General features: G+C 45.7%; 108 protein-coding genes and 1 other annotated feature (2 of these 109 cut by a window edge). Of the genes, 56 read left to right on the top strand and 52 right to left on the bottom strand.

The annotated features are described in order from the left end of the window. Nucleotides 1-1,279, bottom strand: partial view of an ABC transporter ATP-binding protein gene (locus QZZ41_RS02255; RefSeq protein WP_295067525.1) — the 5' portion only. The gene continues 449 nt to the left of window position 1, outside the view; only the first 1,279 of its 1,728 coding nucleotides appear in the window; its start codon is at nt 1,277-1,279; its stop codon lies beyond the left edge, outside the window. A gap of 129 nt (nt 1,280-1,408) precedes the next feature. Here QZZ41_RS02255 and QZZ41_RS02260 point away from each other — a divergent pair, with 129 nt between their 5' ends. Beyond that, the gene (locus QZZ41_RS02260) at nt 1,409-2,407 is read left to right on the top strand and encodes a CPBP family intramembrane glutamic endopeptidase (protein ID WP_295067527.1); all 999 of its coding nucleotides are present in this window, start codon (nt 1,409-1,411) and stop codon (nt 2,405-2,407) included. 254 nt (nt 2,408-2,661) lie between these two features. Here the strand turns inward: QZZ41_RS02260 and QZZ41_RS02265 are convergent, their stop codons facing one another. Beyond that, nucleotides 2,662-3,846, bottom strand: coding sequence for a CPBP family intramembrane glutamic endopeptidase (locus QZZ41_RS02265; RefSeq protein ID WP_295067531.1), 1,185 nt, complete (start codon nt 3,844-3,846; stop codon nt 2,662-2,664). A gap of 71 nt (nt 3,847-3,917) precedes the next feature. Beyond that, a complete protein-coding gene (yicI, locus tag QZZ41_RS02270; protein WP_295067534.1) occupies nt 3,918-6,221 on the bottom strand; it encodes an alpha-xylosidase in 2,304 nt (767 codons plus the stop codon). Nucleotides 6,222-6,824: 603 nt separating this feature from the next. Here yicI and QZZ41_RS02275 point away from each other — a divergent pair. Together QZZ41_RS02275 and QZZ41_RS02280 are read left to right on the top strand one after the other, a co-directional pair. After that, complete coding sequence (locus QZZ41_RS02275; RefSeq protein ID WP_295067536.1) at nt 6,825-10,730, top strand: endo-1,4-beta-xylanase; 3,906 nt, start codon at nt 6,825-6,827, stop codon at nt 10,728-10,730. Between the two features lie 278 nt (nt 10,731-11,008). Continuing rightward, on the top strand, nt 11,009-11,773 hold the full coding sequence (locus QZZ41_RS02280) for an alpha/beta hydrolase (RefSeq protein ID WP_295067538.1): 765 nt from the start codon (nt 11,009-11,011) through the stop codon (nt 11,771-11,773). A gap of 120 nt (nt 11,774-11,893) precedes the next feature. On the opposite strand, the gene spoIVA is transcribed toward QZZ41_RS02280, so the two are convergent. Together spoIVA and QZZ41_RS02290 are read right to left on the bottom strand one after the other, a co-directional pair. Beyond that, on the bottom strand, nt 11,894-13,369 hold the full coding sequence (gene spoIVA / locus QZZ41_RS02285; protein WP_295067540.1) for a stage IV sporulation protein A: 1,476 nt from the start codon (nt 13,367-13,369) through the stop codon (nt 11,894-11,896). A 154-nt stretch (nt 13,370-13,523) separates the two neighbouring features. Next, on the bottom strand, nt 13,524-15,065 hold the full coding sequence (locus QZZ41_RS02290) for an SPOCS domain-containing protein (RefSeq protein WP_295067543.1): 1,542 nt from the start codon (nt 15,063-15,065) through the stop codon (nt 13,524-13,526). 262 nt (nt 15,066-15,327) lie between these two features. Between QZZ41_RS02290 and QZZ41_RS02295 the strand changes: the two genes are divergently transcribed. Continuing rightward, complete coding sequence (locus QZZ41_RS02295; protein WP_295067547.1) at nt 15,328-15,741, top strand: NUDIX domain-containing protein; 414 nt, start codon at nt 15,328-15,330, stop codon at nt 15,739-15,741. 504 nt (nt 15,742-16,245) lie between these two features. On the opposite strand, the gene QZZ41_RS02300 is transcribed toward QZZ41_RS02295, so the two are convergent. The 19 genes from QZZ41_RS02300 to ruvC all read right to left on the bottom strand — a co-directional run bounded on the left by QZZ41_RS02300 (nt 16,246) and on the right by ruvC (nt 36,323). Then, nucleotides 16,246-17,373: a DUF4317 domain-containing protein gene (locus QZZ41_RS02300; protein WP_295067551.1), complete on the bottom strand. Its 1,128-nt coding sequence runs from the start codon at nt 17,371-17,373 to the stop codon at nt 16,246-16,248. A 269-nt stretch (nt 17,374-17,642) separates the two neighbouring features. Beyond that, entirely contained in the window at nt 17,643-18,341 is a 699-nt protein-coding gene (locus QZZ41_RS02305) for a cohesin domain-containing protein (RefSeq protein WP_295067554.1), read from the bottom strand. Next, nucleotides 18,331-20,691, bottom strand: coding sequence for an ATP-dependent Clp protease ATP-binding subunit (locus QZZ41_RS02310; protein ID WP_295067557.1), 2,361 nt, complete (start codon nt 20,689-20,691; stop codon nt 18,331-18,333). Before QZZ41_RS02310 ends, QZZ41_RS02305 begins: the two co-directional genes overlap by 11 nt. Nucleotides 20,692-20,765: 74 nt before the next feature. Beyond that, complete coding sequence (locus QZZ41_RS02315) at nt 20,766-21,662, bottom strand: hypothetical protein (RefSeq protein WP_295067560.1); 897 nt, start codon at nt 21,660-21,662, stop codon at nt 20,766-20,768. A 67-nt stretch (nt 21,663-21,729) separates the two neighbouring features. After that, nucleotides 21,730-22,893: a DUF5711 family protein gene (locus QZZ41_RS02320; RefSeq protein ID WP_295068073.1), complete on the bottom strand. Its 1,164-nt coding sequence runs from the start codon at nt 22,891-22,893 to the stop codon at nt 21,730-21,732. A 34-nt stretch (nt 22,894-22,927) separates the two neighbouring features. Beyond that, nucleotides 22,928-23,689 carry a tRNA pseudouridine(38-40) synthase TruA gene (gene truA, locus QZZ41_RS02325; RefSeq protein WP_295067563.1) on the bottom strand — a complete coding sequence of 254 codons (762 nt, stop codon included), beginning with the start codon at nt 23,687-23,689 and terminating at the stop codon, nt 22,928-22,930. Then, a complete protein-coding gene (locus QZZ41_RS02330; RefSeq protein WP_295067566.1) occupies nt 23,682-26,558 on the bottom strand; it encodes a YfhO family protein in 2,877 nt (958 codons plus the stop codon). Before QZZ41_RS02330 ends, truA begins: the two co-directional genes overlap by 8 nt. A 23-nt stretch (nt 26,559-26,581) precedes the next feature. Continuing rightward, entirely contained in the window at nt 26,582-27,385 is an 804-nt protein-coding gene (locus QZZ41_RS02335; protein ID WP_295067569.1) for an energy-coupling factor transporter transmembrane protein EcfT, read from the bottom strand. Then, entirely contained in the window at nt 27,379-28,248 is an 870-nt protein-coding gene (locus tag QZZ41_RS02340; protein ID WP_295067572.1) for an energy-coupling factor transporter ATPase, read from the bottom strand. The genes QZZ41_RS02335 and QZZ41_RS02340 overlap by 7 nt, the downstream gene beginning before the upstream one ends. A 39-nt stretch (nt 28,249-28,287) precedes the next feature. After that, nucleotides 28,288-29,139: an energy-coupling factor transporter ATPase gene (locus tag QZZ41_RS02345; protein WP_295067575.1), complete on the bottom strand. Its 852-nt coding sequence runs from the start codon at nt 29,137-29,139 to the stop codon at nt 28,288-28,290. A 16-nt stretch (nt 29,140-29,155) separates the two neighbouring features. Next, nucleotides 29,156-29,968 carry a hypothetical protein gene (locus QZZ41_RS02350; RefSeq protein WP_295067579.1) on the bottom strand — a complete coding sequence of 271 codons (813 nt, stop codon included), beginning with the start codon at nt 29,966-29,968 and terminating at the stop codon, nt 29,156-29,158. Between the two features lie 9 nt (nt 29,969-29,977). After that, nucleotides 29,978-30,175, bottom strand: coding sequence for a DUF6440 family protein (locus tag QZZ41_RS02355; RefSeq protein ID WP_295067582.1), 198 nt, complete (start codon nt 30,173-30,175; stop codon nt 29,978-29,980). A gap of 314 nt (nt 30,176-30,489) precedes the next feature. Beyond that, the gene (locus QZZ41_RS02360; RefSeq protein ID WP_295067585.1) at nt 30,490-31,362 is read right to left on the bottom strand and encodes a class I SAM-dependent methyltransferase; all 873 of its coding nucleotides are present in this window, start codon (nt 31,360-31,362) and stop codon (nt 30,490-30,492) included. Nucleotides 31,363-31,392: 30 nt separating this feature from the next. Then, nucleotides 31,393-32,751, bottom strand: a complete 1,359-nt coding sequence (gene glmM / locus QZZ41_RS02365) for a phosphoglucosamine mutase (RefSeq protein ID WP_295067588.1) — start codon at nt 32,749-32,751, stop codon at nt 31,393-31,395. A 51-nt stretch (nt 32,752-32,802) separates the two neighbouring features. Further along, on the bottom strand, nt 32,803-33,333 hold the full coding sequence (locus QZZ41_RS02370; protein WP_295067591.1) for a hypothetical protein: 531 nt from the start codon (nt 33,331-33,333) through the stop codon (nt 32,803-32,805). 36 nt (nt 33,334-33,369) lie between these two features. After that, entirely contained in the window at nt 33,370-34,407 is a 1,038-nt protein-coding gene (ruvB, locus tag QZZ41_RS02375) for a Holliday junction branch migration DNA helicase RuvB (protein ID WP_295068076.1), read from the bottom strand. Nucleotides 34,408-34,440: 33 nt separating this feature from the next. After that, nucleotides 34,441-35,175: an enhanced serine sensitivity protein SseB gene (locus QZZ41_RS02380; protein ID WP_242872844.1), complete on the bottom strand. Its 735-nt coding sequence runs from the start codon at nt 35,173-35,175 to the stop codon at nt 34,441-34,443. A 27-nt stretch (nt 35,176-35,202) separates the two neighbouring features. Further along, nucleotides 35,203-35,826, bottom strand: a complete 624-nt coding sequence (gene ruvA / locus QZZ41_RS02385; protein WP_295067596.1) for a Holliday junction branch migration protein RuvA — start codon at nt 35,824-35,826, stop codon at nt 35,203-35,205. Nucleotides 35,827-35,840: 14 nt separating this feature from the next. After that, nucleotides 35,841-36,323, bottom strand: a complete 483-nt coding sequence (gene ruvC, locus QZZ41_RS02390; protein WP_074716193.1) for a crossover junction endodeoxyribonuclease RuvC — start codon at nt 36,321-36,323, stop codon at nt 35,841-35,843. A gap of 266 nt (nt 36,324-36,589) precedes the next feature. On the opposite strand from ruvC, the gene QZZ41_RS02395 reads away from it, so the two are divergent. The 3 genes from QZZ41_RS02395 (at nt 36,590) to QZZ41_RS02405 (ending at nt 40,422) form a co-directional block, all read left to right on the top strand. Beyond that, nucleotides 36,590-37,714 carry a bifunctional chorismate mutase/prephenate dehydratase gene (locus QZZ41_RS02395; RefSeq protein ID WP_295067599.1) on the top strand — a complete coding sequence of 375 codons (1,125 nt, stop codon included), beginning with the start codon at nt 36,590-36,592 and terminating at the stop codon, nt 37,712-37,714. Nucleotides 37,715-37,728: 14 nt separating this feature from the next. Further along, complete coding sequence (locus QZZ41_RS02400) at nt 37,729-40,104, top strand: homocysteine S-methyltransferase family protein (RefSeq protein WP_295067602.1); 2,376 nt, start codon at nt 37,729-37,731, stop codon at nt 40,102-40,104. 78 nt (nt 40,105-40,182) lie between these two features. After that, nucleotides 40,183-40,422: a hypothetical protein gene (locus QZZ41_RS02405; RefSeq protein ID WP_295067604.1), complete on the top strand. Its 240-nt coding sequence runs from the start codon at nt 40,183-40,185 to the stop codon at nt 40,420-40,422. 192 nt (nt 40,423-40,614) lie between these two features. Here the strand turns inward: QZZ41_RS02405 and QZZ41_RS02410 are convergent, their stop codons facing one another. From QZZ41_RS02410 to QZZ41_RS02480, 15 genes are all read right to left on the bottom strand, one after another. Then, nucleotides 40,615-41,547 carry a lysylphosphatidylglycerol synthase domain-containing protein gene (locus tag QZZ41_RS02410; protein ID WP_295067606.1) on the bottom strand — a complete coding sequence of 311 codons (933 nt, stop codon included), beginning with the start codon at nt 41,545-41,547 and terminating at the stop codon, nt 40,615-40,617. Continuing rightward, nucleotides 41,544-42,632 (bottom strand): glycosyltransferase family 4 protein, encoded by a 1,089-nt coding sequence (locus tag QZZ41_RS02415; protein ID WP_295067609.1) that lies wholly within the window; start codon nt 42,630-42,632, stop codon nt 41,544-41,546. The genes QZZ41_RS02410 and QZZ41_RS02415 overlap by 4 nt, the downstream gene beginning before the upstream one ends. After that, nucleotides 42,619-43,590, bottom strand: coding sequence for a glycosyltransferase family 2 protein (locus QZZ41_RS02420; RefSeq protein WP_295067612.1), 972 nt, complete (start codon nt 43,588-43,590; stop codon nt 42,619-42,621). The genes QZZ41_RS02415 and QZZ41_RS02420 overlap by 14 nt, the downstream gene beginning before the upstream one ends. Before the next feature lie 17 nt (nt 43,591-43,607). After that, nucleotides 43,608-46,076: a hypothetical protein gene (locus tag QZZ41_RS02425; RefSeq protein WP_295067615.1), complete on the bottom strand. Its 2,469-nt coding sequence runs from the start codon at nt 46,074-46,076 to the stop codon at nt 43,608-43,610. 9 nt (nt 46,077-46,085) lie between these two features. Continuing rightward, entirely contained in the window at nt 46,086-47,264 is a 1,179-nt protein-coding gene (locus tag QZZ41_RS02430; protein ID WP_295067618.1) for a glycosyltransferase family 4 protein, read from the bottom strand. Continuing rightward, entirely contained in the window at nt 47,264-48,472 is a 1,209-nt protein-coding gene (locus QZZ41_RS02435; RefSeq protein WP_295067621.1) for a glycosyltransferase family 4 protein, read from the bottom strand. Before QZZ41_RS02435 ends, QZZ41_RS02430 begins: the two co-directional genes overlap by 1 nt. Before the next feature lie 10 nt (nt 48,473-48,482). Beyond that, on the bottom strand, nt 48,483-49,565 hold the full coding sequence (locus QZZ41_RS02440) for a glycosyltransferase family 1 protein (RefSeq protein ID WP_295067624.1): 1,083 nt from the start codon (nt 49,563-49,565) through the stop codon (nt 48,483-48,485). Then, nucleotides 49,565-50,020 (bottom strand): hypothetical protein, encoded by a 456-nt coding sequence (locus QZZ41_RS02445; protein ID WP_295067627.1) that lies wholly within the window; start codon nt 50,018-50,020, stop codon nt 49,565-49,567. The genes QZZ41_RS02440 and QZZ41_RS02445 overlap by 1 nt, the downstream gene beginning before the upstream one ends. 3 nt (nt 50,021-50,023) lie before the next feature. Beyond that, nucleotides 50,024-51,049 carry a class I SAM-dependent methyltransferase gene (locus tag QZZ41_RS02450; protein WP_295067630.1) on the bottom strand — a complete coding sequence of 342 codons (1,026 nt, stop codon included), beginning with the start codon at nt 51,047-51,049 and terminating at the stop codon, nt 50,024-50,026. Between the two features lie 3 nt (nt 51,050-51,052). Beyond that, nucleotides 51,053-52,288 (bottom strand): ABC transporter ATP-binding protein, encoded by a 1,236-nt coding sequence (locus QZZ41_RS02455; protein ID WP_295067633.1) that lies wholly within the window; start codon nt 52,286-52,288, stop codon nt 51,053-51,055. Beyond that, entirely contained in the window at nt 52,288-53,064 is a 777-nt protein-coding gene (locus QZZ41_RS02460; RefSeq protein WP_295067636.1) for an ABC transporter permease, read from the bottom strand. Before QZZ41_RS02460 ends, QZZ41_RS02455 begins: the two co-directional genes overlap by 1 nt. A gap of 159 nt (nt 53,065-53,223) precedes the next feature. Continuing rightward, nucleotides 53,224-53,700: a 23S rRNA (pseudouridine(1915)-N(3))-methyltransferase RlmH gene (gene rlmH / locus QZZ41_RS02465; protein WP_295068080.1), complete on the bottom strand. Its 477-nt coding sequence runs from the start codon at nt 53,698-53,700 to the stop codon at nt 53,224-53,226. Beyond that, nucleotides 53,697-54,482 carry an MBL fold metallo-hydrolase gene (locus QZZ41_RS02470; protein WP_295067640.1) on the bottom strand — a complete coding sequence of 262 codons (786 nt, stop codon included), beginning with the start codon at nt 54,480-54,482 and terminating at the stop codon, nt 53,697-53,699. Before QZZ41_RS02470 ends, rlmH begins: the two co-directional genes overlap by 4 nt. Before the next feature lie 190 nt (nt 54,483-54,672). Continuing rightward, nucleotides 54,673-56,094 carry a cysteine--tRNA ligase gene (cysS, locus tag QZZ41_RS02475; protein ID WP_295067643.1) on the bottom strand — a complete coding sequence of 474 codons (1,422 nt, stop codon included), beginning with the start codon at nt 56,092-56,094 and terminating at the stop codon, nt 54,673-54,675. A 214-nt stretch (nt 56,095-56,308) separates the two neighbouring features. After that, nucleotides 56,309-56,686 carry a hypothetical protein gene (locus QZZ41_RS02480; protein ID WP_295067646.1) on the bottom strand — a complete coding sequence of 126 codons (378 nt, stop codon included), beginning with the start codon at nt 56,684-56,686 and terminating at the stop codon, nt 56,309-56,311. Nucleotides 56,687-57,185: 499 nt separating this feature from the next. Here QZZ41_RS02480 and htpG point away from each other — a divergent pair, with 499 nt between their 5' ends. Further along, nucleotides 57,186-59,087, top strand: a complete 1,902-nt coding sequence (htpG, locus tag QZZ41_RS02485) for a molecular chaperone HtpG (RefSeq protein WP_295067648.1) — start codon at nt 57,186-57,188, stop codon at nt 59,085-59,087. Nucleotides 59,088-59,134: 47 nt separating this feature from the next. Here htpG and QZZ41_RS02490 read toward each other — a convergent pair whose 3' ends face one another. The 12 genes from QZZ41_RS02490 to QZZ41_RS02545 all read right to left on the bottom strand — a co-directional run bounded on the left by QZZ41_RS02490 (nt 59,135) and on the right by QZZ41_RS02545 (nt 71,079). Beyond that, nucleotides 59,135-59,845 carry a dockerin type I domain-containing protein gene (locus tag QZZ41_RS02490; RefSeq protein ID WP_295067651.1) on the bottom strand — a complete coding sequence of 237 codons (711 nt, stop codon included), beginning with the start codon at nt 59,843-59,845 and terminating at the stop codon, nt 59,135-59,137. A 238-nt stretch (nt 59,846-60,083) separates the two neighbouring features. Then, on the bottom strand, nt 60,084-60,470 hold the full coding sequence (locus QZZ41_RS02495) for a helix-turn-helix domain-containing protein (protein ID WP_295067656.1): 387 nt from the start codon (nt 60,468-60,470) through the stop codon (nt 60,084-60,086). A 48-nt stretch (nt 60,471-60,518) separates the two neighbouring features. Next, nucleotides 60,519-61,103, bottom strand: coding sequence for a CDP-diacylglycerol--glycerol-3-phosphate 3-phosphatidyltransferase (gene pgsA / locus QZZ41_RS02500; RefSeq protein ID WP_295067659.1), 585 nt, complete (start codon nt 61,101-61,103; stop codon nt 60,519-60,521). Further along, nucleotides 61,100-62,431, bottom strand: coding sequence for a 30S ribosomal protein S12 methylthiotransferase RimO (rimO, locus tag QZZ41_RS02505; RefSeq protein ID WP_295067663.1), 1,332 nt, complete (start codon nt 62,429-62,431; stop codon nt 61,100-61,102). The genes pgsA and rimO overlap by 4 nt, the downstream gene beginning before the upstream one ends. A gap of 1 nt (nt 62,432) precedes the next feature. Next, nucleotides 62,433-63,074, bottom strand: a complete 642-nt coding sequence (locus tag QZZ41_RS02510; protein WP_295067666.1) for a RecX family transcriptional regulator — start codon at nt 63,072-63,074, stop codon at nt 62,433-62,435. After that, nucleotides 63,074-64,252 carry a recombinase RecA gene (gene recA / locus QZZ41_RS02515; RefSeq protein ID WP_295067670.1) on the bottom strand — a complete coding sequence of 393 codons (1,179 nt, stop codon included), beginning with the start codon at nt 64,250-64,252 and terminating at the stop codon, nt 63,074-63,076. Before recA ends, QZZ41_RS02510 begins: the two co-directional genes overlap by 1 nt. A 23-nt stretch (nt 64,253-64,275) precedes the next feature. Next, nucleotides 64,276-65,145 (bottom strand): peptide chain release factor N(5)-glutamine methyltransferase, encoded by an 870-nt coding sequence (gene prmC / locus QZZ41_RS02520; RefSeq protein ID WP_295067672.1) that lies wholly within the window; start codon nt 65,143-65,145, stop codon nt 64,276-64,278. Beyond that, complete coding sequence (locus tag QZZ41_RS02525; protein ID WP_295067675.1) at nt 65,139-66,212, bottom strand: DUF1385 domain-containing protein; 1,074 nt, start codon at nt 66,210-66,212, stop codon at nt 65,139-65,141. Before QZZ41_RS02525 ends, prmC begins: the two co-directional genes overlap by 7 nt. Nucleotides 66,213-66,247: 35 nt before the next feature. Then, entirely contained in the window at nt 66,248-67,651 is a 1,404-nt protein-coding gene (locus tag QZZ41_RS02530) for a cell wall metabolism sensor histidine kinase WalK (protein WP_295067678.1), read from the bottom strand. Continuing rightward, nucleotides 67,651-68,352 (bottom strand): response regulator transcription factor, encoded by a 702-nt coding sequence (locus tag QZZ41_RS02535; RefSeq protein WP_074715985.1) that lies wholly within the window; start codon nt 68,350-68,352, stop codon nt 67,651-67,653. Before QZZ41_RS02535 ends, QZZ41_RS02530 begins: the two co-directional genes overlap by 1 nt. Before the next feature lie 33 nt (nt 68,353-68,385). Then, a complete protein-coding gene (locus QZZ41_RS02540; RefSeq protein WP_295067686.1) occupies nt 68,386-69,711 on the bottom strand; it encodes a hypothetical protein in 1,326 nt (441 codons plus the stop codon). A 9-nt stretch (nt 69,712-69,720) separates the two neighbouring features. Continuing rightward, nucleotides 69,721-71,079 carry a citrate synthase gene (locus tag QZZ41_RS02545; protein ID WP_295067692.1) on the bottom strand — a complete coding sequence of 453 codons (1,359 nt, stop codon included), beginning with the start codon at nt 71,077-71,079 and terminating at the stop codon, nt 69,721-69,723. A gap of 131 nt (nt 71,080-71,210) precedes the next feature. On the opposite strand from QZZ41_RS02545, the gene spoIID reads away from it, so the two are divergent. The 32 genes from spoIID to QZZ41_RS02705 all read left to right on the top strand — a co-directional run bounded on the left by spoIID (nt 71,211) and on the right by QZZ41_RS02705 (nt 99,575). Next, nucleotides 71,211-72,233, top strand: coding sequence for a stage II sporulation protein D (spoIID, locus tag QZZ41_RS02550; RefSeq protein ID WP_295067696.1), 1,023 nt, complete (start codon nt 71,211-71,213; stop codon nt 72,231-72,233). Between the two features lie 179 nt (nt 72,234-72,412). Then, nucleotides 72,413-73,798 (top strand): sugar transferase, encoded by a 1,386-nt coding sequence (locus QZZ41_RS02555; RefSeq protein WP_295067701.1) that lies wholly within the window; start codon nt 72,413-72,415, stop codon nt 73,796-73,798. Next, nucleotides 73,795-74,859, top strand: coding sequence for a mannose-1-phosphate guanylyltransferase (locus QZZ41_RS02560; protein ID WP_295067706.1), 1,065 nt, complete (start codon nt 73,795-73,797; stop codon nt 74,857-74,859). Before QZZ41_RS02555 ends, QZZ41_RS02560 begins: the two co-directional genes overlap by 4 nt. Before the next feature lie 104 nt (nt 74,860-74,963). Further along, nucleotides 74,964-76,001: a GDP-mannose 4,6-dehydratase gene (gmd, locus tag QZZ41_RS02565; RefSeq protein WP_074715998.1), complete on the top strand. Its 1,038-nt coding sequence runs from the start codon at nt 74,964-74,966 to the stop codon at nt 75,999-76,001. Nucleotide 76,002: 1 nt separating this feature from the next. Then, on the top strand, nt 76,003-76,290 hold the full coding sequence (locus QZZ41_RS02570; protein WP_295067711.1) for a hypothetical protein: 288 nt from the start codon (nt 76,003-76,005) through the stop codon (nt 76,288-76,290). A gap of 147 nt (nt 76,291-76,437) precedes the next feature. Continuing rightward, the gene (locus QZZ41_RS02575; RefSeq protein ID WP_295067714.1) at nt 76,438-76,701 is read left to right on the top strand and encodes a hypothetical protein; all 264 of its coding nucleotides are present in this window, start codon (nt 76,438-76,440) and stop codon (nt 76,699-76,701) included. A 31-nt stretch (nt 76,702-76,732) separates the two neighbouring features. Beyond that, nucleotides 76,733-76,999, top strand: coding sequence for a hypothetical protein (locus tag QZZ41_RS02580; protein WP_295067717.1), 267 nt, complete (start codon nt 76,733-76,735; stop codon nt 76,997-76,999). A gap of 33 nt (nt 77,000-77,032) precedes the next feature. Next, nucleotides 77,033-77,542 (top strand): hypothetical protein, encoded by a 510-nt coding sequence (locus QZZ41_RS02585; protein ID WP_295067720.1) that lies wholly within the window; start codon nt 77,033-77,035, stop codon nt 77,540-77,542. Nucleotides 77,543-77,565: 23 nt separating this feature from the next. Next, complete coding sequence (locus QZZ41_RS02590; protein ID WP_295067723.1) at nt 77,566-78,714, top strand: glycosyltransferase family 1 protein; 1,149 nt, start codon at nt 77,566-77,568, stop codon at nt 78,712-78,714. Next, nucleotides 78,711-79,832 carry a glycosyltransferase gene (locus QZZ41_RS02595; protein ID WP_295067726.1) on the top strand — a complete coding sequence of 374 codons (1,122 nt, stop codon included), beginning with the start codon at nt 78,711-78,713 and terminating at the stop codon, nt 79,830-79,832. The genes QZZ41_RS02590 and QZZ41_RS02595 overlap by 4 nt, the downstream gene beginning before the upstream one ends. 23 nt (nt 79,833-79,855) lie before the next feature. Beyond that, a complete protein-coding gene (locus QZZ41_RS02600) occupies nt 79,856-80,818 on the top strand; it encodes a GDP-mannose 4,6-dehydratase (protein ID WP_295067729.1) in 963 nt (320 codons plus the stop codon). A gap of 19 nt (nt 80,819-80,837) precedes the next feature. Beyond that, nucleotides 80,838-81,182 (top strand): hypothetical protein, encoded by a 345-nt coding sequence (locus QZZ41_RS02605; RefSeq protein WP_295067733.1) that lies wholly within the window; start codon nt 80,838-80,840, stop codon nt 81,180-81,182. A gap of 241 nt (nt 81,183-81,423) precedes the next feature. Beyond that, on the top strand, nt 81,424-82,092 hold the full coding sequence (locus QZZ41_RS02610; protein ID WP_295067736.1) for a F0F1 ATP synthase subunit A: 669 nt from the start codon (nt 81,424-81,426) through the stop codon (nt 82,090-82,092). Between the two features lie 26 nt (nt 82,093-82,118). Beyond that, nucleotides 82,119-82,346, top strand: coding sequence for an ATP synthase F0 subunit C (gene atpE, locus QZZ41_RS02615; RefSeq protein WP_028517802.1), 228 nt, complete (start codon nt 82,119-82,121; stop codon nt 82,344-82,346). 33 nt (nt 82,347-82,379) lie between these two features. Beyond that, nucleotides 82,380-82,868 carry a F0F1 ATP synthase subunit B gene (gene atpF, locus QZZ41_RS02620; protein ID WP_295067743.1) on the top strand — a complete coding sequence of 163 codons (489 nt, stop codon included), beginning with the start codon at nt 82,380-82,382 and terminating at the stop codon, nt 82,866-82,868. Further along, a complete protein-coding gene (atpA, locus tag QZZ41_RS02625) occupies nt 82,865-84,895 on the top strand; it encodes a F0F1 ATP synthase subunit alpha (RefSeq protein WP_295067747.1) in 2,031 nt (676 codons plus the stop codon). Before atpF ends, atpA begins: the two co-directional genes overlap by 4 nt. 14 nt (nt 84,896-84,909) lie before the next feature. Beyond that, the gene (atpG, locus tag QZZ41_RS02630; RefSeq protein WP_295067750.1) at nt 84,910-85,818 is read left to right on the top strand and encodes an ATP synthase F1 subunit gamma; all 909 of its coding nucleotides are present in this window, start codon (nt 84,910-84,912) and stop codon (nt 85,816-85,818) included. A gap of 235 nt (nt 85,819-86,053) precedes the next feature. Then, a complete protein-coding gene (atpD, locus tag QZZ41_RS02635) occupies nt 86,054-87,448 on the top strand; it encodes a F0F1 ATP synthase subunit beta (RefSeq protein WP_295067753.1) in 1,395 nt (464 codons plus the stop codon). Nucleotides 87,449-87,463: 15 nt separating this feature from the next. Then, nucleotides 87,464-87,874, top strand: a complete 411-nt coding sequence (atpC, locus tag QZZ41_RS02640; RefSeq protein WP_295067755.1) for an ATP synthase F1 subunit epsilon — start codon at nt 87,464-87,466, stop codon at nt 87,872-87,874. A gap of 404 nt (nt 87,875-88,278) precedes the next feature. Next, complete coding sequence (secD, locus tag QZZ41_RS02645; protein WP_295067759.1) at nt 88,279-89,691, top strand: protein translocase subunit SecD; 1,413 nt, start codon at nt 88,279-88,281, stop codon at nt 89,689-89,691. Continuing rightward, a complete protein-coding gene (secF, locus tag QZZ41_RS02650; protein WP_295066577.1) occupies nt 89,688-90,659 on the top strand; it encodes a protein translocase subunit SecF in 972 nt (323 codons plus the stop codon). The genes secD and secF overlap by 4 nt, the downstream gene beginning before the upstream one ends. A gap of 150 nt (nt 90,660-90,809) precedes the next feature. Beyond that, a complete protein-coding gene (locus QZZ41_RS02655; RefSeq protein WP_295066579.1) occupies nt 90,810-91,946 on the top strand; it encodes an FHA domain-containing protein in 1,137 nt (378 codons plus the stop codon). 21 nt (nt 91,947-91,967) lie between these two features. Then, nucleotides 91,968-92,735 carry a PP2C family serine/threonine-protein phosphatase gene (locus QZZ41_RS02660; protein WP_295067763.1) on the top strand — a complete coding sequence of 256 codons (768 nt, stop codon included), beginning with the start codon at nt 91,968-91,970 and terminating at the stop codon, nt 92,733-92,735. A gap of 19 nt (nt 92,736-92,754) precedes the next feature. Further along, nucleotides 92,755-92,991 (top strand): hypothetical protein, encoded by a 237-nt coding sequence (locus tag QZZ41_RS02665; RefSeq protein ID WP_295067767.1) that lies wholly within the window; start codon nt 92,755-92,757, stop codon nt 92,989-92,991. 17 nt (nt 92,992-93,008) lie between these two features. Beyond that, nucleotides 93,009-93,650: a hypothetical protein gene (locus QZZ41_RS02670; RefSeq protein ID WP_295067772.1), complete on the top strand. Its 642-nt coding sequence runs from the start codon at nt 93,009-93,011 to the stop codon at nt 93,648-93,650. A gap of 160 nt (nt 93,651-93,810) precedes the next feature. Next, nucleotides 93,811-95,250, top strand: coding sequence for an adenylosuccinate lyase (purB, locus tag QZZ41_RS02675; protein WP_295067775.1), 1,440 nt, complete (start codon nt 93,811-93,813; stop codon nt 95,248-95,250). A gap of 247 nt (nt 95,251-95,497) precedes the next feature. Beyond that, entirely contained in the window at nt 95,498-96,283 is a 786-nt protein-coding gene (locus QZZ41_RS02680) for a hypothetical protein (protein ID WP_295067778.1), read from the top strand. 13 nt (nt 96,284-96,296) lie between these two features. Next, nucleotides 96,297-96,800 (top strand): ribosome maturation factor RimM, encoded by a 504-nt coding sequence (gene rimM, locus QZZ41_RS02685; RefSeq protein ID WP_295067781.1) that lies wholly within the window; start codon nt 96,297-96,299, stop codon nt 96,798-96,800. Nucleotide 96,801: 1 nt separating this feature from the next. Beyond that, nucleotides 96,802-97,380, top strand: a complete 579-nt coding sequence (locus QZZ41_RS02690) for a hypothetical protein (protein WP_295067784.1) — start codon at nt 96,802-96,804, stop codon at nt 97,378-97,380. A gap of 64 nt (nt 97,381-97,444) precedes the next feature. Further along, entirely contained in the window at nt 97,445-98,182 is a 738-nt protein-coding gene (locus tag QZZ41_RS02695) for a hypothetical protein (protein WP_295067787.1), read from the top strand. 53 nt (nt 98,183-98,235) lie between these two features. Further along, the gene (trmD, locus tag QZZ41_RS02700) at nt 98,236-98,934 is read left to right on the top strand and encodes a tRNA (guanosine(37)-N1)-methyltransferase TrmD (RefSeq protein WP_295067790.1); all 699 of its coding nucleotides are present in this window, start codon (nt 98,236-98,238) and stop codon (nt 98,932-98,934) included. Nucleotides 98,935-99,302: 368 nt separating this feature from the next. Next, complete coding sequence (locus QZZ41_RS02705) at nt 99,303-99,575, top strand: HPr family phosphocarrier protein (RefSeq protein WP_019679940.1); 273 nt, start codon at nt 99,303-99,305, stop codon at nt 99,573-99,575. Between the two features lie 60 nt (nt 99,576-99,635). Here QZZ41_RS02705 and spoIVB read toward each other — a convergent pair whose 3' ends face one another. Further along, nucleotides 99,636-100,859, bottom strand: a complete 1,224-nt coding sequence (spoIVB, locus tag QZZ41_RS02710; RefSeq protein WP_295067795.1) for a SpoIVB peptidase — start codon at nt 100,857-100,859, stop codon at nt 99,636-99,638. A gap of 106 nt (nt 100,860-100,965) precedes the next feature. On the opposite strand from spoIVB, the gene QZZ41_RS02715 reads away from it, so the two are divergent. From QZZ41_RS02715 to QZZ41_RS02790, 16 genes are all read left to right on the top strand, one after another. After that, the gene (locus QZZ41_RS02715) at nt 100,966-101,502 is read left to right on the top strand and encodes a hypothetical protein (protein WP_295067798.1); all 537 of its coding nucleotides are present in this window, start codon (nt 100,966-100,968) and stop codon (nt 101,500-101,502) included. Between the two features lie 331 nt (nt 101,503-101,833). Further along, nucleotides 101,834-102,820 carry a biotin--[acetyl-CoA-carboxylase] ligase gene (locus QZZ41_RS02720; protein WP_295067801.1) on the top strand — a complete coding sequence of 329 codons (987 nt, stop codon included), beginning with the start codon at nt 101,834-101,836 and terminating at the stop codon, nt 102,818-102,820. A gap of 50 nt (nt 102,821-102,870) precedes the next feature. After that, on the top strand, nt 102,871-103,545 hold the full coding sequence (locus tag QZZ41_RS02725) for a TIGR00266 family protein (RefSeq protein WP_295067804.1): 675 nt from the start codon (nt 102,871-102,873) through the stop codon (nt 103,543-103,545). Beyond that, nucleotides 103,546-103,689: a hypothetical protein gene (locus QZZ41_RS02730; RefSeq protein ID WP_295067807.1), complete on the top strand. Its 144-nt coding sequence runs from the start codon at nt 103,546-103,548 to the stop codon at nt 103,687-103,689. Between the two features lie 36 nt (nt 103,690-103,725). After that, nucleotides 103,726-103,986 carry a hypothetical protein gene (locus tag QZZ41_RS02735; protein WP_295067809.1) on the top strand — a complete coding sequence of 87 codons (261 nt, stop codon included), beginning with the start codon at nt 103,726-103,728 and terminating at the stop codon, nt 103,984-103,986. A 177-nt stretch (nt 103,987-104,163) separates the two neighbouring features. After that, nucleotides 104,164-104,414 (top strand) — a binding site (T-box leader). 75 nt (nt 104,415-104,489) lie between these two features. Then, nucleotides 104,490-106,160: a 2-isopropylmalate synthase gene (locus QZZ41_RS02740; RefSeq protein ID WP_295067812.1), complete on the top strand. Its 1,671-nt coding sequence runs from the start codon at nt 104,490-104,492 to the stop codon at nt 106,158-106,160. 339 nt (nt 106,161-106,499) lie between these two features. Then, nucleotides 106,500-108,182, top strand: a complete 1,683-nt coding sequence (ilvB, locus tag QZZ41_RS02745; RefSeq protein WP_295067815.1) for a biosynthetic-type acetolactate synthase large subunit — start codon at nt 106,500-106,502, stop codon at nt 108,180-108,182. Between the two features lie 10 nt (nt 108,183-108,192). Next, nucleotides 108,193-108,693: an acetolactate synthase small subunit gene (gene ilvN, locus QZZ41_RS02750; protein WP_295067817.1), complete on the top strand. Its 501-nt coding sequence runs from the start codon at nt 108,193-108,195 to the stop codon at nt 108,691-108,693. 51 nt (nt 108,694-108,744) lie between these two features. Further along, entirely contained in the window at nt 108,745-110,013 is a 1,269-nt protein-coding gene (gene leuC, locus QZZ41_RS02755) for a 3-isopropylmalate dehydratase large subunit (RefSeq protein ID WP_295067820.1), read from the top strand. Then, nucleotides 110,010-110,501, top strand: a complete 492-nt coding sequence (gene leuD, locus QZZ41_RS02760; RefSeq protein WP_295067822.1) for a 3-isopropylmalate dehydratase small subunit — start codon at nt 110,010-110,012, stop codon at nt 110,499-110,501. The genes leuC and leuD overlap by 4 nt, the downstream gene beginning before the upstream one ends. Nucleotides 110,502-110,511: 10 nt before the next feature. After that, nucleotides 110,512-110,958, top strand: coding sequence for an NUDIX domain-containing protein (locus tag QZZ41_RS02765; protein ID WP_295067825.1), 447 nt, complete (start codon nt 110,512-110,514; stop codon nt 110,956-110,958). Nucleotides 110,959-110,973: 15 nt separating this feature from the next. Further along, nucleotides 110,974-111,624 carry a YhfC family glutamic-type intramembrane protease gene (locus QZZ41_RS02770; protein ID WP_295067828.1) on the top strand — a complete coding sequence of 217 codons (651 nt, stop codon included), beginning with the start codon at nt 110,974-110,976 and terminating at the stop codon, nt 111,622-111,624. Between the two features lie 104 nt (nt 111,625-111,728). Continuing rightward, entirely contained in the window at nt 111,729-112,802 is a 1,074-nt protein-coding gene (gene leuB, locus QZZ41_RS02775) for a 3-isopropylmalate dehydrogenase (protein ID WP_295067831.1), read from the top strand. Nucleotides 112,803-113,175: 373 nt separating this feature from the next. Further along, complete coding sequence (locus QZZ41_RS02780; protein ID WP_295067834.1) at nt 113,176-114,243, top strand: hypothetical protein; 1,068 nt, start codon at nt 113,176-113,178, stop codon at nt 114,241-114,243. Between the two features lie 49 nt (nt 114,244-114,292). Beyond that, the gene (locus tag QZZ41_RS02785; protein ID WP_295067837.1) at nt 114,293-115,054 is read left to right on the top strand and encodes a hypothetical protein; all 762 of its coding nucleotides are present in this window, start codon (nt 114,293-114,295) and stop codon (nt 115,052-115,054) included. Nucleotides 115,055-115,084: 30 nt separating this feature from the next. Continuing rightward, nucleotides 115,085-115,343 carry the 5' portion of a RidA family protein gene (locus tag QZZ41_RS02790; protein WP_295067840.1) on the top strand. It continues 128 nt past the right edge of the window, so the window shows 259 of its 387 coding nt (coding positions 1-259); it begins with the start codon at nt 115,085-115,087; the stop codon falls past the right edge of the window.

Here is a 115,343-nt window from a genome sequence, read left to right on the forward strand (position 1 = left end):
TGTTTTTGATAGTGCCCGAGAAGAGAACGTTTTTCTGCAATACCATAGCAACCTGGTTTCTCAGGGTTTCAAGAGCGTAGTCCTTTACATCGTGACCGCCTACGATAACTTTTCCCTTTGTTGTGTCGTAAAGACGAGGGATAAGCTGTACCAGCGATGTCTTTGACGAGCCTGTACCGCCGATGATGCCGATAGTTTCGCCTGATTTTATATCAAGGTCTATGTTTTCAAGGGCGAGATTTTCCATATCATCATAATAGCTGAAGCTTACGCCCTCAAAGCGTATCGAGCCGTCCTCAGCTGATACTTCCGAGTTTTCCGGATCCTTTATCGTCGGTTCTTCCGCAAGCACCTCATATATACGCTGGAGCGATGCTCTTGAGATAACGAAGGTGATAAAGAGCATTGATATCATCATAAGTGAAAGGAGTATCTGTCCCACGTACATGATAAAGCTTGAAAGCTCACCTGTACCGATATTTCCGTCAACTGCCATATGTCCGCCGAAGTAGAGTATAGCCGTTATGCTGGCATACATTACAAGCTGCATGATAGGCATATTGAGTATTACCAGCTTTTCCGCAGCAAACTGCGCACGGCGTACACTGTCGGTATTCTCCTCAAAGCTCTTCTTCTCGTATTCCTCACGGGCAAAAGCCTTTACAACGCGGATACCTATGAGGTTTTCCTGTATCTTTCCGTTCATGCCGTCGTACTTTTTCAGCATGATACCGAAGCGCGGATGCGCCTTTGAGATAATAAAGAACACCGCAAAAGCAAGTACAGGTATGGCGAAAAGGAATACCAGCGAAAGCCTTGCGTTCTGCCTTACAGCCATACAGGTAGCACATATGAGCATTATAGGTGAACGGAACGCCATACGAATGAACATCATGAACGCATTCTGTATATTGGTAACATCTGTGGTCAGTCTTGTTGTCAGCGAAGCTGTGGAGAACTTATCCACATTCGCAAAGGAAAAGTCCTGCACCTTTCGAAAAAGCGCGCTCCTGAGATTTTTTGCAAAGCCCATAGCCGCAACCGCGCTGAATCTCGCCGCAAGTGCGCCGAAGCAAAGCGAACAGACAGACATCACGACCATAAGTCCGCCCATTTTTGCAACATATCCTATATCTCCTTTTTTGACACCGTTATCGATTATCAGTGCCATTACCATAGGGATAAGCACCTCCATGAGCACCTCACCGATAATGGTCACAGGCGAGAGAATTGCCTGTTTCTTGTACTTTCCGATGTTTGAAAATATAGTTTTATACATCGGCATTCCCCTTTCTGTTTTGAATTTAGCCTAACTTTCATTATATCATTCCTGCACGACCGTGTCAAATGAGGGGATGGCTTGACAAGTACTGTTTACTATAGTAAAATGGATATTGGAGGTGTTTGAATGTTCGATTACAGACCTAAAATGTTTGACGAAGCGTCAAAGTCTCACGCTTCAAAGAAACTCTCTTCTATACTGCTCACTTTCATAGTGGTATTTTTAGTATTATACCTGCTTGAATCCATTATCCCTTCTGTGATAACCACCAAGCCCATGCTTGAGGAAATGAAAGAAAACGGCTATCTGCAAAACGGGGAGAAATTCAACTTAAAACAATCCATGAAAATAGCCACAAAGGTATTAGCAGTACCGGGAGTAATGATACCTTCCCTTTTATCAACTATCATCGGTACTATCGGTGCGATATTCTACTGCCGATGTGTTGAGATGAGACCTGTCAGCTCAATGGGAGCAAGAAAAAAAGGTCTTATCCCCCACTATCTCACGGGACTCTTTATCGGACTCATAATAATGAGCGCGATAACATTTCTCAGCGTTGCTTTCGGTGCAAACACCATATCGGTATGCAGCAATGTAAATTACAAGCTGCTCCCTCTTTTCCTGCTGGGATTTCTGGTACAGGGCATGAGTGAGGAATTCATCTTCCGCGGATACCTTATGAACTCCATAGGCGGAGGCGGACATCACACAGCTATAGCAGTCGGATTAAGTGCTGTATTCTTCGGACTTGCACACGCCATGAACCCGGGCTTCGGACCTTTGCCATTTATAAATCTTGTACTTTTCGGCGTATTTGCCGCTGTTTATATGATACTATTCGATAATATATGGGGCATAGCCGCTATACATTCCATATGGAACTTTGCACAGGGCAATATCTACGGCATAAGCGTAAGCGGTTTGGATCAGAGCGAGTCTTTACTGAAAACAACTCAGGTATCGGATAAAGCTTTCCTTACAGGCGGAGAATTCGGTATAGAGGGAAGTATATGCACTACTATCGTGCTGCTGGTATGTATCGCATTCTCAGCATATATATTATACAGAAAATCGAAAACTGCTCCGCAAGCCGAAACAGTCTCCGAGGATAATAAAAACTGACCATACTGTAAATTGAAATAGGGAAAAACTTTGTAATACAGCCTTTAGCCCTTAGCCGTTGGCTATTAGCCAATGTGTCGCCTTCGGCGAATAATTTAAATAATGTGAGCGTAAGCGAACTCTTTTGGCTAAGGGTTCATGGCTAACGGCTAATGGCTGAGATAATACTTCATTGATTCAATTATTATCAAGCGCAATGCTTGTATAAAAGTTCAAGCCCCGAGGCATTGCCTCGGGGCTTATTGATTATGTTTTTAAGTGATTGCAATAAGGAACACAAGATATGCAACATTCAGCAGAAATGCAATAACAAATCCAACTGAAGTCTTTGCTATCGCAAAGCCTCTTCTTGTCTGCGCAGGTGTTGATACAGGGAATTTACATTCCTTTCTCAGCAATACGAGCAATGCAAGTCCTGCTATAGCTCCTGCATACATAAGGAGCGTAAATCCTATAACAAGTGCTGTATCGCCTTTCAGCTCGGTAACTATCGTTACCATGGTATTTAAGAAGATATGGACTATTACCGAAGGCACGATAGAATTATGCTTCATGTCGATATGTCCAAGGAACAGACCGAGAAGACACGCCAGTATGAACTGCGGAACATTTCCGTGGGCAAGTCCGAAGAACATAGCCGAAGCGATTATGCCGAAACGCTGATTTGCTTTTGAGAATATCTTCATAAGCGCACCGCGAAAGAATATCTCCTCAGTGATAGGAGCTATAATGCAGCTGTACACAAGCATGACCGCAAAGCCCATGCCTGTTTTTCCGTAATCGCTGTCTATTACGTCTGTAGTGTAGCCGTAATGTGAAAAGATATCCTCTACTCCCGTGGCTAAATATGTAGAAACGATCAGCAGGAAAAGTCCCGTCATACAATATTTGACAACATCGCCGAAACCGAGATCCTTCGTCTGTATCATGAAGGACGGTTTTATTTTTGCCCATTTAAGCCCTAAAAACGCAAAAACTACATTTGCGGTAAGGTATGTCAGCATATTTATCGCAGGAAATATGGAAGTATTATTCATATAATGCGATATCGCTCCTGCGGAAGCATCGGGATTTATCGCACCGAGTATATACTTTATCAGGAATATCAGTCCGTAAACAATAAGGTTCGAGCCGAAGAACTGAAATACCAGCGTAAATCCGCCTATATTGTAAAAACGCCGTATCGCCGACTTTTCGACCTTTGCAGGCTCGAATGATACAGCAAATTCGGGCATCGTTATCCACGGAAGTATCTCAGAATAGTCATCTCTGTACCAGCGGAACTCCGTAGGATTTTTGAAAGGATCATATGCATCGGTCTTTGTGGACTCGAGATACTCCCTTTCCTTAGCCTCAAGCTGCTTCGTAAGATTATATATTTCATGATTAAGGGCTGCGAACTGCGCTCTCTGATCTTGTGTGCCGTCAAATTCAGTCATCGTATCCCTTCCTTTCGTTTATATCTGAAAATTATTTTACCACAATTATGACGAAATGTAAAGGGGAAAAATCAACTGTTCATCACTATTTCATATCCCTGCGCACTTTCCGCAGTAAACGGCTTATCCGTACCCGAAACACTGATATACACTTTATCGCCTTTGCGCTCTGCATTTATGTCAACACAGGTTTCGCCGTCACGGTCATAAACGAAGACAGAAGCCTTATCGCCCTCATCAAGCCCGTATACGACGATGTGCATATTATTGATATAGTCATAGTCGGCACTTCCCTTGAAATCGCCGTAGACTATTATGGAACGAGGCTTTGCCATAAGAGGCATACCGAAGTAATCATACGTCCTTGTATACCAGCTTCCGCCGCTCAGCTCCTCACCTGTCTGTATATCAGTCCATACGCCGCCTGCGGGCAGATAAAAGCTGCACTCACCAGCCTCACTGAAAACAGGTGCCACAAGCAGCGACTCACCAAGCATATACTGCGTATCGACAGTGAGCGCACTGCGGTCTGAGGTAAAGTCCACTGCCATAGCCCTCATCATGGGTACACCCGTTTTATGGGTAATGACCGCATTCGACCACAGGTACGGCATGAGCCTGCCTTTGAGCTTTACGAAATGACGCGAAACATCGCAGCTCTCCTCGTCAAAATGCCACGGTACGCGGTAGGAGCTGTTTCCGTGATAGCGTGAATGTGTGGACATAAGTCCGAAAGCCGTCCAACGCTTGTACAGGTCTGGAGTGCCTTTTGCTTCAAATCCGCCGATATCATGGGAGAAAAATCCGAAGCCCGACATACACAGAGAAAGTCCGCCGCGGAGAGTCTCCCACATCGACTCATAGTCTGAGAAGCAGTCTCCGCCCCAGTGTACGGGGAACTGCTGACAGCCTGCCGAAGCAGCACGGGCAAAGAGACAGGCACTTCCTTTAGCCTGTTCAAGAGCCTCAAACACTGTCTTATTGTATAAATATGCGTAGAAATTATGCATCTTGAACGGATCCGAGTCGTCATAATAACACACGTCCGTGGGTATCCTCTCACCGAAATCCGTCTTTACCGCATCGATTCCCATTTCCGCAAGCCTACGTATTTTCCTTGCGAACCACTCCCTCGCCTCGGGATTTGTGAAGTCTATGAGAGCCATTCCCGGCTGCCACATATCGCACTGGAACACCGAGCCGTCCCTGTTTTTTATGAAATAGCCATTTCCCGCACACTCCCTGAAAGCAGGAGCTTTCTGCCCGATGTACGGGTTTATCCAAACGCATATCTTCAAGCCCTTGGCCTTGAGCCTTGCAAGCATAGCCTCGGGTTCGGGGAATTTCCGCCTGTCCCACTCAAAACTGCACCACTCGAACTCCTTCATCCAGAAGCAGTCGAAGTGGAAAACATCAAGAGGGATATCACGTCTGCGCATCTCGTCAATAAACCCGTTGACGGTCTTTTCGTCGTAATCCGTTGTGAACGATGTAGACAGCCACAAGCCGAATGACCATGGCGGCGGCAGGGCAGGTCTGCCCGTAAGTGCGGTATATCGGCTTATAACGTCAGCGATAGTTTCTCCGCCAAAAACGAAATACTCCAGCGACTCCCCCTGCACCGTAAAAGCAGTCTTGGTGACATTCTCATCAGCCACGTTGAAAACTACCTTTTCAGGCTGATTTACCAATACTCCGTAGCCCCGTGACGACACAAAAAACGGCACAGATTTGTAGCTCTGCTCTGTACAAGTACCGCCGTCATTATTCCATATCTCGGCAGTCTGACCGTTTTTCACGAATGTGGTGAACTTTTCGCCGAAGCCGTAGATATACTCGCCCACAGAAATATTCAGCATCTCGCGGATAAATGTACTTCCGCCGTTATCAGACTGCGCAAAAAAGCGTTCACCGTTTTTACTGCGTTCTCTGTGCCACTCCTCCTCGGTTATAACGGAGGTAGTGCGCCAGCCGCTCTTTGTAAGAAGCCTGCCGCGGTGATAATAGGCTATATCCCACGCCTTTTTCTCACTGCCTATCCTTACGGAAGTATCCCCTGATATCAGCTCATAGCCGCCGTTTTCAGTCTTTCTTATCACAGGTCTGAAACGGCTGTCCTCATATATCGGAAATGAAGGCTTTTGTCTGCTGCTTCCGCTGAAATGACTTATGGTAATTTTAATACTGTTTTCGAGGGTGGACGAAAAGCGGACAGTTAGCATAGGACCGCCGAGAGTCATGCCCTTGTTCGATATCCACTGTGTAGATGCATAAACTGTTATGCCGCTGCCGTCCGCCTCCGTTTCGTAGATCTGAGCTGCCCAGTGTACATCGTAGCCATTTTTGTTCAGCCAGAATCCGTCGGAAACCTTCATTGTTTTTCACTCCTTATTTTGCACCTTAGCACAAATATGCTATATAGTCAATATCATATCATTTAAATATGAACTTTTCTATCAAACTGTACCTAATGCCATAATATTTTGTATATCAGGTGTAAAAAACGCAAATAAGCAATTTTTGCGATAGGCACCAGTGTCATTATTTTACCATAGCAAATACTGACATCAATTACTTATGGTAATTTTTAATTTCAATTTTCCGTGCTGGACATCACGGCTTGAGCATTTTTTGTATACAATTACCACTCATGTCATATCAGCTTGTTTTCAGCTATATAATTAGTTTTTCGCACAGCAGCAGATTATACATCTAACGAAATATATATAACATTTTACGTAAAATATCACACATTTTGCAAAATAGTACTTTTATGCTGTACATAGTAATTTGATGACTGAATTTTTGCAAATCAGCTGGTTTTTTAGGGCTTTTCTGCGTTTTGTGCACCTAATCTTTATTTTTTGGGTTGCAAACAATAGGGCAAAAGAGTAAAATTGTTATAACAGCATAAAATGATATAAAATATATCATAACGTTGAACGAAAAATATACATTTTTATGAGGAGGAGAAAATAATGAAAGTTAAAAAGTTAGTTGCAAGCCTTACGGCTGCCGGCTGTCTTTCAGGAGTTGTCACCGCCTTCCCGGAAATGATGCTGCGCACAGTTGCTGCTGAAATTGTATATAACAATTTTGAGAGCAGCTATGAAGGCTGGTACGGCGAGGGTGGAGTCACAGAAGTGACAGCACTGTCAGAAGCAGGTGCTGATATGTCAAGAGGCATGAAGGTATCAGGACGTACATCTATCGAAGATGGTGCTGCTTCTTCAAAGGGTCTTTATCTCTTTGGCGGGGATAAATATTCCTACAGTGTAAAGGTTTACAGCGAAACAGCTGAGAAATTCCACTTCTCACTTCTTACTATCGATGAAGTGACAAAGGAAGAAACTGTTGTTGAACTTGATTCAAAGACTGTTCCTGCAGGCGAGTGGACAGAGCTCAAGGGCAACTACACAGCAGCTGAAGGAAGCTACGAGTTCAAGCTCAAGATCACAAACGACTCTACAGAGGATTTCTGCTTTGATGAGTTCCTTATCACAGGCGACAAGGATGCGTTGGAGGCACACGCAGCACCTGCAGGTAAGGGTCTCAAGGACGAGTTCGGTGCATACTTCCGTGTAGGTAATATCCTTAACGGTACAACAGTAAACAACAGCGGTATCACAGGTCTTATCTTAAAGGATCACAACGCTATCGAGTGTGAGAACGAGACAAAGCCTGATGCTACTATCGTACAGAGCGGTTCAACAAATACAAACGTTAAGGTTTCTCTCAGCAGATGTGCTGCTATATGCGACTTTGCTGAAAAGAACAACCTCGCTTTCAGAGGTCATACTCTTGTATGGCACAGCCAGACTCCTGACTGGTTCTTCAAGACTGACTTCAGCAACAACGGTTCATGGGTATCGACTTCTGTAATGGATCAGCGTATGGAAAGCTACATAAAGAATATGTTTGCTGCATACAAGACTCAGTATCCTCAGCTCAACCTTTATGCATACGACGTATGTAACGAGGTCATCAACGACGGTACTGCTTCACAGGGCGGTGTAAGACCTACATCAGGCAACGGCAGCTCAAAGTGGGTACAGATCTACGGAAACAACAGCTTCGTTGAGAAGGCTTTCACATATGCAAGAAAGTACGCTCCCGAAGGCTGTCAGCTTTTCTATAACGACTATAACGAGTTTGCAGGCGACAAGAAATCTTGCATAATCAATACTATCCTCAAGCCTCTCAAGGCTAAGGGACTTATCGACGGTATGGGTATGCAGTCACACGTAAGTGCATCTGCAGGTCAGTACGACTGGGGCGGAACGCCTTCTTACCTCGCTGCAATGGACGAATACCTCAACCTCGGTCTCGATGTTCAGGTAACTGAGCTCGATATCTCTACTGAGGGTGGCAAGTATTCATTAAACGATCAGGCTACAAAGTATAAGGCTATATTCCAGCACGCTATGGACTGGAACACAAAGCATCCTAACGGACCGTTCGTTTCCCTCGTACAGGTCTGGGGACCAAACGACAACAATTCATGGGTTGCTAAGGACAATGCAACAGGCAGAAGCAATCAGCCTCTCCTTTATGACGGAAGCAATCAGCCAAAGGCTGCTTATACAACACTCACAAGTATGCTCTCTGACAGCCAGTGGACAACAGGTATCCCATACACAGGTCCAAGAGCTAACGGCGGCGGATCTTATACTCCACCCGAGCCTCCAAAGGTTAACGATGAAGGCTACTGGTTCCACCACACATTCGAGAGCTCAGATGAAAGCTGGACAGGCAGAGGTTCTGCTTCAGTTGAGACAAGCAGTTCAGCTAAATACGCTGGCAGCAAGTCACTCTTCTGCAGCGGCCGTGAATCTTCATGGAACGGTGCTTCATATGCACTTGATTCAAATATGTTCACTCCTGGTGAGACTTACAGCTTCTCAGCTAACGCTATGACAAATCAGAGCGGTAATACAGAGTTCAAGTTCACTCTTCAGTATGAAGATGGTTCAGGCACAAATTACGATCAGATCGCTGTAGGTACAGCTCCTAAGGGCGAATGGGTACAGCTTGCTAATACAAAGTACACAATTCCTGCAGGCGCTTCAAATATGCAGATCTACGTTGAAACTACAGACGAAACCAACCTCTGTGATTTCTTCATTGACGAGGTTGTCGGTGCTCCTTCCGGTAAAACTATCCCAGGTGCAGGACAGCCTGAGATCACTGATCCAGGAACATCTGATCCCGGCACACCTTCAAATGTTGAAGTGACCCTCGGTGATGTTAACTTAGACGGTGTTACAAACTCACTGGATATGATCCCTGCAAGAAAGGGTCTCCTCGCTGGCGGCTTCACTGATTCAAAGGCACAGCAGGCTGCTGACGTTGACCAGAGCAGAACTTATGAAGTTGCTGACCTTGTACTCCTTCAGGAATTCATCCTCGGCAAGATCAAGGAATTCCCAGTAAACAAGCCTGCAGTTCCTGTACTTGATACTTCAAAGTACGAGGGTAAGTTCAGCGGCATCTCACTTGCAGAAAGCTTTAAGAAGCTGAACGAGAACAATCCGCTTTATACTCAGCGTTTCGGTGCTGACCCGGGCTGGATGGTATATGACGGCAGACTTTACGTTTACACAACAGCTGATCAGTTCGTATACCAGAATGGTCAGATCGTTGAAAACGATTATTCTTCAGGTTATATCAACTGCTTATCATCAGCAGACCTTGTAAACTGGACTGACCACGGTCAGATCCCTGTTGCAAAAACAAGAGTAAGCGGCACTCCTATTGCAAAATGGGCTAATAACGCATGGGCTCCTGATGCTGCATGGAAGAATATCGACGGACAGGATAAGTTCTTCCTTTACTTCGCAAACAACGGTTCAGGTATCGGCGTTATCACAGCTGATGATCCGACATTCACTAAGAATGTAAAGGATCCTCTTGGCCACGAGCTTATTTCAAGAAACACACCTAACAGTAACGTAACATGGCTCTTCGACCCAGGCGTTTACTATGATCCTGATACAAAGACAGGTATCATCGCATACGGCGGCGGTGTTCCGAATGGACAGGCTGCTAATACAAAGCAGGGACGTATCGCTAAGCTTGGCGATAACATGATCTCAATTTCAGGTACACCTATCGATCCTGGTACACCTTACCTCTTCGAGGACTCAAGCATGATCAAGATCGGCAACACATGGTATTATTCATTCTGCCACAACTGGAATGTTCCAGGTGGTACAAGTGTAAACGGTCAGTCATTCAGCAATGCTGATATCGGTTACATGACATCAACAAATCCGCTCAGCGGATACCAGTACCAGGGTGTTGTATTCAAGAACACAGGTACACAGAGACTTGATAACGGCGGTAACAACCACCACTCAATTATCGAATTCAAGGGCAACTACTATGTACTTTATCACTCACGTCAGCTTGAAATGCGTATGGGCGTTAAGGGCGGACAGGGTTGGAACTACAGATCACCCTGTATCGATAAGGCAACTTTAAACAACGGCAAGATCACATGTAGTGGTTCACAGGCAGGCGTAAGCCAGATCGAGAACCTCAATCCATATGAGACTGTACAGGCTGAAACAATGTCTAACCAGTCTAAGAACATAAGCATAAGCGGTATCGGCAACACAACTGTCAAGGCTAAGAAGGGCGACTGGATCAAGGTCAGCGGCGTTGACCTCAGCAAGGGCGTATCTTCTATCACAGTCAAGGGCAGCGGCAACGCAGTAGTTAAGTTCTGTGTAGGTTCTACAACAGGTACTTGCATCGGTTACGGCGAACTCAACGGCAGCGAGAACGTACTCGCAGCAGCAGAGAATAACGTAAACGGCGTTAAGGATATCTACATGGTATTCAGCGGCGACTGCGAATTCGATTACTGGATGTTCGGTTAATCATAATTCCTTTTCGATGTTGGTCTGAGCGGTGCATCTGCACAACGCACCGCTCAGATTGATATAATTCCAAAAATAAATTGTAAGGGACAAATCAGAACAAGAAAGCCGTGCTTAGGCAGCACGGCTTTCTTGTTTGTACAGAGCCTGTACTCCCTTGCTCCGCAACATACATATAATAAAGGGTATGATTTAACGATCATACCCTTTAAATTTGACAAATTCTCTCAACTGATATATAATGCTAATATTACAGATCGAAAGGAGCACTCTATTTAATGAGCTATTTTGATTACAAAAAACACAAGATCTACTACACAGAACACGGCAACGGCACTCCCACACTCCTTTTGCATGGCAATACAGTATCAAGTGATATGTTTGCGCCAATTATACCGCTGCTATCGGAAAAATACCACGTCATAGCACTGGATTTCCTCGGCTGCGGACACTCCGAGCATATCACGGAATGGAGCGCAGACCTCTGGTACGAATGGGCAAAGCAGGTGAAAGCACTGTGCGATCACAAGGGCTATGAAAAAGTCAATATCATCGGAAGCAGCGGCGGTGCTTTAGCCGCAATAAACGCAGCACTGGAGTACCCCGAACTTATAAACGCAGTAGCCGCAGACAGCTTCGAGGGTATCCGCGCAAATGCCGAAATTACGGAGCAGATACGTACAGGACGCGAACTTGCAAAGCATAATGAAGGCTTCTGCGCTATGCTGAAAGCTATTCACGGCGACGACTGGGAAAGAGTATTCGATGCGGACACCGATGCAGTTATCAGACACGCCCAAAATATAGGCGAATTCTTTCACCGTCCCCTATCGGAGCTGCAATGCAAGCTGCTGCTGACAGGCAGTGCCGAGGACGAAATGTTCCCAAAGGGGCATTATGAGGAACTTTTCCGTGATATCTGCGAACAGACTCCCCTTGCGCAGGCTTGCATTTTTGATCACGGCAGTCACCCTGCTATGCTGAGCAATACTGCGGAATTCGCAGAACTATGTATGCAGTTTTTTCAGACAGCAGAAAAATAAACGGAACGCCGAGGACAGCGTTCCCTACAAAATTCATATTAACAAACGGGCGCGCGGAACGCGCCCCTACAAGCTAATGGCTAATGGCTAAAAAAGGAGTACCTCGCGGTACTCCTTTTTTCACAGTATGAAGCAGATAAGTCCCGAACAGCCCTCGTTTATGACACGTTCGAGAGTCTCCTGCAATTTCATACGTGCGTCCACAGGCATTTTGAACAGCTTGCTGTGAAGTCCCTCGTTCACCAGCTCGTGAAGGGATTTGCCGAAGATATTGCTCTCCCATATCTTCTTCGGGTCGTCGTCGAAGCCGTCCAGCAAGTACATCACAAGCTCCTCGGACTGCCGTTCAGTGCCCACGATAGGGCTGACAGTGGTATTGATATTGGCTTTCATAAGGTGTATTGACGGCGCGGACGCCTTGAGCTTTACGCCGTATTTTCCGCCCTGACGGATTATTTTCGGCTCTTCGAGTGACATCTCCTCAAGCTCGGGCATGACGATACCGTAGCCCGTAGCCTCAACCTCTGCAAGAGCAGGCTCGATACGCTTATACTTGCGGCGAATGTCGTTGAGCTCCGTAAGAAGCGGCATAAGGTCGCTTTCGCTCTCTATCTCGATGCCTGTAGTCTCCCCAAGGATCTTATAGAAAAGGCTGTTGTCAAGCTCCGCAGTAATAGTCACCGAGCCTTTTCCCAGATCAATGCTGCTTATCTCCGCTTTCAGCACGTTGGGGCACTCCGATATAGCCGCAGCAGCGTCCTCAGCTTCGCGGACAAGACGTATATCCTTTGCAGCATTGCGTATGCAGTCCAGTATCTCCGATTTCAGCCAGTGCCCCTTGCCGAGGGAGTTTATCCACCGCGCCGTGCGGATATTTATCTCCTTGATTGGGAACGAAAAGAGTATCTCGCGGATAATGCTGCGGATATCCTCCTCCCCAAGTTCAAGGCAGTTCACAGGTATCACCTTTGCATCATAGCGGTCTGTGAGACTTGCGGCAAGTGCAGTCGCTTCGGGCGAATTCGGAGCAACTGTATTGAGTATGACCACAAAAGGCTTGCCAAGCTCGCGGAGCTCCCGTATAACGCGCTCCTCGCACTCCTCATACTCCTCTCGCGGTATATCCGTCACAGAACCGTCTGTAGTTATCACCAGTCCTATGGTGGAATGATCGGTGATTACCTTCTGTGTGCCTATCTCAGCCGCCATATTAAAGGGTATCTCCTCATCGAACCACGAAGTCATCACCATGCGCGGCTGTTCATTCTCGATATAGCCCAGTGAACTGGGAACTATGTATCCCACACAGTCGATAAGCCTTACATTGAATTCCGCACCGTTTCCCAGGTCTATCTGCACCGCTTCCTCGGGAATGAACTTAGGCTCGGTAGTCATTATAGTCTTTCCTGCTGCGGACTGCGGAAGCTCATCAATAGCCCGTTCACGCTTGAATTCACTGGTTATATTGGGTATTACCAGCGACTCCATAAATCGCTTGATAAATGTGGATTTGCCCGTGCGCACAGGTCCGACAACGCCTATGTAGATATCGCCGCCTGTACGCTCAGCAATATTGCTGTATATATCTTTAGCCATATAATACTCCTTTTAATTCAATTCATAATGCATAATTCATAATTCATAATTATTGTGCCGCCTTATGGCGGCAAATCTAAACAGTGCTTCATACACATTTTATTATGCATTCTGCATTATGAATTATGAATATGAAGCAGCGCGAAGCATTGCTTCATGATACTATTGGTATCAGCAGCATACCGCCGTTTTCAAGACGCTGACCACTAAGCTCGTTTTCTTCCATGATAGCAGCCACACTTGTGCTGTAGCGTTTGGCGATGTCCCATATATCCTCGTTTTCTATGCCGAAATAAAGCTTGATAGCGTAATCGCCGTCACGCTCTTTTCGGGTAGTTTCATCGACTGAGATATCCGTCACAGCCTTTATGGAGTCGGAGCTGTACACCAGAAGCTTTACTCCTATATCCGACTTTGCTGTAAGGACTCCCTCGGCAGATATATCGTATGAAGTCTCACGCACATAGACCTCAGCCGCCACCGATGTACCGTTTATATTATCGGGAAGTCCCACCGTTACCTCAAAGGCTTCATCGCGGTCAGGCATAATTATCATGCCTGCTTTGTCCTTTGCCGCCATAGAATAGGTCAGCATACCGCTTATGACAACCGAACGTCCGTCATCTCCGATACGGGTATTGATATTCTTCGGCTCGCTCCACATAGCGTATATAGTCTGAGGTACGTTATCTCCGTCAGCAAGCTTCGCGCTGTGCCTGAAGCTCTCATCGTATACCGCAGGTATCTGCTCGGCTTTTATCTCTGACATTTCAACACTGCACGGGTAGACTGTTGAAAAAGCGTCCTCTGCAATCATAACAGAAGCCGTCCTTACAGCCCGGCAGCTAAGCCTTATCTCAGCTTCACACCGCAGTATCCTGTTATTCCCCTCCTTATCGGAAGCCACAGTTATATCACAGCTGAGTATCTCGGGAGTTACCGCACAGTCGTAGCTGTCATCAAGTCCGTCAACGTCGATTATCTGGCTGTAGCCAAGAGAAAACCGCATAGCTTCGACGGTATTATCACCCGAGTAGAGGATTTCCACATCAGTTTCACCCTTTGCAAGCAGCTTTCCCGAAATAAGCTTCATCTCGCAGGCAGAAGCACTGCACCTACAGTTGAGAATTGCCGAAACATCGGGCTGAGCCGCACCAAGCTCAATATCCTCCTCAATACGGACATTTTTCTCCGCAGTAAGCCGCCCTGCCGCAAATTTTACGGGAGTCTTTTTCAGCTGAATATTCATACCCACAGCGTCTGAAACGACCTGCTGCTCCTGCTGACCTGTAACGGTTATCTTTGTGGAAACAGCTCCTCTCAGGTCAAGGCGGCGTTTGTTCACAGCTCTGAAATTTGCATGGTCAGCCTTAGGTATCAGCTTCACTTCTGCGGACTCGGCTGTTTTACCCAGTTCCACCGTCTTTGTGAAGCTCCTGTGCTGCTCCACAGACTGCACCTCATTGCTGTTTTCGCCGCAGTAAAGGATATGTATATCGCATCTCAGCTCATAGGTCAGCTTGTCGCCGCTGATGCTCCAGTCAGTGATAACAGGCGAAGTCTCGCAGCGGATAAGTCTGAAAATATCGGGGCAGTAATCGGGCAGGATATAATCCAGCTCCACAGACTGCTCCTGTATCCCGTCATATATCATCTCGGCAGCAGGAACAGTCTCTCTGTTAAGTTTTAAGTCCATAACGGTAACCTCCTTGAAGTTTGCTTTGTGTAATATATATTCACACGCAGGTACAAGTATGCATATGATAAGGAAATTCACCTTTTTTCGCGTTATGCCCCTTACGAAACGAAATTTTTTTGCCGCGCATATTGCTTTATTGCCCATAATATGGTATAATTAATTTTGAACTATATAAAAGCAGCTCACCACATGATACTCTGAAGCAGGGTGAACTGCTCTTGATTCTGCTTGTTTTTTTACAGGCAAGAAAGGATTATCTATGCTTCACGAGAAATCATGCGGCGCAATTGTCTACAGGAAATACCACGGCAATACGGAAATACTGCTGATAAAGCATATCAACAGCGGTCACTGGTCCTTCCCGAAAGGGCACGTTGAAAAGGGCGAGACCGAGGTTGAAACTGCACGTCGTGAGATCATGGAGGAGACTTCCATTGACGTTATTATTGATCCGACATTCAGAGAAACAGTAACCTATTCACCCAAGAAAGACACGATGAAAGTCGTTGTATACTTTCTTGCAAAAGCGAAAAACGTTGATTTTATCCCACAGGAGGGAGAGATCGCGGAAATACGCTGGGTGGATATATCCTACGCCACAAATATCCTGTCATATGAGAATGACAGAACTATCGTAGCAAAAGCCAAAACCGCTATCAAGGAAAATCACTGAACACAAAAAAAGGAGTACCGAAAGGTACTCCTTTTTTAGCTGTTAGCCATTAGCCGTTAGCTTGTAGGGAACGGCGTCCTCGACAGCCTGTTGTGTAGGGGCGCGTTCCGCGCGCCCGTGTATGCGCATTACAATGCAAATAACAAAATACCATGTGTATGGAAGCACGAGCCATTAGTTTGTAGGGACGCCCATTGGGCGTCCGTTTGTGAATTGAAAGTAAAAAAGGCGCACAACTGTGCGCCCTTAATATATCCACCCGAGGTATAATTTTTGCGATATTCAATGGTTTTTAGTTGAAAAACTGCCATTTTCGCCCCTATTACAGAAAGACATTTTTCAGCAGGTCACGATGAAAACAGGATTTCAACTACTTACGTATGTTGTAACTATATGTATGGAACGCCTCCCAACAGGAGCCGCGACCCTCTGTCCTTCGGACATCTCCCTGTACTACAGGGAGTAACCCTCGGCGTTCCTTAATTACGCATTATGCATTATGAATTAAAGAGTAACGGGCAGTCCGTTTATCTCGATAGTCGGGTCGTCAATGTCGATAAGCAGACATCTTCTGCCGTCCACAACGCTTGTACGCACCTTATCAGCCGCAGAAGGCTTGATATTTACAGTAATACCGGGAGAAGTGAGGACTGTCTTAGTCTCCACAAGATTAGCCGCAGTAAGCGGTGCAGTACCGCATACCTTTTCGTACACAGGCTCGACCATATTCACGCGCTCTTCGGGGAGTCCCACATCAACGAGGATATCCTTGAGCTTCATATTGTCGATGACAACTCTGTCTGTATCGTCCTTGTTGTCCTCAACGACCTCCTGTATCTTCTCATTAACGGTCTTTATGAGGGTATAATCAAGGTCGTCACCCACAACATTTTTAAGTATGCTCTGGAAGCTGTTTTTCTCGCTCTCTGCCGACATTACAAAGGTACAGCCGAGAACATTCTCAACTACTGATACATTAGGAGACTTGATATTCTTAGTGTAGTACATAACGTGGTTTATATCCGAGCTCCTGTTGCTGAAAACAGGGTAAAGGAAGCCATCTGACGGAGCTTTGCTGATTATAAGCTCTGTATTGACCTTCTTCGTTATCTCATTGCCCACACTGTCGAACACAAAGCCGTCCTTGCTTGTATTTACAGGACAGATAGCTGTAAGGATATAGCGGTATATCTCGTCCTCGCCATCAGCAAATTCGTCATTCTTGTCCTTTTTGCGGATAGTGTATGTACAGTAGGCTGTTATAACTGCAAACGGACCTGTATATGCGATATTATTTGCGATATGGTTGAGGAAGTCCTCACAGGCGATATCGTCTTTGAGCTCGGAAGTAAGGAGAGTATAGAGGATATTCTGAGGCTGTCCCTCGTCATAGGCTTCGTTGGGGAACTCATACTCCACAAAAGCCTTGCCGACATTGGTATTCAGCACCTTTTTCAGAGTCTCATCGTACACATCGTGCTCCTCAACAGGCATAGTAAGGCATGAGCTGACATTGTGGTATCTCACGTTTTTCTCTGCGTCCACAAAAGCCGTGAGGACGCGCTCCATTATGAAAAATCCGCTCTTGTCGGAGAAATTCTTTTTTATCTCTGCTGTTTCTTTTTTATTCATTATATAATGTCCTTTCTTTTATCCTTGTCTATACATAAAAACTCTATTAAACTAATAATGGGATTCTAAAGGGTTCACAACCCTTTAGCGGATTCCAAAGGCAGAGCCTTTGGTAGGTTTGGGCAACGCCCAATAATCGTAAGGCGCTCCGCAAAGGGTGAATTTCACAACAGTCCAGTGGACTGTTGTGAAAGAGGGAACGCCCTGCAAGAGAGGGCGTTCCCTAAATAAAAATACTATTTCATTCTAAACCGTTAAATGCAAATATATCATCTTACAGTTATACTGCCGCCTTCAAGGTGTTCAAAGGCATATTTCTCAAATGACATATTAGCGTCGAGGTCACGGAACATATCCGAGTCCATGTAATAATATCCAAGATCGTACACTGTACCAGGCTGTGCATCATTAGGGACTTTGAAGAAGAATGTAGCTATATCTCCGTCCTGACCGTTGTTGTCCTGAAACATTGTTGTAAAGAATACTGAACGCTGGTGGTTTCTTATCAGCTCATCGGCAAGATTTCTCTGCCAGTCCATAGCCACAAATCCCGAATTGTGCTGTGTAGCCTTTCCAAGCTCATACTCTACAGTAAGATCTTCTTCGTCCTCTATCTGACACTCCAAAACATCGGGATATGTGATATGTATACCACACATACTCCACTTCTTGTCTGCACCTGTGACAGATACGGTAACTTTTGCAATTTCACCGGGCTTTGCATCGGTCTTGCTTAATTTTATAAGCGGACCGTTATCTATTTCGGGGATATCCTTGAACTTTACGTGCATAAGCTCCATGCTCTCGGACATCTCTTTGCCGTTTTCATCTGTAACAGGCTCGGCAGCAGCAGTTGTTGTTTCAGCTTCGGCATTTTTGCCGTTCTTTTTATCAGAGTCCAGACAGCCTGTCATACAGACGGCTGCCATAGCGAGAGCCATAAGAACTGCGCTAAACTTATGCTTCATTTTCAGCCTGCTCCTTCCTGCCGCTGACAACTATCTTATCGCCCTCAGCCGAAATGCTTATAACACTTATCTCTGAAGCACGTTCAAGTATGATCTCTGCGACCTGATCCTCGACTTCTTCGCGAATAACACGGCGGATATCTCTTGCGCCGTAAGGCTTGCCGAATGACTTCTCTGCAATAAGCTCGAGAGCTTCTCTTGTATACTCAACAGAGATATTCTTTTCAGCAAGAGGTTCTTTCATCTCGTCAATCATAAGTGCAGCTATATCAGCAAAGTTCTCCTTAGTGAGATCCTTGAATACCACGATCTCGTCGATACGGCTGATAAATTCGGGACGGAGGAAGTCTCTCAGACCCTTCATAGCCTTTTCTCTCGATATCTCGTTCTCGGTACGGTTAAAGCCCACACCTATGCTCTTATCTGTAGAACCTGCATTTGAAGTCATGCAGATTATTGTATTTGCAAAGTTGATAGTTCTGCCCTGTGCATCGTCCACCTTACCCTCGTCCAGTATCTGCATGAGGATATTCATAACATCGGGGTGAGCCTTTTCGATCTCGTCAAAGAGTATTACCGAATAAGGCTTGCGGCGAACCTTTTCTGTGAGCTGTCCTGCTTCCTCATAGCCTACATAGCCTGGAGGCGAGCCTATCATACGTGCAACAGAATGCTTTTCCATATACTCTGTCATATCAAGTCTGATAAGCGGATCGGGTGAGTCAAAAAGCTCCTCAGCAAGTGATTTTACAAGCTCTGTCTTACCTACGCCTGTAGGACCTACGAATATGAACGAAGCAGGTCTGCGGCGTTTGCTGAGCTGAACTCTTGTACGCTTGATAGCTCTCGTGAGAACTCCAACAGCCTCTTCCTGACCGATAACGCGCTTTTTGAGAGCTTCCTCAAGTCTTGCTATCTTCATAAACTCATTTTCAGCTATCTTACTTGCTGGGATACCCGTCCAGCGTTCGATGACCTTAGTGATATCAGACTCTTCAACGTTGACATTTGCTGCCTTTTCTTTAAGAGCTGCTTCTGTCTCACGTGTATGGATAAGCTTGCTCTTTACCTCGGCAAGTGCCTGATAATCTATTTCTTCCTGCTCGGAGATAGATGTCTCCATTTCTTCAAGGACCTTTATCTCCTTTTTGATCTTTTCGTATTCACCTATTTCGGGCGAACGGATACAAGCATAGGCACAGCTTTCATCAAGGAGGTCTATTGCCTTATCGGGCAGGAAACGGTCTGTGATATATCTCTCTGAGAGTACTGCACAAACTCTTACAAGGTAATCGGATATGTGTACCTTGTGGAATTCCTCGTAATACTTCTTTATGCCAACAAGTACATTTACTGTATCCTCGATAGTTGGCTCGTTTACAGTAACGGGCTGGAAACGTCTTTCGAGGGCAGAGTCCTTTTCGATATATTTACGGTACTCGCCGAATGTTGTAGCACCTATTACCTGTACCTCTCCTCTTGAAAGAGCAGGCTTTAGGATATTTGCGGCATTCATAGAGCCTTCGGAATCTCCTGCACCTACAAGGTTATGAACCTCGTCGATGAAGAGTATGATATTGCCCTCTTTCTTTACCTCGTCAACAAGTCCCTTTACACGGCTCTCGAACTGTCCGCGGAACTGAGTACCTGCAACGAGTGCGGTAAGGTCAAGAAGGTATACCTTTTTATCAACAAGATTGAAAGGAACATCACCTTCGTTTATGCGAAGTGCGATACCCTCGGCGATAGCTGTCTTTCCGACACCCGGCTCACCGATAAGGCAGGGATTGTTCTTTGTACGTCTTGAAAGTATCTGTATAACACGGGCTATCTCGTTATCTCTGCCGATTATATTATCGAGCTTGCCGTCTGCTGCCTTCTGGGAGAGATTTGTGCAGTAGCTGCCGAGGAATTTTGGTTCCTTCGACTTTTTCTCCTTACTATTGCGTCCGAAAAGTCCCCCTTTTTTCTCTTTGCTGTCTGATGACTTTTCATCGGAAGAGCCGTTGCGGCTGCTGAAAAAGCTGCGCGGATCAAATCCGCTGCTGTTGCTGTCGTCCGACTTATCCCCGTCATCATTTCCGCCGAACATATTGGTTATAAAGTCGGGAAGAACGCCCGAGCCGCCCATTTCAAAGCTGTCGCCGTCCAGCATTCCCATCATCTGATCCGAGAGCTGATCAAGCTCTTCATCAGTGATGCCGAGTTTATCCATATATTCCTTGATCTGCGGGATATTCTGCGATCTTGCACAAGAAAGGCAGAGTCCCTCATTTTTCTTTTCGTTTCCCTGAACAGAGGTGATGAACACCACCGCAGGTCTTTTTTTGCATTTACTGCACATTATCATCAGGCAGTTCCTCCTGTCGGTTAATTATACCAAGCTTCGCGCCTTATAGGCTGAAGCAGTAATGTTTCTTTTTGTCATATATCTTTTATGAAGTTGTAGAAATACTTGAATACCCATGTTCTGTCAATAGCGTCATGGTTGAAGAAAAGCATCTTATCGCTTCCCATTACAACTGAAAGCCTTATCATAACAGCAATGATAACTATAATGACAACACCTTTGAATATGCCTATTATTCCGCTTATTGCATGAGTTACCAGACTCGGCTCCATGTGACTGTTCCTGCCGGCTGCTGTCTCTATGAAAATAGTCATTATCACAAAGAATACAAGCATAACTATCAGTACGATAAGTTTTACCTGGCTTGAATACGGTTTTTCAAGATAATTATCAACAATAAACTGCGCAGCTGGCTTTAAATTGTCAGTATCCTTTATAAGTGACATGAAATCGCAGAATTTCTTAGGATTTGTCCTTATCTGTTCTGATGCATATTCTGCCGAATACATACTGAGCTCTTTTGAAACATACGAGTTTATAATAGTTGCGTATCCTTCATGCAGCTTATTATAGAATGCACTTTCTTCATCTGCTTTTCTTCCGTTGATATTGTTGATATACTTATAAAGCTTTTCTTCAATGTCCTCGCCCGAGAAGCATATCCTCTCGACCTGACCTCGCTCAGGATAAACATCATATCCGAGATTTTCAATATACCTTATAAGGTCGTCAAGAAAATCCACATTTGAAAGAGTCTGATCCATTTTCTTTATATTGCTGCTCCTTACGGTTTTGGAATACATAGATCCCGAAATCGAGGAACTAAGCGAAAAAGCTATTGCCAGAGTAAGGGCATATCCTACCAACGCGACTGATGCTTTCAATATTCCTTTCTTTATTGTAATAAACATACATACGAGTACCGCTGCTGCAACGATTACATCGTAAAACCACCAAAATTGTGCTCCCATGTTTTTTGCACCGTGTGCTTCTACGGTGCTTCCTCCCTTCGGATAGTGAATTAATGTGTATCACCAATCAGCTTTCATAGTCTATACGATCTATTTTATTATATCCCTTCAGGAAAATATGATCATCGCTTCGTACAAAACCTGTGTAAGAATCGCTTACGTCCGCAACAGAACGAAGTCCGCCGCTGAAATCATAGGTTTTTATCTTACCCTGACACATTACATAAGCAAGTTCTTCATAAACCGTAACATCTATTGACGGTTCTTCAAGGTCGATTATAAGAGCTTCTGTTTTTCCACCTTTGAACAATGCCAATGTATACTTTCTTCTGTCGATATTATTGGCAATGACTGCGGAATAACCGTTTTCGCTGGCACCTGCAACGCGGTCGCCGTCATAAGAATAGAACGAACTGATCTGACCATTTCCGTCAACGTATCCGCAGGCATCTGCTCCGTATACGAAAGCTCCCTTATCGAAGCCATATACAGCAAGTCCCAGTGTGTTAAGTCCTGGTGAAGTCCAGTGTTCATCCTTTTCACTAAAGCTTATTTCCTGAACATTTGTAACGAGCTGACCGTTTTCAGCTGTGATATAACTCAGCACGCAACCTTTGCTGTCATTGATAAAGCTAAGGTCGCTGACCATTTCGATACACTTTCTTTCGTATATGACCTTTCCCCTTTTGTCATATACTTCCAGCGCACAGCTGTAATTATCGTATGTAGTTACCGCTGCTGTATAGCCCTGTTCACTTATTCTCGCAAAGAGGATAAGTCGCTTGGCAAATGATTTAGTATAAAAAACTTCATCTTCGTCCTCTACACTAAGCTCATTTCCTCCTTGTTCGTAAAGCAGTGCGCGTCCGCAGGCTGCACGGAGCACCGTATTCGTATATGTATGCTGACGCTTTTTGAGAAGTGCGCCGTCAGTGTCATAGAAATACGTGTAGGTATCGCTCATAAGTATCATCTTGCTGTCGGTAAATTCCAGCTGATAATCAGCTCCTCCGCTGACTTCTATAGGGAAGTTTCCTTCGGCAAGCTTACCTGAGTTAACGATAGTCCTGTACTGCTGTCCTATGCCCCTTAATTTATTATACCACATATCACGGGTAAAATAAAGCCCCGTTCCAATGGCAGCTGCAAGCAGTATCAGAATGAACCGCCTCAGCCTTTTTTGCCGCCGTTTTCGATTTTTCAGATCGACGATATCATCGGCGTCATACATTTTCGGCACGCTGATACCTCCTTGTCCTTTGTTCTCATGTCTCTTTCAGCAGCTCATCTTCACTGTAGAACACACGGTTCAGATACAGTCCGTGAGCCATTGCCGTTCTTCCTGCCTTCAAGCGGTCTTTTGCGGCGAGGATATCAGGGATATCATCGAGAGATATCCGCTTTTCGCTGACATCTATCAGAGTCCCTGCCATTATCCTAATCATATTATACAAAAAACCGTTGCCTTTTACAAGCATTATCACAGAATCTCCACTATTTTCTATTTTGAAGGAATAAATTGTCCTTACCGTGGTTGAAACATTTGTGCAGTCAGCACAAAATGACGCAAAATCGTGAGTTCCTACGAAATACTTTGCGGCCTTGCGGGCAGCTTCAATGTCAAATTTTCGTCTGTAATGAAGCATGAGATCAGCAGCAAACGGATTTTTCGATTCGCTGCAATGCATCTTGTATATATACTCCTTGCCCTTGCAGTCAAATCTTGCATGAAAGTCCTCCGCAGCGTCCTCACAGCTAAGGATAGAAATATCATCGGGAAGCTCGCCGTTAACTCCTCTGCAAAAGCCAAGACAGTTTATTTTGCTGTTTGTCTTTACATTGAAGCAGAACATATTTGCGTGGACTCCCGTATCGGTCCTTGAACAGCCTGTGATCGTAACAGGCTCATTTAGTACCTTTGAGACCTTGCTCTCAAGCACCTCCTGGACCGTTACGGCATTGCTCTGCCGCTGAAAACCGTGGTATTTCGTTCCTCTGTAAGCGATCATAACTTTCAGATTACGCATCGTCCGCCTCCTTTTTTGCAGGATCGCTTCCGTCGTAAAGAATTACTTCCGTGTCCTCGACTCTGCCGAAATCCTCCGATCTGAGTGCTTCGCTGACCTGATCGTATATCTCAGCCTTATTATTATAAGGCGAAGGTATCATTTCATTTCCCGTATTCGGTAATGCTGCCGAATACATCATATGTCTGCGTCTGCGTGATCTGCGCCGCTTTTCGCATATCATTATAAGTATTACGAGTGCGAGGCTGACTACTGTAGCCGTTACACCGAGAACAAAGCCCTCGGGTGTATACTCGATACTTATATCATGACTGCCCTTGCCTACCCTTACGCCTGTCATTGCCTGCAAAAGCTTGAACGTTTCGACTTTTTCACCGTCTATGTATACGCTCCAGCCCTTTTCATAGGGTATGGACAGGAACATAACGCCGTCCTCCGACGCATTTATCCTTCCGCGTATCTTAGTATCGCTGAATTTCTTTATCTCAAGCTGTTCGTCAGCAAGAGCGTTGTAGGCTTTTTTGAATGTATCCTCGCTTATAGCATAGACCATAAGCTTGAAATTGCCTGATTTATGCTTTTCCGAAGAAGATATCTTTACTGTTGAGGTACTGCCCTCCTGACCGTTGCCCATAGGGAAAACGATCGGATAGCTCTCTATGAGCTTTCCGCTGTCTATGAGCTCATCATCGCACTTTATCTCAAGAGAATCGCAGGTACCGCCTGTACCGTTGGCATATCCGTAGATGTAGCTGCCGTCGATACAGTCAAAGCTGTATGTTGCACTTCCTGTAGGTTCATCTGTGTCATTGCGGAAGGTATAATTTCCGTAGCCGTTCTTGGTAACTTCAAGACCGTCGTACTCCGCAAGTGCAACAGGCTGGGGCGTGAAAAACTTATCATCTATGCCCGTAGCGCGTTTTATAAGGTCGTTCTGATACTCAAAGGGATTAGCTCCGCCGTTATCCTCCATATTGAGTATATCCTCGTTAACCATAAATCCCAGTGAAAGAGGATACTTATTCTCATACAGATTGGCATTGCCTGCTGATGTCTTGTGTTCAAGCACCCAGTCCTCGGTATTCAGTTCGCCATTCTTTTTGATGATGTATTTTATTCCCAGAAGTGAATTCACAATGGGAGTAGATGTCCTGTAATAAAATCTGTTTCCTGCCTCGGAAGCATAGAGTCCAAGGCGTTTGCACATAGTCGTTACAGAAACGTTCGCCGCCGATGAGAACTGCGACAATCCGCGGTATCCGTAGAGTGCGCTGTCATTGAGAGTATATGTATACGACATTTCTGTGCGGTAGAATTTGCTCTTGTCATTCTTTTTCTCATAATCGAGAAGCTGGCGTACTTCCGTCTTATTTGAGGGATAATCCGTATATCCCGTAGTATCTACGGTACTTACGCCCATTTGTGCATTGCTTATGAACTCGCTGAATACAGCCGCAGAAAGTGCAAGGGTCATGAGCAGGTTGCGTTTTTCCTTTGTCTTGAAAGGAAATATCTTAGCTGCTATGAATATGAGCCAGAAAGCACCTACTATTATAGCCGAGCTCTTGACAGCTCCCTCAAACTTGTAATCAACGCCCTTCGACAGCTTGTTCAGTATCAGCACTGCTGCTGGTCCTGCTATCATAAGAACTAACTGGTATATCTTTATACCCCTGCTAAGTATGATATCATATGCTCTGAATGCTGCCGTTGCAAGCACGAAGCAGAATATGAATGCAAATCTGTACGGTATCTGGTTCGTGAAATGGAAGCCGTGCCATATGTAATTGAGCAAATTCATATTGCAGCTCACGACTATTATGGCAAGCATTGAAAGTGCAGCTATCTTTTCCCGTATCTTTATGCCGAATGAGAACACGAATACGCCGAAAAGCAGTACCGCCAACATTCCGCAGGCGAAATTCGGGAGTCCGTCAACCTTTGTAGGTGCATTATAGGACAGGAGATTTGCGAATATCTTTTTCCAGTCCTCGTAATAGCTTATCTCCTTTGGCATATTGTTGTTTACGCTGTAGGTGAGCTTCAAGCCGTAATAAGCAGGCAGCAGCATGAAGCCGCCAAGTCCTATGCCAAGCACTGACGAACGTATCATCAGGAACAGCTTTCTGAACCAGTCCTTTACGCCCTTACACTCGATGATGCTTGCGGCTGCAAACATGAATATCGAGAAAATACAGGTAAAATAGCCTATATAGTAGTTGGATATAAGCGAAAGTGCCAGTGTGAATGTAAATATTTTCCATTTTCCCTCGCGGCAAAGTGCAACTATGCCCAGCATTGCAAGGGGGAAAAGTGCTACGGTATCGAACCACATCACGTTCCAGTAGTAGCCCAGCGTATAGCTGCAAAGTGCATACATTACCGAGAACATACATATGGAGAAATCCTTACGCTTGAAGGTATACCGCAGGAACGAGCTGAAAAATGCTCCTGCAAAGCCTATTTTCGCACATAGTATGAATGTCAGCGCGTCGCGTACATGGTCATCGTCAAAAAGTACCGACAGCCAGTTCAGCGGACTTGCCGCATAATACGAAATAAGTGACAGAAAATTTGTACCCATTCCGTTTTCCCACGAATACAGGAACGAACCGCCGCTGACCAGCTTTTCACGCACTACCCTGAAAAACGGATAGTACTGATGCCACAGGTCTACTACAAGTATCTGCCTGTCGCCAAAGGGGTGAACTCCGTATACGCCGAATGCGTAAACCATAATGGAAAACGGGATAAGGAACGAAAGCAGGAAGTACAGGACTCCGTTTTCGTACAATATCCTGTGAAATTTGCCTTTTCTGAACCGCTCAAGCTTTCTGCGCCTTGCGGCTCGTCTTTCTTCTTTGTCCATCTTTATCCTTTCTCGCGTTCCGCTCAGAATAACCTGCCGAGTACTATTACAAGCACAAGGAAAAATACGGTCACTGCAAGGGCGATATAATCCCTTGGAGCGGACTTGAGCTGTCTCAATCTTGTTCTTCCCTCACCGCCGTGATAACAGCGGCACTCCATAGCTGTTGCAAGTTCGTCCGCACGTCTGAATGCGGATATGAACAGCGGAACAAGTATGGATATGAGGTTCTTTGCTCTCGTTGTGAAGCTTCCTGTGTCTATCTCTGCGCCTCTTGCCTTTTGTGCTGACATTATTTTATCTGTTTCTTCTATCAGTGTAGGTATAAATCGAAGTGCGATCGACATCATCATTGCAAGCTCATGCACAGGGAATTTTATCTTTCTCAGCGGCGAGAGCAGCCGCTCTATAGCATCTGTCAGAGTTATAGGTGATGTTGTATATGTCAGAACAGAGCTTCCCATAACGAGAAGAACTATCCTTACTATCATGAATATGCTGGTTTCCAGTCCCTTATCGGTTATCTTCAGAAATTTCCATTCCCAGAGCACATCGCCCGTGGACATAAGGAACAAATTCAGAAAAGCCGTTATGATAAGGAATATCAGCAGCGGTTTCACGCTCTTGAAGAACATTTTCAGCGGTATCCGCGAAAGGAGTATCACTCCGAATGTGAAAACCGCCCCCACTGCAAGGCAGATATAGTTTCCGCCCGAAAACAGCATTATGATATACAGAAGTGTTATTACGATCTTAAATCTCGGATCCAGCTTATGTATGATGCTGTCTCCCGGGAAGTACTGTCCGATAGTTATATCTCTCAGCATCGGCTGTCCCCCCGTTCTTTAAGATGTTTCAGAAGCAGGTCACGGGCATATCCCACGGTATAGACTTCCTTGCCGAAGTCAAGCCCCCTGCGCCTGAGCTCTCCGAAAACTTTCGTTATCTGAGGAACGTCAAGTCCTATCTGCGATATCTCATCAGCTCTTGCGAATACATTCACTGTCTCATCATAGCAGAAGAGCTTAGCCTTGCTCATTACAAGTATCTTGTCGGCAAATGCAGCTATATCCTCCATGCTGTGAGAAACTATGAGTATGGTATTCTTCGTGCGCTCATGGTAGCTTTTTATATGGCTCAGTATCTTGTCTCTGCCCGCAGGGTCAAGTCCTGCGGTAGGCTCATCAAGTATGAGCACTCTCGGCTCCATAGCCATAACGCCTGCAATTGCCACACGACGTTTCTGACCGCCCGAAAGTTCAAAGGGCGAACGTTCAAGAAGCTCCTCTGAAAGTCCGATATCATGGGCAGTTTCGTATACGCGGCGTTTTATCTCGGCATCGTCGAGCCCCATATTCTTAGGACCAAAAGCGATGTCCTTGTATACAGTCTCCTCGAATATCTGGTATTCGGGGTACTGGAATACAAGTCCTACCTTAAAGCGCACGTTGCGTATCTTATCCTTATCCTCCCATATATCCTTACCGTCAAGGAGCACCTTTCCAGATGTTGGTCTGAGAAGTCCGTTGAAATGCTGTATGAGCGTGGATTTGCCTGAGCCTGTGTGTCCCATTACGCCCACCATTTCGCCCTCTTCTATTTTTAAGCTCACATGGTCTACAGCAGTCTTTTCAAAGGGAGTACCGATGCTGTAGGTGTATGTAAGCTCCTGTGTTTCAAGGATAGCCAATTCTATTCTCCTTTTCTTTCCTGTAAGCAGCCGAGCTGCTCATTCTGCAAAAAGCTTTTCTATTGCCGCAACACATTCTTCCTCTGATATTATCTCAGTGGATATATCGCAGCCTGCTTTTCGTAATTCCCACGCAAGCTCTGTGACCTGCGGTACATCAAGCCCTATGGCTTTTAGCTTATCTACCTGTGAAAATACCTTTTCAGGCACATCATCAAGGACTACCATGCCCTTGTCCATGACCACAACACGGTCACAGTCCGCAGCTTCATTCATGTAATGAGTGATGAGGACTATGGTTATGCCCTGTTCTCGGTTCATGCGGTGTATTGTAGCAAGTACTTCCTTGCGTCCCTGCGGATCAAGCATAGCTGTAGGCTCGTCAAGGATTATACACTTGGGCTGCATGGCGATAACGCCTGCAATTGCCACTCGCTGCTTCTGACCGCCAGAAAGCTGGCTGGGCGAATGTAGTCTGTAATCATACATACCCACGGCTTTAAGGCTCTCGTCAACTCGTCTGCGCATCTCCTCATAGGGTACGCCGAGATTTTCCAGCGCAAAGGCTACGTCCTCCTCGACAATTGACGAAACTATCTGATTATCGGGGTTCTGGAACACCATGCCTGCACACTGGCGCAGGTCAAACAGCTTTTCCTCGTCCTTTGTGTCTATGCCGTCCACCGTTACTGTACCCTCTGTGGGGAGCAGTATGGCGTTCAGATGTTTTGCAAGGGTGGATTTTCCGCAGCCGTTGTGCCCAAGCACTGCTACGAACTCACCCTGCTTTATGTTAAGGTCTATGCCTTTGAGCACCTCGACAGGCTTCTTTTCCTCGTCATCGGACTCATAGGCAAAGTGGAGACCTTTTATTTCGATTATATTTTCCATATTTATCCCTGTTCTTTTAACTGAAAGATATAGTTGAGCACATCATAAGTATCTCTTCCTCTGAAGGAGCTTCTACTCTTACGTGATATTCATTATTACCGTCAGAAAAGATAAGTACAAATGCATGATCCATAATTTCCTCATCATCATAATTCTTGTAGTAATCACCCTTTATGAAAACATCATGTCCGTCTGAAAGATCATGAAAGACAGATGCATAAAATTTGAACTCAACTGCTTTCTCAATGGAAGCTATTCTGTAAGCTTCCTCATTCTCTCTCGTCTTTTCAGCACCTGAAAAAGACGATACTGCTTTGATAAATGAAGCTCTTGTGCCGTCATAATCCAAACCGAGCTCTGCAAACGCTTTCTCAACGTCCTCTCCCGTAAGATCGGGAAAAGCAGGAGTTCCTACCCAGCCTTCGTCCCATTTGAGCCAATCATGGAATATGATATGTATACTGTCATCTTCATTCTGATACTCGTTGCTTACTCTTGAAGAATCCATTTTTTCTGTTTCTTCAACATCGGGCGGTACAAGCATTTTGACTGTACCGTTGTTTATTTCGTGCCAGTCATCGGGAATATCGTACTCAGGAAGCTCCTGCAAGGTGATATCATCACATCTTTTCATATCCTCTTCAAGTTCTTCTCTTATCCTCTTTGTGAGCTCATCTTCTGTTTCTTCCTCAGTTGTCACCTCGGCGGTAACAGCTTCGGAAGCTGTTGTGCTCTCTGTTTCCGAAGGCTTATTCTCATTTTTATTACTGCATGATACTGCAGTAAGTGCAATTGCTGCTGTAATAAGTGCTGTCAGTGTTTTTTTCATATTCTATCCTTATTTCTTCATTGCTTCTATTTCCGCAGCTGAGGATATCACAGGCTTGCCGTCTCTGTCCAGAAGAACGGTAAGACCGCCCGAATATCCTGCCGCATGATAAACATAATTTACACCTGTTAACGTGTCCACCCATATCTCTGAAACAGTGATCTTTCCCTGTGAGTATATCTTGACAAATCTTTCGTCTTTTCCCATAATTATTTCTCCTATATCATGTTATCAAGTTTATACAGTATTTATGTCTCGGAACGCCGAGGACGGCGTTCCCTACATTTTGTATCGTTATTTGCGGGCTGTCGAGGACGCCAGCCCCTACAGTATGCTATTTTTAGTTTATCGTTCTTTAACGGGCGAGCGGAACTCGCCCCTACAAAGTGTTTATGTCGTATGCAGCGTTATTTGCGGACGACCAATGGTCGTCCCTACATATAATTATAGTGCTGTAAGCGATGTACGATCATCGTTTTTGATGACAGTAAGCGAGTTTACGAGCGTCAACGTGGAAGCGATCAAACTGGCTCAGTTTGCCAGATGGCGGTTGAACCGCATGGGAGCGTCATTCCCGTGGACTTTACGGGAAGTCCTATCTCATCAAAGCTTACACTGCCTCCGAATTTATCTGTGAGGACAGTTCCCAGTATATACCCCATTACCGAGGGAGAAAGTCCCGTAGTATAGCTGTTTATCAGGAAGAACAGCGGATCATCGGAAAGAACTCCCGAACAGAGCTTTACAAGGTCGTATACGCAGTTTTCAAGCTTCCAGACCTCGCCTCCCGGACCTCTGCCATAGCTTGGCGGATCCATAACTACCGCATCGTATTTGCGTCCGCGGCGTATCTCTCGGGCAATGAACTTCTCACAGTCGTCCACTATCCAGCGTATGGGCTTTTCGGTAAGTCCCGAAGCTGCCGCGTTGTCTCTTGCCCACTGCACCATGCCCTTTGAAGCATCAACATGGCATACAGAAGCACCTGCTGCTGCACAGGCAAGAGTTGCTCCGCCCGTATAAGCGAACAGGTTGAGGACATTTATCTCTCTGCCTGCATTGCGTATCTTATCTGCCATAAAGTCCCAGTTTACAGCCTGCTCGGGGAAAAGTCCCGTATGCTTGAAGCCTGTGGGACGTATATTGAAGGTAAGCTCGCCGTAGCTGATATTCCAGCTTTCGGGCAGTCTTTTGCGGAATTCCCACTTGCCGCCGCCCTGATTTGAGCGGTGGTAGTGACCGTCAGCGTTCTTCCACAGCGGATCGGTGCGTTCGGTGTTCCATATTATCTGCGGATCCGGACGCACAAGGCTCACATTGCCCCATGTTTCCAGCTTTTCACCGCCTGATGTATCCAATATCTTATAATCTTTCCAGTTATTTGCTGTTCTCAAAGTAAATGCTCCTTATAGAATTGTCTGCGCTCAGACATTGTATGCGCAGCTTTCCTTGATGTGCTGTGCGATATCCACAGCCATATCGTTTATGCGTCCGAAATCACTGCCTTCAACGAGTATGCGCACGATAGGTTCTTTTCCGCTTTCGCGCACCATTATCCTGCCTTCGCCGCAAAGCTCCTTATCGTATCTCTCGATAAGCCCGGTTATTCTGCTTTCGTTTTTCCAGAGTTCCTTATAATGAGGATGTATCTTTACATTCAGCTTTACCTGAGGGTACGCAGGCATATCTCCTGCAAGGTCGCTCAGCTTTCCGCCGCTGTTTTTCAGTATTTCCAGCAGCCGCGCACCTGCCAGCTGTCCGTCGCCTGTACGGGCTTCATCAAGAAAGATGATATGTCCGTTTGGCTCGCCGCCCAGCTTGTAGCCACATTCCAGCATACGCTCAAGTACATACCGCGTACCTGCTCCCGAGCTTACAAGCTTTATATCATGTGCAGCCGCATATTTTCTCAGTCCGAGACTGCTCATTGCAGTCACAACTGCCGTATCCTTGTCCAGCAGTCCCTTGCTCTTCATATTCTCTGCGAATATGGCAAGGAGCCTGTCGCCGTCTATCATGCAGCCCTGCTCGTCTACAGCTATACATCTGTCTGCATCGCCGTCAAAGGCAAGTCCGCAGTCGCATTTGTTCTCAACGACATACTCCATAAGATGATGAACATGAGTACTGCCGCAGTCCTTGTTTATATTAGTGCCGTTTGGCTTATCAGCCATGACCAATACCTCAGCACCCAGCTCCGAAAAGAGCTTTTCCGCAGTATATGCGGCACAGCCGTTTGCGCAGTCGATTGCGACTTTAAGTCCGCTCAGGTCTGAGTCAACAACGCTTTTAATATGGTCTATGTACTCTCTCACGGCATTTTCACCGTGTAAGATACGCCCAACGTTCTCGGGCTCACTTAGCTTTATCTCATCTGACGGTGAAAAGACCAGACGCTCTATCTCGTCCTCGGCTTCTTCCATAAGCTTGTGTCCCTTTGCAGAAAACAGCTTCAAGCCGTTATATTCGGCACTGTTATGGCTGCCCGATATCATTATCCCGCCGTCAGCTTCATGCAAACCTGTAAGGTAAGAAAGTGCAGGCGTGGGGACTATCCCAAGCAGCTCTGCATCTGCGCCTACCGAACATATACCTGCACATACCGCAGCTTCCAGCGCATCGGAGGAAACTCTCGTATCCTTGCCAACGAGTATTTTAGTTTTAGACCCGTCCTTTTTCGCAAGCACCAGCGCAGCAGCTCTTCCTGTCTGCATTGCCAGTTCGCAGGTGAGGTCGGTCACCGCAATACCTCTCGGACCGTCAGTTCCGAATAATTTAGCCATTGAATAGTCTCCCTTTGTAAGTTCACAGTTAAGTATCGAGCGTCCGCGGTCTTATACTATCTTGTAGACCGCGATGGGTCTGCGTGTGCCTATTATCTCTTCAAGTGTCTGGCATACAGGCGCATAGGTACAGCTGTTGTACCTGTTGTACACACGTATGCCGCCGCTGCGCTCTCTTGTACAGAATACGGTATGTATAGAAGATAAAAACGGTATCTTAGTCCAGAATGTGATGATAAAAGCTTTTGCATCATCAGGGGATTTCACCTTCTCGAAGCTTGCATCGAAATAATTCAGTGCCTTTCCGAGACTGAAGGCGTTACAGCCGAAGAAGCCCATGAGTACGCGGAAACGCTCCATATAATAGGCTACATCTTTTATCTTCTGAGGTTTTTTCAGATATACCAGCGCATTGTGTACAGCAATAACTTCACAGCCGTTGAAGCTCATGAAGCATACCCCGTAGCGCAGCTTTGAAACAGCTCCCTCCCCCTGACCGTTTATCATCTGACCAAAGGGAGGCTGCTCGGTAATTTCAGAATTGTATTTAAAATTATATTCGCTTGATCCTTTTATCAACATTTTTCTCATCCCCCAGTCCCGTAAAACGGGAAAATGTCAAAAGGTCATCTGTCCTTCATCTGCTGCTGCCTGCTCGGGTGGGACTATGCCGAGATGCTCATAGGCAAGCCTTGTGGCAACTCTTCCTCGCGGAGTCCTTCCGAGAAAGCCCAGCTGCATAAGAAACGGCTCGCAGATATCTTCGAGAGTAACGCTTTCCTCGTTGATAGCCGAGGCAAGTGTCTCAAGTCCAACAGGTCCGCCGCCGTATCCTCTGATTATCATTTCAAGCATACGTCTGTCAAGTCCGTCAAGTCCGAGTGCGTCGATATCGAGCCTGCTGAGAGCTATTGAGGCTATCTCCTGAGTTATCTGTCCGTTGCCCATTACATCGGCAAAGTCGCGGACTCTTTTCAGCAGACGGTTGGCGATACGCGGTGTGCCTCTTGCTCTGCCTGCTATCTCGGCAGCTCCGTCACTTGTACATGGTATGCCAAGTATCATGGAGCTTCTTCTTACGATATCCGTAAGCTGCTCCTTTGTATAAAGTTCAAGTCTCTGTATTACGCCGAATCGGTCACGGAGAGGAGCTGAAAGCTGTCCTGCTCTCGTTGTTGCACCGATAAGGGTGAATGGTTTCAGGTCCATACGTATTGAACGTGCGGACGGACCTTTTCCAATGATGATATCTATTACTCTGTCCTCAAGAGCAGGGTAAAGTATCTCCTCTACCGCACGGGAAAGGCGGTGTATCTCGTCAATGAAAAGCACATCGTTGTCCGAAAGGCTGGTGAGAAGCGAAACAAGGTCGCCGGGCTTTTCTATTGCAGGACCTGTGGTCACACGGAGATTTACTCCAAGCTCATGGGCGATTATAGACGAAAGAGTTGTCTTTCCAAGTCCCGGAGGTCCATACAGCAGCACATGATCGAGAGGTTCGTTCCTGCGCTTTGCAGCTTCGATATATATGGCGAGATTTTCCTTCACCTTGTCCTGTCCTATATACTCGTGAAGAGTCTGCGGACGCAGACTTATTTCAACATCGCTGTCTTCCGTAGTATTTTCGGGAGTTATTATTCTGGGAGCGAACTCCATATCCTCTGTCTGTATCAAAAAAACACCTCTGAATTATTTCTCGAAAAATCTCTTCTTGCGGACGTAGAAAGGCTCGACAGTTTCCGCAGCCTTCTTGCCCATGTCCTGTTCATAGCTGATGAAGCAAAGATGCTCGTTGGCTTTTACAGTCTTTGAAAGATACTTTGAAAGCGGCACAAAGAGCTTTCTCGTACTTCCCATCATATCGAGAACAATGAGTATCTGCGGATTTTCGCAGCCCTTTATCATCTCCATGATGAACGCTCTGTCAACGTTAGGCTGCTTTGAAAGGAATTTTGTGGCAGCCTTTATGATATGATTTACTTCATGCTCGCAGGGACGATAGTTTATGATGTCCGCTTCGTTGTAGGAGATAGCCTTAATTTTGAGATTTCGGGCTATCATAAGGATACTCTTTATCTCACGCGAAGAGAACTCCTTGCCGTAGGAATTAGGGTTCAGCACGGCAGATACCGACTGTATAAGATCGAAAAGTCTAAGACAGTTTATCTTGTAGCAGTCAACATATCGCTTTGCAAACTGCTGTAATGCGCGATAGCTTGTGAAAAAAGGGATAAACAGATCGCCGTCGGGGTTCTGGGTAGTTACCAGCTCGAGCTGTATACCGCCCTCTGAACGATCACGCTCCTGCTTTACGGGGTTCTTGCAGATGACATAGACGTCGCTTTTTATGAGAGTCTGCAAAAACAATGAACGTTTTGAAGGGTCTTTTATTGCTGCTTTCAGCAATTCGTCAAGATTCATCATAACAGTAACCATCCTATCTTCTATATTTTAGCGCATATTCTTTGCTGCCATTAACCGCAGTGTTTCCTTTATGAGCTCCTGTGTGCTCAGTGCGGGATCAAGCTTTCCCAGTATGGGAGCAGCTTCGCCCTGAGAATAGCCAAGCACCATGAGAGCTTCGAGAGCTTCCGATACGGACGATGATGCGCCCTCTGACGGTATATTCGCAAACTGTGCGGCATCACTGCTTATGCTGCCGCTGATAGACTCTGAGGATATCTTGTCCTTGAGTTCGAGGACTATCCTCTGGGCGGTCTTTGCACCTATACCCTTTGTCTTTGTGAATGCCTTGCTGTCGCCCGAAGCAACAAGAAGTGCAAATCTTTCGGGAGTAACGTCTGAAAGTATGGAAGTTGCCGCCTTCGGACCTACTCCAGATACCGATATCAGCAGCTTGAAGCAGCTGAGCTCCTGCAAGGTGGCAAATCCGAAAAGCTCCACCACATCTTCCCTTACGTAAAGGTAAGTGTAAAGCATTTCCTCGCTTCCGATCTCGCCGAGCCTTGAAACGGTATTGTATGAAGTCTTGCAGCCGTATCCCACGCCGCCGCACTCTATCACCGCAAAACCAAGCTCCTTGACCGTAAGCTTTCCTCTTACACTGTATATCATATCTCTCTGTTCCTTTATCTGAAATCAAATCTTGTACTGTGTCCGTGACAAATGGCTATAGCAAGAGCGTCCGCAGCGTCATCGGGCTTTGGTATCTGTGCCAGCCCGAGAAGCTGTCTCGTCATTTCCATTACCTGCTTTTTCTCTGCCTTGCCGTAGCCTACTACCGACTGTTTTACCTGTAGCGGCGTATATTCCGATACGGGGATATTCCTCGTAGCTGCCGAAAGCACGGTTATCCCCCTTGCCTGAGCAACATCTATCGCCGTTTTCTGGTTAGTGGTGAAGTAAAGACGCTCCACCGCCATACAATCGGGCTTGAATTTGTTGAAGATAAACTCGATATCTTCATGTATAGCCTTTAAACGTTCGGGGAATGGCGTTCCCGCCTCGGTAAGTACTGCTCCGTATTCCACGGGAGTAAACCTTATGCCGTCATAATCAAGAACACCAAATCCGACTATTGCATAACCCGGGTCTATACCCAGTATTCTGATAGTTTTCAATATTTTTTACCTGTTAGTTCGTTAAAAAGTTCACATGGATATAGCTTCTCACTATATTCTATATCATTATACCACAGGTCAAGTGTATTTTGCAATATATTTACCTGCTTTTTATTGATTTCTACAAAAAAAAATGATATAATATGTAAGGTATATCAATGAGCCCTCAGCCCTTAGCCTTTAGCCAATAGCTTTCAGCATTGTAAAGCTAACGGCTGATGGCTGACAGCTAACGGCTAATATCGGAGGTATTTTTTATGGATCTTAAACAGCTTCGCGACGGCATCGACGATGTAGACAGCGAAATCCTTTCACTCTTTATGAAGCGCATGAAGCTTTGCAGGGGTGTGGCAGACTACAAAAAGGAGCATAATATGCCCGTCTTTCAGGGCGGACGCGAACAGCAGATCATCGACCGCATCGTAGAGCTGACCGCAGATAAAAACCTCGAAAAAGGCACTTCTGCCCTTTTCACTACTATCATGGACATAAGCAAGATATTGCAGAACCGCACTATCCTTGAAGAAAACAAAGACTATAACTACACTGCTCCCGACTTTGCAGGAGCTAAGAAAATAGGCTGTCAGGGCACTTCGGGTGCTAATTCCGAGGCTGCCGCAAAGAAAGTTTTCGGCGAAAGGGAATTCACGTTTTATCCTTCTTTCGAGGAGGTATTCAAAGCTGTTCAGTCAGGTGAAGCCGACTACGGCGTACTGCCTGTTCAGAATTCCACCGCAGGCTCTGTTGACAGTACATACGACCTTATGGCAAAATACCCGTTCTACATAGTAAAAATGGTGACTTTGGAGATAAATCACTGTCTTGCTGCTAAAAAAGGCACAAAAATTGAGGATATCACCTGTGTTTATTCACACAGACAGGCTCTTTCACAGTGCGAGGTATTCCTCAGCAAAACAGGTCTGAAAAAACATGAGTACAGCAATACTGCCACAGCTGCGGAAAAGGTACTGAACAGTGATGAGCCTATCGCCGCTATATGCTCTGTTGACTGCGCCGAAAAGCTGGGACTTGAAGTCATCGCCCGAGATATCGCAGACTGCACTATCAACCGCACTCAGTTCATAATCATAGCAAAGGATATGCAGGTGGCAGAGGACTCTGACGCAGTATCCGTAATGCTCACTATCCCTCATAAGGAAGGTAGTCTTTACCGTCTGCTGACAAAATTCTACGTAAATAACATGAACCTTCTCAGGATCGAGAGCCGCCCTATACGCGACGGAAGCTTTGATGTCATGTTCTTCCTCGATTTCAGCGGAAAAATGTCCGATCCGAATGTTGAAGCCGTTCTGCGCGACCTTGCGGAAAACCTTGAGGACTTCCGCTGCATCGGTACTTTCAAAAACGAAACCTTCTCTTAAAAAAGGAGTAAAAAATGTCCGATAAATTCTTTTCTTTGCTTGAAAACAACAGCTTCGTCTTTCTTGACGGCGGTATGGGCACTATGCTTCAGGCTCACGGCATAAAGACCGAGCACGTTCCCGAGCTTCTCAATATAACCGATCCTGAGGCTATTATGAAAATACACCGCCTTTATGTTGAGAGCGGTGCGGATATAATCTACGCGAACACTTTCGGTGCAAACCGCTTCAAGCTTGCAAAAAGCGGTCATACCGTAGAAGAAGTGGTATCGGCAGGTGTTGCAAATGCGCGAAAAGCTGCCGCAGGAAAGGCTCTCGTAGCTCTTGACTTAGGTCCTATAGGTCAGCTCCTCGAACCTGCGGGCACTCTCAAATTCGAGGAAGCCTATGAGGTATACAAGGAGCTTGTACTGGCAGGCAGAGAAGCTGATGTCATAGTTATCGAGACTATGACCGACCTGTACGAAGTCAAGGCTGCTGTTCTTGCTTCAAAGGAAAACTCGGACAAGCCCATTCTCGTAACTATGACATTCGAGGAGAATATGCGTACCTTTACAGGTGTTTCCCCCGAGTGTATGGTAGCTGTGCTCGAAGGTCTGGGCGCAGACGCTATCGGCGTAAACTGCTCTCTCGGACCTGAGGAGCTTTTCCCTGTTCTCGACAGGATATGCTCGCTCACCACTCTCCCTGTTATTGCCAAGCCTAACGCAGGTCTCCCCGACCCTGTTACCAACGAATATAACGTTGACCCTGATGATTTCGCCGCAAGTGCCGTAAAACTGGCAAATGCAGGAGTAACTGTATTCGGCGGCTGCTGCGGTACTACTCCACAGCATATATCCGCTATGATAGATGCACTTTCGGGTATGGAGCGTCAGACGCGAAAGATAGTCCGCGCAAGTATCGCCTGTTCCGCTGTGAACTGCGTAAACATAAATCAGCCCCGTGTCATCGGTGAACGTATCAACCCAACAGGCAAAAAGCGTTTCAAGGAGGCTCTTCTTGCCCATGATGTGGACTATATCCTCGGTCAGGCTGTTGAACAGATACACGCAGGTGCAGAGATACTTGATGTAAACGTTGGACTCCCGGGTATAGACGAAAAGGAAATGATGGTAACGGCTGTAAAGGCTATACAGAGCATATGCGACACTCCGTTGCAGCTCGATTCCACTATCCCCGAGGTACTTGAAGCAGGTCTGCGAGTATACAACGGCAAGCCTATTGTAAACTCCGTAAACGGCGAGGACGACTCCCTTGAAGCTATACTACCACTTGTAAAGAAGTACGGTGCTTCCGTAGTAGGTCTTGCTCTCGACAAGGGCGGTATACCCAAAACTGCCGACGGACGTTTTGCTATCGCGGAGAAGATACTGCACCGCGCTATGGAGTACGGCATACCCAAAGAGGACGTTTTCATCGACTGCCTTACTCTTACGGCTTCTGCCGAGCAGGACGGCGTTATGGAGACCCTCAACGCGCTCCACAGGGTAAAGACAGAGCTGGGTCTCAATACCGTTCTCGGTGTATCGAATATTTCCTTCGGTCTGCCAAATCGTGAGCTCATAACCCGTACCTTCCTTACAATGGCTCTGCACAGCGGACTTACCCTGCCTATCATCAATCCGAATATCGAGGGAATCATCGGTGCTGTAAGAGCTTACAGGCTCCTTGCGGGAATTGACCGGAATTCTGCGGATTTCATAAGCATATACGCTCAGGACGACAACGCACCGAAAGCTCCTGCTCCTGCGCAGGACAAGGGGGCTCCCGATATAATGTACGCAGTTGAGAACGGTCTGAAAAATAATGCTGTCAAGGCTGCCGAGGAGCTTATGAACACCGTCGATCCTATGGAGATAATCAACGGCTACCTTATACCTGCTCTGGACAACGCTGGTGCTAAATTTGAAAAGGGCAAGATATTCCTGCCTCAGCTCATACTCACAGCCGAAGCAGCTCAGGCTTGCTTCGAGATAATAAAGACAAAGCTCTCGGCTGCAAACAGCGAAAGTGTATCAAAGGGCAAGGTAGTACTTGCTACAGTTCACGGCGATATACACGATATCGGCAAGAACATAGTCAAGGTGCTCCTTGACAGCTACGGCTTCACGGTCATAGATCTCGGCAAGGACGTACCGCCCGAAACTATCGTAAATGCTGCTATCGAAAACAAGGTCAGCCTTGTGGGACTGTCCGCACTGATGACAACTACCCTCGGTGCTATGGCTGAGACTATAAAACAGCTCAACGAGAAGTACCCAGAGTGCAAGACAGTTGTGGGCGGAGCTGTTCTCACGGCTTCCTACGCCGAGCAGATAAACGCCGATTTCTACGCAAAGGACGCTAAACAGACCGTGGATATTGCATCACAGGTCTACGGAGCATGAGCCGTTAGCCTGCAAGAACTAAAAGCTAAGAACTAAGTGTAGGGGCGGATATTATCCGCCCGATAACAGGTAAATATCATGGAAAAGATAACACTTAACGAACTGAAAATAAACTCCCGCAGTGATGCCCTGGCTTTTCTGAAAAAGCTGTGGAACGGCGAAAGCACTCCCTGTCCCATATGCGGCAGCGAACTGGAATTGCTCCATAAGAAAGCAAAGAAGAGCGACTGTGACTGGCAGTGCAGACACTGTGAAAAGATAGTAAGGACTCTTGACCTGCTTGACGAACTCAACAAAGCTTTTTACTTAATGACATAAAAAAGCAGCCCCATGGGCTGCTTTTATTTTCGTGATGTCGAGGACGCCGTCCCCTACAGTGTGTCATTTGGAGTTTATACGTAATTGACGGGCGAGCGGAACTCGCCCCTACATTTTGTTCATGTTATTTATTGCGTATGGCATACACGGACGCGCAATGCGCGTCCCTACAATTCATAATTCCGAATTTGGCTAACGGCTAAAGGCTAACGGCTTAGCTTTTGCGTATATCTTGCCGATGATGAATGCCGCTATATCTGCGCCTATAGATGCTATTCGCATAACAAGAACGAAAAGCACTATCCTGTCAGAAAATTTGTCTCCGCAGACAAAAAGCATTACTCCCTCGCGTATGCCGATACCGCCAGGAGCTCCCGGAGTAACAAAGCCGATTATCCATGCAGCCATAAAAGCTCCTGTAAGAGTTATTAGTTCTGCCGTGTCTGCCTGAGGTATTATGAGCTTCAGACACACGAAATACATACACGCTGACACTAAATTCTGGAGCAGATAATAAAACGCTCCGCGCAGCAGCATAGCTCGGTTTTCCTTTGCAAAAGCCTTTGCATAGCGCGATATATATGCTTTGAACTTATCCTTGAATTTCAGTCTTAACAGAAGTATTATTATCGCAACAATAACTATTCCTATTATCGCATCAACTATCAGACTTCCCACGAACTGCGAAAATACTTCTGCAAGCATACGTCTCAGAAGCACTACCGATATGACTCCCGTCCAGAACACGCAGAAAAGTATATCAAGCACTGTCGCGCAGGCTACGTCTACATGGCTTATATCCATATCCGATGCAAGCTGATTTCGTCCCACGTACTGGAATACATTGCCCGGGATGTACTTGTACAGATTTGACTGGGTATACACAGGCATCGCTGTCGAAAACGGTATCTTTCGTCCCGAAAGCGATCTTGTGAAAACAAGCCACGGATAACAGGAGAATATGATTATCACTGTCGTTACGATCATACACAGGAAAAGTGCCGTCAGCACTCTGCCGTCACGGAACTGCGATATGCTTATATCCATGTCAAACAGCTTTTTTACCACAAAGGCAAGGGCTGCTATCATAACGACATTTCCGATAATTTTTATGATCTTCTTCATTTCTTACCTTTTCCCAGCATTTTTTCAAACAGTTCCACATACTTTGCGCATATGGACTTCCATGAATAGGTATCACGGGTATAACGGCTGTATTCAGCCGCTTTTTTCCTGTATTCATCACGGTGTGCGCAGAGGTCTTTTACTCTCTCTGCGTACTGCTTTGCATTTCCGCTCTCCATTATCCAGCCGTTTTTGCCGTCGATAACAGCATCGCGTATGCCCTCTATTCCCGAAGCGAATACAGCCAGACCTGCAAGACTTGCCTCAACTGCCACAAGTCCGAAGCCCTCCATATCGCCGTCAACATGGATATTAGGCATGATGAAAGCGTCTGCGTGAGTATATACCGAATTGAGCTCAGCTGTCTCGACTCTGCCAAGCATCTTCACCTTGTCGCCGAGTCCGTACTTTTCGATACCCTCGGCTATAGTCTCACGGTCCTCTCCGTCACCGACTATGAGATACTTCACCTTTTCGTCTTTAAGCTCGGGCATTACATTGCGCACGAACCAGTCAACGCCCTTGCGCTTTACAAGTCTGCCTACGGTTATTATAACGGTATCGTCCTCGGATATGCCGTTTTTCCTGCATATCTCTGCGTAATCCGCACACTCGCCGCTGAACTGCTCTGTATCAACTCCGCAGTTTATAACGCAGGAACGCTTTCCGCCGCGCTTGCGGAAGGTCTCGTCAGTCTCGCGGCTGATAGAGATATACCTGTCGAATTTATTGTAGAAAAGCTTCAGATAAAGCTGATAGAGCTTGTTTTTGAAGGTGATGTCAAGTCCGAAAACATTTACAACTACCTTTTTACGCGGGTGGAAAAGCTTTGTAAAGAAGCCCACCGAGCTGAGAAGTGCGTCTCCCACAAAGACAACATCGTATTTGCCTGCCTTGAACACTGTTTTCAGCAGTGCATAAGGCAAAAACCATGCGAGATGCTTCTGGGACTTACCCAGTGAGATTATATCCGCATCTACCTTTGAGGGATCAAAATTATTGTAAAGATTATAGCTGAAATTCTCCATTCCGCCAACAGCCGGCGGATATTTTCTTGTGATATAAAGCAGCTTAATTTTCTTCATTCTTCTTCTCCTCGTCACTCTTGCCGCATTCCATTTTTCTTACTCTGTACTGAACGTCCTCAAGAAGCTTTCTGTTTGCTGAGATAGTGTCTCCGAGGAGTCCTATGGTAATGGTCTGGAAGCCCATCATTATGAGTATGGCTGTGAGGATAAGGGACTGGATATGTCCGCTGCCGTCGCCCATTGCCATGAGAATAAGGAAGCGCACACCAAGTATCGCGCCCAGAAACATGAGTAAAGATCCGATTGACATGAAGAATTTAAGAGGCTTGTACATAACGAAGGAACGTGTTATAACTGTTGAAGAACGCTTCATGTAACGCCACATACTTGAGAAAAGTCTTGAAGGCCTTGTCTCGGGATTTGTCCTTATAGGCACTGATGTCATGGCAGTCTTGTTATTGCCTGCCTGTATTATAGTTTCAAGAGTGTAGGTATACTCATTGACAACGTTGAGTCTCAGTGCGGCATCACGTGAATATGCTCTGAAACCGCTGGGAGCGTCAGGGATATCAGTACCCGAGGCAACACGTACCACCCAGCTTCCGAGATGCTGGAACTTCTTCTTTTTCCACGAGAAATGCTCCGTTTCGTCAATAGGTCTTTCACCGATAACTATATCGGCTTTCTGGTCCAGTATGGGGCGGACTATCTTTTCGATATCAGCTCCGCAGTACTGGTTGTCGGCGTCTGTATTCACTATGATATCTGCGCCGAGATGCAGGCAGGCATCTACACCTGCCATAAAGCCCTTTGCAAGTCCCTTGTTGCGCTTGAATGATACTATATGATGAAAGCCGAGCTCACGGGCTTTTGCCGCGGTATTGTCCTTGCTTCCGTCATTTATGATAAGGTACTCAATTGTGTCGATACCGTCGATATGTCTGGGCAGGTCGTTGTAAGCAAGCTCCAGCGTTTCCTCCTCGTTATAGCATGGTATCTGTATGATAAGCTTCATATTTACATTCCTTTCTATCAAGTTGCAAGTGAAAAGCGCACCGACTGTATAGCTATTCCAAGCTGACGGTCGTCAACAGGATTTGACACAGAAGCACTCCACAGCGGACTCTGTATCTCAAGGATATTTTCTCCGTCCTCTATCTGCTCACTGTCCACCTCAAAGTGGAGCGGCTGTCCGTTATTCTCGGGAGTTATAGCTTCTGTTCCTATCTTCTCGCCGTTCATAAGGAGAGTTACCTCCACGCGGTCTGTTCCCATTTTATCAAGAGGAAGTCCGCAGCCGAATTCCATGGTAATATCGTAATCCCCGGGGTAAAGTCCACATTCTATCTGTGCCTTTTCACTGTCTGTCCAGCAGAAATAGCTTTCAAGCTGTGACACGCCGCTCATCTTTGTATAGTCCCCTGCGGCAGTATACATAAAGCGGTATTTATCATAGGAATATATCCTTATATCCTCTTCTGTTACCCAGAAACTGCGCGAAAGCGGAACAAGTCTGCCTGTATTTATTCCGTCGTCCTCTATATGATGAAGCTTGTTGGAATAAACTGAGGAATAATCCTCATTATCAAGTGAAAGCTCCGTGATAACGATAACTCTGCCGTATCTTGCAGCAAGTCTGTCTATCTGCTCTGCATCGTCCCTGTTTTCGGGAACAACTGCTGCACCTGTCATACTCTTTACAGGCAGCCATAATCTTGAAGCATATGTGGGAGAGATGACCACACAGTCGTCCTTGTCCACGAAATCCGCAATGTCCTCGATAATGCTCCATTCCATGCGTGTATCGTCCTTATTGAGCATGAGATATCCGTCAAAACGGGCAAGATACATAAGTCCGAGAGCTGTTGCAGGTACAAGTACCTTTCCGCCTGCACGGTCAAGTGCGGCAACACTGAATATAACAGCGACAGGTATGAAAGGTGTGAGATAGCGGGAGTAATAGTAGAAGTACTGGATATCATATCTCAGGAATGAGGAATAAACCAGTATGCAATAGAAGAACATGATGAAAAGCACGAGCCTTGACTGACGCTCTGCGAAGTATTTTGCATAGATAACTGCAAATATCATTCCGAGAGGCATGAGAACAAGTCCTGCATTGCCTGCAAATCCCCATAATGCAAGGTGATTTGCTTCTTTCCAGCTGCTGTACTTCATGAATGCCCTTGCTATGATGTACGCGGTCGGCAGTATCACCATAAGGCGGAGAAGCAGTATAAAGCCCTTTGAAAGTGCCGCATCACGGGTGAATTTGATGCTGCTGAAATCCTCTTTCGTGCGCTTCTTCACTATGAATATAAACAGTAACACAGCCACGGCTGCTCCTGCCGACAGTGCGGAAACTATCACGTTGATATTGTTGACGCCTATGCCGCCTACAAATACAGGGCTGTAGTTGTTCATGGTGTAGAAAGGCTGTATCTGCCTCATCATAAAGTAGCTTGCAAGATAGCCGAGTATCGTCACAGGCATGAGCACTGCGTACTGACGGTCTCTTGTGAAAACGTACATTCCGCCGTATATCAGCACGAACATTGGGAGCATAGTGTATATGGAAACATGATAGCAGCCGAATACCGCTATTGGTATCACCGACAGCCATTTGTGCTTAGGATCGTCATCATCTGTCATAAAGTAAAGGAATGTGACAGGTATAAGTGTCAGGAGCATCTCTGTCAGTGAAGCCTTTGCTGCCCATATTATAACAGGTGCGAAAGCAGCTGCTGCACAGGCGCAGGCAGAAGCCACAGGCTTCAGCTTTAAATTGCGGCATATGAAGTAAACAATGAATATGAGGCATATGAAAAGCAGAGTCTCAAAGCCCTGCATACTGCTCATGCCGAATATAGTGCCCCACATGGCAAGAAGTGCGGAATATGTGGGTATACCATGGATAATTCCCGATACAGGACTCACGTTCCTGTCGTATACAGTGTCGGGATAATCCTCATCGGGGACGTCATAGCCGCTCAGATCATTCATTACGGCATTTTCAAACTGTTCGCGCTCTTCATCGGTGTCAAGGTCGTGGTACTCGGAAATGTCCTTCTGGCGCTTGGTATCGCCGTTCATAAAGAGTATAGCCTGTGTCTGGTATACGCCCTGATCCTGCCCCATGCCGAAATACTCGTTTTTCTGAGAAACGAAGGGTACGGAAAGGATACATACTATGATCGGGATAAGCATATCTTTCAGTGAAAAGTCATTCTTGAAGATATGCCGCCACCTGAACGGCTTGCTTCTGCGCAGGAACAGCACAAGCAGCATTACAACTGCGCTTATCGCCAGTGCTCCGCAGCCTGCACGGTAAATGGTATACTTGTCGATGACGAAGAGTCCCATGCTGGCAAAAATATGAGCAAAGAACCACATAACGACACCCATTACCACTCCCTCGATGATATTCTTTTTCCTGAACCATATTACAGCACTCAGCACGGAGAATACAACTCCGACAAAGCAGACCGCAGTTAACAGCATTATTTACCCTCACTCCTTGCAGATTTTATTGATAAGATCGCTGAAATTACGCATTATTACTTCCCAGCGGTAATTCTTTTCAACATATGCTTCCGCATTTTTGCGAAGCTGTGCATATTCCGCATCGTGGGAGAATATATAGTCGATTATTCCTTCAAACTCAAAATAGTTCATATAGTAAAGTCCGCCGTTGCTCTTTATGCAGTGACCTTTCAGTACTTCGCATATGCCGTTTACGATAACAGGCACGGAAAGGGTCATTGCTTCAAGGACGGATATGGACAGGCTTTCGAATTTTGACGGAAGTATAAGGCATTTCGCACCTGATATACCGCTGAACTTATCCTCTTCACTTACAAAGCCGAGACTGATTATGTCCTTGTGCTTTGGTATCTCGCACACAGGCTTGCCCATAAGTACAAGTTTAAGCTGACTTTCGGGACGGCGTTTCTTGTATTCAAGGAAGTATTTGAACATTGTGGGGCAGTCCTTGCCCTCGTCGATACGTCCAACATATATGATGTAATCGCCGTCTATGCCGAATTTGCTGCGGAAGCCTGCTTCATCAGGCTCGCAGGGCACTTCAACTCCCGTACCCATTACGCGGCAGGGTATGTTTTCGCAGTGGAAAAGTCCCTGCACAAGTGCCTTTTCCTCATCGGTAAGGAATACATATGCCTTGGGCAGATTGAAGAAAGTCTCATATGTCTTGAAGTGGATAAAGGGCTCTTCGTGGGCAGTAGGTATAAATATAGCTTTATCGGCAACCTCGGGAAGTCCCTTTACTGTAAGGTAGTAAAGATAGGTAACGAATATGAATGCATCATATTTGTCTTTGCTTTCGCGGATATAATTTATTGCCGCAGGTGAATAAGGTCCCTGTTTCTCGAACCATACCGCCTCTGTTTCAACGTTATAATTGCCTTCTCTGAGGTACTTTCCGTTGAAATCATTGAAATCCTTTGCTCTCTGCTTCTCAACAGGAAAACGGAGAACTCTTACGCCGTTTATCTCTTCCTCATCGGCTGTATAATGGTTCTCCCATGTGGTGTATTCAAGGGCTTTTGTGGTTATTACATCGACCTGGAATTCCCCAGTGAGACGCTCCGCAATAAGACGGGTATAATACTCAGAGCCGCCGTTGACTTCAAATCCGTATCTCTGATTGACAAGTGCTATCCTTTTCATTATTCCTTATCTCCACTAACTTCTCTGAAAAACTTCATGTATTTATCAACGATAACGTCCCATGCAAAATTGCTGCGGACGTAGTTCCTGCCGTTTTCACCCATCTGTGCAGCTTTTTCCTTGTTATTGAGGAACCAGTCGGTGCAGCCCTCAAACTCGAAATAATCGCCGAAATAAAGTCCGCCGTTGGACTCGGAAGCGAAATTCCGCGTTACCGCACAGCCGCTGTGTACAAGTACAGGTCTGCCGCAGAGCCAGCTTTCCATGATTACAAGTGAAAAGCTCTCGTTTTTCGAGGGCTGGCACAGGAATTCGGCAGCCGCCTGAGCGTTGTACTTGTCCTGCAAGTCGATGAAGCCTAAGTCTATGATGCGCTTCTGCTTTACAAGCTCTGAGGGCAGCTCTATATTGCCGCCGCCTATGAGCATGAGTTTAAGGTCGGTATCACGGCGTTTTACGTACTCGGAGAAATACTTCACAAGGGTGTGGACGTTCTTTCCCTCGTCCTTGCGTCCTGCGTATATTATGAAAGGACTGTCTATGTCGAATTTCTTACGGAAATCATCTGCATCGGGAACTATGCCCGTATCCATGCCTATGCCCATGACTATGGTCTTTGTGCCACTCTGTGAGAAGCCGAAAAGTCTCTCCGCCAGCTCCGCCTCGGGACGGGCATTGAATATCATGCCTGCTGTCTGAGGGAAAAGCTCCTTGTAGCGGCTTATATAAGCATAAGCCTCGTCATGGAAGCAGGGTATGAACACCGACTTCTTCGGGAAGAGCTTTGCGCCGTTGTAGGAGGTACAGAGCAGATAGGGTATGAACACGAACAGTGAGTACTCCTCATTGTGCTCTTTCATATAGTTGTAGAGCTGAGGGCAGTTCACCATTTCTGACAGGAAGATATCCTCCTCCGCAGGTATAATGCGGTGTCCCTTCATAAGCTTGGCGTTAACTGCGTCAAAAGCCGCTCTGTCGCGCTTTTCAACCTTGAAACGCCTTACTGTTATGCCTTTTGAGGTCTTATCGATGCCCTCTTTGTTGAAATTTTCGCTCCAGTCCGAGCCTGCGTCCTTTATGCAGGTGGACAGTATCTCAAGCTCCACTCCCGCTTCATGGAGGTGGTCAGTTACCTCGCGGAGCTCCATTTCCGCTCCGCCTGGGATATTCTCTCCGTACCACGGGATCACAAATCCAATTTTTTTCATTTCAGTATCCTTATTTGGAAGCTGTGCCATCGATAAAGGCTTTCAGCTTTGTCTCGAAAATATTGCTCAATCTATCGTAGGAGAAGTACTCCAGACGCTTGCGCTGCCCCTCGATTACGCTCTCGCGGAGCTTGTCATCGGTGAGGAGCCTTTCCATAACCGCCGCAGTGAACACGGGATCGTTATCGTCAAGGAGTATGCCGCTGCCGCCGAGTGTCTCACCGATAGCGCTGGTATTGTATGCGATTATCGGCACTCCGAAGAACATGGACTCAACCAGCGGTACGCACAGTCCCTCATGCTCGCTCATGCATAGAAAAGCGTCGGCAACGTGATAATAAGCCAGTATCTTGCTGAACTTTATATGTCCCGTAAAGATAACGTCGTCGGAAAGTCCCAGAGCGTTAACGTACTTCACAAGGCGTTCGTTGTAGTTCTCCATACCGTTTGCCGAGCCTACAAGTATAAGTCTCGAATCCGGGTTAAGCTTCCTGTAGCAGGCATAGGCACGGATAACGTTCTCCTGCCGCTTGTTGGGAGCTATTCTTCCCACGAATATGATATTCTTTTTGCCGTCGCGGTACTTCTTCATAGTCGCATCGTCAGGAGCCTGCTTGTAGTCATCAAACTTGGTCAGTGACGGGCTTACGTCTATATTGCAGGTATAACCCATTCTGATGAGCTCCGACTTGTTGTACTCCGAAACTGCAAGAACGTAGTCCATTTTGCCGCGGAGGTACTCAACGCCCTTGTAGCCGTACTCGGTAAGCTGTGTTGCCGAAGCACTGTAGGGACGGAAGAATTCAGGAGGCGTGATGTTATGATATATCATCACCCTGCGGCAGTTATAGCTGTCTATCTTAAAGGAAAGATCCGTGCCTGTGGACTTGTGATATATGAGCACGTCGTCCTTTTTCAGATCGCGGAGCTTGTCAGCCTTTATGGCTGTGCCCTCGGGAAGTCTCTTGTCTATATTCTCGGCATAAATGTCCGTCGAATAGCCCATTTTGCCGATTATTTCCTTCAGCCACAGGGCGTCGTTGCCTACGCCGTCGCCGAATGAGAGTGTGGGAAGAAGCTGAACTACACGCATTATACATTCTCCCCTGAAAGCCTGCTGCGAAGCTCGTTGTTCTCGCGTTCAAGCTTGTCAAGACGGATAAGGAGCTCCTTATTCGCAAGCTCAAGAGTCTCTACTCTGCCGCTGAGGTCAGAGGATTTGCTGTCAGCCAAAGACTTCATAACAGTAACTGCATTTGCATTGAAGTCGTTCTGCTCAAATACTACAGGCTCTACGTAGAACTTTACCATTTTGCGTATAACCTTCTTGATGAATACCTTTACAGGATTGCCTTTGAGCTCCTTGTAGGGCTGTATATAGTAATGAGAAGTGATATAATCAAGAGCATCGGGAAGTGAACTGCCCTGTGCTGTCTTTTTATATGGCACATCTTCAAAGCTGAGCATATCCGCAGTAAGTCCCTGATCCTTTATTTTCTGCTTTATCTCAGCCATTATATCTTCTATATTTATCTTTTCGTTTTCCATGATTTATCCTTTCTTAGTCGCAACTACTGCATAATCCTGACTTCCGAACAGCATCTCGGATACCTTTTTCATTGCCTTGTTGAATTCCTCGGTATTCTCTCCGCCTTCCAGCTTCAGCTCGGGTATCTCAAAGGGCGGTCTGCTGTTTTCGGTATAGATTATCTCGATGTCCTTAAAGCCTGCTTTTTCGAGGTAATACTGCATAGTAAGAGGGTGAACAGGCTTTATGTGCGACGGGTCTATGTAGAATGCATTGGTATATATCGAGAGCGATGTAGGGTTCGGGGTCTCGATGATGATACAGCCCCCCTCTTCAAGACGCTCATAAGCTGTATTGCACAGCTGTATTATCTGATGAGGCTTGAGATGCTCCACCACCTGTCCCACAAAGATGCCGTCAACGGCATCAGTCTTTGCAAGAAAGTCCGCCCCGTCACCGCAGGTGGCTTTGAGCCCTTTCATAATGCAGTATTCCACATAAGGCTCATATATATCCACGCCCTCGGCTGTTATGCCGTTATCCTGCATAAGTGAGAGAAATTCTCCTCTGCCGCAGCCGATATCCAGTACCTTTTTCTTGTCACGGAAGAATTTAAGGTAGTATTCCTGCGACTTCTTTATACTTTCGATAGAACCGCGGAAATGGTTCTCGAAATCGAAATAATCAATGTCCTCATAGTCCGAGCTGCTGCTTTCAGCCGAAGACGGTGCAGGTGAAACACTTTCGCCTGCGGGAGCCGACTGCTGCACGAGAGCAGCCCTGAGCTTCTTTTCCACAGAGCCCAGCTTGCTTTTGAGGAATTCCTCCTCGCTGGTGAGCCGCTCTATGAGCGTGTTGTTGTTTCTGAGGTTGTTGCAGGCATCCTCAAAGTCGCCTCTAAGAGTCTCACCGTTTCCTCTGACATCGGAGATATCACTGTCTGCAGCTTCAAGTGCGGAATAGATACCGCCGAAAAGCTTTCTTTTTATAGTTCCCTTGATACCCTTCTGGTGTCTTGCATTTTCAATAAACTGTGATAAATAGCCCATATCTTACCTCTGGAAATCCCATGTGTGTTCGATGCGGAATACTCCTGCATCGCCCTCTGCCGATATCATTTCTATTTTATGTGCCTGTCTGTAATAATCAACAGGTATGCCTTCACCCTGTTCGATAGCTATGTCAAGATTGTAAGTACCGCCGAGAAGCATGACTTTTTTCAGCACTATCTCAACTGTACCGTCTTTGTCAATGACAAAATCAGGGACTTTATCTATCCTTGTGTTAGTGCCATAGCACTGTATGCCGTTCAGGTCAAACACTCCTATACCGAATACAGCGTCATCTACAGGCTTTTTCACAGTGTAGTCCACCACAAGCTTTATATCCTCGCCTATGCGGAACGCGCTCTGCTCGGTACCGTCAACAGAGAATGAACGGACTCTCTTTATGCGAGCCTGTCCGCTTCCCCAGCGTTTGCCCTGCTCGTTTTCGGAAGTTTCTGTTTTTTCCGAACCCGCCTCAGCCGCTTTCATAAGCTCCTGACGCTTTCTGCTCATATAGTCAAGATACTCAAGGTCTATCTCCTTAGGCGGTCCTTCCGCCTTGATGAGTCCCTCATGTATCCATATGGAGCGGTCGCATATCTGCTCTATCTGTCCGAGAGAATGGGATACTATAACTATTGTAGTACCCTGAGCCTTTATCTCTCTCAGCTTGTTGAAGCACTTTGCCTGAAAATTCGCATCGCCTACCGCAAGTATCTCGTCGATGAGAAGTATGTCCGCGTCAACGTTTATTGCTACGGAAAAGGCAAGTCGCATATACATTCCCGACGAATAGGTACGAACGGGATTGTCGATGAAGTCCGCAAGCTCCGAGAACTCAATTATATCGTCAAGTCGTGCATCTATTTCCTTTTTTGTGAGTCCGAATATAGCCGCATTTGTATAGATGTTCTCCCTGCCGCTCATATCGGGGTGAAAGCCTGCTCCAAGCTCGATAAGGCTCGAAACTCTGCCTTTGAGTTTTATTGTTCCGCTGTCTGGGTACATTATTCTTGTGAGAAGCTTCAGCGTTGTACTCTTGCCGCAGCCGTTATGACCGATAAGTCCTATGGCTTCACCTTTTTTTACGTCAAAGCTTATGCCGCGGAGCACCTTTCGCTCCTCATATTTGCTGCGCTTGCGGAAAAGCAGACGTTCCTTGAGCTGTGCGCCCTTGTCGAGATAAACCTTGAAGCTTTTGGTCACATCTCTGACTTCTATTGCAATTTCATTTTCAGCCATTACAGTTCCTCCGCAAAGTGCTTTTGAAGCTTGTTGAATACCAGTGCGCCGAATATAAGGAAGAATACTCCCAGAGCTACTGCGATCAGAAGAATTGAAAGATCGGGTATCTGCTTATCGTACAGCACTGTTCTGTAGCAGTCGATTATGGGCGTCATTGGATTGAGATTGAATATCTTCTGATACTTCCCAGGTATCATCGACTTTGGATATACTACAGGTGTGAGGTACATCCACGCCATAGATACGATACCGAGAATGTGCTCCATATCTCTGAAATAGACTGTTATCGCCGAGGTCAGAAGAGCCATTCCCAAAGCGAATATATACTCAACTATCATTATTATCGGAAGTGTCAGCACCGCAAGGAAGTTTATATCTGCTCCCGTTACTATTATTACAGCAAATATTACTATGAAACAAAGCAGCATATTCACAAAACAGCTCGTAACATAGGATATTGGTATTACCATACGCGGAAAATATATCTTCTTTACAAGGTCTTTCTGCGAGATTATCGAAGCTGCACCTACTGTTATGGACGATGAGAAGAATATCCACGGTATCAGTGCCACGAAAAGGTGAAGATAATACCTTTCAATGCCTGCTCGCAGAAAGTTACTGAATACCAGAGTATATATTATCAGCTGTAAAAGAGGGTTGATGAAAGTCCACATGAAGCCAAGTACCGAGCCCTTGTAGCGTCCGCGGAGATCTTTTTTCACAAGGCTGAAAATCATCTGTCTGTAGTCATAAAGTTCTTTTATCGTACTCATTTATTGCTCCTTGAAAAGCGCGTTTTCAGGATATTTCTGAAAAAGCGCGTAAAAATCCATAGTATCTTTTAATTATATCACAAGCGCATTATGCTGTCAAGTATACTGCTGCCCGTTCTCCCATATAAAGCAAAAAACGGACAGTTTTGTCCGTTTTTGTCATTTATGGTATTTTCCGCCCTCTGCTATCTGAAAGGCGCGGTATATCTGCTCAAGGAGCATTACCCTCGCAAGCTGGTGCGGAAAGGTCATTTTCGACATGGAAAGCTTCAGAGTACCCATTGACTTTATCTCGGGGTCAAGTCCGAATGAGCTGCCTATTATAAATGTGACCGTGCTTTGTCCGCTTACGCCTGCGTCCGTTATTTTCTCCGAAAGCTCGGGACTTGAAAGCTGCTTTCCCTCGATACACATAGGCACTATCATGCCCTTTGCGTAACGCTTTATCTGCTCGGCTTCCTTTTTCAGTGCAGACGCTATCTCCTTATCCGACGGATTATCGCTGAGTCTGCACTCGTCAAGCTCGTGAAGCTCAAATGTGCAGTATCTGCCGAGACGCTTTATGTATTCTGCACAGGCACTGCGGAGATAGTCCTCTTTCAGCTTGCCTATAACGATAAGTACAATATTCATCAGAATACCACCGCTCCTCCCTTAGTCTCAACGGGAGCTACTCCGAGAAGATAGTCCCTGCCTCGTGTAAAGCCCGAAAGTCCGCGCTGTACGGTGCTGTCAGCCATTTGCGGGTGATTGTTGTCCTGACTGAGATGTCCAAGCAGAATATGCGTAGTGCCGCGCTCTATCATCTTTCTCACCTGCACTGTGCAGTCATCGTTTGAAAGATGTCCGATAGGAGAAAGTATCCTCTCTTTCAGATAAAAGGGATAAGGTCCTGTGCGCAGCATATAGTCATCATAATTTGACTCGATAAGCACCATTCGGCAGCCTTTGAGCGCTTCGTCCACCTCGGGGGTAACGTGCCCTAAGTCGGTGCAGACAGCACAGTATTTATCGTCCTCTGTATGTATCCTGTAACCGCAGCTCTGTATAGCATCATGGGGAGTATTGAAGCAGCTCACCTCACTGCCGCCGCAGCTTATGGTCTTTCCCGTAATGTCTATGACATGGGAGTTTACCGCTATTTTTCCGCCGTCACAGAGCCGCTGCAATGTGCGCTTCTGACCGTATACAGGCATTCCCGTTTTCCTGGTGAGCATGGCAAGTCCTGCAATATGGTCGGAGTGTTCATGGGTTATGAATACTCCCTGTATCGCGTCAAGCGGTATGTTATTCACTTCAAGGGCATTGCAGAGCCGTCTGAAACTGACTCCGCAGTCTATAAGTATTCCGCCTTTTTCAGTTCCGATAAACGAGGAATTACCCTTGCTGGAGCTGAAAAGTGGATAGAGTCGTGCCATTGGATATTCTCCGTTCTGTTTATTATCTTCTATTTACAAAAGCAATAAATCATACTTTGCACAAAAGCGCAATAGTTGAGAGTTGAAAGTTGAGAATTGAGAGTTGTGGTATCGCCTGCGGCGATATTATCTAAATAATGTGAGCAAAGCGAACACATTAACTCTCAACTCTTCACTCTCAACTCTAAACTTAATTTATCTTATTGATCTCTGTGCCCTGACGAGTTTCCTTTACTTCATAGCCAAGTGCTGCTATCTTGTCGCGGAGCTCGTCTGCAAGTGCGAAATTCTTGTCCTTACGTGCAGCCTTACGCTGTTCAACGAGTTCAAGAACCTCATTCGGGATATCAGCAGATGCTGAACCTGCATTGTCTGCGACCTCATTTGCGTTAGCGATAAGGTCAAGTCCCAGTACCTTGTCGAACTCATTGATAAGTGCAAGCTTTGTTGCTGCATTTGCTTTTGATTTCAGTACATCGTACAATACAGTGATACCCATAGCTGTATTGATATCATTATCAAGAGCATCCTTGAAATCCTTCATAAGACGGTCGTACTCAGACTTGTCGATATCTCCGCCGTTTTCCTTTGTGAGAGGAGCTATCTTCTCAACCAGCTTATTATAAGCTGTCTTTGCGTTGTCAAGATTCTCCCATGAGAATACCAGTGACTTTCTGTAGTGTGACTGCAAGCAGAAGAAACGGTATATAACAGGCTTGTAGCCCTTTTCTTCAAGGAGAGATACTGTGAGGAACTCGCCCTTGCTCTTGCTCATTTTACCGCTGTTTGTGTTGAGGTGGAGTATATGGAACCAGTAATTGCACCACTTATGTCCGAGATAAGCCTCAGACTGTGCTATCTCGTTTGTATGATGTGGGAATGCGTTGTCGATACCGCCGCAGTGGATATCGAGGTATTCGCCGTTGTTCTTCATGCTGATGCATGAGCACTCGATATGCCAGCCCGGATAGCCAATGCCCCAAGGTGAATCCCATTTAAGCTCCTGATCGTCGAACTTTGACTTTGTGAACCAGAGTGCGAAATCTGCCTTGTTGCGCTTGTTCTCGTCAGCCTCAACGCCCTCACGGACACCTACCGCAAGGTCCTCCTCGTTGAAATCGTTGAATACATAGTACTTTTCAAGCTTTGATGTGTCGAAGTAGATATTTCCGCCTGCCTCATATGCATAGCCCTTTTCGATAAGCGAGCTGATAACGCGTATAAACTCGTCTATATAAGTAGTAGCAGGTACAACTATATCAGGCTTCTTGATGTTAAGCTTTTTACAGTCCTCGAAGAAAGCGTCTGTGTAGAACTTTGCTATCTCCATGACTGTCTTGTGCTCACGCTTTGCGCCCTTGAGCATCTTGTCATCGCCTGTGTCGCCGTCACTGGTAAGGTGTCCGACATCGGTGATGTTCATAACACGGTTCACATCATAGCCTGTGAAGCGAAGATACTTTTCAAGTATATCCTCCATGATATAGCTTCTGAGGTTGCCTATGTGCGCATAGTGGTACACAGTAGGTCCGCAGGTGTACATACTTACCTTGCCCTCTTCATGTGGTACGAATTCTTCTTTTTTGTGTGATAATGAATTGTATAACTGCATTTTATTTCCTCCAGAATATTTATGTGTGTAGTGACGCCCATTGGGCGTCCGCAGTATTTGGTATATTTTACGGGCGGATAATATCCGCCCCTACAGGACTAATACTTGTGGGACGTCGAGGACGCCGTCCCCTACAATGGGGCTATTTTACATTTTATGCATAGCACGGGCGGATAATATCCGTCCCTAAAGGCTAACAGCTAACGGCTAAGGGCTAAAATTCCCATATTTCGGGCGGTGGGTTCTTTATTTTCAGCTTTGAAAAATAGCCGAACATCACCAGGAACTCAGGTATCACGCGGAGTCCGTCACGATAATATGCGTCAATACGCTCCTTATCATCGGATATGCCTTTATAGTTTCGCGGACAGGAAAACGTCCACTCGGCTGTGAGACTGTCAAAGCTGAGCCTGAAAAAGCCTGCCGGACTGTACTCGTCAAAGGCTTCAAGAAGTGCTATATGGTCGCCTACTGTATCGGCTGCACCGACATAGGCTGTTTCGCCGTCAAGGCTGATAGCTCCGAGTAGCCTGCTGTCAGCTTTTACTGCTTCGTTTATTGCCTCATCAGAGGGATATTTTATTATATTCATATCTGTCCTCCTTATTTTTAGCGGCTAAAAAATATAAAAGCCCCCGAGGATATACCTCGGAGGCGCAATTGCTCGTTTCCACTCCGTTTTGAACTCATCTTATCCTTAACGCGGACGAAACGCTGTTATATACACACGGCTTTGCCGCTTCCACAACAGGACTGACAGCCGCACTTCACTTCCCCCGACTATGTGCTCGCACCTGCCGCACACTCTCTGTAAATCCGCAGAAAAGCTACTCTGACTGCTATGTCTTTTATCAGTGTTTAGTTATTAGTGGTTAGTGATTAGAAAGCTCTAATCTCTTAAATAATTATATACCATTAAGGTAGTATTTGTCAATAGCAATACATTCCCCTTGACTCTTATTTACTTCTCCTCAACTATGAACAAATTGTAAACATTTCTCCTATCCCTTGACTTTACCACTGTAAAAGATATATACTTTATTTAGCACTCTGATAGCCAGAGTGCTAATTTCACTATGGAGATGTTTTTAATGGAAACAAAACAGTTCAAAGCAGAGTCCAAACGACTCCTCGATATGATGATCCACTCGATCTATACTCATAAAGAGATCTTCCTCCGTGAGCTTATCTCCAATGCAAGCGATGCTATAGATAAGCTGTATTTCAAATCTCTTACCGACGACAAGGTCGGTCTCAATAAAGACGATTTCGCAATATGGATATCAGCTGACAAGGACAGCCGTACCCTTAAAATAACCGATAACGGTATCGGTATGACTGAGGAAGAGCTTGAAAACAACCTCGGTACTATCGCAAACAGCGGTTCATTCAAGTTCAAGAACGAGAACAAGCTCGAAGAGGACAACCAGATAATCGGTCAGTTCGGTGTAGGCTTCTACTCGGCATTCATGGTAGCTAAGAAAGTTACCGTTATCTCAAAGGCTTACGGCAGCGATAAGGCTTACCAGTGGGAGTCTGAGGGAGTTGACGGCTACACTATCACAGAAGCTGACAAGAAGAACGCAGGTACTGAGATAATCCTCGAAATGCTTGATGATACAGACGATGAGAACTACGGCGAGTTCCTCGACCAGTACAGAATAAAGTCACTGGTAAGCAAGTACTCCGATTATATCCGCTTCCCTATCAAAATGGAGGTTTCACACAGCCGTCCAAAGGAGCAGACCGAGGAAGAAAAAGAAGCTAAGAAGCCTCTTGAATACGAGGATTACATCGAAGTTGAGACTCTCAACAGCATGACTCCACTCTGGAAAAAGAACAAGAACGAGCTCAAGGAAGAGGATTACAAGCACTTCTATACCGAAAAGTTCTTTGACTATAACGAGCCGCTGAAGTATTCTCACATCAGCAACGAGATGCCTGCATACAATGCACTTCTCTATATCCCGTCAAAAGCTCCGTTCGACTACTACTCAAAGGAGTACGAAAAGGGCTTGCAGCTCTACTCAAACGGCGTTCTTATCATGGACAAGTGCGCAGACCTGCTCCCTGACTATTTCAGCTTCGTAAAGGGACTTGTTGACTCTGAAGATCTGTCGCTGAATATCTCCCGTGAGATGCTCCAGCACGACAGACAGCTCAAGGCTATTGCCAAGAGCATCGAAAAGACTGTCAGCAACGAGCTGAAAAAGATGCTCAAGAACGAGCGTGAGAAGTATGAGGAGTTCTGGAAGGCATTCGGCTTACAGCTCAAATACGGTATCTACAGCGACTTCGGCATGAACAAGGAAAAATTACAGGATCTTCTCCTGTTCACTTCTTCAAACGAGCAGAAGCTTGTAACTCTTGACGAGTATGTTACTGCTATGCGCGAGGATCAGAAGTATATCTACTATGCTACAGGCGAAAGTGCTGCACGTATAGAACAGCTCCCACAGACAGAGCTGGTAAAGGAAAACGGCTTCGAGATACTCTATCTCACAGACAATATCGACGAATTTGCAATAAAGTCACTTATGCAGTACAAGGATAAGGAATTCAAGTCCGTATCCGCTGACGACCTCGGTCTTGAAACTCCCGAAAAGAAAGAGGAGCTCAAAGCCAAGGAAGAGGAAAGTGCAGGTCTCCTTGACGAGCTGAAAAACGCTCTCGACGGCAAGGTAGCTAAGGTAGCTCTTTCTCAGAGACTTAAATCCCACCCTGTATGCCTTACAAGTGAGGGAGAGATATCTCTCGAAATGGAGAAAGTCCTCAATTCAATGCCTACAGATCAGAAGATACACGCTCAGCGCGTTCTCGAAATAAATCCCGACCACGAGATATTCGGCAAGCTGAAATCTCTCAATGACAGCGGCGACAAGGATAAGCTTGGCAAGTATGCAAAGCTTCTCTACGATCAGGCACTCCTTATCGAGGGCATGAGCATAGAAAATCCTGTCGAGTTCTCAAATCTTATCTGCGAGCTTATGTAAGCAGCAAAAAGCGGTACACAAAAGTGTACCGCTTTTCTGTTATTCTATTACTTAGCCCACATGAAGTAGCCTACAGATGCACGCATAAGTAATGCTGTTACATCTTTTTCGTCTATCTTGCCGTCAATATTTATATCTGCTCTTCTCTTTTCAGCGTCTGAAAGATTTTCACTTTTGTTGTTTTCTACGTAATTGTCAAGTCTGAAAATATCCTGCATTGTAATACTTTCACTGCTGTCAACATCGCCCCAGTTTATATACAGAGTCTTTATTGTACCGTTGAGATAACGTGAAATAATATGATAGTCACAACTATTAACAACTCCGTCTGCATTGACATCTGCTTCAATAAGGTTTATACTTCCGTCCTTGCATGAATTTCCTGCATTATTATATGCTGAGATCTTAGCTGTATCTTTTGCGTCTACCACACCATTACCGTCAGCATCGCCATAAACCTTGAGACCTGCACTTACATTGGAAACATGAGCAAGTATTATATTTCTATCAGCACTTGTGATTTTTCCGTCACCGTTAACGTCAGCACGTTTTTTCTGAGCTGCGCTTAAAGAAGATGGAGAATAGGTCAGGCTTGCATCCAGATTGTTGATCTTTCCGTCAAAGTTTATATCGCCGTATACATACTTTACCTTATCGTTCGGAAGTGCTGCATTAGCTGTAAGTAAATTTGCCATTGGAAGTGCGCCAAGAATTGCTGCTGAAAGTACTGCTGCTGTTTTTTTGATAGTGTTTTTCATTTTTAACATTCCTTTTCTTTATAATTTTCTCGTTATGCGATTTTTGAGAATGCGCAATCTCTGCTTAACATTGTACATTAAATGTTTAAACATGAATTGTTTGTTACCTTGGGTTAACATTATTTTATGCAAACAGCTGTAAAACCGCTTGCCTGATTTAGTAATTGTGCCGACAACTGCCGATTTTTAGCCAAATATACGATACAAAAAGCGGTACACGAACGTGTACCGCTTTTCATTATGCTTCAATTTTCTTTAAAGTACGTTTTACGATGATCTTTAGTCTTTCACAGGTATCATGCGGAAATTCTGTTACGAATTTTACAGCCTGATCGTGTGACTCCTGCTGTGGGAATTTGAGGAAGTTATGGAAAAATGTATATACCTCGCTGAATGACGAGAATATCTCTTCAACCGCTTTTTCTCCCTCAGGAGTAAGGACAACGCTGTTGCAGAAGTCCTCATAAACATATCCGCTGTCAGCCAGACAGCGCAGCATTTTGCTGACGCTTGGTCTTGAGACACCAAGATGCTTTGATATGTTCACACAGCGAACATCATCATCTGTTTCGCTCAATTCTTTGATAGCTACTAAATACCTTACGTATCCTGCACAATGTTTCATAGTAAAAATCCTTTCAATAATCCTTAGTATATCATAGTGTTAAATATATTATTTATCGGAATCTATAAGATGCCAATAACCTTTAAGATAGACTGCTCCCGATATCACAGTTAGAACAGTTGAGATCCAGACAAGGACAGGCACAACTATGTTGTCTATCGCATTTCTGAATGTCTCGGGGAAATCAATACTAAAATCAAAACAAAGACACAGCCAGAATAATATCGCAATTATCGCTACCATTGTAAAAGCTGTTTTCAGCTTACCCCATACACCGGCAGCTACTACTATTCCGCTGTTAGCCGCGAGAAGCCTTAATCCTGAGACCATAAACTCGCGGGCTGTAATGATTATGAGCGGTATTGCTCCCATTTTTACCTCTGACAGCTCTACAAATACTGTAAGAGCCGCTATTACAAGCACTTTATCAGCCAGAGGATCAAGGAATTTTCCGAAATTTGTTACCAGATTTCGCTTTCTCGCTATTTTTCCGTCAAGAGCGTCCGTTATGGAAGCGACTGAGAATATCAGCAACGCTATACCGTAATGCAGCGGAACGTCTATATACATAAACAGCAGAAAAAACGGGATCAGTATGACTCTGAGAAGAGTCAGCCTGTTAGGCAGATTCATTGGTCTATCACCTCTCCTATCAAATCATAATCGAGAGTATCGGTGATCCTTATTTTAACATAATCGCCAATCTCAAGTGGTGTTTCTGATGTGAAGAACACCTTTCCGTCTATGTCAGGGGCATCAAGTGCGGTCCTGCCGAACCAGCATTCACCGAACTTGTCAAAGCCCTCAACGACTGCGGTAAGCTCTGCTCCCATAAGCTTTTCATTGTTTTCACAGCTTATGAGCATTTGCTGCTCCATGATTATATCTGCGCGGTGAGCGGCAGTTTCCTCGTCGATCTGGTCGGGAAAATCATAAGCCTTTGTACCCTCTTCACGGGAATATGCAAAACAGCCAAGCCTGTCAAAACGGACTCTTTTGACAAATTCCGCAAGCTCTTCAAACTGCTCCTTTGTCTCCCCCGGGAAACCTGTGATAAGCGTTGTCCTGAGTATGATATTCGGGACTTTTTCTCTTATATGAGCAAAGAGAGCTTCAAGCTTCTCCGTATCGCCCCAGCGGTTCATACGGGAGAGGATATCTCCGTTGCAGTGCTGTATTGGTATCTCAAGATACTTCACTATCTTTTCCTCACGTGCGATCACATCGAGAAGCTCGTCTGTGATGCGCTCGGGATAGCAATAAAGAGTACGTATCCAGCGAAGTCCGTCTATTTTGCAAAGCTCCGTAAGAAGCTCCGCAAGCTTTGGCTCGCCGTACAGGTCATTGCCGTAAAGTGCGGTATCCTGCGCTATGACTACCAGCTCTGTAACTCCGTTCTCAGCGAGAAAACGAGCTTCTTTAAGCACATCTTCCATTGGTACGCTGCGGAATTTACCTCTTATAAGAGGTATAGCACAGTAGGTACAGCAGTTTGAACAGCCCTCAGCTACTTTGAGGTATGTGAAAAACGGCAGTGTGGATATTATCCTTTCGCCGCTCAGCTCAGCATCGAGCTTAGGTGCAAAGTGTACGCAGCGTTCACCTGCAAGTACATTATCGAGGATATCGACGATATCCTTAGTATCACCTATACCTATAACAGCATCTGCCTCGGGGAACTGCTCGGCAGCCTCCTCCTTGTATCTCTCAACGAGACAGCCTGTTATGATGATCTTTTTCAGTGTTCCCTCTTCTTTGAGTTTTCCAAGTTCAAGAATGGTATCTATAGCCTCTTCCTTTGCGGACTTGATAAATCCGCAGGTATTGACTACCGCAACATCGGCAAGTCCCGGCTCTGTTACCAGCTGATATCCGTGGCTTTTCAGTTTATAGAGCATACGCTCCGAATCAACAAGATTTTTTGAACAGCCAAGGGATACCATACCCACCTTGATCGCCATATCAGTTTTCCTCCTCAGGTCCGTCAGTGTTCTCGAAGTATTCCTTCACAGCGCGGTTTATCTCGGTAAAATCATAACCGTACCGCACAAGCGCACTTTTGACCTTTTCTATTGATTTCCTATCCTCACGGTCTATGAGATATCGGGAATGTTTAGTACGAAGAAGCTCCATGATATTGTCATGATAGGCTTCCGAATAGGGGGTGAGAGCGTCCTCAGCTGTGAACTGATCTATGCCTTTCTGCATTATCTCACGCTTTGACCGCCTGTAGCCGTATTTCTTCACTTCTACAAGCTTGCGCGCCATGCGCTCGGCATATCTCACATCATCTATAAAGCCGTGCTCTGTAAGCCTTTTCATTACCGCCGTACACAGCGGCTCGCTCTTGTAATTCTCAATGAGCTTTTTGTACATTTCCGAATAGGTATAGTCCCTGTAATCCAGCAGGTAAAGTGCCCGCTGATAGGCTCTGCGAAAATTTGAAGCGTATATGATCTTTCTGAGGGTATCGCGGTCTGTCTCCATGCCTGCGTGTATGCCGAAATCGGTTATTATATCAGCATGAAGGTACAGCTTTCGTCCGTCATCAAGCTCCGCTTCGTAGGTCGAGCCTTTATATCGCATGACCGAAGTAATCTTCATTATTCCTCAGCAGGAGTGAACTCCTCGAAATCCTCGTCAAAGTTTGCGAGGACATCTTCGCTGTCAACAGCTTCAGCTCCCTCAGACTTCGGAGCATCAGCCTCTGCGGCTGCCTTGCTGCTCTTCTTTGGAGCTGCATTGTCAAGCTCGTCCTTGTGAGCAAGTATCTGCTCCTCTATCTCCTTCATAAGGTTCTCATCATTCTGGAGCAGCTCCTTGACGTTATCACGTCCCTGTCCAAGCTTCTGATCCTTATAGCTGAACCATGAACCGCCCTTCTTGATGATATCAAGATCAACGGCAAGATCAAGCACCTCGCCTGTACGGGATATGCCTGTACCGTACATAAGGTCGAACTGACATTCCTTGAAAGGCGGTGCTACCTTGTTCTTTACTATCTTGCACTTTGTTGTTGCACCGATAACATCTGCGCCTGATTTGAGTATCTCACCCTTTCTTACCTCGATACGGACTGATGAATAAAACTTCAGAGCGCGTCCGCCCGGGGTAGTCTCGGGATTTCCGTACATAACACCGATCTTTTCACGGATCTGGTTTATGAATATAGCAACACAGTTTGACTTTGAGATAGCTGCTGTGAGCTTTCTCATAGCCTGTGACATAAGTCTTGCAAGCTGTCCCACATGGAGATCACCCATTTCGCCGTCTATCTCGGCACGGGTAGTCATAGCTGCGATAGAGTCAAGTACGATAACGTCGATAGCGCCCGAACGGATAAGAGCCTCGGCAATTTCAAGTGCCTGCTCACCGCTGTCAGGCTGTGATACGAGAAGATCGTCGATATTTACACCAAGAGCCTTTGCGTACACAGGGTCAAGAGCGTGTTCAACGTCGATGAACGCAGCTTCGCCGCCTGCTTTCTGAGCCTGAGCGACTATGGAAAGTGCAACTGTGGTCTTACCTGAGCTTTCAGGTCCGTATATCTCAACGATACGTCCTCTCGGAACGCCGCCTATGCCAAGTGCCATATCCAGAGTCATAGAGCCTGTTGGTATAGCAGCAACATTCAGCGTCTTAGTCTGTCCGAGACGCATAACTGCGCCTGCACCGTACTTCTTTTCTATCTGCTTGAGAGCTCCCTCAAGAGCAGTCTTTTTATCCTCTTTTGTAGTAACTCTTACAACAGTGGGCTTTTTAGCAAGCTCCTTTTTTGCCATTGGTATTTCCTCCGATCGTTACGTTATATCAGGTCTGTTTCTATGGTATTACGTGCGGCTGCTGTCCTTATTATGCCGCCGCCGTCTTTTCTGAGCTCCACATCTGTGAAGCCGTTTTTTTCAAGTATGGCTTTTACATCATCATGCTGCCCCATGCCGAATTCATAGGCAATGAAGCCGCCGCCTTTAACGGACGTTTTCCACAGCTCCGTCATAGCTCTGTAGAAGCTCAGTCCGTCATCTCCGCCGAACAGCGCAGATGCAGGCTCATGAGTGACCTCTGTCTGGAGCTCGCTCATATCCTGTGATGTAAGATAAGGCGGATTGCTGACAAGTATATCAAGTCCCGCAAGAGACATTGCAGTATCTCTTTTCAGCACGTCACCTTTTATAATATGTATATCACCGCAGCCGTTTGCAGCGGTATTCTGCTTTAAATAGCCAAGTGCCACGTCCGAAAGCTCAACAGCGTAAACATCGGCTTCGGGAAGCTCTTTTTTCAGAGCAACTGCGATACAGCCGCTTCCGCTGCAAAGATCTGCTATCTTGGGGGCTTTCAGCTTTATCCTGCGGCAGATGTCAAGCACCTGCTCCACAAGAGTCTCCGTATCGGGGCGCGGTATAAGAACGCCCTCGCCTACTTTGAAGTTGCAGCCCCAGAATTCCCACTGTCCGAGAAGATACTGCAAGGGATAGCCCTCAGCACGTCTTTTGGCAAGTGAGCGAATCTCTGCTGCTTTCTCGTCAGGTACAGGATCTTTCGGCAGGAACATGGGCGTTTTATCACCAAGCAGGTCCTGAAAGATACAAGTGGTATCAAAGTCAGCCGTGTCCTCATCGCGCTGTGCGATAATGCTGCGGCATTCTGCGAAAAGCTCACCGCGGCTTACCACTTGTCCTCCTCCTTGTTCTCGGGTATGCAGGGCTTCATAGCTGCAATAGCTATCTCTATCATGCTGTCATCGGGCTCACGGGTGGTTATGCGCTGCATAGCAAGTCCCGGAGCGGATAATATCCTTGTAAAGGTATTATCGTTATTTCCCGCAAGACGTATACACTCATATGAAATTCCCACAACAAGAGGGAGAAGTATCAGTGATGCAACGATACGCTGCCATGTTACCGTAAACGGTACAAGGCACATAACGAGTATGCTTACGATAAGCACTATGAATATGAAGCTTGTTCCGCAGCGTTTGTGGAAACGTGTCTGCTTGCGGACATTCTCCACAGTAAGAGGCAGTTCAGCCTCATGGCAGGCAATTGTCTTATGCTCTGCGCCGTGGTACATATACTGCCTTTTGATGTCCTTCATAAGGCTAACAAGGTACATATAAAGCACGAAGAGCACTATCTTTACGATACCCTCAAGAAGCGAGCGGACAATGCGGTGCTCCTTTACAGAGGGGATAAGTCCCACAAGCCACTTTGGCAGGAACACAAAGAGTCCTATTGCCATTGCAACACCGATAAGTATGCCCAGATACATGAATATATCGGTAACTGTGTCCTTTTCCTTCTCTTCCTTTTTTTCGCCGCTTTTTTCGGAAGTCTCCGCAGTCTTGTCGGCAGCAGCCTCAGCAGCAGCTGTATCTGCGGCAGCTTCAGCTGCAACATTCTCAGACTTTTCGGCTTTTGCCTTTTTCTTGTCCTTCTTCTTGTCGTCTTCCTCTTCATCATCGACCATTTGCTTTTCAGCCGACTTCATCATGTACTTATAGCCCTTTGTGAGAGATATGACGAAATTGGTACAGCCTCTTACAAGGGGGACTTTTCTGTACCACGGAGCGTTCTTTCCGTTGTTTTCTTCCCATGTTTCAAGGTCGATAGTACCGTCGGGAAGTCTGCAAGCCATAGCACCTGTAGTTGGTCCGAGCATCATTATGCCCTCGACCAGTGCCTGACCGCCTATTTTGGATTTGAATTTTTCCTTTGTATTTGAGTTAGTATTGTTTCCCATTTTTTCACCTTATTGAAAATAGTAATGCCTGTGCCTTACGGCTTTACCGCAGGAAGTGAGATAGTGACCTTAGTGCCCTTGCCCTCACCCTCACTGTCGATATCCAGTGTTCCGCCGTGCATACTTATTATCTCGTCGGCAACGGCAAGACCGATACCCGAACCGCGGCGTGTGTGATTAGCCTTGTAGAATTTAGTCTTGACCTTTGCAAGGTCGCTCTGTTTTATGCCAAGACCTGTATCCGCAACTGATACTATAACACTGTCGCCCGATTCATAGGCTTTTATGGTCACTGTATCACCTGCCGAGGAATACTTGACAGCATTGTCGATAACATTGATGAATACCTGCCTGATACGGTTCTTATCGCCGAAAACGAAGGGGAGCATCTCAGGCTCGTCATATATTATCTTTTTATCTTCACGCCTTGCCTTGTCGCTGTATATGAGCACAGCGTCACCAAGCTCGGCGAGGATATCCATATTTGCATTCTGAAGTGTGAAGTGTCCGTTCTGCATACGTGAGAAGTCAAGAAGCTCCTCAACCATTTGCGACAGACGTTCAGCTTCGGTCACTATGACCTTGACACCCTTTTTCATAGTGTCGGGACTGCCGCCGCCGTCTATCATAAGCGTTTCAGCCCAGCCCTTTATGGCGGTAAGAGGCGTTCTCAGCTCGTGAGACACGGAAGAAATGAACTCATTCTTCATAGCCTCGGCAGTTGAAAGCTCGTCAGCCATATTGTTTATGGCAGTACAGAGGTCGCCTATCTCGTCATCGCTGTCGTTGTCTATACGTGTCGTAAAATCGCCCATAGCGTATTTTCGGGCGATACCGCTTATCTGCCTGATAGGTCTTACGATAGAGCCTGCAAAATACAGACCCGTTATAATTATTATCAGGATAATCGTTATACATACTACAGTTACCGCAGCTGTATAGTTCTTTATGGTATCGTCTATGTCCGTAAGAGATGTTACCATTCTTACTGCGCTGTATTCACTGCTCATTGAAGATATGGACTGTGATACTGCCAGGACCTTTTCTCCGCCGCCTATCTTGTAAACATGAGAGCCTTCGCCCGATTCCATAGCTTTTACGTAATCAGGCATAACATCATCCGCATCGGGAGAAAATCCCGACGAGGTAAGCACAACTCTTCCCTTTGAGTTTACTGCCATAAGCTCTATCTTGTCTTTTTCGTTGAATGTTTCAAGCATATTTCTCATTTCAGATGAGAAATTCGTTGAGCTGTCCTGAGAATGCATACTCAGGATACTTGTGACAGCATTCAGCTTTGAGACGATATACTGCTTTGCAGAGCTGTAGAAGTAATTCTGTATCGCATAGACTATAGCCATTTCTATTACAAGAAGCGCGAGCACAACAACACCCAGGTTGTTGAATATCCACCGCTTTGTGATACTCTTTTTAGCCATTACTGAATATCATTCCACTTGTATCCATAGCCCCATATAGTTATGATGTATTTCGGGCTTGACGGTTCTTCCTCTATTTTCATGCGTATACGTCTGATATTTACATCGACGATCTTATCATCGCCGTAATAGCTCTCGCCCCAGATATGGTTGAGTATGCTTGCGCGGTCGAGAGCGGTATTCTTGTTGTTCATAAAGAATTCGAGTATCTGATACTCTACCTGTGTAAGCTCTATGGGAGCTCCGTCCTTTGTGACTGTACGGCTCTTGAGATTGAGCACGAAAGGTCCGCTTTCTATGACAGACTGTTTTTCATTCTTGATAAAGCTCATGCACACACGCCTGTATATTGCATCAACGCGGGCAGTAAGCTCGGAAGGTGAAAACGGCTTTGTTATATAATCATCAGCACCTATCATAAGTCCGCTGACCTTGTCCATTTCCTGAGTTCTTGCGGTAAGCATTATGATACCGATAGTCGAGCTTTTCTCACGTATCTTCTTGCAGACCGTAAAACCGTCTATACCGGGCATCATAATATCCAGCAGGACGATATCGAAGTTGCCGTGTTCAGCCTCAAAGGTCTTGAGGGCAGCTTCTCCGCAGTTCACATCGACTACATCATATCCTGCACGTTTAAGATTTATTACAACGAATTCGCGGATAGTATCCTCGTCTTCGCATATAAGTATACGTTTCATCTGTTTTCACTCCTTTGAACGAGTAAGTATATATCAATCTCTGAATCTGAAACCGATAGCTGCCTCCGCAGGTGTCAGACCGAGACCGTCATCGTCTGTACCGGAATTTGCAGGGATACACGCGAGACACGATGAATCTCCCTTTGAATGCATGAGCATATATCCGCCCGAGATGCGATCCTCACGGGAAGGCTGATCCTCCGCACAGAAAATACGCAGAAGCTCCCTGCCCATACCTTCTTCATCATAAGCGCAGAAAACTATCTCATCATTGACTACGTCTCGCTTTACAGTTACCTTATCTTTCCACCTTTCGGGGAAAACGAAGATATATCCGTCATTGAGACTGTAATAAGATGTATACTGCTGTTCAAGCTCATAATTACTGTTTATGTGCTTCCATTCGGTCAGTTTGAGCTGTTCTCCCACGGCAGAAGCCTCATAGCTCGGAGCTATGATCTGTTTAGGTATCTCAAGGCTGCCGTCACCGTCAACATCGAAGCAGGTACAGCCTGCGGGACGTACAGTAGACTCTGACTGCTCGGAATTTTCAAAGATCTTTTTCAGTATGCCGTCCTTCATGTACAGAACATCGGTCTGAATTGAGCCGGCTCCCGATAAAGCATCGATATATATACCCATTTCAGAATCGCCGACCTTGCCGTAGCTTATGTTTTCAAACTCACTGAACTTTCCGCTGAGTTCAAGTATCGTCTTGAGGTACTTGCCTTTATCGTCGAGCTCATATACCTCAGCAAATGCAGGAGCCTCATTGACTGACTTTGCCAGCCTCAGAAACTCATATTCATTATCCATGTCAAGATCCTGCACATCAATGAACGAATATGAAGCCGAAAACGTAGGAGGCTCGGTGAGCTTGCCGTCGGCGTAGTTGTATATGGATACGTTCTTTTCAGAACGGTTTATCATGCTTGTGCCTATGATAAGGTTTATGCGGTCGTTTGAACCAAGCTTTGAGATGATGACCTTTTCTATCTCGCTGCCTTCCGCAGCATCGTCCCATACCGAGCTCCATTCGCCGTTTTTCTTATCAAGTATGTTTATACGCAGCGGATTTTCATCGGCTGCATGGTCTTTTCTCTCATAGAAAACCAGTGCTTCATTGCCGCCGTCACCGTCAATATCCTCGACTATGAAAGCGGAAAGATATTTTCCTGTTTTCGGATATTTAAGACTTATCGCCGTACCGTGCGCAGTGGTCAGTGCAGAATATATCTGCTCCTGCTCAACACTGAGCTTCGGCGGAGCCATAAGTGTATCTATGCTCGCACCAAAGGTACAGCTGCTTAGCCCTGACGCTGTAAGCACAGCTGTCAGAAGCAATGATGTTTTTTTCATAATTCAAGATCATTCACGCTCTTCGAGCTTTATGTATTCCTTTTCCTTTGCGATAGCCTTGTAAGCAGGACGGATGATCCTTCCGCCTGTAAGTATCTCTTCCATGCGGTGAGCTGCCCAGCCCGCCATACGCGCAATAGCGAAAAGCGGAGTGAAAAGCTCATCAGGGATACCGAGCATTCTGTAAACGAGACCCGAGTACATATCAACGTTTGCACACATGGTCTTTGTATTGCCCTTCATTTCGAGGAATACCTCAGGTGTAAGACGTTCGATAGTTTCGAGAAGTCTGAATTCAGCCTCGATCTCTTTGCCCTTTGCAAGCTCGAAAGCCTTCTTCTTGAGTATAACTGCACGGGGATCGGAGATTGTATATACAGCATGACCCATACCGTAGATAAGACCTGAGTGGTCGTTTGTCTCCTTGCGTATGGTCTTGCGCATATAATCAGCAACTTCGCCCTCGTCTTCCCAGTTCTTGATATTTGCCTTGAAATTGTCAAGCATATTTATAACCTGAAGGTTAGCACCGCCGTGGCGTGGTCCTTTCAGTGAGCATATAGCTGATGAATAAGCAGAATAAGGATCAGTACCCGAAGAAGTAAGTACGCGGCAGGTAAATGTGGAGTTGTTTCCGCCGCCGTGCTCTGCCTGTAACATGAGCAGACGGTCAAGCATCTGTGCCTCGTCCTTTGTGTACTGTCTGTCGGGACGGAGAAGCGAAAGTATACACTGAGCTGTGTTTTCCTCATAGTTGATAGGGTGCATTATCATGCTCTGGTTATCGAATACCCTGCGCTTTACCTGATAAGCGTTAGCCATGATAACAGGGAGCTTTGCGATAAGGCTCACAGCAGTGCGCATCTCGTTTTCGAGTCCCTTGTTCTCGCACTCGTCATCGTAGGAATACAGAGCCAGTACGGAACGTGCCAGCTTGTTCATGATATTCTTTGACGGTGCTTTGAGTATCATATCCTCAACGAAGCCGTTGGGGAGGTCTCTTTTTACTGAAATATATGAACTGAAAGTTTTCAGTTCCTTTGCATTAGGGAGATGACCGAAAAGCAGAAGGAAAGCTGTCTCCTCATATCCGTAGCGGTCGTCCTCTTCAACATTGGCAACGAGATCGTTGATATTATATCCTCTGTAGATGAGCTGTCCGGGGATAGGCTCTCTTTCTCCCTCATTCATAACATAACCGTGAACGTTGCAGATATTGGTTATTCCCGCCATTACACCTGTGCCGTCACTGTTGCGGAGTCCTCTCTTAACATGATATTTTTCATAAAGTTTTGGATCTATAGCGGTATTATCAGCAAGTCTGCCGCATAAATCTGTAATATTAGCCCCTGAAATGAATGAAGGCATTATGATCACACTCCTAAAACATATTCATTATTAATTATACACCATATTCTGTTTAATGTCAAATGTTATTTCGTATATAAACCGCTGTTCAAAACAAACGTTCTTATACACTGTGACCAAAGGAGAAGCTTATGAAAAAATATCTTGCCGCCGCACTGCTTTTAACAGCTGCCGTAACTCTTATCCCCGTATTCCCTGCCTGCTTTTACGGAAAGAATGTCTCTGCGAAAGACACAGGACAGATACAGCCGAATGAAGCCGACTTTTCCGGGGATAAAAGTACAAAAAAGGCTATATGCTCAGATGAGCCGTACAAGGTGCTTGACACCGAAAGCGGAAAGGTGTTTGAAGTACCCGTCCGCGACTATGTTATCGGAGCTGTCTGTGCGGAAATGCCTGCATCTTTCTGTGATGAAGCCCTCAAAGCTCAGGCTGTAGCCGCTCACACCTACGCCGAAAGGCAGCGGCTGCGCGAAAAGGCTTCGCCTACTCCAGAGCTCGGCGGTGCTGATTTTTCCAATGATACCGCAGTATATCAGGGTTTCTTCACAAAAGAACAGGCGCGTGAACGGTTCGGTGAAAGGTTTGAGGAGAGCTACGGCAAAATATCCGCCGCCGTCGATGAAGTCCTGCCATACATAATCACATACGATGACGCGCCTATCATAGCCGCTTTCCACTCCATGTCCGCAGGCTATACGGAAAGTGCGGAAAACGTATGGGGAACTCCCGTGGATTACCTCGTGGAAGTTGACAGCCGCTCAGATCTTACCGCACCGAAATTCCGTGAGGAAAAGAAGTTTTCACAGAGTGAGCTGAAAGCTGCCCTTGAAGCAGCCTTTTACGGCATATCTCTCGGCGAGGATATGTCGGAATGGATAAAGATACATACCGCATCAGACGCAGGGACTGTCCTGTCAGCCGATGTGGGCGGAAAGTCCGCAACAGGAAACGATATAAGGCTTGCACTCGGTCTGCGCTCCGCAAGCTTTGATGTGCGTATCGAGGGCGATACCGCCGTAATAACCACCAAGGGCTACGGACACGGTGTGGGAATGAGCCAGTACGGTGCGAATGCTATGGCTGAGGAGGGCAAAAGCTGGCGCGATATCATCGCTCATTACTATCCTGAATGTACTATATCCGTGAGCTGAACCTTTTGTGCAAATAGCAATAAAAAGCGGTCGTTTTTTGCCATTTCCGTCAATTCGTATTGACATAGCTCTGACGATTTGATATAATGATTTTGTGTTGTTTGATACAGCATAACACGAGAAATATAAAAAACAAACCCGAAGGAGACTTGTGTCCGCGAACCGATGGATAAAGGATTATGAACAAAAACAGAGATCTATATAAAAGATTTGTTACTTTCATTTCTGCTATGCTCCTGCTTGGCATACTTACAGGCATTTTCGCCTTTGTATGGTACAGGAACTACAGCGAGCAGATCGTCCTGCCTTACTACAGGCGAGGAAACTGGGTGCTCATCGCTATATACTGCCTGCTGGTATGGCTGTTTTTCAGAGCCTACGGCGGCTTCAAGCTGGGCTACCTCAAAAAGACCGATATGCTTTACTCCCAGATGATATCCATGATATGTGTGAACGTGGTGTCGTATTTCGTCATCAGCCTTATAGGACGACATTTCATGCCCGTTACGCCTGTGGTGTATATGACAGGTGTCGATCTCGGCGCCATAGCCATATGGACGCTTCTGGCAGGAAAGGTCTACTTCATGATGTATCCGCCGAGAAAGCTGGTCATCATCTACGGCAGTCATCAGGCTGCATCACTGGTACTGAAAATGAGCCAGCGAGTGGACAAGTACATGATATGCGAGTCCATAAGCATAAACGAGCCCGAGGACAAGGTGAAAGAGCTCATTATGAAGTACGAGGGTGCTATCGTCTGCGATATCCCTGCCGAGCAGCGTAATGACTACCTCAAATTCTGCTTCGAGCACTCAAAACGTGCGTATATCGCACCGAAAATATCGGATATTATAATAAGAGGAGCAGACGATATACGTCTGTTCGATACTCCTCTCATGCTCTGCCGCAATTACGGTCTTGATTTCGAGCAGCAGCTGGTAAAGCGCATATTTGACATAGTATTCTCGCTTATCGCCCTCATTCCTGCCGCTCCCTTCATGCTCATATCGGCGATCGCTGTAAAGCTCTACGACAGAGGTCCTGTATTCTACAAGCAGAAGCGTCTTACCCTCAACGGAAAGGAATTCTATGTGTATAAATTCCGCAGCATGATAGTTGACGCTGAAAAAGACGGCAAGGCACGCCTTGCTTCCGAAGAGGACGACCGTATAACTCCCGTTGGAAAGATACTGAGGAAATTCCGTGTGGACGAGTTCCCGCAGCTTCTCAACATACTCAAAGGAGATATGTCCGTAGTAGGTCCGCGCCCCGAGCGTCCCGAGCTCACAGAGGAATACAAAAAGGAAATGCCCGAATTCGGCTTCAGACTCAAGGTCAAAGCAGGTCTTACGGGCTATGCACAGGTTACAGGTGCATATGATACAACTCCCTATGACAAGCTGAAAATGGATCTGATGTACATTGAAAACTACTCAATACGTCTTGACCTTCAGATAATTCTTATGACAATAAAGACAATGTTCTTCCCACCTAAGAATAACGCAGAAACTGCCGAAGGACTTCTCATTCCGAAGAACATGAACCAAAAGGAGGATACAAAATGAAAACCACCACAGTTATCATGGCTGGCGGACGAGGCGAACGCTTCTGGCCAAAGAGCCGCAATGCTTGTCCCAAGCAGTTCCTCTCGCTTACAAGGGACGGCGAGACCATGATACAGAAAACTGTAAAAAGACTCGCACCAATAGTTGAGGCTGAGGATATCTATATCGTTACCAATGCAGCTTATATCGACCTTGTGAATGAGCAGCTCCCAAATATCCCGAGAGGGAATATCCTTGCCGAGCCATGCGCAAGGAACACTGCTCCGTGTATCGCTTTTGCAGCAGCTGTAATAAACAGAAAGTATGAAGATGCTGTAATGCTGGTGCTCCCTTCAGACCACCTTATCGGCTATGAGGATATTTATATAAATACACTTAAAAAGGCTATCAAGGCTGCCGAAAAAGGCAAGCGTCTCGTTACTATCGGTATTACTCCCGAATATCCCGAGACAGGCTACGGCTATATCAATTTCGGCGAGGAAAAGGGCGATGTATACGCTGTTGAGCGTTTTGTTGAAAAGCCCGACCTTGCAAAAGCAAAGGAGTACCTTGCGTCTGGCAAGTACCTCTGGAACAGTGGTATGTTCGTGTGGAAACTCTCTTCCATAATGCTGAATATGCAGAATCTCATGCCCGATATCTATGAGGGTGCAGTCCGCATAGGACAGGCTTACGGAACTCCGCAGTTCAATGAGACTCTCGTAAAGGAATTCACAGCTTTCAGAAGCGAGTCGGTAGACTTCGGTATCATGGAGAAAGCAAAGCATATCTACACTATCCCCGGCAGCTTCGGCTGGGACGACGTTGGAAGCTGGCTGGCTGTTGAGCGTATCAACGAGACAGATGACGACAACAACTACATCGACGGCGATGTTATCACTATAGATTCAAAGCGTACAACTGTATGCGGCGGAAAACGCCTTGTTGCTGCTGTAGGTACAAGAGATCTTATCATCGTTGATACGGACGATGTGCTCCTTGTATGCTCAAAGAACAATACACAGGACGTTAAAAAGGTCATCGCTCAGCTCAAAGAGCAGGAAAGAACAGAACTGGTATAATTCATAATGCTTATAACGCTTTTTATATCTGTCGGCGTGAGCCGACACCGCAATTATGCATTATGAATTCTTAATTATGAATCAATTATAAGGAGATAATATATATGAAGAACGCACTTATTACAGGTATTACAGGTCAGGACGGCTCTTACCTTGCAGAGCTCCTTCTCGAAAAGGGATACAACGTTTACGGTATCTGGAGAAGAAAGGCTACCGTTGACTACGGCAATATCGCTCATCTCAAGGACAAGGTGAACCTTATCTACGCAGATATGACAGACCCTGTTTCACTTATATCAGCTATGAGAATTTCACAGGCTGACGAGGTATACAACCTTGCTGCACAGTCTTTCGTGGCTACAAGCTGGGACACTCCTCTCGGAACTGCTGACATTGACGCTCTCGGCGTTACAAATATGCTTGAGGCTATCCGTATAGTAAAGCCCGAAGCTCGCTTCTATCAGGCTTCTACTTCCGAAATGTTCGGTCTTGTACAGGAGACTCCTCAGAAGGAGACAACTCCTTTCTATCCAAGAAGCCCATACGGCGTAGCTAAGCTCTACGGTCACTGGATCACAAAGAACTACCGCGAGAGCTACGGTCTTTTCGCTTGCTCTGGTATCCTTTTCAACCACGAGTCAGAGCGTCGCGGTATCGAGTTCGTTACACGTAAGATCACAGACGCTGCTGCACGTATCAAGCTGGGCGTACAGGAGTACATGGAGCTCGGAAACATGGACTCTAAGCGTGACTGGGGTCACTCAAAGGACTATGTACGCGCTATGTGGCTCATGCTCCAGCAGGACAAGCCAGACGACTATGTTATCGCTACAAACGAGACAAGAACTGTCCGTGAGTTCGTTGAGACTGCATTCAAACACGTCGGCATAGACGTTGAATGGCAGGGCAGCGGAGTTGACGAGATAGGTATAAACAAGGCAAACGGCAAGACTATCGTAAAGGTAAACAAGAAGTTCTTCCGCCCTGCTGAGGTTGATATACTTCTCGGCGATCCTTCAAAGGCTGAAAAAACTCTCGGCTGGAAGCGTGAAATAAACTTCTCAGAGCTTGTTGAAAGAATGGTAAAGAACGATCTTGAGCTTGTTCAGAACGAGATTAAGGTCAAAGAAATACTCGGCTGATATGAACCGTTTCACTCATATAAAAGAGCCGCTTGAAAAAGAAGAGGGAGGCTATACCGAGAATTCGGCTTTAACAAAGCTGCAAGCATATGATATGCTCGTAGATTTCGCAAAAGATCCGAAAACTATCGCCGCAAAAATGATGCCTCATATCGAAAGGCTCAGGCAGCTTCCTCTCAAAAGAGTTAAAGGCGGATTTTTCAGCAAATACGGCTATTCAGTTGAACAGGTCGACAGACTCATAGAAGAGCTCGATGCACAGTTAATGGATGCTCTTAAAGGCAAATAATAATTATACTTGCATAGCATTTTCCTTTTAGCAATACACACCGCAAAACAAACCACACAAAATAACAACTGACCGGAAAGTCATATAATATGGCTTTTAATAGGGGGCTCGGTTGGCTGTAAATATGATAAGGGAGTAAATACTAATATGGAACTTGATATTATAAGAGACCAGAAAGGCGGCTACAACAAGCAGTCTTTCATCGAAAAACTTGACGCTTACAACATTCTTATAACCGCAATGCAGAACGGTCTGCCCCTTGATAAGGCAAAGGCTGAGCTGGAGCTTATCCACCAGCAGCCGCTTTCCAAGGAAAAGGGCGGGTTATTCGGCAAGATAGGCTTCTCCATAGAGGATACCGATGCCTACATCGCAGACCTTGAAAAGGGTATAGCAAAAGCATTCAAATAAAATTACAACGCTTTCTGAAAGGAGCGTTATTATGGGAAATTATTTGGATTCCGCATTCGGCGGATATGATAAAAAAGATGTACTTGCTAAAATAGACGCATACAACAGCCTGATCTTAGCAATAGATGAAGCTAACCTTTCAGATGCTGCAATAAATGCGGAACTTCTGAAAATAAGGCATATGCCAATGAGAAAGGCAAAATGCCTTTTTCTGCCGTGCTCGGGCTTTTCTGTTCCTCAGACCGATGAATATATCGCAGAGCTTGAAAAGGAAATAGTCAACAAGATCATGCTCTGAGTTGAGTATTAATGCCGAAGGAGAAACAGAGACATGGACGATCGAAGGATACTGTTCAAAGTAGATAAGGGCTATGACATCTATTCATTCAGCGAAAGAACCGAAGAATACAGCAGGCTTTTCACAGGGCTGACATACGGCGGACTCACTGAGGACGAAGTCCGTAAAAGAGTGGAAGAATTAAAAGCCGAACCGCTCCCCATATACGGAGAAGGTTATGAGGTCGAAAAAGTCGATTTTATACTTGGAGATTGGGAAAAGAAGCTCCTCATGTATAAGGCTGCGGATTTTGCAAAAATAAAACTCGTAAGATGCGGCTACACCATGGAAAGCGTTGAGGCAAAGATCTTTGCCTACAATGATCTGATACTCGAAATAAAAGACGGCATGAATATGATAATCGCAATGGATGAGCTTGACAAAGTAAGGCAGATGCCCTTAAAAAAAGAGAAATTCTTCCTTTGGATGGCAAACAGCTATGACCGTGGGCAGACCGATGCCTTTATTGCAGAATTAGACTCTCATGTTTCAGGTATGATATAAAAAACAAAGGTGGAGAAGTTGATTTGAAAATAACCTTCGACGCTGTACCTATATGCAGCGATAAAATAACGGGTATAGGCTGGTGTGAAGTTGGACAGACTCAGACTCTCGCACAGCTCCACCCCGAAAACAAATACGAATACAGCTTTTTCACAAGCGGTGATAAAGAGCGTGAAAAGCGTGTGAAGCAGTTTGCAGGGAAGCAGATAAAGCTCAATACGTCAAGCTTTTCAGGCTATCTTTATCGTGCAGTAAGCACTTTCCTGCCTATACCTTACTCTTTCTTTTTCGGAAGAAAGTCTGATATCACTCACTTTTTCAACTACATCATCCCCCCCTTTGTACACGGCAAAAAGGTGGTAACTGTGCATGATATGGTCTATAAGGCTTTCCCCGAGACAGTCCGCGGACGTACACGCTTCATGCTTGTATCGGGACTAAAACGCTCGATGAAACGCGCTGACCTTATCGTTACAGACTCGGAATTTTCAAAGACTGAGATAATCAAGTATTTTCCTCAACACGAACATAAAATAAGGGTAGTACCATGCGGTGTTGACCTTGAAAGATTTCACCCCTGTGAGACTCCCGAGCGCATACCCGAGGTAAAGAAGTCCCTTGAGATAGAGGGCGATTACTTCCTCTATTTAGGCACTATCGAGCCCCGAAAGAACCTTGAAAGACTAATTTCCGCCTATGCTGCATTTGCAAAAAAGGTGGGCGAAAAAGCTCCCAAGCTTGTACTTGCAGGCGGTAAGGGCTGGCTCAACGACGGCATATACAGCCGTGTTGAAAAGCTGGGTATGACAAAAAATATCATCTTCACAAAATATGTGCCCTCAGAGGACATGAATCCCCTGATGTGCGGCGCACTTGCATTCGTTTTCCCGTCTGTTTACGAGGGATTCGGTATGCCGCCCCTTGAGGCTATGGCTTGCGGAGTACCCGTACTTGCTTCGGGAGAAGCTTCACTCCCCGAGGTCACAGGCGACTGCGCTGTGATATGCGATGCATATTCCGTAAAAAGCATAGCACAGGGACTTTACAGGCTCTACAGTGATGAAAAGCTGAGAAAAGAGCTTAGCGAAAAAGGTCTCGAAAGAGCAAAGGGCTTCACTTGGGAGCGTTCGGCTGAAATGCTTATGGAAGTCTACAGGGAGCTTGTAAAATGAGTAAAAAACTGCGTATCCTTGAAGTAAACAAGGCTTATTTTCCGCATATCGGCGGTATAGAGACACTTATCAGGCAGTATTCCGAGGAACTTGGCAAGCTTGACGGTGTAAGCGTAAAGGCTCTTGTCTGTCGTGACGGCAAAGGCAAGGCTATCAGAGAGAAAATGAACGGTGTGGAGCTGCTGAGGACAGGCAGTCTCGGCACTTATTTCTCGTGTCCGCTGTCATTTTCATTTATAAGGCATTTCAGAAAAATGGCTGCAAAAGCCGATGTTGTGCATATACACGTACCTTTCCCACTTGCCGATGCGGCACTTCTGCTTTCGGGCTATAAGGGAAAAGTTGTGGTATCATGGCACAGCGACATCGTAAAGCAGAAAAAGCTCATGTTTTTCTATAAGCCTTTCATGCGCTATCTGCTGAAAAGAGCGGATATCATACTCACGGCTACTGAAGGTCATGTGAAACATTCCCTTTATCTTAACGAATACAGCCATAAATGCAGAGTACTGCCCTATGGTATAACTCCCGAGGACTACCTCTCTGTACCGCGCCGCAGCATACTGACAGAAAAAGCCACAGACAAAAGCTGTGTAAAGGTATTCTTCACAGGCAGACTGGTCTATTATAAGGGGGTAGATGTGCTGCTCAAAGCCTTCACAAAAGTAAAAGGCTGCGAGCTTTTCATAGCAGGTACAGGCGAGCTCGGCGACCAGCTCAGAAACTTCGTAAGCTCACACGATATGGAGCCAAAGGTGCATTTTCTGGGATTTCTCCCCGATGAAGAACTGAGACAGGCTTACGCCGACTGTGATATATTCGTGCTGCCGTCAGTTGCACCCAGCGAGGCTTTCGGAATAGTGCAGCTCGAAGCTATGGTATACGGCAAACCCGTTATAAATACGGCTCTTAAATCGGGAGTACCTTACGTAAGTATCGATGGACAGACGGGAATTACCGTTCCCCCGTCATCGCCAAAGGCTCTCGCAGCTGCAATAAACAGACTTGCCGAGGACAAGGAGCTCCGCGAAAAATACGGCAAAGCTGCCGCAGAGCGTGTAAAGAGCGATTTCAACGAAAAAGTCATACTCGGAAAATTATACGACATTTTAAAATAAAAACTATATAAGGAGGCGGACTTATGAAAGCACTTATAATAGGTGCGGCAGGCTTTGTGGGAGGTTATCTCATAAGAGAGCTTAAAGCCGCAGGCTGGGAAGTACACGCAACTTGTCTGCCAAATGAAGAAATAAAGGAAGATTGTCCCGTCCATACGCTGGACATACTGAAAAAAGAGGATATATCGCCGCTTCTTGACGATATCAAGCCTGATATCGTATATCACCTTGCTGCACAGAGCTCCGTTTCCGTTTCCTGGAAGCGTCCGCAGCTCACCGCAGAGATAAACGTGGTAGGCTCTATAAATGTACTGGAAGCTGTCCGCGATGCAGAAAAGAAGGACATAAGACTTATCCTCATAGGCTCGGGCGAGGAATACGGCTATATCCGCGAGGGAGCTTGTCCCCTTTCTGAATCAGAGCCTCTAAATCCAGGCAATATTTATGCCGCTACAAAGGCTTGTCAGGATATGCTTGGCAAGATATACACCCGTGCATACAAAATGGATATAATAATGGTCCGCGCTTTCAATCACTCGGGTCCTGCTCAGAGCAATATCTTCGTTATCTCGGATTTCTGCCGTCAGATAGCAGAGATAGAAAAGGGCATGAAAGAGCCTGTCATAAGCGTTGGAAATCTCTCGGCAAAGCGCGATTTTACCGATGTACGTGATGTTGTAAGAGCCTACAGGCTCCTCGGTGAAAAGGGCGTGAGCGGAAACGTATACAATGTAGGCAGAGGAAAGGCTGTTGAGATACAGTATATCCTCGATACCGCACTTTCCTATGCAAACCAGCCCATAGAGGTAAAACGTGATCCTGCCCGTATGAGAGCTTCCGACATACCGCTCATCGAGCCCGATGTTTCGCATATCAATGAGGATACAGGCTGGCGTGCGGAGATAACTATGGAGCAGACTATCAAGGATACTCTTGATTACTGGAGACAGAAGCTCAGCTCCTACGGACTGTCGCTGGGCAGCTGATATCTCAGACTCAAAAGGAGTGAAAAAATTGTCTGATATTAAGCTTACTAAGGAGAAAATGCATACCTTTTCGGGTCACGAGAAGATTGGTACTTTCAAGGCAGGAGAAAAGCTTACGGAATTCGGCGAAAAACAGAACTCCGCAAATGAGGCTCTTGCCGCAAATGTAAATGACCTGATAAAAAGAGTCTGCGCACTTGAGGATAAGCAGATACAGAATGAAGATATTATGCGGAAAATAGCAAACGAGCTTGCTACCTTCAAAAAGGAACTTGACCGCGTAAGGCTCACGGAAAAGCTCAATTCAGGTGCAATAGAACGTCTTGACAGAGCCATAAAACTGTCAGAGGGCGACGGAAAGTAAACTGCTCTTTTTTATATAATATCATTCCCAATGATTATGTAACTTTTTTCGTCAAACTCTTGACAATATATCGGTTTTGTTATATTATATATTATAGTGTGGACAAGATATGCCCCTCAGCTTTACAAGTCCATAGGACGTATATCTTTACCTCATCAAGACTCAATCAACGGAGATTTGTGTAATTGCAGTCTCCGTTTTATTATTTTACAGTAAATATACGCAGAAAGAAGGTGTTATCATGGCAGAAGAGCTAATGGAACAGCTGGATAATCACACCGCGTTCACCATACCTATATTCGGCGGTATCCCCGTTCCTGATTCCTGTGTGGTAACTTGGATAATAATAGCGGTGCTGGTACTGCTGTCCATAATATTAACAAGAAAGCTGAAAAAAGTCCCTACAGGCTCACAGTGTATACTTGAAACATTCATGGACTTCCTCGACAACTTCTTTACGGGAATACTCGGGGCAAAGGGAAAGAAATACGTTCCCATACTTGAGACTTTCATCATTTACATAGGTTTTTCAAATATCATCGGTGTATTCGGCTTCGTACCGCCCACAAAGGACATAAATGTAACGGCTGCCCTTGCAGGTATGGCTATCATACTTGTACAGACTTCGTTCATTATCGAAAAAGGTCCTGTCAAATGGCTGAAAAGCTTCCTTAACCCTATAAATCTGCTGGACCTTGTGACACGTCCGCTGTCGCTGTGTATGCGACTTTTCGGTAACGTTCTCGGTGCATTCGTAGTTATGGAGCTTATCAAGCACTGTGTCCCCGGCGGTGTGCCTGTTATCGCAAGCGGATACTTCGATCTTTTTGACGGACTGCTTCAGGCATACGTATTTGCGTTCCTCACCTCGCTGTATATGGCAGAGGCATTAGAGGAAGAAGAAAAATGATAACAACTTCACGGAGGTAAATAAATATGGGAATAATCGCATTAGGCGCAGCTGTTGCCGTTCTTACAGGCGCAGGCGCAGGCATTGGTATAGGACTTGCAACCGCAAAAGCTACTGAATCTATCGCTCGTCAGCCTGAGGCTAAGGGCGATATCAGAACTGCTCTCCTGCTGGGCTGTGCCCTCGCAGAAGCTACCGCTATCTACGGTTTCGTTATAGCACTCCTTATTATCCTTTCACTTGGCAACAAGTAAACCATTGCAAAATTCACATAAGGAGGGCAAATAATGCTTGATTTTTCATTCTGGAGCATTTTCTGGGCTGTATTCAATACAGTATTGCTGTTCGTTCTGCTCAGGATATTCCTTTTCAAACCTTTAAATAAAATAAAAGCAGATCGCACACGTACTATACAGGATAACCTTGACTCTGCCGAAAAGGCAAAGACTGAGGCTGAAGAGCTCCGTCAGCAGTACGAGAACTCTATCAGCGATGCAAAGGAAGAAGCTAACCAGATACTCATAAAAGCGCGTGAGGACGCTGAGGCTGAGCGTTCAGCCATTATAAAGAAATCACAGGACGAAGCAGACAGGATCATTGCAGATGCTGACAAGAGCATCGAAAACGAGAGAAAGCGCGTTCTCCGTCAGGCACAGTCAGAGATCGCTGATCTTGCCATAGAAGCTGCTTCAAAGATCATCGGCGAAAACGTTGACGACGAAAAGAACCGCCGTCTTGTAGATAAGTTCCTTTCCGAAGAGGAGGGCAAAGAATGAAAGACACAGACAGAGAGTTCCTGAAAGAGCTTGTCCGTCTCGATGTTTCTCAGACAGACTGCTCTGCCGCAAGAAAGGTATTCGAGACTTGTCCCGATGTTGCGGACACACTGGCAAATCCCCTTGTTACATACGATGAAAAGCGCGGTATCATAAGCAAGCTTTTCCCTGAGTCTATGCAAAAATTCATGCTCAATGTCATTCACGGCGGAGCTGTTGAGCGCATTGGTGAGATACTTGATGAATATGACGAGCTGCTCCTCGACAGACAGGGCAGCATAAAGGCGGTAGTACGCTATGTTACTCCTCTTACAGAGGCACAGCAGGCTGATCTCCGCAAATTCATCATGGACAAATTCGTAAAAGAGGACGTTGACATAGAGTATAAGCACGACCCCGACATCATCGGCGGCTTTATCCTCAATGCAGGCGACCTTGAATACGATAAGAGCTACCGTACGAGCCTGAGACTCATGAAGGATACTCTTCAGAGCAAGGCTACAGAGTATGTTGAGAGCAATACAGGCGTAAAGACCGACTCAAAGAGCGATATCATCTCCGTCCTCAAAACTGAGGTCCGCGATTTTGATGTAAAATCAGGAGCTACCGAAACAGGATTCATTACTCGTCTCGGTGACGGTATCGCAAGAGTTTACGGCATGAATTCCGTAATGTACGGCGAACTTGTAGAATTTGAGACAGGTATCAGAGGTATCGTACAGAACCTGGAAGAAAAAACTGTAGGTGTAGTTCTTCTCGGTGACGACCACGGTCTCACGGAGGGTTCTTCCGTTATAAGAACAGGTAAAAGAGCAGGTATCGGCGTAAGCGATGAGCTTCTCGGACGAGTTGTCGATGCTCTCGGCGCACCTATTGACGGTCTCGGACAGATAAGTGCCGAGGATTACTTCCCTATCGAGCGCGAAGCTCCCGGCGTTATCGAGCGTAAACCTGTAAGCGTACCTCTCCAGACAGGTATACTTGCTATCGACTCTATGTTCCCTATCGGACGCGGACAGCGTGAGCTTATCATCGGCGACCGCCAGACAGGTAAGACCTCTATCGCTGTTGATACTATCATAAATCAGAAAAGTCAGGACGTTATCTGTATCTATGTTGCCATAGGTCAGAAGTCCTCAACGGTTGCACAGATAGTAAATACCCTTAAAAAATACGGTGCTATGGATTATACAGTAGTTATGTCGGCATCAGCCAGCGATCCTGCACCTTTCCAGTATATAGCTCCTTATTCGGGCACAGCTATTGCAGAATACTTCATGTCAAAGGGCAAGGACGTACTCATCGTTTACGATGATCTTTCAAAACACGCCGTTGCCTACAGAGCCATGTCACTTCTGCTCCACCGTCCTCCCGGACGTGAAGCATACCCCGGTGACGTTTTCTATCTCCATTCAAGACTTCTCGAGCGTTCAAGCCGACTCGATGACGAGCACGGCGGCGGTTCACTTACCGCTCTTCCGATCATCGAGACTCTTGCAGGTGATATCTCGGCATATATCCCGACTAACGTTATCTCTATCACAGACGGTCAGATATTCCTCGAAAGCGAGCTTTTCAACTCTGGTCTCCGTCCTGCTGTCAACTACGGACTTTCCGTATCCCGTGTCGGCGGTGCAGCTCAGACAAAGGCTATGAAGAAGGCTTCGGGAAATCTCCGTATCGACCTTGCTCAGTTCAAGGAAATGGAGATATTCACACAGTTCTCATCAGAGCTTGACCAGTCCACAACAGAGCTTCTTGACCACGGTCATATGCTTACAGAGCTTCTCAAGCAGCCTCTTTACAATCCGCTCCCACACTATGAGCAGGTAATACTCCTCTATGCGGCACAGCACGGATTTTTCAAGGGTATCCCCCTCAAGGAACTGAGAGAATACCGCACAGACCTTATGAACTACATAAGGAGCTACGGACAGGATATAATCACTGAGATAGAAGAAAACAAGGTGCTCACAGACGACCTTGCAGAGCGTATCGAAAGAATACTCACAGCTTTTGAAGAATAAGGCGGTGACGTGATATGCCTAATATGAGAGAGATCCGTGAAAGGATCGGAAGTATACAGCAGATATTGAAGATCACCAACGCTATGTACCTCATGTCGTCATCGAAGCTGAAAAAAGCAAGAAAGTCGCTTGAATGTACAGAGCCTTACTTCTATAAGCTCCAGTCTACTATCGAAAGCGTTCTGGAGCATACTCCGCACACACGTCAGCTGTACTTCGACAGACGTGCAGATATCCCCGAGGATAAGCGTAAAAAGGGATATATCGTCATTACAGCCGATAAGGGACTCTGCGGAAGCTACAATCATAATATACTCAAATATACCGATAAGAAGCTTGATGAGGCTGCTGACCTCGACAACTGTTACCTGTTCGTTATGGGACAGGTGGGAAGAATGTACTACCAGCGTCGTATCAACAGCAACAAAAAAGCTTCTGTTGACGGTGAATTTCTCTATACCACGCAAAACCCTACTCTTTACAGAGCAAGCGAGGTGGCAGAGCTGGTGCTTGACAAGTTTGAAAAGCGTGAGCTTGACGAGGTATACCTTATCTATACGGATATGATAAGCTCAAATCTTCAGGAGCCTAAAACTCTCAGACTGCTCCCCTTTGAAAGAAAGCATTTCGGAAAAGCAGCCGACGGTACTATGAAGAAGCTGCCAAAGGCTTCGTTCATGCCGTCTCCAGAGGAAGTTATGAATTACCTCATACCACAGTACGCAAAGGGCATCATATACGGTGCTATGGTCGAAGCATTCTGCTGCGAACAGCAGTCCCGTATGACTGCTATGGACGCTGCTACTACAAGTGCAAAGGACATGATAAAAGACCTTTCACTGCTCTATAACCGTGCAAGACAGGCGGCTATCACTCAGGAAATTACCGAGGTCTGCGGCGGAGCACAGTCTATTAGTGAATGACGTGCAGGGGCGGATATTATCCGCCCGCTGTAGGTAACGCCGCTCTCGGCGTTCCGTTCAGGCTTATATCATGTATCTGGGGACGTCGAGGACGCCGTCCCCTACAATGCGTTTATTTATTCGCAAGGCGCGGACGACCAATGGTCGTCCCTACAATAATTTACGTTTTTTTATTCGCAAAACGCGGAACGCCAAGGTGGCGTTCCCTACAACATTCTCTAAAGAGGAGAAAGCAATGGAAAAAGGCAGAATAACACAGGTCATCGGACCTGTTATAGATGTTGAATTCGGCACGGGAAAGCTCCCTATGATAAAGGACGCTCTCACTGTCGATGTAGACGGAAAAAAGCGAGTTATGGAAGTTGCTCAGCACATGGGCAACCACGTAGTCCGCTGTATCATGCTTGCGTCCAGTGAAGGACTCAGCAAAAATATGGAAGTTACTCCTACAGGCTCATGCATAAAAGTTCCCGTAGGCGAGCAGACTCTCGGACGTATGTTCAACGTTCTCGGTGAGCCTATCGACAAAAAGGGCGATGTTGAGACGGAGGAAAAATGGGAGATACACCGTAAAGCTCCCACATTTCAGGATCAGAGCCCTGTTGTAGAAGTCCTCGAAACAGGTATCAAGGTCATCGACCTTATCGCCCCTTATGCTAAGGGCGGTAAGATAGGTCTTTTCGGAGGCGCAGGTGTTGGTAAGACCGTTCTTATACAGGAGCTTATCAGAAATATCGCTACCGAGCACGGCGGCTACTCTATATTCACAGGTGTCGGAGAGCGTTCCCGTGAGGGCAACGACCTCTGGAATGAAATGCAGGAATCGGGAGTTATCTCAAAGACGGCCCTCGTTTTCGGTCAGATGAACGAGCCCCCCGGATCACGTATGCGTGTTGCTCAGACAGGTCTTACTATGGCTGAGTATTTCCGTGACCGCGAACACAAGGACGTTCTTCTCTTTATCGACAATATCTTCCGTTACGTACAGGCAGGCTCTGAGGTATCGGCTCTTCTCGGCCGTATGCCTTCCGCCGTTGGTTATCAGCCTACACTTGCTACGGAAGTCGGCGAATTACAGGAGCGTATCACTTCTACGAAAAACGGCTCTATCACATCGGTACAGGCTGTATATGTCCCTGCGGACGACCTTACTGACCCTGCACCTGCCGTTACTTTCGCTCACCTTGACGCTACTACTGTTCTTTCACGTAAGATAGTTGAGCAGGGTATCTACCCTGCCGTTGACCCTCTTGAATCAAACTCGCGTATCCTCGAACCCGAAATTGTCGGCGAGGAGCACTATACAGTCGCAAGGCGCACTCAGGAGCTTCTCCAGAAGTACAAGGAATTGCAGGACATCATCGCTATCCTCGGTATGGAGGAACTCGATGAGGACGACAAGCTTGCAGTATACCGTGCAAGAAAGATACAGAAGTTCCTTTCACAGCCTTTCAACGTAGCCGAGAACTTCACAGGTCTCAAGGGCAAATATGTTCCGCTCAAGGACACTATCGAGGGCTTCAAGGCTATCATTGACGGTGATATGGATAAGTACCCCGAGGCTGCATTCCTCATGGCAGGTACTATAGACGATGTTATTATGAAAGCCCGTCAGATGGACGAGGAATAAAGGAGGCGGCTTCATATGGCTAAAACCTTTCACCTCGAGATAATCGCCACTGACCGCCTTTTCTTCAGCGGAGAGGTGGAACATCTCGTCATAACAGCTATCGACGGTCTTATCGGTATTATGGCAGGACATGAGCCGCTTGTTACCTGTCTCCCCACAGGAGAGCTTAAATATCTGGTTAACGGCGAATGGAAATACGCTGCTATATCAGAGGGATTTATACAGGTAATGCCCGATTCTTCAATAATACTGGCTGAGACCTGCGAGCTTCCCGAGGAAATAGACATCAAACGTGCTCAGGAAGCAAGAGAACGCGCAGAGGAGCTTCTCAGACAGAAGCAGAGCATCAAGGAATACTACGAGACTCAGGCTGCGCTCAACCGCGCTATGAACCGTCTGAAAATATCTCAGAAGCACTTTAAATAAGGACAAATGCACTCCTAATCAGGGGTGCATTTTTTCATTAGCCATGCAGGGGCTGTGTCCACATCAGCCCGTCAGAAAAATGCGATATTCACGGGGCGATGTAGGCATCGCCCCCCTACAAATCACGTCATACATAACGATTACCGGAACACAGACTGCCCAAGGCAGCCCATACAGGCTAACAGCTAACGGCTAATGGCTAATTTGTTCATAACTCCGAAATTTGATTAACGTAATTGTGCATATTCTTGAAATGGAAAGTTTTTCAGGCAATACACTTGACTTTTTGATAAAAATATAGTACAATAATTGTAATTGTCAATGAGACAGGAAATAAAAGTCCTATGCTGTTTCTGTGAGCACGCAGGACACCGTGAAAGGGCTTATTTTTAGGAGGCATGACTGTGAAAAAGACAGGCAAATCAACTTTCTTCATTGTCGTTGCTTTTATCGCTATCTTTGCTGTTACGTCGGTATTTGGTATAGACAAATTATACGGCGATAACAGAACGACCTACATCAAGGGCGTTGACGATATCCGTCTTGGTATTGATATCAAGGGCGGTGTTGACGTTACCTTCGGTCCGGCAGATGACTTCGACGCTGACAAGGGTCAGCTCGCTTCTGCTAAGGAGGTCATCAATACAAGACTTGCTTCACTCGGTATCACCGATAATGAAGTATACTGCGATGAAAAAAGCGACAGAATTATCGTACGTTTCCCATGGAAGGTCGGCGAAACAAACTTCGATCCTGAAGCTGCCGTTAAGGAGCTCGGTGAAATGGCTGTACTTACATTCCGTAAGGGCACAGACACAACTACCGATGAAAACGGCAACGAAGTTCCGTCAGGTGAGATCGTTCTCGTAGGCGATGATATCGCTTCTGCGAAAAGAATTTACGGTCAGCTTGAAGAGGGAAAAGACTATGAAAACTATGTAAGCCTTACGCTTAATGACTCAGGTACGGAAAAATTTGCTGATGCTACAAGAGAGCTTGCAGGTTCTTCAACACCTATCTCTATCTGGATGGATAATACTCTTATCTCTGCTCCTTCGGTAAACGATGCTATTACCGGAGGCAAGGCTCAGATCACAGGTAATTTCGATGAAGAGTCAGCTACAAAGCTTGCAAACCAGATAAACTCAGGTGCTCTTCCTTTCAAAATGGAAACAAAGAGCTTCAGAACTATCTCACCTACAATGGGTGAAGGTTCACTTGACGCTATCCTTCTTGCAGCTCTCATCGCATTCATCGGAATTGCTGTATATATGATATTCCTTTACAGACTCCCCGGCGTTGTAGCTGTTATCGCTCTCTGCGGACAGGTAACAGGTTCTATCGCAGCTGTAACAGGCTGGTTCGGATTTATGAACGGCTCTACACTTACTATCCCAGGTATCGCAGGTATCATACTTGCAGTAGGTATGGGTGTTGACGCTAACATCATCACAGGTGAGCGTATCAAGGAAGAGCTCAGAACAGGAAAATCTCTCGACTCTGCTATAAAGATAGCTTATAAGAGAGCATTCTCAGCTATCCTCGACGGTAACATCACAAACGTTATCATCGCAGTAATTCTTATGGGAGCTTTCGGTGTTCCTGACAGTTTCCTCTCGAATCTCCTCAACAAGACTATCTTCTTCGCATTCGGAGCAACAGCTGAAGGTGTTGTTTACTCATTCGGATTTACACTTCTCGCAGGTGTTGTCTGCAACTTCATATTCGGTGTATTCGCATCAAGACTTATGGTAACTTCACTCTCCAAGTTCAAGTGCTTCAGAAACAGAAAGCTTTATGGAGGTGACGAGAAATGAGCAAGAAGAATACTCAGAAAGAAATCGTAACTACTCCGTCAAAGGTATATAATTTCTGTTCAAAGAAAAAGCTTATCCTCGGCGTTGTTATCGCTGTTCTCGTTGTATTTATCGCAGGTGCGATAATAAGAGGTATACACCTTGCTATCGAATTCAAGGGCGGTACACTTATCACTTACACATATCAGGGTGATATAGACACAAACGAAGTCGGAAACACAGTAAAGGACATCGTTGGTTCATCAGTTGTAGTAAGAACAGGTGAAAGCCTTGACTCAGGCGGAAAGCAGGTCACTATCTCATTTACTTCAGATCAGGGACTTACAGTTGAAAGACAGAAAGAGCTCACAAACGCTCTCAAAGACAAGTTCAAGGATAATTCACTTGAGATATACGATTCAAACGACGTAACACCTTCATCAGGCCGTGAATTTCTTCTCAAGTGCTTCATAGCTGTACTTTTTGCAGCATTGATCGTTATCATCTATATCGCTATCCGATTCAGAAATATCGGCGGCTGGTCAGCAGGTGTATGCTCTATATTCGCTCTCTGCCTCGATATATTCGTAGCTTTCACAGCTACAATAGTATGCGGCTTCAACATTGATTCAAATATCGTTGCCGTTATACTCACTATCCTCGGATATTCGATAAACAACACTATCGTTATCTACGACAGAATAAGAGAAAACCGTCAGCTTATGCCTAAGGCTTCACTTAACGAGCTTATCAACGTAAGCTGTACACAGTCTCTTGTACGTTCTGTAAGAACTTCTATTACAACAATCGGCACAATGCTCGTTATCACAATAGTTGTTCTTGTAACAGGCTATGATTCGCTCCTCAGCTTCTCAGTACCTCTTATGATGGGTCTTATCTCAGGTACATTCTCATCACTCTTTGTTGCTCCTGTAACATGGTCATGGTGGAAGAATAAGATGGATGCTAAAGCTAAGAGCAGCAAGTAATTAAACATTAAAGACCGTCCTTCTGGACGGTCTTTTTATTTCTGTTGACTGCTCACTATGCACTAATCACTAATAACTGCTCACTTATCTTGACTTTATATGCATAATATTGTATAATAAAAGGCAGAAAACCACGGAAGGAGCGGTAATGTGGCAAAGCTAAAATTTACTGAAATAAACGACGAAGTATGTATAAAATGCAGATTTACGGGAAACGAAATACTCAACGAACCTGAGTACAGATATTTCATCGATAACCGCATAAAGGGCTGGCTCGTTCCGTTCGCAGAGGGTACAGACCGCCTCGAATTCACAGGTGCTAAGGGTATCCCACTTATAAATAAGATAAGAAGCGGTATCGACAAGCAGGAATACTTCTGTATCATAAAAAATCTGCTGGACATAATAAAGGTAGCAGAGACCTGCGGCTTCAATATGCAGAATATTGTCCTCGACCCAAACTTTATAACTGTTGATACGGCTGATCTTGACATATATCTTTTCTATCTGCCATTGTGGTACAATGAGAGCTGCAATGACGGTATCGTAAACTGTCTGCGCAAGATATCCACCTTTGCGCAGTACAAGTCTCAGAGCGACTATTCAGCCGTTGACGGCTTTATGAATTTCGTCTGCCGTGAAAGCGGCTTCACTATCTCGGAAGCAAAGGAGTATATCCGCAAGGAAGTACCTTCTCTGTTCCCTGCTCAGACTGCAAAGCCTGCACATACTCAGTTCAGCAGACCTGCTTCAACAACTCCAAAATCCGAGCATACACAGTTCAGCAAGCCTCATATCCCCGAGCCTTCTCAGCATATAAATAATATGGCTCAGACCATAATCAACGATATCAACAAAGGCTCACAGGAGTTCAAGCACACAGCTGCTCCCGAAGTCCCCGAGCCTAAGATAATACCTTCACTTAAAAGTGATAAGAAGAACGTGCTTCCCGAGCTTGTAAAGTCAGAGCACATCAGATCGGCTCCGCAGAATTATCCCAAGCTCACAAGACGCGCCACAGGGATTACAGTGAATATCGACAAGCCTGTTTTCAGGATAGGCAAGGAACGGGACAAGGTAGATCTCTGCATAACCGAAAACAGAACTGTCAGCAGAGTCCATGCAACTATATACACTCGCAGCGGCTCGTGCTACATTGAAGATAACAACTCAACAAACAGAACATACATCAACGGAACTGCCGTGCCTGCAAATATGGAGATAAAAATAAAAAACGGCGATGTTCTGAAGCTTTCCAACGAAGAATTCGATTTTATAGACGGGTAATGTCCGCCGTAAGGGGGAATTATGAAATATATTGCAGCCTGTGATACCGATATCGGTATCTCGAAAAAAATAAATCAGGACAGCGTATGCGTCAAGACCGCAAAAACAAGTACGGGTATGGCTGCACTTGTAATGGTGTGCGACGGAATGGGCGGTCTCTCCCGTGGAGAGCTTGCAAGCGCAGAGGTAGTAAGAAGCTTTGCCGAATGGTTCGATACAGAGTTTCCCTTTGAGCTTCCCGACTGGGACTGGCAGACAGCCGCTCATAACGTAATAAGCAGACTTCGCCGACTGAACGCACTGCTGGTACATTACGGCTCACACAACAATTTACAGCTCGGTACTACCGCTACAGGCATAATAGCCGTAAATTCCGAGTATATGACGTTCCATGTAGGCGACAGCCGAATATATAAGATATCCGACAAGCTCAGTCAGATAACCGATGACCATACCTATGTCAACCGCGCTGTGAAAATGGGCAAGATGACTCCCGAAGAGGCTCTCGTTGACCCGCGAAGGAATGCCCTTGTACAGTGCATAGGCGTTACAGGCGAGGTCGCTCCCGAAATAAGACTCGGAACTCTCGAAAATGACGTGACATATATGATATGTTCGGACGGATTTCGTCATGTACTGACGGAAAAAGAGCTTTTTGAGGAGCTTTCCGCTGATAAAACTGCCACAAAAAAGCATATGCAGTCAAAAATGCGTGAACTTATCGAAACTGTAAAAAACAGAGAGGAAAGCGACAATATAACAGTCGCTCTCTTCCGCGCCGAGCTTTAACAGCAAAGGAGCAGACTCTATGACAACAGGTGAAATACTTGTTATCGCAGCAGCTGCTGCGGTATTCGTGATAATAAATATCATCATGTGGACTATGATCTCAAAAAAGGAGAAAAAGATAAGGGAGAGAACTACTCCTCCGCATGATATCAATGAAACTCTTCCCGACGGTGTAATGGAAGCTGCGGCAGTTGCAGGCTTCAAGCTTATCGAAAATACCGTCATCGTCCACACTAACGAAAGAATAATCCAATAAAGGCAGGAGATGATACAATGTCCGAACTTTCCATCAACCGCAATACAAAAGCGATTGAATTTGCACATAATCTTACACTCCTTAACCGTGTGAACAGGATACGCTCACTGCTGGTGATATTCTATTTCGCACCGCTTATCGTTTATCTTCCCGTGGCTATATTCATGGGCTTTATAACAAATGTCACCGCCGCTTCTTTAGACGCCGTAATAATCGTACCAATAATCGGCTACTGCGCATGGCAGGCCTGCTACAGATACAGAGACATAATGGCTATACTCGTCATAGCTATACTTGGAGCAAATCAGTTTCTGCTGTGGATCATAAGCCCGTATGAGAACAAGCTGTTCCATGATTTCCAGGTGCTGACAAAATGCTTCTGGATACATCTTGTACTATTTGTCATTGTCGGCACGGCAGCTCTTATAAATCTGAAGGTCAACATGACATACCATAAGCTTGAGAACTGTGACGGCTTTCCTCATTTCAATGAGCGTTTCTTCGACCAGGAAATGGACAGGCATCAGTACGGTATAAAAGATCCTTACCAGGAGAAGATCGACTCTCTTAAAAGACACAATCCAAACGAAATGTCCGATTTAGTCCTTCCCGACAGCATAACCGACTCGGGCAGCAGCGGAACTATGGACGAAATATGACGGGTAATGTCAAATTTTCACAGAAAATGTAAGGTTTTTTCTGCAAAACTAAGGCGGCTTTGAGCCGCCTTTTTTATTGACATGACAACAGTATAATGCTATAATTAATGTGATGTACTGTCGCAGTACGCTAAATGAATTTTAAAGGAGAACATTATAAATGAGCGGTAATATCAACAGCTATGAAAGCCCATTCTGTACACGTTACGCAAGTGAGGAAATGCAGTATATCTTCTCTGCGGATAAAAAATTCACTACATGGAGAAAGCTCTGGGTAGCTCTTGCAAGAGCTGAAATGAAGCTTGGTCTCCCTGTTACAGAAGCACAGGTAAAGCAGCTCGAAGAGCACATCAACGATGTAGACTATGAAATGGCAGCAGAGCGCGAAAAGATCACACGCCACGACGTTATGGCTCACGTTTTCACATACGGACAGGCTTGTCCCGATGCCGCTGGTATAATCCACCTCGGTGCTACTTCATGCTATGTTGGCGATAATACCGACGTTATCATCATGCGCGATGCGCTTAAAATAGTTCGCAGAAAGCTCATAAACGTTATGAACAACCTTGCGAAGTTCGCAGACGAGTACAAGAACCTCCCCTGCCTCGCATACACACATCTCCAGCCTGCGCAGCTCACAACTGTAGGCAAGAGAGCTACACTCTGGCTCAACGAGCTCCTCATGGACTTCCAGGACCTTGAATACCGTATGTCCACATTAAAGCTTCTCGGCTCAAAGGGCACAACAGGTACACAGGCTTCATTCATGGAGCTTTTCGAGGGCGACACTGACAAGATAAAGAAGCTTGAGCAAATGATAGCTGAGGAAATGGGCTTTGACGCAGTAGTTCCCGTATCAGGTCAGACCTACTCACGTAAGGTTGACTCAAAGGTACTTGAGCTTCTCAGCGATATCGCACAGACAGCAAGCAAGTTCTCAAACGATATGCGTATCCTCCAGTCCTTTAAGGAAATGGAAGAGCCAAGAGAGAAGAAGCAGATAGGTTCTTCTGCAATGGCATACAAGCGTAATCCTATGCGCTGTGAGAGAATAACTTCCCTCGCACGTTACGTAATGATAGACAGCCTCAACCCTGCATTCACAGCCGGTACACAGTGGTTCGAGAGAACTCTCGACGACTCAGCAAACAAGCGTATCAGCGTAGCAGAGGCATTCCTCGGCGTTGACGCTATCCTCAATATCATGATGAACGTTACAAACGGTATCGTTGTATACCCTGAGATGATACGCCGCCGCGTTATGGCAGAGCTTCCGTTCATGGCAAGTGAGAACATCATGATGGACGCTGTTAAGAAGGGCGGCAACCGTCAGGAGCTCCACGACCGTATCATGGACTACTCTATGGAAGCAGGCGCAAATGTTAAGGTTCGCGGACTTGACAACAATCTCTGCGAGCTTATCGAAGCTGATCCTATGTTCATGGTAACAAAGGAAGAGCTTGAAGCCGTTCTCAAGCCTGAGAACTACACAGGAAGAAGCTCACAGCAGGTGGACGAGTTCCTTGCTGAGTGCATAAAGCCTATCCTCGACGCTAACAAGGACATTCTCGGCGAAAGCTTTGAAATGAAAAACTAAGCGCATAGCCTGCGCCCCCTTGCCAGCTCTGCATATAGCTGTGAATTCCAAATCAAAGATTTGGTACACAGCTTAACGTTGCCGCTTGTAAACTCGCTCACATTCATCAGAGCGATTACTTGTACATCGCTTACGGCACTATTTGTAGAACACGGGCGAGCGGAACTCGCCCCTACAAGCTAACGGCTAAGTGCTAAAGGCTCGGGACTAAGCACTATGCACTAATCACTAAATCACAGGAGATACCATGAAAAAACCACTCATTATCGGCGGAACTATTCTCGGTTTTCTTATCACAGCTGCACTGGTAATATTCATATTCTTCCCGGGACTCCCCACTTATCTGAAAGTTAAGTACAAATACGATCATATAGACGAAACTGTTGCCGAATTCAAAAAGACTGATATTCCCTCCGATTATGTAAGCCATACACTGAGAGGCGTAAAATTCAGTATCCCTGCCGACTGGGAAGGACGCAGTCCTATCGAAGGTACGGAAGCAAGCTCCTACGCATCGGGCGAAGATTACAGAATATTCGTTTTGGATATCGACCACAAGATGTATGCAGATCTTCAGGACGAATACAAGGATATGCTCGGTGACGAATACAGTGAAGATGACCTTTATGATCCTTGGAATTATTATAAGTACAAAGAAGATGATTACAGGCATTTCTTCAAGGAGATCAGCGTTGATGTCCCACAGTACGGACTTGACAGTACTATGGTATTTTATACCAGAGACCGTATCACAGCTAAAAAATGTCTCAAGCTCCGCGGAAAGGATAAAGATGTATTCCTTGACCTTGCGCAGTCAAAGGAAGAAGCTGTCGGCATGGAAAAGATGTGGAAAACAAAAGGCATTGGCTTCAATGCATATATCGGACAGGAAATATACGCAGGCTACGACGGTAATGTATGGGTAGTAACTATATTCCCTGATGATAATGCAAACAAAGTCTATACCGTTGATATTAAATGTCCCGACGAAACAGTTGCAAAGCAGATAATAAGCTCCGTCGAGCTTGAATAATAAAGGAAAAAATATGAAAAAGGAATTTCTCGAAGCAGGCAAGATAGTCACTACCCACGGCATACGCGGCGAAGTGAAGATAATGCCTTATACCGACAGTGCCGAGCTTCTTGCGGAGTTCGACAGACTTTTCATTGGAAAGAACCACGAGGAAGTGATAATAGAACGCTCCCGAGTGTTCAAAAATACAGTTATCGCCAAGATAGAGGGCATTGACACTCCCGAAGCTGCTGAAAAGCTCCGCAACAAGGTGCTGTATATGCACCGCGATGACCTTGAGCTTGACGACGACACCTATTTCATTCAGGACCTCATCGGACTTGAAGTCCGTGATGCTGACAGCGATGCCGTATACGGCAAGATAATCGATGTTATGCAGACAGGTGCAAACGATGTCTACGTAATAAAGGGCGAGGACAGAGAATATCTTGTCCCTGCTATTGCAGATGTGGTGGTTTCCACAGATGTGGACGGCGGAGTTATGACTATCCGCCCACTTGACGGTCTTTTCGACTGATATGAAAAAGAGCAGTATCATCGCTCTCGGCACTATGACAGCCCTTTTCATCGGACTTGCCATATGGTCGCTGATAAGCTGTGAAAACATACTCAAAAGCTACGGACAGCTGCCGAAATGGGGCATATCCGCAGTTGGCATAGTTTTTCTGCTGATGCTTTTCATTCCCAATATCATATGGAGCCAAAATCAGCCCGAGGGCTATGAAGAGTCCGCAAAACGCGAGAACAAAACACTCCTCACACTTGAACGCGCAGGTGAAGGCATGGTAAGCACATTAGTGCTCATCGACCGCCGCCTTGACAAATTCAGCCTGTCACCGAGAGTGGGCTATATTGCCCTTGCGCTCATACTTATGATACTGTATGAGCTTTACTGGCTGGGATATTTCCGAAGCAGCCGCACTCTTGCGGATATGTACTCCGATTACTGCGGATTTCCGCTGGCAGGTGCTTCCCTGCCCGTATTTGCGGTATTCTTTCTTGGAGTTTACGCCTGCAATGTCTTTCTTATTGCAGCGTCAATAATACTCGGCATTGGACATATCGGCATACACCTTATGCATAAAAAAGAACTATAAAAAAGAGAAAAAAACTGTAGAACAAAAGAAAAACGGCGTTGTTACGCCAAAAGGAGGCATTTTTATGAAAAAAATCTTAGGCATACTATTTCTTCTTATCCTGATCGCAGCAGGCGTCTGCGCGTACTTCTTCCCCGGCATACCTTATTACTACAAATGCACTCACGAACTTGAACTAAGGGATAATATATGGCAGGAGATCCCCAAAGACCTCCCCAAGCTTTCCGAGGGCTATGCCGATTTTCAAACTATGGATATCCGCGTAACTGCATGGAACGACATAGAAGCACAGCGCAAAGGTGATGACAACAATGTCACATGGGCAAATGAAGATCATTCCCACTTTATCACCATTTTCTCCGAACGTATCAATGAAAGTGAAGATTTCCTCGATATGACGGGAATAGATCACGGTGAACTCGATGCTTACTGCAAAGATGCTGAAAAGACCACTCCCGAAAGCAAGTACGAATTCGTAAAGCTCATGGCTTCCCTTACAATGGACGATTTCGACATACATAACTACAAGAATTCCAAGACCTTCTATAAAATAATGAAGCAGAAAAATGAAGATATCTTCAAGAACAGAGCTTATCCCGTAAGCTTCTATCCTGTTGACGGCGTAGGCTACCGCGGATACCTTGTAAAAGGTCTGGAATACGGCTATGAAAAGAATACAGATAAATACGTTGTAGCAAACATCTATCCCGAAAAGGACAAAAAAACACGCTATATCATAATTATCAGCTTCACTGAACTTGATGAGATACTGGCAATAGCCGAGAGCATAAAACTTACATAATAATCCCGAGACCGCAGTTTTACGCGGTCTCAAATCATAAAAGGAGAAAAACAATGCATATCGAAATAGCTACATTATTCCCCGAAATGTGCGAAGCCGTACTGGGTGAAAGTATCGTTGGCAGGGCAAGAAAAGCAGGAAAACTCAGTCTCCACTGCCGACAGATACGTGAATATACTCAGGATAAGCACCGTAGAGTCGATGATACTCCTTACGGCGGCGGCATGGGAATGGTAATGCAGTGCGAACCAATATACAACTGCTACAAGGCTGTATGCGAGGAACTGGGCGAAAAGCCACATACTATATATATGTCCCCAAAGGGTAAGATTTTCGACCAGCAAAAAGCCGTGGAGCTTTCAAAAATGGACAATATCCTTATTCTCTGCGGTCACTATGAGGGTGTAGATCAGCGCGTACTGGACAAAATCGTCGATGAGGAAATTTCTATCGGCGACTATGTACTCACAGGAGGCGAAATTCCTGCAATGGTGGTAGCTGACGCAGTTGCGCGTATGTGCGACGGAGTCCTCTCCGATGAGGTATGCTTCACCGATGAGAGCATATACAGCGGACTCCTTGAATATCCGCAGTATACGCGCCCCGAAGTCTGGGAGGGCGAGGCTGTTCCGCCCGTACTTCTGACAGGTCATCACAAGAACATCGAAACATGGAGACATGAGCAGAGTCTGAAAATAACTGCTGAACGTCGTCCTGATCTTTTAGCTAAATATAAAGCTCAAAACGACTGACCAATTCTTGCTGTGGACTTCACAGACCTGTATAAGCTCTGTCCGCATATCAACTGGCTGTATATCAAAAAAAGCTTTTTCCGTTTAGAAGAAATAACCATATTCTGGTGTCAAATCATATGCAACTTCAACAATTAATGTCAACATTTTTTTGTAGTGATAATCAACAAGCAGGTTGATAATTTTTTATTCACATTTAATCTAAATGTAGAATTTAATGAAATCTTGGTTCTTTAACTCAAAAATCCGTTGACACTCAAAAAAAATGATTGTATAATGATATCAGCAAGTGAAACAAATTTGCAAACAGCAACACAGTCCTGTTATAATGAGAGGGGCTGTAACTACAGAGAATAGGAGAGTTGTATATGTTTGTCAGAGAAGTAATGGTAAAGAATCAGGTTGGACTTCACGCAAGACCGGCAACCTTCTTTATTCAGAAGGCTAACGAGTTCAAGTCATCAATCTGGATCGAGAAAGAAGAGAGAAGAGTAAATGCTAAGAGCTTACTCGGAATTCTTTCACTCGGTATCGTAGGCGGTACAAACGTAAAGGTTATCGCTGACGGTGCAGACGAGAAGGCTGCTGTTGATGCTCTCATCGAGCTCGTTGACAGTGGTTTCAGCGAAGAAAACAGATAATCATGCCAAAACTTAGGGCGTTACAGTTGTAACGCCCACTTTTGTTATCTTTTTAAATTATCAAAGATCTTCTGCCATAGTCTCAGCAAATATGCCATAACCCTGAGTTGGATCGGCTACAAAAACATGAGTGACTGCTCCCACAAGCTTACCGTTCTGAATTATGGGACTTCCGCTCATGCCCTGCACTATGCCGCCCACGGCTTCAATAAGCCTGTCATCAGTTATGCGTATCACCATATTTTTTGACGTTCCCACGCTGCCGTAGTCTACGCTGACTATCTCAGCAGCATATTTTTCGGGAGCCTGACCTGCTATGGTCGTGTATATTTCAGCAGGTCCGACGGTCACTTCCTGTCGGTATGCCATTTTGAATTCTTCTGCGTCATCGGAAAACTCTGCAAGAGTATTTTCGGATAATCTGCCGTATATGCCGCTCATTTTGTTGCGGTCAAGTACGCCGAAACTGCTCCCGCCGCAGAATTTTCCGCGAAGCTCACCCGGTATACCTCTTGCGCCGCGGCGTACCTCAGTAATGTCTACAGGTACAGCCTCGCCGCTGTGAACGGGAACTATGCCGCCTGTGTCGGAATCGCATATGGGGTGCCCAAGTCCGACAAAGCTGCCCGTATCCTTATTAAAGAACGTCATGGTACCGATGCCTGCAATGCTGTCGCGTACCCACATACCGCCTTTCCAGCTTCCGCTCCTGCGTGACTTTACAGGCTGCAAGGATACGGTAAAAATATTTCCGTCACGGTCAACGGAGAGTTCGATATCTTTTCCTTTCGATGATGCTATGATCTCCTGAAGCTGATCGTTTGACGTAAGAGCATTGCCGTCCGCAAGACGTATCACATCGCCTTTGCGTATACCTGCTTCCTTTGCAGGACACATCAAACACCCTTTCTCATCTTCAACATCGCCGAGCCCTGTTACCATAACGCCTTCCATAAGGAGCTTAATGCCGAAGGGTCTGCCTCCTACGGCGAAAACAGGGGCTTCAGCTTTGTTTACTTCAACATTTTTAACGGGAATTACACCGAAAAGCGAAAATGTTACCTGTTCTGTACTCGCACAGCTTCCTGCTGCGGGTACTGCATTATCAGGCACACTTACACAGCTAAGCTCGGGAAATCCCGCTATTTTTATTTCTGAATTTGTATCAGCTGTGATAACATCGGGCAGCTGCGAGGAATAATATCCCGCAGTTCCGAATAATCCTATAAAAGCCGCAGATAATAATGCCGCAGCTGTTTTTATGATCTTTCTTTTAAATAACATTTGTTTTTTCCTTTCATGTTCCCGAGGGAACATATTTATTATATTTCTGCACAGCTTTTTTATTAATGAGAATTCCACACTGTTGAAATCTGCTTACGGAGTCAATATGAGCCAAAAAAAATTGAAAAATCTTAATTCGGAGAAATCACCTCTTATGACCGCTGCAAAGGTCATAGTGTTGCTGCTTGCTCTGATCTTTTCCTGTGCTATGACAATGCTGTCAGGTGCAGGTCTTATTTATAACCGAAACAGCTACGGCAGCGGAATGGCTGTAACGGGCTTTTTCCTTATCCTTTCCGCAGTTCTTATGACATCGGGCACTGTCCTTTGTATTTTCAGAAAAAACGCCGCAAATATCTTATCTCTTATATTTTCATCGGGGGGCTTTATATTATGCATGGTCATGCTGCATAAACTCATATCCCACGCAGACAGATGCGGCTGGACGAACAAATACACGCTCCAGCCCATTAGCAGTATGTATAAGTCAAGAGTGCTCCCCTGCATCATACCTGTGGCTTTGACCGTTGCTATTGCAATGATACAGTTTTTTTCCTACGATATGAAGCAGTACCGCCGACAGCGCAGGGCTGAAAAAGAAGCAAAGGAAAATGCTCCTGCTCCGTCTATAATCGACGACTGAACCCTCGGCATACATAAAATTATATCACCGAAAGGACGTGAAAAACGTCCTTTTTTGTTTTGTATCAGGCTTTTTATCGCCTTTATTCTGCATTTTATACTCAAAAAAGTCTTATATGTTGAATTGTTCATTTTTTTATGGTACAATATTATCATTAATATCGAATTAATGAGGGAAGTATTATATCAGCCGTTAGCCGTTAGGCATTAGCCGAAGGCGACACATTAGGCTAACGGCTAAGGGCTAAAGGCTATACAGGCTAACGGCTGTATTACAAAATTTCCCATAATTCATTCATAGTATATAAACGATCTCTGAAAGGAACATTATCATGAACGTCAAATCCGAATTGCTTGCAACTCTCGCAAACTCAGACGGAAAATATATATCAGGTGCAGCTCTTGCGGATAAGCTCGGTGTCAGCCGAAATGCTGTTTGGAAAGCCGTAAAATCCCTTGAAGCAGAGGGCTACTCCATAAGCTCGGTAACTTCAAAAGGCTACAGACTCAACGAAGATAATAATCGCCTTTCAGCAGACCTCATAACTCCTTTCCTGCGCACCAAGGAAATGGGACGAAATATTCAGATATTTAAAGAAGTCGAGTCCACAAACAATACTGCCAAGGAACTGGATTCAAATGCCGTACCAAACGGCACTACCATAATCGCAGACAGACAGACCGCAGGAAAAGGCAGGATAGGCAGGTCTTTCGTATCACCGTCAGGTGTGGGACTTTACATGAGCACCCTCATAAGACCCGAATTCAGCCTCGAATATGCTCCTATGATAACCGCCGCCGCAGCCTGTGCAGCTGCCGAAGCTGTTGAAAAGCTGTGCGGCAGTCCTGTAAATATAAAATGGGTAAACGACCTGTACATGAACGGTAAAAAGATATGCGGTATCCTTACCGAAGCTTCTTTCGGTCTGGAAATGCGTACTCTTGACTGTGCAGTTATCGGCATTGGCATAAATGTACGAAGTGCAAAGGAAATATTCGGCGAAGAACTTAGCAAGACCGTTACTTCCATACAGGACGAAACAGGTGTCATCGTCAACAGGAACAGGCTCTGTGCTGAGGTGCTCAACTCACTTGAATACTACCTCGGCAAAATAGTTGACAGGAGCTTTCTCCACGATTACAGACGGCGCGAATACCTTACAGGTCACGCAGTAACTGCAAATATAGGCAGAGAAAAGATATCAGGTGAAGCTATCGGCATAGACGACAATGCAAATCTTATAGTAAGGCTGCCCTCGGGCGAGGAAAAGCACCTTAGCTCGGGTGAGGCTAACCTTTGCAGGATAGCAGATAATTAAGCTTATTACGGCTCGCAGCCGTAAAATATAATATAGGGAGGTATATCAGCATGAGATATACTATTATTGGCGAAACTGTTCCGGCAGTTGAATGTGAACTCAATCAGGGAGAATCAATGTATACCCAGTCAGGCGGCATGATATGGCAGACCCAGGGTATCAAGATGTCAACTAATGCAAGGGGCGGTCTCGGAAGAAGTCTGGGAAGAATATTCACAGGCGAATCAATTTTCATGGCAAACTACACAGCAGAAGTCTCGGGAGCTAAGGTAGCATTCGGCTCAACAGTACCTGGTTCAGTAGTTCCCATAAATATCTCTCAGGGTGGACTTATATGTCAGAAGGGTGCTTTCCTCTGCGCTGAGCAGACAGTAGACCTCAAGGCTGTTTTCACAAAGAAATTCATGTCAGGACTTTTCGGCGGTGAAGGATTTATCCTCCAGCACCTCTTCGGTCAAGGCATGGCTTTCCTCGAAGTTGACGGCGACAAGGTCGAGCGTTACCTCAATCCGGGTGAAGTACTCAAAGTCGATACAGGTAATGTAGTTGCCTTTGAACCTACCGTAAACTATGAGATAGAAACTGTAAAGGGACTTGGAAATATATTCCTCGGCGGCGAGGGACTCTTCCTCACACGTCTTACAGGTCCCGGAAAGATCATTCTCCAGACTCAGAACTTCAATGACTTCGCAGGAAGAATTCTCTCAATGGGACTGAAAAAGTAAATGAAGAAGCTTTTCATCACTCTAGCCACTGCGGCAATATACCTGCTTTTCAGCATATTCACGGGACTGTGGGCGATATCATGGATAATATGGGTATTTTACGCAGTATACATGATAGCGGACTATATAAAGTCGCAGATGTGATAAGCTACAGTTTTTACCGATATTGAGGTGAAGTATATGTTTATTTATGGTTTCCCCGTTATGGGATTTCAGTACATGACCAACGGCACAGAGCTGTTCCGTATGGCTGCCGAGCAGAAAGCTGTACAAAAATGGAACGGTAATAAATGGCTCTGCACCTGCGGAAAGGAAAACGACACGAAATTCTGTCCCGACTGCGGTGCAAAAGCTCCCGTTAAACCGTGGAAATGTACCTGCGGCAGGGAATGTGATACGAATTTCTGCCCTGACTGCGGCAGTAAAGCCGTTAGCCTTTAGCCATTAGCCTGTAGGGACACGCATTGCGCGTCCACAGACTTCGATGATATTAACACGGGCGAGCGGAACTCGTCTCTACTATGCACTAATCACTAATAACTAATCACTTGTTGGTGCAAAATTTTAATAAGGTCTTGACAAAAACAAAAATTCATTGTATAATACAAAAAACAATCGTTAAATGCTATGAAGGGAATAAAAGCTTGTATAATGCTTTCACAGAGAGCTGCCGTATGGTGAAAGGCAGCACCCATGTACAAGAAATAACTCCTCCCCGAGCAGCCGCCCCAAAGAAGATATATCTTCAAGTAGGCTCGGACGGTCTCTCCCGTTACAGAGATATGCGTTGATCCGACGCAGATGAGTGGGTGTATTCTTACATCAAGAAGAGTGGTACCACGGAGTATTATCGTAACTTCGTCTCTTCCATGCCGACGCATGGAGGAGACTTTTTTATTACCCTTGCGAGTTCGGTAAAAACGGATCGGAATGGAGGTTTTTATATGAATAACGTTAGCAAGTATACAAGACAATTCTTTGAAGCACCTAAAACCGATATGAAATGGACACAGAGATCATATGTTGACAAAGCACCTGTATGGTGCAGTGTCGATCTCCGTGACGGAAATCAGGCTCTCATAGTACCCATGAGCCTCGGCGAAAAGCTGGAGTTTTTCAAGATGCTGGTGGATATCGGCTTCAAGGAGATAGAGATCGGCTTCCCTGCCGCTTCTGATACCGAATACAACTTCTGCCGCGCACTCATCGAACAGGATCTCATACCCGATGATGTTGCCATACAGGTGCTCACACAGTCCCGTGAACACATCATCGAAAAGACATTTGAAGCTCTGAAAGGCTGCAAGAATGCAATAGTCCACCTCTACAACTCAACATCTGTAGCACAGAGAGAGCAGGTGTTCCGCAAAAGCAAGGAAGAGATAATAGATATCGCCGTCAGCGGTGCTAAGCTCTGCAAGGAATACCGTGAAAGATATGAGGGCAATTTCAGGTTTGAATACTCACCCGAAAGCTTCACAGGTACAGAGCCCGAATTCGCACTTGAAGTATGCAACGCCGTCCTCGATGTATGGCAGCCCACTGCCGATGACAAGGTGATAATCAATCTCCCTGTTACGGTGCAGCTCTCAATGCCCCATATCTACGCAAATCAGGTGGAGTATATGTGCGAGAACCTCAGATACCGTGAAAATGTCATAGTCTCACTCCACCCACACAACGACCGCGGCTGCGCCATAGCCGATACGGAAATGGGACTCCTTGCAGGTGCAGATCGTGTTGAGGGTACTCTCTTCGGCAACGGCGAGCGTACAGGCAATGTGGATATAATAACACTTGCTATGAATATGTACTCACAGGGAATTGATCCCAAGTTGGAATTCGGCGATATACCGTCTATATCCGAGACATATTCAAGGCTTACGAATATGAGCATATATGAACGCCAGCCCTATTCGGGCAAGCTGGTATTCGCAGCATTCAGCGGCTCACATCAGGACGCTATCGCCAAGGGCATGAAATGGCGCGAGGAAAAGGGTGAAACTGTCTGGAACGTGCCTTATCTCCCACTTGATCCGAAAGATATCGGCAGAGAGTACGAATCCGATGTTATCCGCATCAACAGCCAGTCGGGCAAGGGCGGTATCGGCTATATCCTCGAAACACGCTTCGGTTATGATCTTCCGAAGAAGATGCGCGAAAATGTGGGCTATCTGGTCAAGGGCATTTCCGACCGCGACCACAGGGAGCTTCTCCCCGACGAGGTATACAGGATATTCAAGGAAAACTACGTGGATATCATCATGCCTATTGAGATCACGGAAACTCACTTCAAACAGCGTGACGGCATCGAAGCTTCTGTCAGCTTCAAGTACAAGGGCAGAAAGGTCACAGCTACCAATACAGGTAACGGTCGTCTTGACGCTGTCAGCAACGCTATACGCTCATACACAGGTCTGGATTACAGCCTTAATACCTACTCGGAACACGCTCTCGAAGTCGGTTCGGCATCAAAGGCTGTATCCTATGTTGAGATAGTTGCAGGAAACGGCATGAGCTTCTGGGGAACGGGTATCGACAACGATATCATCACTTCTTCCGTTAAGGCTCTTGTCAGCGCGGTAAACAATATGCTCACAAAAAATCTGACATAATGCACAAACCAACACATCAAAAATATATCAAGCAGTCAAAAAATTCTGAAATACACTGCGCCTTATTGATTTTATCGCCCCAAAGTGATATAATACAAATATATTAATCAGCAAGGAGCGAGAATAATGAGAACTGTATTCACAAGCACAGGTCATGTCATTATTTCAGGCGCAGTCATCACTGTATCTGTCTGTAAATTCTTTTCGTTCTGTCCGAAAGCCGCTCTTGCCTGATAAAAGTATATCTTATGCAAAGAAGCTTTGACCTCCGACAGAATGTCGGAGGTTTTTTGTTTACACATATTATCACCAACAATAAATAAAAAAGGATCGGATCATATGAAGATATCAGGTGCAAAAATAGTTGTTGAAATACTGATCGAACAGGGCTGTGATACTATATTCGGCTATCCGGGCGGTCAGGTAATAGATCTTTTTGACGAGCTATATACCGCTAAGAAGCGTATTAAACATATACTCACCGCCCACGAACAGGGCGCAGCTCATGCTGCTGACGGCTATGCAAGGTCAACAGGAAAGGTGGGCGTTGTCATCGCTACATCGGGTCCCGGAGCTACAAACCTCGTAACAGGCATAGCTACCGCTTATCTTGACTCTGTTCCCATGGTCGCTATCACAGGAAACGTTTCCTGCGATTTCATCGGACGCGACAGCTTTCAGGAAGTTGATATAGTAGGCATAACCATGCCTATTACAAAGCATAATTTCATAGTCAAGGATATAAAGGACCTTGCCGACACTCTCCGTACTGCCTTCAAGATCGCAAAATCAGGCAGACCTGGACCTGTACTTGTGGATATCCCCAAGGATATACAGCTTGCGCAGTATGAATTCGAGGCTAATGCTCAGCCTGTTATCCCCTATCCCCTTATCTTCTCTTCGGAACAGAAACTGAAAAAGGCTGCCGAGCTTATCAACGCTTCCGAAAGACCTTATATCTACTTCGGCGGCGGAATCATCAACGGCAAGGCTTCCGCACAGATAATGGCACTCGCTGAGAAAATAGACGCACCTATGGGCTGTTCGCTCATGGGACTTTCCGCAGTCCCCTCGGACTATCCCCGTTTTCTCGGTATGCAGGGCAGACACGGACATTATGCATCGACAGTTGCCGAGGACGAGGCTGACCTTATAATCACCCTCGGTGCAAGATTCAGCGACCGCTCCACATGGGAGACCAGCAGGTCACTGAAAAAATTCAGCATAATCCACATTGATATAGACGGCGCGGAGCTTAACAAGAATATCCCTGCCGACCTTTCCATACGCGGCGATATCCTCGATGCTGTGGAGCGTCTCACTGCCATGATAGATGAAAAAAAACACCCTGCATGGACTTCGCGTATCGCTAAGCTGAGAGAAGAGGAAAAACGCCTGACAAAGGCTGCACACAAGAAGATAAAGGGAAAGCTTAACCCTTACGATATAATTGATACCATAAGCTCATATGCTCCCGATGATGCTATCGTAGTCACAGACGTAGGTCAGCATCAGATGTGGACTGCTCAGAGATATCCCCTCAAAAAGCCACGTACCTTCCTTTCAAGCGGCGGTCTGGGCACAATGGGCTACGGCCTCGGCGCAGCTATCGGAGCTGCAATGGCAACAGGAAAAAGAGTCGTTCTCTTCACAGGTGACGGAAGCTTCGGCATGGACCTTAATGAGCTTGCTACAGCCGTTTCTCAGGAACTGCCCATAACCATAATTATTATGGATAACGGCGTTCTTGGAATGGTAAGACAGTGGCAGACACTTTACCTCGACAAGCACTACTCCAATACCACTCTCGACCGCAAAACGGACTTCGTAAAGCTTGCGGAGGCTTTCGGTGCAGAGGGCGGACGTGCCTGCGATACCAAACAGCTGAAAAAGCTGGCTGAAAAAGCCTTTTCGTGCAGCAGTACTTTCGTCATCGACTGCGCAGTGGACAGCGATGAATTCGTACTTCCGATGCTTCCCCCAAGCGGTTCGGTAGACGATATTATTACCGAGATCAAGTGAGGTGACAGTTATGGATCAGTATGTAATCGGAGTTATAGTAGCAAACGTATCAGGTGTACTTTCACGAGTTTCGGGAATGTTCACACGCCGCGGCTTCAATATCGACAGCCTTACTGTTGGCGAGACCGAGTCAAGCGGATTTTCAAGAATAACTATCGCCTTTCACGGCGATGAGGATATAAAGGAGCGTATACTGCATCAGCTCCAGAAGCTCTATGACGTAAGAGAAGTAGAGGTAATGGACAAGAACGAGACAGTAATACGCGAGCTGTTGCTCATAAAGGTAAGAAACAAGGCTGATATCCGACAGGATATCATGACTGCCGTTGAGATATTCCGCTCAAAGATAGTGGATTACTCCCCTGCTTCACTTACCTGCGAGCTGACAGGCGAGACTTCAAAGATAGACGCATTCATCGAGCTTCTGAAACCATTCGGCATAATGGAGATGTGCCGCACTGGTATCGTGGCTATAGAGCGCGGTGAGAACTGCCTCAAAACAGTGAAATAAAAACGCCATGGTCTGTGTAAAGACCAATATATATGAAAGAAGCGTGTAAAAATGTCAATGACAATGACGCAGAAGATACTTGCGGCTCATTCGGGCAAGGAGTCCGTCAGCGCAGGAGAGCTTATCCTCGCAGACCTCGATCTCGTTCTCGGAAACGATATCACCTCTCCCGTAGCTATAAAGGAGTTCGCAAAGCTTGGCAAGGACAGCGTGTTCGACAAAAACAAGGTCACAATGGTCATGGATCATTTTGCCCCCAATAAGGACATAAAAGCGGCAGAGCAGTGCAAGATGTGCCGTGATTTCTGCAGCGAAAAGGAAGTCACACATTTTTACGATGTGGGAGAAATGGGCATTGAACACGCTCTGCTCCCCGAAAAAGGACTTGTCACAGCAGGTAATGTTGTCATTGGCGCAGACTCCCACACCTGTACCTACGGTGCTCTCGGAGCATTCTCAACAGGCGTAGGCTCTACGGATATGGCTTGCGGCATGGCTGTGGGTAAGGCATGGTTCAAAGTGCCCTCAGCAATAAAGTTCGACCTGACGGGCAGTCTCCGCAGATACGTTTCGGGAAAGGACGTTATTCTCCACATTATCGGCATAATAGGCGTTGACGGCGCACTTTACCGCTCTATGGAGTTCACAGGTGAGGGACTTTCCTCACTTTCAATGGCTGACCGCCTCTGCATAGCGAATATGGCTATCGAAGCAGGCGCAAAGAACGGGATTTTCGAGGTTGACGATATCACCCTTGACTATATCCGTCAGCACGGAGGTGCAGAGCCTGTTATATACAAGGCTGACCCCGATGCGGAGTACGATGAAGTCATAGATATAGATCTTTCTCAGATTGAACCTACCGTGGCTTTTCCGCATCTTCCCGAAAACGCAAGAACGTTCGATAACATAGGCGAAATCAAGATAGATCAGGTAGTTATCGGCTCATGCACAAACGGCAGACTTGAGGACCTTATAGCTGCCGCTGAGATAATGAAAGGACACAAAGTCGCAAAAAATGTCCGCGTTATCATTATCCCTGCAACTCAGCAGATATACCTTGATGCTATGGAAATGGGACTTCTCCGCACATTCATCGAAAGCGGCGCAGTAGTCTCAACACCTACCTGCGGTCCGTGTTTAGGCGGATATATGGGAATACTTGCCGCAGGAGAAAGAGCTGTGACCACCACCAACCGCAATTTCGTGGGACGTATGGGACACCCCGAGTCCGAGGTATATCTTGCAAGTCCTGCAACTGCCGCAGCAAGTGCGCTTACAGGCAGAATAACAAGTCCGTGGGAGGTAATGGAAAAATGAAATACACAGGAAATGTTATAAAATACGGCGATAACGTTGATACAGACGTTATTATCCCTGCACGTTACCTCAATACCAGTGACCATGCCGAGCTTGCAAGCCACTGCATGGAGGATCTCGACAAGACCTTTGTGAGCCGTGTTCAAAACGGCGATATCATAGTTGCAGGTCAGAACTTCGGCTGCGGCTCGTCACGTGAACACGCTCCCATAGCTATAAAGGCAAGCGGAGTATCACTTGTTATCGCAAATAGTTTCGCGCGTATATTCTACCGCAACGCAATAAATATCGGACTTGCTATCGTGGAATGTCCTGCGGCAGCCGAGGAGATATCCGAGGGCGACAAGGTGGAAGCCGACCTTGATAACGGTATCATACGCAATTTAACTACGGGTAAGGAGTACAAAACAGCTCCTTTCCCCGAATTCATACAGAAAATAATCGAAAACGGCGGACTTATGCAGTCCATTTCCAACGGTACATTCTGAGGAAACGTAAATGATAGCAAAAATAATCGTAAAATGTATCATTTACAATAAAAAACTCAACCGATTTCTTCTGATAAAACGCTGTGAAAGCGATGACACAGGCGCAAATACATGGGAAAATGCAGGCGGCAATATCGAAAGCGGAGAGACTCCCGAGGAAGCAATAAAAAGAGAAGTCAGGGAAGAAACAGGCATTACGGATATAAGGATAGGCAATATCGCTTATGTTGCGATCTTAAACCATGAGCTTCCCGACCTGCTCATAGTATATCTGTGCGAAACAGATGAAGAAAACGTAAGGCTTAGCTTTGAGCACAGTTCCTTTGTATGGGCTGACGAGCAACAGTGCAGGTCTTTGCTTCCCTCGGAGATAATCGGCGATTTTGAGAAGAACAATGTATTTGATATTCTGAGGGGCGGTAACGGATCTCCGCCTGAACACGTTAAAGTTAAGTAAATTACGGAGATAATTATGACAGACATCAACTGCCTTCTTGCAGGACTGACGCAACTGCTCGGTCCGCTGCTCCTGCTGATATTCTGGCACAAAAAAACAGGCGCACGGATACTCCCTGCACCTGCTGCGCTTGCGGTATGCTTCCCTGTTTTTATAGTTGCGGGAGCTATCCGCTCAGGATTTGACCGCAGTGACTGGCTCTCCTTTTATTTACAGCAGGGACTGCTCTACGGCATATTTGAGGAGGGCGCAAAGTTCCTTGTGCTGCGGTATCTGCTAACCTCCTATGACGACCGCAGGGACGCTGTTACCTACGGCATAGGTCACAGTGCATTCGAGGAATTCGGTGCAGGAATGGCTTGCCTTAATCTTATCGGCACGGGCAGAGCAGCTTCCGATATTTTTCTCGTGAATTTAGTATCATTCATAGAAGGCTCGGCATTCTGCATTGCCGTGACTGTGCTCATATTCTACGGCATACAGATGAACAAATCAAAGCTCATGCTGCCTTTAGCCATGTTTCTGCACTTTATAAGCAATTTCATCGGCGGAGCCCTGATAACGTCTGCCTCAATGGTACTCAGTTTGCTGACAACAGCAGGTATGTGCTATGCTGCATATCGCTGCTATAAGGCACTGGAAACTCAATCAGAAAAACAGTGGTAAGCTATTGGAAACGTTTATCAAGCGAGGATATCTCGCTTTGAATATATCATTCAGCTGTCAGGAAGCATTCATGGCTGACAGCCGAAAACAGAAAGGGTGATATTATGAGACTTAAAGTAGCATTGTTAAAGGGCGACGGAATAGGTCCCGAGATAGTGGACAGTGCCGTTGCGGTACTAAAAAAGATAGCCGATAAATTCGGTCACGAATTCGTTTTCACGCCATACCTCATAGGCGGCTGTGCCATAGATGAAATGGGCATACCTCTCCCACCTGAGACAATAGACGGCTGTCTGGAGTCTGACAGCATACTTCTCGGTTCTGTAGGCGGTCCTAAGTGGGACGACCAGCCCGGTGATAACCGTCCCGAAAAGGCTCTCCTCGGTATCCGTGAAGCCCTTGGACTATTTACGAACCTGCGTCCTGCAAAGCTGTACCCTGCTCTCCGCGAAGCTTCTCCGCTGAAAGATGAAGTCATCGGCAGCGGATTTGATATAATGATAGTCCGCGAGCTTACAGGCGGTATATACTTCGGCGACCGGGGCTACCGCGAGGGAAAGTACGGCAGAGAAGCCTACGATACCGAAGCTTATAGTGTCACCGAGATAGAGCGTATAGGCAGAGTTGCCTTTGAAACTGCCATGAAGCGCAGAAAACGCCTTTGCAGCATCGACAAGGCAAATGTCCTTGAATCCTCAAGACTCTGGCGCAAGACCATGCATGAGCTCGCATTGAAATATCCTAATGTAAAGTATACAGATATGATCGTGGACAACGCCGCAATGCAGCTGATACGCGATCCCCAGCAGTTTGACGTTATCGTTACATCAAATATGTTCGGAGATATACTTTCAGATGAAGCTTCACAGTTAACAGGCTCTATCGGTATGCTGGCTTCTGCATCGCTGGGAGCTTCAAAGCGTGGTATGTTCGAGCCTATACACGGTTCTGCACCTGATATCGCAGGCAAAAATCAGGCAAACCCTATAGCTGCTATCCTTTCGGGAGCAATGATGCTCCGCTATTCCGCAGGTCTTTCCGAAGAAGCAGATGCCATTGAAGCAGCTGTGGAAAAGGCACTAGCAAAAGGCTGCCGCACCGCGGATATCAGAGGCAGCAGCAGAGAAACACCTCTTACCTGTACCCAGATGACACAGGCAATACTTGAAGTTCTTTAAATTATGTTATAAGTTCGCATGAACTCATTCATAGTTTTTTAGAATATCTTCATTCTGTTTTTTATCATTCACAGCACTTTCTGTTCGTTAAAAATAATACTAAGATACAGTGCTGTAATCCTTTTTCAGCTCCCGTGCATACTTGCTCCGGCAGCTAAAAAATCCCTTAATACAGGCAAATTTGCAGATGATCCCTTTCTTGATATTCTCTCATTTCAAGTGAAAATATGCTAAAATATGCAAAAGAATATATGTCAGGATATATATAATAAAGTTTTAACTTTATCCCCTTGACAAAGCTCTCAAAAGTGATTATTATATGCATATACCAGCAAACAACAAACCAATTCCTTTCACTTAAAGGAGAATAAAAATGAAAAAGGGAATATATGAATTCACAGCATTAGTTATGGCATTAACACTTGTAGGCTGCGGTTCTGACAAGAACAAGACTTCCGACAAGGAAAGCAAGTCATCAAAGACTACAGTTTCTTCTGACGAAAATAAAGAAAGCTCAACATCAGGCAAAAGCTCACTTGACATAAAAAACTATGCAGGCGAATATGTCATGACAAGCTATGGTACAGAAGATGACGGTTATCCTGATGTATTTGATATCGAAGATATCGCAGATACACTTGAGAATGATCCTATGACCATTTCCGAGGACGGTACTTTGCATTTCTGCGGTAAAGATTACAAGCTTGTTACGGAAAAAGTCTTTGACAAATTCGATAAAGAAGAAAATGTCTACAGCGTTGAAGGAAGCGGATTTGACTTTGATAAATACTACAAATCCAAACGTATGTCGATCAAATGCGTAGATAAAGACTATGAGGGCGTTGCTTATTTCACAGCATCAGAAAGTCAGTCAAAATTTGACGAAGATACAGTTTTCAAATCCTTTACACTTCATATTACAGCAAAAGGCGATGAAAAATGTGCTTTAAGCCTTTCATTTGATTCAAAAGAAGATTTTGACAAACAGGGTGCTCGTGTGGTCTTTAATAAAACCAAATCTGCCGATAAGATACCTGACATAAAAGACTATGCAGGTAAATATATGTTAAAATCTTACAACGGCTGTGATTTGTACGATGCATTTGATGTTAAGACGATATCAGACGCTCTTGTAAACGATCCTATGTCTATTTCCGAGGACGGGACACTTCATTTCTATGGCAAGGACTATAAGCTCGTTCCTGAAGGTTCTTACTCTCTTTCCAATATCTACAGTGCGGAAGGAAGCGGTTTCAACTATAATACATATACCGAATCAATGGGATTTGGCAGTTCGGAATGTGCTGACAATGAATATGAAGGTGTTGCTTTTTTTGAAGCAGACAAGGAATGGGACAAATATGAGCTGTACATTACAGCAAATGGCTATAAATCATGCGATTTGAGATTATCATTTGTTCCTGTAGACAGCGAGTCTTAATAGAATTCAATCAATAAAAAAGGGATTTACATATTAAAGGAGAATAAAAATGAAAAAGGGATTATATGGATTTACAGCATTCGTTATGGCATTAACACTTGTAGGCTGCGGCGCAGACAAGAACAAGTCTTCAGACAAGGAAAGCAAGTCCTCAAAGGCTACAGCCCTCTCAGATGAAAAAAATGACACAAAAACAGACACCAAGAAGTCCGAAAAGTCAAAAAGTGCCGCAAATATACCTGATATCAAGACATATGCAGGCGAATACAGAAAAAACGGTCACGGTTCATGGGGTGATCTTCCTGAAGATCTGAAGCCTGACAATATTGAGGAAGCTCTCAAGAAAGACCCAATGACTATTTCCGAGGACGGTATACTTCACTTCTGCGGTCAGGATTACAAGCTTGTTGCAGAGGGTGAAAATGACGGTGCTAATATCTACAGTGTTGAGGGAAGCGATTTTGACTTCAATAAATACTGCAAGTCAATAACCTCAAAATATGTTGCCAAGAACTATGAAGGCCCTGTATTCATTACCGAGGAAGAAACACACATGACCTTCAATGGCGAAGATGTATCTTACGTTAATTTACTGTTATATATCACACCTAAGGGCGACACATCATGCCCTGAGTATATCTCATTTGAGCTTAAAAACGGCGACGATGACGACGACTGTTCATCAGACTGGGATTGGGATGATTGGGACGATGACTCAGACTGGGACTGGGACGACGAAGATGAAAGCACAGAAGAAGAAAATAATAATACAAACAATGACAGAGCGCGTAAGCAGATAAGTTTTGGCTAAACCTGCGCTCATCAGAACGGAGGAATAATTATGATCAAGATCAGCACAGACAGAGCCCCTGCGGCAATAGGACCTTATTCACAGGCTATCGTTTCACACGGAATGGTCTACACAAGCGGTCAGATAGCTATCGACCCTGCAACCAATACCGTTAAGGGCACTACTATCGAGGAACAGACAAAGCAGATAATGAAGAATATCCAGGCAATTCTTGAGGAAGCAAGCTCAAGCTTTGATCTGGCTGTAAAGACTACCTGTTTCCTTGCTGATATGAATGACTTTGCTGCTT

It is taken from the genome of Ruminococcus sp. (assembly GCF_016283395.1).

Coding starts and splice junctions, on each gene's coding strand:
- QZZ41_RS02260 (WP_295067527.1), top strand. CDS start 1,409: ATGTTCGATTACAGACCTAAAATGTTTGACGAAGCGTCAAAGTCTCAC.
- QZZ41_RS02265 (WP_295067531.1), bottom strand. CDS start 3,846: ATGACTGAATTTGACGGCACACAAGATCAGAGAGCGCAGTTCGCAGCC.
- yicI (WP_295067534.1), bottom strand. CDS start 6,221: ATGAAGGTTTCCGACGGATTCTGGCTGAACAAAAATGGCTACGATGTA.
- QZZ41_RS02275 (WP_295067536.1), top strand. CDS start 6,825: ATGAAAGTTAAAAAGTTAGTTGCAAGCCTTACGGCTGCCGGCTGTCTT.
- QZZ41_RS02280 (WP_295067538.1), top strand. CDS start 11,009: ATGAGCTATTTTGATTACAAAAAACACAAGATCTACTACACAGAACAC.
- spoIVA (WP_295067540.1), bottom strand. CDS start 13,369: ATGGCTAAAGATATATACAGCAATATTGCTGAGCGTACAGGCGGCGAT.
- QZZ41_RS02290 (WP_295067543.1), bottom strand. CDS start 15,065: ATGGACTTAAAACTTAACAGAGAGACTGTTCCTGCTGCCGAGATGATA.
- QZZ41_RS02295 (WP_295067547.1), top strand. CDS start 15,328: ATGCTTCACGAGAAATCATGCGGCGCAATTGTCTACAGGAAATACCAC.
- QZZ41_RS02300 (WP_295067551.1), bottom strand. CDS start 17,373: ATGAATAAAAAAGAAACAGCAGAGATAAAAAAGAATTTCTCCGACAAG.
- QZZ41_RS02305 (WP_295067554.1), bottom strand. CDS start 18,341: ATGAAGCATAAGTTTAGCGCAGTTCTTATGGCTCTCGCTATGGCAGCC.
- QZZ41_RS02310 (WP_295067557.1), bottom strand. CDS start 20,691: ATGATAATGTGCAGTAAATGCAAAAAAAGACCTGCGGTGGTGTTCATC.
- QZZ41_RS02315 (WP_295067560.1), bottom strand. CDS start 21,662: ATGGGAGCACAATTTTGGTGGTTTTACGATGTAATCGTTGCAGCAGCG.
- QZZ41_RS02320 (WP_295068073.1), bottom strand. CDS start 22,893: ATGTATGACGCCGATGATATCGTCGATCTGAAAAATCGAAAACGGCGG.
- truA (WP_295067563.1), bottom strand. CDS start 23,689: ATGCGTAATCTGAAAGTTATGATCGCTTACAGAGGAACGAAATACCAC.
- QZZ41_RS02330 (WP_295067566.1), bottom strand. CDS start 26,558: ATGGACAAAGAAGAAAGACGAGCCGCAAGGCGCAGAAAGCTTGAGCGG.
- QZZ41_RS02335 (WP_295067569.1), bottom strand. CDS start 27,385: ATGCTGAGAGATATAACTATCGGACAGTACTTCCCGGGAGACAGCATC.
- QZZ41_RS02345 (WP_295067575.1), bottom strand. CDS start 29,139: ATGGAAAATATAATCGAAATAAAAGGTCTCCACTTTGCCTATGAGTCC.
- QZZ41_RS02350 (WP_295067579.1), bottom strand. CDS start 29,968: ATGAAAAAAACACTGACAGCACTTATTACAGCAGCAATTGCACTTACT.
- QZZ41_RS02355 (WP_295067582.1), bottom strand. CDS start 30,175: ATGGGAAAAGACGAAAGATTTGTCAAGATATACTCACAGGGAAAGATC.
- glmM (WP_295067588.1), bottom strand. CDS start 32,751: ATGGCTAAATTATTCGGAACTGACGGTCCGAGAGGTATTGCGGTGACC.
- QZZ41_RS02370 (WP_295067591.1), bottom strand. CDS start 33,333: ATGTTGATAAAAGGATCAAGCGAATATAATTTTAAATACAATTCTGAA.
- ruvB (WP_295068076.1), bottom strand. CDS start 34,407: ATGGAGTTCGCTCCCAGAATAATAACTCCCGAAAATACTACGGAAGAC.
- QZZ41_RS02380 (WP_242872844.1), bottom strand. CDS start 35,175: ATGATGAATCTTGACGAATTGCTGAAAGCAGCAATAAAAGACCCTTCA.
- ruvA (WP_295067596.1), bottom strand. CDS start 35,826: ATGATATACAGTGTAAGAGGAAAGCTTACGGTCAAGGAGCTTGGTTTT.
- QZZ41_RS02395 (WP_295067599.1), top strand. CDS start 36,590: ATGGATCTTAAACAGCTTCGCGACGGCATCGACGATGTAGACAGCGAA.
- QZZ41_RS02400 (WP_295067602.1), top strand. CDS start 37,729: ATGTCCGATAAATTCTTTTCTTTGCTTGAAAACAACAGCTTCGTCTTT.
- QZZ41_RS02405 (WP_295067604.1), top strand. CDS start 40,183: ATGGAAAAGATAACACTTAACGAACTGAAAATAAACTCCCGCAGTGAT.
- QZZ41_RS02410 (WP_295067606.1), bottom strand. CDS start 41,547: ATGAAGAAGATCATAAAAATTATCGGAAATGTCGTTATGATAGCAGCC.
- QZZ41_RS02415 (WP_295067609.1), bottom strand. CDS start 42,632: ATGAAGAAAATTAAGCTGCTTTATATCACAAGAAAATATCCGCCGGCT.
- QZZ41_RS02420 (WP_295067612.1), bottom strand. CDS start 43,590: ATGAAGCTTATCATACAGATACCATGCTATAACGAGGAGGAAACGCTG.
- QZZ41_RS02425 (WP_295067615.1), bottom strand. CDS start 46,076: ATGCTGTTAACTGCGGTCTGCTTTGTCGGAGTTGTATTCTCCGTGCTG.
- QZZ41_RS02430 (WP_295067618.1), bottom strand. CDS start 47,264: ATGAAAAGGATAGCACTTGTCAATCAGAGATACGGATTTGAAGTCAAC.
- QZZ41_RS02435 (WP_295067621.1), bottom strand. CDS start 48,472: ATGAAAAAAATTGGATTTGTGATCCCGTGGTACGGAGAGAATATCCCA.
- QZZ41_RS02440 (WP_295067624.1), bottom strand. CDS start 49,565: ATGCGTGTAGTTCAGCTTCTTCCCACACTCTCATTCGGCGACGGCGTA.
- QZZ41_RS02445 (WP_295067627.1), bottom strand. CDS start 50,020: ATGGAAAACGAAAAGATAAATATAGAAGATATAATGGCTGAGATAAAG.
- QZZ41_RS02450 (WP_295067630.1), bottom strand. CDS start 51,049: ATGGGCTATTTATCACAGTTTATTGAAAATGCAAGACACCAGAAGGGT.
- QZZ41_RS02455 (WP_295067633.1), bottom strand. CDS start 52,288: ATGGCTGAAAATGAAATTGCAATAGAAGTCAGAGATGTGACCAAAAGC.
- QZZ41_RS02460 (WP_295067636.1), bottom strand. CDS start 53,064: ATGAGTACGATAAAAGAACTTTATGACTACAGACAGATGATTTTCAGC.
- QZZ41_RS02470 (WP_295067640.1), bottom strand. CDS start 54,482: ATGGCACGACTCTATCCACTTTTCAGCTCCAGCAAGGGTAATTCCTCG.
- cysS (WP_295067643.1), bottom strand. CDS start 56,094: ATGCAGTTATACAATTCATTATCACACAAAAAAGAAGAATTCGTACCA.
- QZZ41_RS02480 (WP_295067646.1), bottom strand. CDS start 56,686: ATGAATATAATAAAATATCCCTCTGATGAGGCAATAAACGAAGCAGTA.
- htpG (WP_295067648.1), top strand. CDS start 57,186: ATGGAAACAAAACAGTTCAAAGCAGAGTCCAAACGACTCCTCGATATG.
- QZZ41_RS02490 (WP_295067651.1), bottom strand. CDS start 59,845: ATGAAAAACACTATCAAAAAAACAGCAGCAGTACTTTCAGCAGCAATT.
- QZZ41_RS02495 (WP_295067656.1), bottom strand. CDS start 60,470: ATGAAACATTGTGCAGGATACGTAAGGTATTTAGTAGCTATCAAAGAA.
- pgsA (WP_295067659.1), bottom strand. CDS start 61,103: ATGAATCTGCCTAACAGGCTGACTCTTCTCAGAGTCATACTGATCCCG.
- rimO (WP_295067663.1), bottom strand. CDS start 62,431: ATGGCGATCAAGGTGGGTATGGTATCCCTTGGCTGTTCAAAAAATCTT.
- QZZ41_RS02510 (WP_295067666.1), bottom strand. CDS start 63,074: ATGAAGATTACTTCGGTCATGCGATATAAAGGCTCGACCTACGAAGCG.
- recA (WP_295067670.1), bottom strand. CDS start 64,252: ATGGCAAAAAAGGAGCTTGCTAAAAAGCCCACTGTTGTAAGAGTTACT.
- QZZ41_RS02525 (WP_295067675.1), bottom strand. CDS start 66,212: ATGGGAAACAATACTAACTCAAATACAAAGGAAAAATTCAAATCCAAA.
- QZZ41_RS02530 (WP_295067678.1), bottom strand. CDS start 67,651: ATGGCTAAAAAGAGTATCACAAAGCGGTGGATATTCAACAACCTGGGT.
- QZZ41_RS02535 (WP_074715985.1), bottom strand. CDS start 68,352: ATGAAACGTATACTTATATGCGAAGACGAGGATACTATCCGCGAATTC.
- QZZ41_RS02540 (WP_295067686.1), bottom strand. CDS start 69,711: ATGAAAAAAACATCATTGCTTCTGACAGCTGTGCTTACAGCGTCAGGG.
- QZZ41_RS02545 (WP_295067692.1), bottom strand. CDS start 71,079: ATGCCTTCATTCATTTCAGGGGCTAATATTACAGATTTATGCGGCAGA.
- spoIID (WP_295067696.1), top strand. CDS start 71,211: ATGAAAAAATATCTTGCCGCCGCACTGCTTTTAACAGCTGCCGTAACT.
- QZZ41_RS02555 (WP_295067701.1), top strand. CDS start 72,413: ATGAACAAAAACAGAGATCTATATAAAAGATTTGTTACTTTCATTTCT.
- QZZ41_RS02560 (WP_295067706.1), top strand. CDS start 73,795: ATGAAAACCACCACAGTTATCATGGCTGGCGGACGAGGCGAACGCTTC.
- gmd (WP_074715998.1), top strand. CDS start 74,964: ATGAAGAACGCACTTATTACAGGTATTACAGGTCAGGACGGCTCTTAC.
- QZZ41_RS02570 (WP_295067711.1), top strand. CDS start 76,003: ATGAACCGTTTCACTCATATAAAAGAGCCGCTTGAAAAAGAAGAGGGA.
- QZZ41_RS02575 (WP_295067714.1), top strand. CDS start 76,438: ATGGAACTTGATATTATAAGAGACCAGAAAGGCGGCTACAACAAGCAG.
- QZZ41_RS02580 (WP_295067717.1), top strand. CDS start 76,733: ATGGGAAATTATTTGGATTCCGCATTCGGCGGATATGATAAAAAAGAT.
- QZZ41_RS02585 (WP_295067720.1), top strand. CDS start 77,033: ATGGACGATCGAAGGATACTGTTCAAAGTAGATAAGGGCTATGACATC.
- QZZ41_RS02595 (WP_295067726.1), top strand. CDS start 78,711: ATGAGTAAAAAACTGCGTATCCTTGAAGTAAACAAGGCTTATTTTCCG.
- QZZ41_RS02600 (WP_295067729.1), top strand. CDS start 79,856: ATGAAAGCACTTATAATAGGTGCGGCAGGCTTTGTGGGAGGTTATCTC.
- QZZ41_RS02610 (WP_295067736.1), top strand. CDS start 81,424: ATGGCAGAAGAGCTAATGGAACAGCTGGATAATCACACCGCGTTCACC.
- atpE (WP_028517802.1), top strand. CDS start 82,119: ATGGGAATAATCGCATTAGGCGCAGCTGTTGCCGTTCTTACAGGCGCA.
- atpF (WP_295067743.1), top strand. CDS start 82,380: ATGCTTGATTTTTCATTCTGGAGCATTTTCTGGGCTGTATTCAATACA.
- atpA (WP_295067747.1), top strand. CDS start 82,865: ATGAAAGACACAGACAGAGAGTTCCTGAAAGAGCTTGTCCGTCTCGAT.
- atpG (WP_295067750.1), top strand. CDS start 84,910: ATGCCTAATATGAGAGAGATCCGTGAAAGGATCGGAAGTATACAGCAG.
- atpD (WP_295067753.1), top strand. CDS start 86,054: ATGGAAAAAGGCAGAATAACACAGGTCATCGGACCTGTTATAGATGTT.
- atpC (WP_295067755.1), top strand. CDS start 87,464: ATGGCTAAAACCTTTCACCTCGAGATAATCGCCACTGACCGCCTTTTC.
- secF (WP_295066577.1), top strand. CDS start 89,688: ATGAGCAAGAAGAATACTCAGAAAGAAATCGTAACTACTCCGTCAAAG.
- QZZ41_RS02660 (WP_295067763.1), top strand. CDS start 91,968: ATGAAATATATTGCAGCCTGTGATACCGATATCGGTATCTCGAAAAAA.
- QZZ41_RS02665 (WP_295067767.1), top strand. CDS start 92,755: ATGACAACAGGTGAAATACTTGTTATCGCAGCAGCTGCTGCGGTATTC.
- QZZ41_RS02670 (WP_295067772.1), top strand. CDS start 93,009: ATGTCCGAACTTTCCATCAACCGCAATACAAAAGCGATTGAATTTGCA.
- purB (WP_295067775.1), top strand. CDS start 93,811: ATGAGCGGTAATATCAACAGCTATGAAAGCCCATTCTGTACACGTTAC.
- QZZ41_RS02680 (WP_295067778.1), top strand. CDS start 95,498: ATGAAAAAACCACTCATTATCGGCGGAACTATTCTCGGTTTTCTTATC.
- rimM (WP_295067781.1), top strand. CDS start 96,297: ATGAAAAAGGAATTTCTCGAAGCAGGCAAGATAGTCACTACCCACGGC.
- QZZ41_RS02690 (WP_295067784.1), top strand. CDS start 96,802: ATGAAAAAGAGCAGTATCATCGCTCTCGGCACTATGACAGCCCTTTTC.
- QZZ41_RS02695 (WP_295067787.1), top strand. CDS start 97,445: ATGAAAAAAATCTTAGGCATACTATTTCTTCTTATCCTGATCGCAGCA.
- trmD (WP_295067790.1), top strand. CDS start 98,236: ATGCATATCGAAATAGCTACATTATTCCCCGAAATGTGCGAAGCCGTA.
- QZZ41_RS02705 (WP_019679940.1), top strand. CDS start 99,303: ATGTTTGTCAGAGAAGTAATGGTAAAGAATCAGGTTGGACTTCACGCA.
- spoIVB (WP_295067795.1), bottom strand. CDS start 100,859: ATGTTATTTAAAAGAAAGATCATAAAAACAGCTGCGGCATTATTATCT.
- QZZ41_RS02715 (WP_295067798.1), top strand. CDS start 100,966: ATGAGCCAAAAAAAATTGAAAAATCTTAATTCGGAGAAATCACCTCTT.
- QZZ41_RS02720 (WP_295067801.1), top strand. CDS start 101,834: ATGAACGTCAAATCCGAATTGCTTGCAACTCTCGCAAACTCAGACGGA.
- QZZ41_RS02725 (WP_295067804.1), top strand. CDS start 102,871: ATGAGATATACTATTATTGGCGAAACTGTTCCGGCAGTTGAATGTGAA.
- QZZ41_RS02730 (WP_295067807.1), top strand. CDS start 103,546: ATGAAGAAGCTTTTCATCACTCTAGCCACTGCGGCAATATACCTGCTT.
- QZZ41_RS02735 (WP_295067809.1), top strand. CDS start 103,726: ATGTTTATTTATGGTTTCCCCGTTATGGGATTTCAGTACATGACCAAC.
- QZZ41_RS02740 (WP_295067812.1), top strand. CDS start 104,490: ATGAATAACGTTAGCAAGTATACAAGACAATTCTTTGAAGCACCTAAA.
- ilvB (WP_295067815.1), top strand. CDS start 106,500: ATGAAGATATCAGGTGCAAAAATAGTTGTTGAAATACTGATCGAACAG.
- ilvN (WP_295067817.1), top strand. CDS start 108,193: ATGGATCAGTATGTAATCGGAGTTATAGTAGCAAACGTATCAGGTGTA.
- leuC (WP_295067820.1), top strand. CDS start 108,745: ATGTCAATGACAATGACGCAGAAGATACTTGCGGCTCATTCGGGCAAG.
- leuD (WP_295067822.1), top strand. CDS start 110,010: ATGAAATACACAGGAAATGTTATAAAATACGGCGATAACGTTGATACA.
- QZZ41_RS02765 (WP_295067825.1), top strand. CDS start 110,512: ATGATAGCAAAAATAATCGTAAAATGTATCATTTACAATAAAAAACTC.
- QZZ41_RS02770 (WP_295067828.1), top strand. CDS start 110,974: ATGACAGACATCAACTGCCTTCTTGCAGGACTGACGCAACTGCTCGGT.
- leuB (WP_295067831.1), top strand. CDS start 111,729: ATGAGACTTAAAGTAGCATTGTTAAAGGGCGACGGAATAGGTCCCGAG.
- QZZ41_RS02780 (WP_295067834.1), top strand. CDS start 113,176: ATGAAAAAGGGAATATATGAATTCACAGCATTAGTTATGGCATTAACA.
- QZZ41_RS02785 (WP_295067837.1), top strand. CDS start 114,293: ATGAAAAAGGGATTATATGGATTTACAGCATTCGTTATGGCATTAACA.